Raw genomic sequence first — 112,153 nt, 5'->3', positions numbered from 1 at the left:
TACCCTGCCTGGCCACTTCCAGCGCCAGGCCCATGGACAGGCCGAGCATACCGGCCTTGGCTGCGCTGTATGCCGACTCGCCGGGGTTGCTGCCGCGGGTGCCTGTGGTCGAGCTGATATTGACGATGCGCCCGTAGCCACGCGCCCGCATTCCCGGCAGCACGCCACGGGTGAGCAGAAAGGCGGTGCCCAGGTTGCGCGCGATGGACAGGTTCCAGGTCGCCAGGTCCATATCGGCCAGCTCGGCGAAAGGTTCCGGGCTGCCCTGCATGGCCATGCCCGCGTTGTTCACCAGAATATCGATCTGCCCCCACTGCGCCTGGGCCCATTCGACCAGCTCGGCCACCTGCTGCTCATCGGTCAGGTCGGCGACGCAAGCACGTGCTTGAATACCTTCAGCGCACAACTCGGCGGCGCGCTGTTCGACCCGCGCACTGCTGGCGGTAAGCAGCACGTGCACGCCCTGCTGGCCCAGACGACGGGCGATGGCCATACCGATGCCGCTCTCGCTACCCGCCCCGCTGATCAGGGCCACCTGCTGTATATTTTCCATTTACACCCAGCCTGTGATCACAAATTCAGGATTAATCTACCTTAATACCGCTTATAAGGCATCTATTGACTTATTTGTGATCACAAAAGACTATGTTCGGAAATTCGAACGAGGTGTTCAACATGACTGCCAGTGGCATCAGCCCATCCGCCGTAGAAGCCTTCGCCCAGCGCGAGCGCCAGCGCTTTATCGAGCGCAACCCCAAGTCCGTGGCCCTCGCCGAACGCGCGCGCAATTCGCTGTACGGCGGCGTACCGATGCACTGGATGGCCGACTGGTCCACCCCGGTACCGCTGTTCGTCGAGCGGGCCAAGGGCGCGCGCTTCTATGATGTCGACGGCCACGAATATATCGACTTCTGCCTGGGCGACACCGGCACCATGTTCGGCCACTCGCCGGACCCGATCGCCCGAGCCATCGCCGAACAAGGCAACAACGGCCTGACCACCATGCTCCCGGGCGAAGACGCGGTGGTCTGCGGCGAGCTGCTGGCCGCGCGCTTCGGCCTGCCGTTCTGGCAGGTCACCGCCACCGCAACAGATTCGAATCGCTATGTGCTGCGCTGGGCTCGCGAGATCACCCAGCGCAAGACACTGCTGGTGTTCGACGGCTGCTACCACGGCACGGTGGACGATGTGATGGTGCGCTACCGCGACGGCGAGACCGTGCCGCGCTCCGGCCTGGTCGGCCAGGCCTACGACCTGACCCAGTACAGCCGCTCGATCCCGTTCAACGACGTGGCGGCACTGGAAGCCGCGCTGGCCCAGGGCGACGTCTGCGCCCTGCTCTGTGAGCCGGCGATGACCAATATCGGCATGGTCCTGCCCGAGCCTGGCTTTATGCAGAAATGCCGCGAGCTGACCCGCAAATATGGCGCACTGCTGATCATCGACGAGACCCACACCATCTCCACCGATATGGGTGGCTGCACCAAACTGTGGAACCTCGATCCGGACTTCTTTGTGGTCGGCAAACCTATTGCCGGCGGTGTGCCGTGCGGCATTTTCGGCTGCAGCGCGGCGATGGCCGAGGCCATGACCGCAGCGCGCAAGCGTGCCAGCGAGGGCAGCCATGGCCATGGTCACAGCGGCATGGGCACCACGCTGTCGGCCAACGCCCTGGCCATGCACTGCATGCGCGCCAACCTGGAACAGGTAATGACCGAGGCGGCCTATGCCCATATGTTGCCGCTGGCCAAGCGCCTGGCCGACGGCTTCCGTTCGCTGATCGGCAAGCACGATCTCAAGTGGTCGGTGACCGAGTTGGGCGCGCGCAGCGAGTTCCAGTTCTGCCCGGTGTCGCCGAAGACCGGTGCCGAGGCCGAAGCCGCGTTCCACGACGAACTGCAGATGGCCCTGCACCTGTACCTGATCAACCGCGGCATCCTGATCACCCCGTTCCACAACATGACCCTGTGCTGCCCGAGCACCACGGCGGACGATGTGGATAAGCTGATCGGCATGCTCGACCAGGCCCTTACCGAGCTGCTGGCCATCCCAGGTGCCCGCGAATAAGCCAACCGACCCTAATCCGTAGGATGGGTTGAGCCCGCGATACCCATCGGCCGTCACCGCATGGGTATCGCTAAGCTCAACCCATCCTACCCAGGCACCACCACGAGATCCGACCATGCAATTCGCCAATCCCCAGGAAGCCCGTGACTTCCTCGCCGCCCACCCTGAAGTGCGCAGCATCGAGCTGATGCTGATCGACGCCAACGGCATCCCGCGCGGCAAGCTGCTGCACCGCGACGAGCTGCTGGCCATCTACGAGAACGGCCGGCCGCTACCCAGCTCGATCCTGGCGCTGACCATCCAGGGCGAGGACGTCGAAGAAAGCGGCCTGGTCTGGGAAGTCGCCGATGCCGACTGCTGGACCTACCCACTGCCCGGCAGTCTGACCCTGCAACCCTGGCGCACCACGCCCACCGGCCAGCTGCAGGTCAGCATGCACCCAACCCAGGGCCTGCCGGCTGCCCCGGCCGATCCACGGCATGTGCTGGTACGCGCCATCGACCGACTGAAGGCCGACGGCTACCACCCGGTAATGGCGGTGGAGCTGGAGTTCTACCTGCTGGACAAGCAGCGCGACGCCAACGGCCGCCCGCAGCCGGCGCTGCAAGCCAATGGCGTGCGCCCGCAGGCACCGCAGGTGTATGGCGTGTACGAGCTGGAGCAGCTGCAGCCGTTCCTCGATGACCTCTACGCCGCCTGCGAAGCGCAGGGCCTGCCGGTGCGCACGGCGATTTCCGAATACGCCCCGGGCCAGCTCGAGCTGACCCTGGAGCACCGCTTCGACGCCCTGCAGGCCATCGACGAAGGCGTGCGCTACAAGCGCCTGGTCAAGGGCGTGGCGGGCAAGCACGGGCTGCAGGCCTGCTTTATGGCCAAGCCGTTCGGCGACCAGGCCGGCAGCGGCCTGCATATGCACGTGAGTTTGGCGGATGAAAACGGCAACAACCTGATGGCCAGCGAAGACCCACATGGCACGCCGCTGCTGAAACATGCGATTGGCGGCATGATGGCCACGCTCAACGACACCCTGGCGATCTTCTGCCCCAACGCCAACTCGTTCCGCCGCTTCCAGGCCAACAGCTACGCGCCGCTGGCCAAGAGCTGGGGGGTGAATAACCGCACCGTGTCGTTCCGTGTGCCGGGCGGCCCGGCCAAGAGCCGACATGTGGAGCACCGTATCTGCGGTGCCGACGCCAACCCCTACCTGGCGGCGGCAGCGATCCTCTCCGGCATTCACCACGGCATCAAAAACCAGATTGATCCGGGGGAAGAAATTATCGGCAACGGCTACGAGCAAGCCCGCGAAACCCTGCCCACCGACTGGCTGACCGCCCTGCGCGCCCTGGAACACTCCAGCTGGGCCAAAGAAGCGCTGGGCGAGGAGTTCCTCAAGGTGTTTCTGGCGATCAAGTGGGCCGAGTTCCGCCAATTCATGGGCGAAGTCGGCGAGCAGGACTGGCGCTGGTACCTGACTCACGCCTGAGTGGTGCACGGCGCGCTGGATAAGCGGGGCGATATCCAGCGCTGCCCGGCGCAGCACACTCGCTACATACCGTTGCCGAACTGCGGCCGGCTCCAGTCGATTCGCTGGGGCAGGCCGCGCAGGGCTTCGCGGTAGTGCAGCAGCACGTCCAGGGCCCAGTCGGCACGTTCGCGGATGCGCTGGTCGTCGGCATCGGCCGCCGGCCCGTGATTCATCACGGCTTCGACCTGACGCACAATCAGCTGCTCGGGAATAAAGCAGATGCGGCAGTTCTTGTAGCTGGAGGCGCGCAGCTCGCTGAGCGGGTAAGCCCCACCCAGGCCCGACGACACCCCCACCAATAGCGCCGGTTTGTGCGCCAGCTCGGCGCGCCCGGCATAGAGGAAGAAATTCTTCAGCGCCGGGCAGGCCATTCCATTCCATTCCGGGCTGAGCAGCACCAGGGCGTCGGCCTCCTCCAGCTGTGCGGCCATGGCCGGCCAGGCAGCCACCTTCTCCGCGCTCGGCCACAGCGGCAGCGCGGCGTGCCCCAGATCCAGCACCTGACACTGCGCACCACGTGCCCGCAAACGCTCCGCCAGGTAGTGGGCGACCTTGGCGCTCTGGCTGTCGACGCGGCTGGAGCCGGCGACCAGTACAATCTTCGCGCTCATTGCGCCACCTCGTCCGCCAGACGCTCGGCGCGTGGCGCGGGCCGGCGCACCAGCGGCCAGAACAGTTCCTGCTGCCAACTCACCGGAGCCATGTCCTCGATGCCGTAGTGCTCGGGGCGACGCCGGGTGATCTTGGCGCTACCGAACAGCACGTCCCAGAAGAACAGCAGGTTGCCGTAGTTGCCCTTGTAATGGGTCACGCCATCGTCGGCATCCAGGCCATGGTGGGCGGAGTGGGTCGATGGCGTGGAGATGGTGCGCTCCAACAGCCACATCAGCGGACGCAGGGCGCGAATCTTGTACAGCTTCTCGTCCCAGGCCACGCTGCTATGGGCACCGAAGATCACCAGCATCTTGACGATCAGGTAGACGTAATACTCCGGGGCCAGGCCCAGGTAGATCAGCGCGGCGGAAAACCAGATTCCCGGCATCAGCAGGTAGTAGAAGCTGTTGTTGCGGTAGACGATGCGCACGCTCATGTAGGGTGCCGAATGGTGCGCGCGGTGCAGGTTGTAGAGCACCGGCACCTTGTGGCTGAGGCGATGCCACCAGTACTGGGTCATGTCGTCGAACAGCAGAAACAGCGCAATACCGGCCATCCACGGCAGGTCGGCAAGCGCCCCGCGCCACTCCGGCACCAGCTCACCCAGCCCGGTTCCGGCCAGAAACATGATCAACGGAAAGGTCAGGCCCAGCAGCAGGCTGGAGCCGATGATCTCCTGCAGCACATCGCGCCGCTGCCCGCGCGGCTGGAAGAAACAACCCAGCACCAGCTCGAGGAGGATAAAGCCGAGGAAGATCAGACTGACCACGGCGATGGGATTATTGGTAATGGCGCTCAGGTTCATGGCAACCTCATCAGACAGGTTCCGGGTGTCCCCGGGTTGCCTCCATCAGACGCCAAGCGACCCACTGCCGACCATGCGCGAAACGGACAACAATCGGCCAGAAGTGGCCAACCTGGCCAAACCGGCCACCCAGCGTTTCCATCGCGGAGCCATGGGCCAGGTGCTGCAACGCTACCTCAGTCAGCACCGGCCACAGCAGGAGTACAGCCTGGTGCGCCTGGAACAACTGTGGCAACAGGCCGCCGAACTTGACCCGGCCATCGGCTTGCACCTGTTCAGTCTGTTCACCCCGGCCGACTGGCACCCGCTGGCTCACCTCAGCCAGTTCTGCCGCAACATCGGCGAGTCGCTGCACTGCTGGCAGCGTTACGTGCGCCTGGGTTCGGACATGGACCAGGTACGTCTGAGCGAATGCGACGACGGCATCGTCCTCGAACTGCTGATCGACGCACCGGCCGAACTGGAGCGCTTCCTGATCGAGCATTACACGGTGATGGCCCTGACCCTGATGCGCCAAGGCAGCGGCCAGGCACTGGCGAATATCCGCAGCGAGTTCCGCCATGCGCCGCCGAGTTATCAGGCGGACTATCTGCAGCTCCTCGGCCACATGCCGCGCTTCAACGCATCGCGCAATGGCCTGTATCTGCAGCGCAGCGACCTGGCCATACCCATGCGCCAGCATCACCCGGTGCTGGCCGAACTCATATGCGAGGGCCTGGATCGCCGCCTGGCGCGGCTGCAGCACCTCAGCGGCTGGGCGGCCCGAGTCGCCGAACAGGTGCGCAGCGACCTGCAGCATGAACGCCCTCCCAGCCTGGAAAGTGCCGCCAGCGCCATGGCTCAGAGCCCGCGCACTCTGCGCCGGCGCTTGCAGGAACAGGGCATGGGCTTTCGTGAGGTGCTCGACGCGGTGCGCGCCGAACTGGAACAGGGCCTGGAACTGCAAGGCCTGAACAGCAGCCAGATCGCCGCCCAACTCGGCTATGCCGACAGCCCCGCCTACCTGCATGCGCGCAAGCGCTGGCGCGAGCCGAAGCAACCCTAACCGCCCAGCCACCCCGCTGCAGGCTGGGCCAGGATGGGGGAGCAGAACGAGTGCGGTACCTGAGCCACGCACAGGGCGCATTTGAACTAAACTCCGTTGGATATAGTGCGAGACGGATTCGCAATGACACGATGGCTGTTGCTGGCAGTTTTGCTGCTTGCCACCCTGGCCCAGGGGGAGCCCGTGCGCGTAGGCATCGAGGCCCACGACTATTACCCCTATTACCGAGCCGAGGCCGAAGGTACGCCCCAAGGCTATGCCGTGGAGCTGCTGCAGGCCTTCGCCAAGTACGAGGGATTCACGCTGGAACTGCGCGCCCAGCCGATCAACCGCCTGTACCACAACCTGCTCGAGGCGCAGAGCCTGGACCTGCTGTTCCCCGACAACCCGTCCTGGTCGCGCCAGGCCAAGAACGGCAAACGCCTCTACTACAGCGATGCCGCCGTGCAGATAGTCGACGGTACCCTGGTCCTCCGCGAATACCGCGGCCAGGGCCTGGCGCGCATCCGCAAACTGGGCACGGTGCGCGGCTTCACCGCCGAGGCCTGGTTGCCGCTGCTCAACCGCGGCCGGGTAACGCTAGTCGAAGCCCAGGATATCCAGAGCCTGATTCGCATGCTCGAACGTGGGCGCATCGATGCGCTGTATGCCAACCCCGAGGTAGTGCGCTACCACCTGGTGGAAATGGGCCAGAGCGCAGAGCGCATGCAACTGGATCAGCAACTGCCGCAGAGCTACACCAGCTTTCACCTCAGCAGCCCCAGCCAGCCCGTACTGATCCAGCACTTCGACCGTTTTCTGGTCGAGCGACACAACGAGCTGGCCGAGTTGCGCGGCCGTTTCGGCTTGCACTAAGTACATCGCGCCGCGGTTGCTCGCCTGCAACGGCTGCAAAAACAGCGCATCCATGTCACCCTGACGGTACGGCAAGCAGGTCGTCCTGCTCGCTCAATACCTGCGGAGTGCACCATGGAACACGGCAATACCCAGCTGTCGATGACCGTACTGATGACCCCGGACATGGCCAACTTCTCCGGCAATGTGCACGGCGGCACCCTGCTCAAATACCTCGATGAAGTGGCCTATGCCTGCGCCAGCCGCTATGCCGGCTGCTACGTGGTAACCCTGTCGGTGGACCAGGTGATTTTCCGCGAGCCCGTCCATGTCGGCGAGCTGGTGACCTTTCTCGCCTCGGTCAATTACAGCGGCCGCACGTCCATGGAGGTCGGCATCAAGGTGATCACCGAAAATATCCGCGAGCGCTCGGTGCGCCATACCAACAGCTGCTTCTTCACCATGGTGGCGGTGGACCCGCAGGGTCGCCCGGTCGCCATTCCGGCGCTGCAACCGCAAACACCCGACGGCCACCGTCGCCAGCGCCAGGCCCTGCAACGCCGCGAGATCCGCCACGAGCTGCAGCAGCGCTACCAGGCCCTGAGTGAAGAAAAGAGCTGAGTCCTTCCCAGCCGTGCCCGCGCAGGCCAGCGGCAGGGGCTAAGCAGGCACGGGTAGATGGGTTAAGCTCGGCGTCCCGCTGTCGGAGCCACCATGATCGAGCTGTTTGATGTATTCCTGCTGATGCTGTTCGCCAGCGCCTGTGCCTGGCTCTGGCGTGGCCACGGCATCCGCGAGCGCGCCCTGCTGCTGACCCAGCAGCACTGCAGCAAAGTCGATGTTGAACTGCTCGACGGCAACGTCGCCCTGCGCCGGCTCGCCCTGCTGCCCGACGCCCGCGGGCGCAAGCGCCTGGCCCGGGTCTATGGCTTCGAGTTCACCGTCACCGGCGAACAGCGCCATGAGGGCAGCATCACCATGTTCGGCCAGCAGCTGGGGCGCATCGAACTGGCACCCCACCCCTTTCGCACGCCACCGCCCGACAGCGCGCCGGTTATCGACCTGCAGCGCTGGCGCTCCGCTCGCGACAACCCTCCCGGCGAATAATCGGCCGTTGGAAAGGCTCTGCCCAAAGCCCGGCTGGAGCATCAACCGCGCAGCGGGTGCGTCAGCCGCCTGCCAAGCCTAGTGGTTCCGCAGCGGCTCTGTAGGAGCGGGCTTGCCCGCGATCAGCCCCTTCGCGGTCCAGGCAAAGTGTCGTTTTTATCCATCCACCGCATAAACGGTGGATGGATAAAGCGCCATCCACCCTACAAAAGCCGTCTGCCACACATAACGACCGGCTAGCCGCGCTGCAGCAGAAAATCCCCCACCCGCGTCGCCGTATCCTCCGGCTGCTCCTGCATAAAGCAGTGCCCGCCGGCCACCACATGGGCGCTGATATGGCCATTGCCGGCGCACCAGCGGGCCACCGACTTGGCGACGAAGGGGTAGCTGCGCTGACCGTAGAGCACCTGGGTCGGCGTCGTCACCTTGGCCAGCGACGGCCACAGGCGCTTGGGGAAGGAGCTGAATATATCGGCCTCGCGGCTGGGCCGGCATTTCAGCTCGACGCCCTTGTCGCTGTCCTTCAGGGCATGCTGGATATAGGCGGCAAACGCCTCCTCGGTCCAGCCGCGAAACATCCCGCGGCCATGCAGGGCGGCATGCGCGCTGGCGCGATCGGGCCAGCTGCTGCGGCGCTTGTGTGCCTTGCTGGCGAGGGTGTTGCGCCGGCTCAGGCCGACCACATCGGACAGCGCCATCACCCCGATCATGGCCGGGGTGAACAGCACCGGGTCGAGCAGCACCGCACGGCTAAACAGCTGCGGTTGCTGGGCCAGCATCAGGCTGGTCAGCACCCCGCCGAAGCTGTGGCCCAAGGCAAACACCGGCACCTCGGCAAAGCCCTTGCGTCCCTCGGCAAAGGCCTCCAGGGCCAGTTCGGCGCTGCGGTTCCAGCCGTGGAAGCGGCCGCCATGGTCCGTGTCGCCATGGCCCTGGACATCGCACAGCCACAGGTCGAAATCCTCGGCCAGGCGTTGCAGCAAGGGCGTATAGACCCGCCCGCAGTAACCGTTGCCATGGAGAAAATGCAGCAGCGGCTTGCCCGAAGGCGGCGAGTGCCAGCCACGCAGGGTAAAGCCGGCGCTGCAGGCGTGGGACCAGGGAAGCAATTGCATGGGCGCTATCCAGAAAAAAGTGACCGCAGTTTATCAATACCAGGGGCCCTTGAGCTTCAGGGTAAACGGCACTGCGCAAAACCAGCCTGCAAGTGAGCAACGTCTTGCGCCTCGGCGAAGATCAGCTCCAGGCGCGAATCCTTGCGCCACTCGCTGTTCTGCCAGTGCAAGGGCTGGCCATCCAGGGCATTGGCCGAGAGCCAGCCGGCGTTGGTCTGCAGCACCAGCTTGGCCCGTCGCCAGGACAGCGTATGCAGCCACTGCTGCACCTGCATCAACTCGAACTGCTGGCTCGGGTGCCAGCGCCAGCCGATGCTCCAGCCCTCGGCTTGCGCCTGCACCTGGCAGATCGGCTCCGCCGGGCTGCGCCACAGTTGCGGCAATGTCGCGGCACCTGCGGGCAGATCATCCAGCGTGCCGCCACTATCGGCCCGAGCAGCAAAACCGGGTAGCTGAGGCAATGGCAAAGCACCCTGGGTCGTCCACAACAGCGGCCGCGCGGGCAGCAGCGCCTGAAGCCGCTCCCTGGTCGCCTGGTCGAGGTTTTCGGCCTTGTTCAGCAGCAGCAAACCGGCACTGCTCAGGGTGACCTGCTGGCTCTCGGGCAGGGCCTCACCGGCGGCCAGGGCCATGGCATCCAGCACCAGCACCGGCTCCTGCACCGCCAGTACGTCCAGCCAGGGCGGCTCGCGCAATTGCTCCAGCAGTTGCAGCGGATGGCCCAGGCCCGAGGGCTCGATCAGCAGGCGATCCGGTTTGGCCTTGCGCAACAGGCGGCTCAAGCCGACCTGAAAGGGCACGCCGTTGACGCAGCACAGACAGCCGCCGGCCACTTCGCCCATGGCGATGCCATCGTCATCGGTTGTCAGCAGAGCGGCATCCAGGCCGACCAGACCGAACTCGTTGATCAACACCGCCCAGCGCTCGCCGGCCGGGCGCTGGGCCAGCAGGTTGCGGATCAGGCTGGTCTTGCCCGCGCCCAGGGGGCCGGCAATCAGATGAGTGGGGATATTTTTCAGCATGCCCCTATGGTGCGGCTTTGCCGGCCGGGAGAGAACCCCGCCCAGGGCGCAGACTGAATAAAAGCCGCATGCTAGAGTCGGCAGACTGTTTTATTGGTCACCCACCGCCGCACTGTAGGAGCGGGGGGACGCCTAGTTGCCATGCCCGCGAAACGCTATCGCGGCCATGGGCCGCTCCTACAGAATCCACCTGCTGTGTTTAACGAGGTCTTTAACAATGCGTGCCGTTCTACTGCTTGGCTTATCCCTGTTATCCGGCCTGGCCTGGGGTGAAGCCTGTGTGGTGCATAGCCAGGCCGAGCGCCTGGATGTGAAGGTCTGCCAGCAGAACCGCAGCATCCCGCCCAACCTGTTTCGCAGCGGCTTCTGCCAGCCGCAACTGAAGGGCCAGAAGGTCGAGGTTGCCTTTGTCGAGCAATGCCCCATCGGGGCCTTCGGCGTGTGCCGCAACTCCACGGTGGGCGGCACTCCATACAAGCAGGACGTGCATTATTACGGCGTCGCCACGGACGCCGCCTACCTCAAGCCCTTCTGCGAGCAGCAGAGCAAGGGTGTGTGGATGGCGCGTTAAGCCAACCGCCGCAATCACTCAAGCCAGCCAATCCAGGGTCAGCAGCAAGCGCCGCTCACCCGCCGGTGGTTGCGGCGAACGGTGGATCAAACCGCCGCCCTCATTGCCTATCCATTTCTCGCCCTTGGCCAGCAGCACATGGCCGGCCTCGGCACGCTCGATCAGCGCGGCATCGCTGGGTTCGGCGGCCGGGTCGCCGAGACGACGGCGGGCCATCACACCTTCCTGCAGCCACTCAGTGCCGACCCCGGCGTAGCTGGTAATCAACCGCACCGGTACCTGGTCGACGTGAAAGCGCGGACACATGGCCTTGTCGAGAATGCGCAGGCGCAGGCCGATGCGTCTGGCGTCGAGCAGGCAGGCAAAGGCACCGACCAGCCAGCTCAGATCCTGCACAAAGGCCGCCTGGCCCGGCAGATCGCTGTAACCATCGACCAGGCCACTGAGGTTCGGTGTGCTCTCCGGGCTGGCCAGCTCAAGCACCATGGATTGCCCCAGCGGCTCGCCCCGGGCCAGCAGAGCACTGGCGAAATCGCTGATCTGCGCCGGCAACTGGCGTTGCCAGACGGCCAGATTGACCTCATCGCGCAGCACCTCGCCGAGCACCTCGATCTGCTCGCTGCTGACCTGCTGCAACGGCTGCCTCAGAACAGGTGCAAGCATCAGGCGGCCTCCTCATGCCAGGGACCAAATGGGTCGGGCAGCGCCTGCCAGGCCTCTGGGCCATCGGCCATCTCGGCATCGGTCAGCAGGCAGGCATCCAGCTCGCGGGTCAGCTGGGCGAAGTCGATGTTCTGGCCGATAAACACCAGCTCCTGGCGGCAGTCGCCGCTCTGCGCCTGCCAGTTTTTCTTGATCGTCTGCAGGCCTTCCTCGTCCGTGGGCCATTGCGCCTTGGGCACGAAACGCCACCAGCGCCCGGCAAAACCATGGCGCATCAGGCCGCCGGCCTGGGACCAGCTGCCGGCCTCCTGATACTTGCTGGCCAGCCAGAAGAAACCCTTGCTGCGCAGCAGGCGGCCGTTGCTCCACTCGCGGTTGATGAAGTTGAAGAAGCGCTCGGGATGCAGCGGCTTGCGCGCCCGATAGGCGCTGGAGGCGATGCCATATTCCTCGGTTTCCGGGATGTGCTCGCCGCGCAGCTCCTTGAGCCAGCCAGGCGCTTCGGCCGCGCGCGCGAAGTCGAAGCGGCCGGTGTTGAGAATCTTGGAAAGCGGCACCGCGCCCATGGCCATCGGCAGGATCTCGGCATGGGTGTTGAGGCCACGGAGGATGGCCATCAGCTCTTCGCGCTCGGCACTGCTGATCAGGTCGATCTTGCTGATCAGCAGCACATCGGCGAATTCCACCTGCTCGATCAGCAGGTCGGTGATCGAACGCTCGTCCTCCTCACCCAGGGTTTCGCCACGGCTGGCCAGGCTCTCGGCCGCGTGGAAATCACGCAGAAAGTTCACCCCGTCAACCACCGTCACCATGCAATCCAGGCGCGCCAGGTCGGCCAGGCTCTGGCCGTCTTCGCCACGGAAGGTAAAGGTTTCGGCCACCGGCAGCGGTTCGGAAATGCCGGTGGACTCGATCAGCAGATAGTCGAAGCGACCGTCCCGGGCCAGGCGGCCGACTTCTTCCAGCAAGTCCTCGCGCAGGGTGCAACAGATGCAGCCGTTGCTCATTTCCACCAGCTTTTCTTCGGCGCGGTTGAGGCTGACATCGCGCTGAACTTCGCTGCCATCGATATTGATCTCGCTCATATCGTTGACGATCACCGCCACTTTCAGGCCCTGACGGTTTTTCAGGATGGCGTTGAGCAGGGTGCTTTTTCCGGCCCCGAGAAAGCCGGACAGCACGGTTACGGGAAGGCGATTGGTCATGGTTTCAGGCTCCATCAGTGTGACGCAGGTGTTTTTCCCGCTGTTCCTGGCGTTCCTTGGCTTCGACGCAGAGGCTCGCGGTGGGCCGCAGCAGCAAACGCTTGAGGCCGATCGGCTCGCCGGTCTCGACGCACCAGCCGTACTCACCGCGGGCCAGGCGGTCGAGGGCTTCGTCGATCTTGTCGAGCAGCTTCTTTTCCCGCTCCAGCAGGCGCAGCTGCCACTGCCGTTGCTCCTCGGCGCTGCCGATATCGGCGGGATCGCTGCTGGTTTCGCGCTCGCGCAGGCCTGCGAACTCTTCGGCGATTCGCGTTTGCAGCTCGCTGCGCTGGCTGAGCAACAAGCTGCGGAAAAACTGCTGCTGGAAGGCATTCATATAGTCATCCGCCGGCTGGGCGAGCAGCTCGGCGTGGGTCAGTGGGGTTGCGCTCATCGTCAGGATTCGCTGGCTTTGTGATTTACTTGTTATAACATAACATTTAAATCCACAACCGAGCGGAAGATTTCTGATGAACGCACTGACCTTGCCGGATATAGCCGCGCAAACGCCGGCCCACCCACAAGCCCTGGACTGGGTCGGCATGCAAGACATCGCGCTGCCGGTCAACCTGGCCGGGCAGCGCATCAATGCCCGCGTCGATGTCGGGGTCAGCCTGGATGATGGCAATGCCCGTGGCATTCATATGTCACGCCTGTACCTGGCCCTGCATGCCCTGGAGCACAACGAGCTGAGCCCGGCGACGCTGCAGCAATTACTGGGGGAGTTTCTCGACAGCCATCAGGACCTGTCGCGACAGGCGTCCATCACCCTGCGTGGAGAGGCGCTACTGAACCGCCCGGCCCTGGTCAGCCCACTGTCCGGCTGGAAGTCCTACTCCTTCGAAGTGCGTGCACGCCAGTATTTATGGGGGTTTCACGTGGAACTGCAGGTGAAAGTGGCCTATTCCTCGACCTGCCCCTGCTCCGCCGCACTGGCGCGCCAGCTGATCCAGCAGCGCTTTATCGAGGACTTCGCCGGCCAGCCGCTGGAACATGCCCAGCTGCTGGCCTGGCTCGGCTCGCCCCAGGGCATCGTCGCCACGCCGCATAGCCAGCGCAGCTACGCCACCCTGCAAGCACGCTTGCAACCACAGGCCACCGAACTGCCGCTGGTGGAACTGATCGATGCCGCCGAACAGGCCCTCGGTACTGCCGTGCAGACCGCCGTGAAGCGCGCCGACGAACAGGCCTTCGCCCTGGCCAACGGACAGAACCTGATGTTCTGCGAAGACGCCGCCCGCCTTCTGCACAGCGCGCTGTTGCAACAGGGCGAACTCAGCGCCTTTCAGCTGCAGGTGGTGCATGCAGAAAGCCTGCACGCCCACGATGCGGTGGCGGCCAGTAGCTGGAACTGGGACTGAGGCGATTTACCTGGCCCGCACGCAGCGCTAACCTGCCGGGCAGCCCCTTGCAGGTAACCCCGATGACAGCCCCCCTGCCCGCCCCCTTCAGCCTGCGGTCCTACCAAACTCAGGACCTACCCGCCCTGGTCGCGCTGTTTCAGGCTTCGGTCAGCCAGCTGACCACCCAGCACTACGATGCAGCGCAGCGCCAGGCCTGGGCTCCGGCGACTGCGGATATGCCTGCCTGGCAAGCCCGTTTGGCATCACTTGAGCTGCTTATCGCCGAAGATGACCAAGCTATTGCCGGTTTTATCGGCTTTAGCCTCGATGGTCATATCGATCTGCTGTTCACCGCCCCCGGCCATGCCTGCCAGGGCGTGGCCGCGACCCTGTATGCGGCAGCCGAACAACGCCTGCGGGCAGCAGGTGCCCGCGAGCTGTTTACCGAGGCCAGCCTGACGGCGCGGCCATTCTTTGCCCGCCAGGGCTTTTCTGAGGAACAGGCACAGACGGTGACGCGCGGCGCTGTTACCTTGCAGCGCTTCGCCATGCGCAAAATCCTGGAGCCGCGATGAACACCCTGACGATGATTGTGCTGGCTGCGGTTGTGCTGGCGGCCTGCGCCCTGGCCCTATGGAGCTGGCACAACCAGCGCAAGCTGGAGAAGCTGGATGAACGCATCCGCCGGCAGAGCGAGCTGATCGAACAGCTCGACAGCGTGCTGGAAAACCCCCAGCTCAGCGAGGCCGAGCAGCTGGAGAAAAGCGAAGCCCTGCTGGCCAAGCTGCAGGAAACCCGCAAGCCGTAGCCCCCTGGGATCAGTCGCGATCAGACGACGCGACCCCCATCCCCGGTAGGAGCCAGCTTGCTGGCGATCTGGCGACATTTGCAGATCAAAAGCATCGCGGGCAAGCCCGCTCCTACAAAAGCACGCAGCACGATCTAGATATCGTAAGCCGCGCCCTACCAGCCGCCGCCTCCTCCGCCACCGCCGCCGCCGCCCGACGAACCACCCCCGGATGAGCCGCCACCGCCTGACGAGCTGCTCGAGGGTGGCGATGAGGCCAGGGCCGTGGCGCTGCTCAGGCCGGCGGCCAGGGCGGCGCTCATGGCCAGCGGGGTGCTGAAGTCGCTGCGGCTGTGGTACCAGTCGGGTCGATAGTCGCGCTGCGCCGGGTCGATCAGGCCGTTGGCTAGGGCCGCGCTGAAGCGCGCGCTCCACTTGTCTTCCACGCCCAGGGCCATGGCGTAGGGCAGGTGCTTTTCGTACAGCGCGATGCTCATCGCAGGGGCATTGCCGGCCAGGGCCAGTGCGTCGCTTTCCGCCAGTTGCAGGTAGTCGCGATAGCCTTCCAGCTGATCAAGCAAGCGCCGCCCTTCGACAGAGGGTGCCGGCAGCAGGTAATAGAACAGCACCACCACCAGCACATAGACGCAGAGCAGCACCAAGGCCGGCACCGACGCCGCTTCACTGAGCATCCACAGGCCAACCGGCACCGGCCAGACAAACAGCAGAGCCGCCAGGCTCAGACCGATCCGCCGACCCCGAGTGGGTTGTTGCCAGGCCATGCGCAGGACAAACAGCGACGGCACGCCAAAACCCAGGGTAAAGATCACGCCGCCCAGGCCGACGCCCCATTCGTCCTCGCCCTGAGCCCCGGCAAACACCAACACCAGGCACGCGACCACCGCCCAGACCAGACCCCAGGCCCAGATGCCAAGGTTGTGGCTGAACCAGCCCTTGCCTTGCTCTTGCAGCTGGCTTTTAAGCCCGGCCACGGCTTCGGCCAGACGCGGCTCATAGCCGCCGCCGATCTTCAGCGCGACGCCTTCCTTGCCGGCCGGAAACAGGCGGTTGCGCAGTTCGCGATCAGGCTCGCTGAGGTCGCTGCCCTCACCAGTGGCCAGACTAAAACCGCTGCCACGGGCGTCGTCTTCAATATGCAGGTGCTTGCGGATGGCCATATCGGTGAGCCACACACTGAACGCCCGCGCATCTTGATAAGCCCCTTTGAAACCGCGATGCCAGAGGTAGCCGGCCTGCACCGCGCTCATGCCTCGCGGAGCTTCGAACAGTGGAATGATCAGACCTTTTGCAGGGTCACGGCCGACCCGATCCCAGGCGCGCAGATAAAAAATCACCAGGCCAACCAGCAGCAGCGCGCCCAGGCACAGACCAAGGTTATCCAGCAACACCGAGCCCAGGCGCTGCATTACACCCGGCCGCGCCACCAGGCCGGCAGGCCAATCCACGGCTACCGTCAGGCCATGGTAGGCCGGCAAGGCCTCGGTGGTGGCCAGGCGCAGATAGTCGTCGCGCTGTTCGAGCACCTCATAGGCCTTGCCCTGCTCACCGCCTGCCCCGGTATAGGCGGCCAGCTCACCAATTCGCGCACCCGGCGGCAGCTTGACCTCGACCGAGGCCTGGAGAATCGGAAACACCCACTGATTACCGGTGACGTTCCAATACAGCTCGTCGCTATTGAGGTGGTGCAACAGCTGGCGCTCAACCCGGTAACGCAGTTCGTACTGATAGCGCCCCGGCTGCAGCAGATGGTCGGCCGAGCCAAGGTAATAGCGCACCCAGCTGCCGTTCTGCTCGCCCCGCGCACGCTCCGCCTGGCCATCGCGGCTTACCCCTAGCAGAGTGATCGGGCTGCTCTGCAACAGGCCCAGGGGCAAGCTGTAGCTGACCGGCAGATCGCGGTAGATACCGCGCTTGATCTGCTCGCCCTCGGCCTGCACGGTAATCCGCTCGGTCACCAGCAGGTTGCCATCCGCCTGCACCTGCAGAGTCACGGCGAAGTCTTCGATCACCTCTTCCGCCGCGGCCCATAGCGGCAGCAGGCACAGGCTCAACAGGGCAAAACGCAGCACTCGCAGCATGTCAAAACTCCATTTTTGGCGACTGGGCGTCACGCGGGTCATCCAGGCTGAAATACTCGGCCTGGGTAAAGGCAAAGGGCCGCGCCACCAGGTTGCTCGGCACCGACTCGACCAGCACATTCAACTCGCGCACCGCGCCGTTGTAGTAACGCCGGGCCATCTGGATATGCTCCTCGACCTCGCTGATATTGCGTTGCAGGTCGAGAAACTGGCTGTCGGCCTTGAGCGTCGGGTAGTCCTCGACCAGGGCGAACAGCTGGCGCAGCTGGGTACCCAGGTGCGCCTCCACCGGTGCCCGCTGGCCCAGCGGCGAATCGGCCAACTGCACCGCGCGCGCACGCTCCTGTACCAGCGCCTGCAGGGTGCCTTGCTCGTAACTCATGTACTGGCGCACGCACTCCACCAGCGCTGGAATCAGGCTGGAACGGCGCTTGAGCTGCACGTCGATACCGCTCCAGGCCTCGGCCACCCGCGCGCGGTTGAACACCAGGCGGTTGTAGTAATAAATCCCCAGGCCGCCCAGCCCCAGCAACAGCGACAGCACCACCCACAATCCCGCCCCTTGCATAGCCACTCCTTGATCAGCAGGCCGTTGAAAACGCTCTGTTCGCCATCGTGCTAACACCATAGTCGGCACCGGCCGCCCGTGCGGTAAAGCCCATAACGCGAGCCGCGCGACGCGCCATCTATACCTTAAGAGATATGGTCAGGGTCGGCACCCCATGGCAGTGTGGCTTATCGCAGCGCTTATTTTTTCGTACGGATGGACTGTCATGGATATTGCCGAATTCGCCGACCTGCTGGCCGCCGCCAAGGCCCAGCCGGAGCCACAACGCTTACTGCTGGTGTTCGTTTGCGCCGAGCTGCCGGAAGATGCCACCGCAGAGGAACGCCAGCGCCACGCCGAGAACCAGGGCGGCTCGCTCAAGCCGGTGCTGTGCGTCGACAAGCTGCCGGACGAACTGCTGGATTTTGCCGGGCTGCTGGCCGAGTCCAGCCGCACCGGGGTGGCCTGGGACCTGGTGTTCGCCGCCGGTCTGGCCGGGCGCGCCGGCATGGTGCCGAGCAGCGACGAGGCCGAGCAACCCCTGAAGATGATGGTCGGGGCCATCGAGGCCGGCAGCATCGGCAACTTTATCGCCTTCGACCGTACGGGGCAGGCGGTGAGCTTTTACTAGGGTCTGTTGCCGTACTAGTGCGCAAGTCGCAACGACTTAGTGCCAAGGTTCCCTGGCCCGCTAAGCACCCCCATGTGAAGGTCCCTGGACTGGTAAACCACAACAGGGAGTTCCGGGTGAAAGACGCAGAATTGTGCCACTGGCTACTGGAAGTGAACGAGCCCTGGGAAGTCAGCCGGGTGCGTGTCGATACCCACAGCCGCGAGCTGCATGCCTACCTGAGCAGCGGCAAGAGCTGGTTCGGCCGCTACCTCGGCGAACAACCGCGCTCACGCTGGCGGCATCTCAATATCGGGGCCTACAAGACCTATATCCATGCCAGCCTGCCGGAGCAGCACGAGCAAGCCGCGCAAGCCTTCCTCGGCAAAAGCACCAGCGACTTCACCCATGGCCTTGCCAGGCGGGTGATCCAGTGCCTGCAGGATGGTCTGCGCTATCGCCAGGTCTGCGCCCTGCTGGATATCGACATCCACCTCGCCTGGCAGATCAAGCACGCCATCGAGTCCGGCCAGTTGGCCACGGCGGATACCGACCTGCGGGCCCGCCTGCAGCTGGACGATCCGGCGGAGCAAAGCGCCAGCAGCATTCCCCCCGGTGACGACCACGCATGGCTGCGCCTGCTGGCCCTGGATTGCCCGTTCGAGATCCGCCTGCTGAGCCTGAAACTGCTGCTGGCCCGCGCCCGCCAGGACTTCGCCAGGGCCCATGACCCGGACATGCGGATCCTCAGGATCAACGAACTGCGGCGCTTCTTTATCAAGCACGAAAAGCATCTGCAGCACGAGATCGCCCAGCTGAACAACGAACCGCAGCAGGCCACCGAGGGCGACCAGCCATGAACGACGCCAGCGCCACAAGCGCCCTGCTGGACCTGCGCCAGGCCAGCGCCCTGATCGAACGCGGCGAAACCCTGGCCATCGCCGGCCACCTCGACTGCCTGACCGCGCTGCCCAGGGGCAACTGGATCGGCGGCACCACGCCCTATTTCATGGCCGACGAGGGTGGCACCTGTCGCCTCGACCAGGTGTTCGTCCAGCCCTTCGGCCCGCAGGTTGGCGAAATCCTCTGCTATGACCGCCAGCGGCTGCCGCACATGCTCGAAGACGCCCCGGAAAACGGCTTCAGCATCGTCATTCTGCCGGCTGCCAGCGCCGTGCTCGAGGACTATGCCCGCGAGGCCCCCAACTACCCCGACATGTACATCAAGCCGATTGTCGGCTGGGTCGCGGGCGTGCACCTGGATCAACTGGGCAGCGCCCAGGCCCAGGTGATCGACGGCCGCAGCGGGCGCTGTTACAGCGACCAGGCCATCGTCCTGCACATTCCCCTGCCGCCCGAGCAGACGGCGCTGGTGCATGCGGTGAACCTGTTCACCCCCGGCACGGGGCCGACCCTGCGCTTCGATGAGACCGGCTTTGCCGCCCGCGAGTGCCTGATCGATGGCGTGCGCGGCAGCCTGCTCGAGCTGATCCGCGCGCGCGACATCGACACCCGCCTGCCGCTGGTGGCCGACTACTGCGGGGCCATGATCAATGTCAGCATCCAGGCGCTGGAGTCCGAGCCGGGGCTGGTGTCCTTCTACGCGCCGGTGTTCGCTGGGGTCGACTACCGCTTCGCCGACGCGGTCGAGGACTACAGTGCGCGCTTTCTGCAAGCCATGCCCAGCGACGGAGGGCCCATCCTGTTCGGTTGCAACTGCATCCTCAACTACCTCTATTCGCAGCTGCAGGGCCGCCAGACGGCGCGCCTCACCGGCCCCATCACCTTCGGCGAAGTCGCCTACCAACTGCTCAACCAGACCGCCGTCTACCTGACGCTCGAGCACAGCTGAAGCCCTGGCCGCGAGCTGCCGGGGCACCGCCCCGGTAGCGAAACAGTCGCGTGCCCGCGCCGGGGCGGGTTATGGTTAGCCCATACCGCTCATCCGCCACCCTGCTGCCGCTGCTCGAACCGCCGGCAGTCATGTCCAAAAAGCGGCGAGTCTTTTCGCCACCCCGCGCGGCCATCATCGGGGTGAACCCGCCCAGGCGTAACCGGCGGCGGTCGGCCCGCCCCACCTTCAAGAGGCCCCCATGCAGATCGAGTTACTGGAGATCCGCGACCACCTGCAGCGCTTCCCGCCCTTCGATGCCTTGCCCGAGGACAGCCTCGACGCCATCGCCCGCCAGGTCGAGGTGGCCTACTTCAAGGCCGGCAGCGACATCCTCCTGTACGGCGCGGAGATTCACGAACTGCACTATGTACGCAGCGGCGCGGTGGAGATCTACCGGCGCAACGGCGAGCTGTACAACCGCCTGAGCGAGGGCGACATCTTCGGCCAGGCCGGCCTCCTGCGCAGCAACAAGGTGCGCTTCCCGGCGCGGGCCATCGAAGACAGCCTGGTCTACTTTATCCCCGGCAAACTGTTCGGCCAGCTGTGCGAAGCCCACGACAGCTTTGCCGACTTTGTCGAGGCCGAAGGCCAGTCGCGGCTCAAATCCGCGGTGGAAAGCCAGGGCCAGGCCAGCGAGCTGATGCAGCTCAAGGTGCGCAAGCTGATCTCCCGCCAGCCGGTCTGCGTACCCCTGCACACCTCGGTGCAGCAGGCCGCCCAGGTGATGACCGAGCAGAGCGTATCGTCCCTGGTGATCGTCGACGGCGAGGCGGCCAGCGCCGTGATGGTCGGTATCCTCACCGACCGCGACCTGCGCACCCGGGTGCTGGCGGTCGGGCTCGACAGCGCGGCACCGGTGAGCGCGGTGATGTCGCCCGATCCCATCACCATCCAGGCCGATGACAGCGTTTTCGAAGCCATGTTGCGTATGCTGCGCCACAACATCCATCACCTGCCGGTGGTGCAGCGGCGTCGCCCCCTGGGCCTGATCAACCTGTCCGACATCATCCGCTACGAGTCCCACAGCAGCCTCTACCTGGTCAACAGCATCTTCAACCAGCCGAATGTCGCCGGCCTGCAGAACCTCCTGGCGGACCTGCGCGGCACCTACGTGCGCATGGTCAACGACCAGGCCACTGCGCAGATGATCGGCAGCGCCATGAGCGGCATCGGCCGCGCCTTTACCCAGCGCCTGCTGGAACTAGCCGAACAGAAACTCGGCCCGCCGCCGGTGCCCTACTGCTTTATGGTCGCCGGCTCCATGGCCCGCGACGAGCAGCTGCTGGTCACCGACCAGGACAACGCCCTGGTGCTCGACGACCGCTTCGACCCCGCCCAGCACGACGCCTACTTCGCCGCCCTCGCCCAGTTTGTCAGCGACGGCCTGGCGGCCTGCGGCTACAGCTACTGCAAGGGCGGCATCATGGCCAGCAACGCCCAGTGGCGGCAGCCGCTGCGGGTATGGCGCGACTACTTCCAGCAGTGGATCGATAAACCCAACCCGCAGACCCTGCTCAACAGCTGCATCTTCTTCGACCTCGACGGCGTGCATGGCGAAAGTGAACTGGTGGAAAACCTCCAGGAACTGCTCGCACAGAAAGCCAGCAGCAACCCGGCCTTCCTCGCCGCCCTGGCGCGCAACGCCCTCAACCGCACGCCGCCGCTGGGCTTCTTCCGCACCTTCGTGATGGAGAGCGACGGCCAGCACAAGAACATCATCAACCTCAAAGGCCGCGGCAGCGCGCCGCTCACCGACCTGATCCGCGTGCACGCCCTGGCCTGCGGCAGCAAGGCGCAGAACTCCCTGGAGCGCCTCGACGCCATCGCCCAGACCAAACTGCTGCAGCCCGAGGCCATCAGCCAGCTGCGCTACGCCCTGGAGTTTCTCAGCCTGGTGCGCATCCGCCATCAGGCCCGCGCCATCGAAGAAGGCCGCGAGCCGAACAACTACATCGAGCCGGAAAAGGTCTCCGCCAGCGAGCGACACAACCTCAAGGAAGCCTTTCAGGTACTCAGCAACGCGCAGAAATTCCTCCGCTTCCGCTACCCGGCGCAAGCCGGTCAGGCGCTATGAGCGGCCCGGCCAAGGCCAGCACTGCCGAGCTGTTCGACTGGGCCGGGCACCTCGCCAAGCTCGCCGCAAGCGCCAGCGACCCGCGCCTGCAAGCCTTCTACCGCGCCGGTACGGTAAGCGCCGACACCCCGCTGGAACAGGTGCCGCTGCTGGCCCTGGACGTGGAAACCACCGGCCTGGACGCCAACCAGCACGCCATCGTCAGCCTCGGCCTGCTGCCCTTCAACCTGCGCCGCATCCGCTGCGGCGAAGCGCTGTACTGGGTGGTCAAACCGGCCAGCGAGCTGAGCGGCGAGTCGGTGACCTTCCACCACATCACCCACTCGGACATCCGCCATGCCCCGCGCATGGGTCAGATACTCGACGAGCTGCTGACGGCCATGGCCGGCAAGGTGATGGTGGTGCACTACCGCAATATCGAGCGCAGCTTCCTCGACCAGGCGCTGCGCCAGCAGCTGGGCGAAGGTTTGCAGTTCCCGGTGATCGACACCATGCAGCTGGAAGCGCGCCTCTACCCCAAACGCCAACCCGGCTGGCTGGCCCGCCTGCTCGGCCGCCAACCAGTCTCCATCCGCCTGGCCGACAGCCGCCTGCGCTACAACCTACCGCAGTACCAGGCCCACCATGCCCTGACCGACGCCCTCGCCACCGCCGAACTGCTGCAGGCCCAGGTCGCCGCGCGCTACTCAGCGGATACCCCGGTGGGCGAGTTATGGAGTTAAGGGCGCGACGCTAGCGCTCATGTAGGAGCGGTGGGGACGCCTAGGCCTTGGCCGCAATGCTTAGCCCCAAACGGATCACCGCAGCGCCCTGTGGGAGGGGCTTTAGCCGCGACGCTTTTCCTCTCGAAGCACCGTAGGATGGGTTGAGCATCGCGATACCCATCATTACCCGGCTATTACATAGGCGTTCGGCACACCACCGTATGTGCTGATGGCTTGTGTTGCGCCCCCTCGGGCACCTGATATCTGGGCCGCTGACAGAAAAAGAGCAAAGCCGGCTCTCCGTCATCGTCCACCGTAATGGACGCCTCAGCCCGAATGAACTAGCGTTGCCCTATGCCTGCCAGTAGTTCGCCAGCAGCCCGGGCTTGCCGTCCTCCCTGTCGCGTTTCTCTTCAGGTGCTGTCGCTTTTACCGCGATCACCTTCAAGAAAGACAAGGACTTAGCTGACGACAAGGAAGTTTATGCGACACATATTGCGACCGACTGCGACATATGTGCCGCCTAATTAATAGTTAGGGTCATCATGCAAAGCGCAATAGTGTTCATCATCGTTTCAGTCGCAGTATTATTAGCGCCTATTTTACTAATCTTTGCCATTGTAAAGCTTACTACAATCAAAATCCCAAGCCGACCAAAAGGCTACTATAGAAGCTATGCACTTCTAATTATTGCAGCAATGTTTTCCGCATCAGCAACCCAATACGCATTGGGTCAAATAATAGCCGGCACTATTTCGTTTAAACCAATAAGCTCTAGCACTGCTCAGGTTTTCTCAATCGAAAGCCAGCCAGTACAATTTGCAGTCTTCTCATTTCTTTATATCGCTTTTTGCGCTTTCTGCATTATTACTTTAATAAAAACACATCATGCAATAAAACATCACTTTAGCAACAAGCTCTAACTAGTGGTTCAAATCGCTCGCTTCGCTCACAGGGCCGGGCTAAAGCCCGTCCCTTAACCAAACGTTATGCACAGCAAAATCGGAATATATTTATGGAAAAGGACATTCAAACTGCATGCATTATTTCGGCAGCAGCTCCAATCATCGTCATATTGAAAGGCGACTATCTCTATATAGGCCTTTGGTATTATCTCCTACTACCTGCAATCATAATAGGTGCAAATTATTCCCTCAAAATAGCCACCGGTATTTGTAGCTGAATGGCTTTGGCCTTGCAGCTATCATTTTTCTTGTTTTTTTACTGGCAACAACAGACAAAAAAAGAAAAAAAAGGGGACAGATTTATTTAAATCTCGCATGCAAAGAAAAGTTAGCCTCCGAAGGCATGCGCAATACAAAACATCGGCGCATACGATGCAATGCCTAACGCATCGGTGACATGGCCCGCTCCTACAGCTGCCCGGCACCAGCCCACCCAAACCCCAAGCCCCACGCATAAAAAAGCGCGCCCGAAGGCGCGCTCTTGTACTACTCAACAGCGGTCAGCGCGGTTCGCTCATCAGGCCTTTGACGATCGACACGCAGCCCACCAGCAGCACGATGGTGAACGGCAAGCCGGTCGATACCGCCATGGCTTGCAGGGCCACCAGGCCGCCGCCGAGCAGCAGGGCGATGGCGATTACGCCTTCGGTAATCACCCAGAACACGCGCTGCGGTACCGGGGCGTTGACCTTGCCGCCGGCGGTGATGGTGTCGATCACCAGGGAGCCTGAGTCCGACGAGGTGACGAAGAACACGATCACCAGCACGATGCCGATAAAGGAGCTGATCTCCGCCAACGGCAGTTCCGCCAGCATGGCGAACAGCTTCAGCTCCAGCGCGGCGTCCTGCACGCCGGTAAAGCCGTCGCCCACCAGTTGGCTGATACCTGTGCCACCGAAGGCGGTCATCCACAGCACCGACACCAGGGACGGCACCAGCAGCACGGCGATCAGGAACTCGCGCACGGTGCGGCCACGGCTGACCCGGGCGATAAACATGCCCACGAATGGCGACCAACTGATCCACCAGGCCCAGTAGAAGGCGGTCCAGCCCTGGCTGAAGTTGGCGTCTTCACGGCCGATCGGGTTGGACAGCGCCGGCAGGTGTTGCAGGTAGGCCCCCAGGTTGTCGAAGAAGCCGGTGAGAATGGCCAGGGTCGGGCCGGCGATGATGACGAACAGCAGCAGCAGGATGGCCAGGACCATATTCAGCTCGGACAGGCGCTTGACGCCCTTGTCCAGGCCGGCCAGCACCGACAGCAGGGCGATACCGGTGATGCCGATAATCAGCAGCACCTTGCTCAGGTCGGTGGCGGCGACGCCGAACAGGTGGTCCATGCCGGCGGCGGCCTGCTCGGCACCCAGGCCGAGGGAGGTGGCCAGGCCGAACAGGGTGGCGAACACCGCGAGGATGTCGATCACATGGCCCGGCCAACCCCACACCCGCTCACCGAGTAGCGGATAGAAGATCGAGCGGATCGACAGCGGCAGGCCCTTGTTGAAGGAGAACAGCGCCAGCGCCAGGGCGACGATGGCGTAGATCGCCCAGGGGTGCAGGCCCCAGTGGAAGATGGTGGCGGCCATGCCCAGGCGCGCAGCGCCCTCGGCATCACCGGCGGCACCCGCGAGCGGCGACCAGTCGGTACGCAGGCCATCTTCGCCGACACTGACCCCGCCCATCGCGGCGGAAAAATGCCCCATGGGTTCGGCCACGCCGTAGAACATCAGGCCGATGCCCATACCGGCGGCGAACAGCATGGAGAACCAGCCCAGGTAGGAGTGGTCGGGGGTGGCGTCCATACCGCCCAGGCGCACCTTGCCCAGCGGCGAGACGATCAGGCCCAGGCACAACAGTACGAAGATATTTGCCGCACCGAGGAAGAACCAGGCCAGGTTGCTGGTGAGCCAGCCGCGGATGGCGCTGAACAGCGGTTCCACTTCGTTCTGCAGGGCCAGGGTCAGCACCACGAACAGCACCACGGTGAGTGCGGAAATGCTGAAGACCTTGCCGTGAATGTCGAGGGCGAACAGGAACTGCCCTTTGATATTGTCCTGACCGACCACGTAGTCGGTGTCGATCAGATTGGCGGCCCCACTCGGGGCCGGTATGCCATCCAGATTTGCCGCATCTGGTTGCGGGGTCGTGTCAGACGAAGGGTCTTTTCCCATATGGAATGCTCCTTAGGCGTGTGGCACGCATTACGCGCACGAGGACGGATTGCCCTACTCGTACAGCCGCCAAACCGGCAACTGAGCCGGACAGGGTAACAGCCATAGCCCATCGCTGCAGGCACAAAGCCAGGATTGGCGGCCATTGCAGCCCATTTAGCGCCCGTTTTGCTGGCCAAAACGTCAGATTTTTCCGGCACGGGCTCCCTCTGAGGCATGCAATTGGCTATGGTTGCTGTAGCCCCTATGCCGTTATGTCGAGAGCCCGTGCCATGACAGTCCTTCTTCCACTGCTGGTCTGTCTGACGCTTGCCTTCAGCCCTGCCCTGCGCGCGCAGACCTTCACCGTGGGGGTCGAGCTGCAGCCCTATATGCCCTATTCGAATGTGCAGGATGGCCAGTACCTGGGCTATGGCCGCGAGCTGCTGGACGCCTTCGCCGCCCACCAGGGCCATGAGTTCATTTATCGGCCGCTGCCGGTACGGCGCTTGCTCAGCGACTTTATCGGTGGCCGGGTGGATTTGAAGTACCCCGACAACCCGCGCTGGAACGCCGATATCAAGCGCGGCCATCAGGTGCACTTCAGCCGCGCGGCGGCTCCGGCCATCGACGGCATACTGGTCAAACCGCAGCACCTCAACCAGGGCAAGGCGCGCCTGCGCCGCCTCGGCACCCAGCGCGGTTTTACTCCCTGGCCCTATCTGGAGGATATCGAGGCGGGGCGGATCATCCTGATCCAGGCCAACCAGATCGACTCGCTGCTGGCCATGGCCATGAGTGACCGGGTCGATGGCGTCTACCTCAACCCGCAGGTGGTGGCGTACCACCTGCGCAGCAACGGCATGGACAGCAATGCCCTGGTATTCGACCGCAACCTGGCTTACCAGGATGACCACTACTTTCTCTCGAGCATCCAGCACCCCGAGCTGATCGAGCAGTTCGATGCCTTTCTCAGCAGCCAGGCCGAACAGGTACAGGCCCTGAAGGCGCGCCACGGCATTGTCGAGCCATAGCGCCAGACGCAAAGCCTGTGGCGTGGGGAAGAGTGGCCTGCTTGCACAGGCCGCATTGGGTAAGGTGACGCGCAGGCCTCGTAGGGTGCGCTATGCGCACCGAGAATTTGCAGCCGTCTCTGGTACACGCGGCGCACCCGACGAGAGACCCGCCGACGCTGACGCCGGAGCAGCGCCCTAACGCAATGCGCCCTGCACCAGCAGCTCGCTGTGCCGGCTGCGTTGTTCACTGCGCACCCGCGAGCGGCGCTTCTTGGCCCAGATAACAATGCCGGTCAGCGACAGCATGGCCACCGCCAGCCCCAGCAGCGACACCAGGATGCGCCCCGGCAGGCCGAGGATACGCCCGGAGTGCAGGGGGAACTGCGCCTGCATAAAGATATCCCCGGCGCTGCCGCTGCCCGGTATCAGGGTGCCCGCCAGTGCGCCGCTCTGGCCGTCCAGGTACAGCCAGGGGTTGCCCAGGCCGCCGTCGCCGTGGTCGTTCTCCGCGGTGTAGAAACCCACGCCGTAGACATCGAACTCCGGCGAATAGAACACCCCGCCAGGCGGTTTCTCCAGGCCCAGGCGCGTCGCTTCGGCGGCCGCCAGGCTGACCGCCTCGGCGCGGCTGATGCCCGGTTGCGGCTGCTCGTCGAGGCTGACCGGGGTGCGGCTGGCGAAGGGGCTGGGGGTCAGCGGCGAGAACAGCTCGACCAGTGGCCGGGTCACCTGCACGTTGAGGTTCATCGACACCGAGGTCACCGCCAGGATCAGCAGCAGGCCCCAGATCCAAACGCCGCCGGAACGGTGCAGGTCGAAGTTGAGCTTGTAGCCGCCCTGCTGCCAGCGGAAGGCGAACGACTTGCGCCAGGCGCGCCAGCTGGGAAACGACAGCCACAGGGCGATAAAGGCGTCCAGGCTCCAGACGATGGCGACGATGCCGAACAGCAGAATGCCCAGCTCGAGGCCGAAGCCGTCGGGGATATGCAGGCTGTAGTGCAGCTTATAGAGGAACGGCATAAGGTTTTCGCGGCTCAGCGATACCGCGCCCCACATGCGCCGCCCCTGTTCCTCGCCGGTCACCGGGTCGAGGGCCACCTGGTTGAAATCCAGCTCATAAGCCTTGCCGGTGGCCGGGTCGATGCGCGGATTGACGCTGAGGCCGAAGGCATGACCCGGCTCGGTGTACAGCGGCATAAAGCCGACCTGCAGCCTTGGGTCGCGGGCTTCCAGCTGGGCGGCAAGGGCCTGCGGCGTTTGCACCGGGCCTTCACTACGGGCCTCGAACAGCTGCGGGTTAAGCCACTCGTCGACTTCGTGATCCCAGGAGATCACCGCCCCGGTCAGGCCGGAGACAAACAGGAACACGGCGATAAACAGGCCGAACCAGCGATGCAGAACAACAAAGGCGGAACGCATGGGCTATCTCGTTACGGTAAGTGGCGGCGCGCCGCCAGCCTGCTCGGGCCACGGCGCAGCGGCGTTCTAGTAGTTCCAGCTGACCGTCATGCTGGCGTTGCGCGGGGCACCGTAATAGGCCTGGGTCCAGTACAGGCTGGTCAGGTACTTCTCGTCGGTGAGGTTGTTGAGGTTGGCCGACACCGTCCAGTTGCGGTCGATCTCGTAGCTGGCCATCAGGTTGACCAGGGCGTAGGCGTCCTGCTCGGCGATGCCGTTACGGATATCGTCCTGCCAGCTCATGCTGGCCCCGACCTTGAGCTGCTCCAGCCCCGGGATGCGATAGGTGCTGGAGGCGCGCAGCATATGCTTGGGCGAGTAGGTGACGGCGTGCTGGTCCTCGGCATCGCGGATATCGACAAAGGTGTAGCCGGCGGTGGCCTGCAGGCCTTGCAGCAGTTCGCCGGAGACTTCCACTTCGTAGCCTTCGCTGGTGATGCCTTGCTCGCCTTTATAGAAGACGGTGCCACCGTTCATCCCGGCCACCGCGGCGACGTTGTCCTGCTCGGTGCGGAACACCGCCAGGCTCAGGTTGACCTTGTCGTCGAGCAGCTCGGCCTTGATCCCGGCTTCGTAGTTGACCCCTTCGACCGGGGCCAGGCGATTACCGCTGCTGTCCTGCTTGGTCTGCGGGTCGAAGATCTCGGTGTAGCTGGCGTAGACCGAGTACTGCTCGTTGAGGTCGTAAATCAACCCGGCATAGGGCACCACTTCGTTGTTGTACGAGGTGGACTTGCTCGATCCGTAGCTTGTGCCCTCACTGTCGACATCAACCACGCGCACGCCGGTGATCAGACTCAGGCTGTCGCTCAGGCTCCAGCGCGCGGCGGAGTATACGCTCTGCATGCGGTCGGTGAAGTCGCTGCCATTGGTGCCGTTATCGTTCAGCGGTCGCGGGAAGCTGCCGGTCCAGTCTTCCAGCGGCGGCAGGGCGGTGCCGGTGGTGGAGTCGTACCAGGACATATCCTCCAGCTCGGATTTCGACCAGCTGCCGCCCACTACCAGCTCATGCTCGCGCCCGGCCAGGGCGAAGGGGCCGCTGGCGTAGAGGTCGGCGATCAGCTGCTTGTTCGTCTCCTGGTATTCGGAGGGGTAGCTGAACAGGCCCAGACCGGTGTCGCGGTCCGGGGTGCCGTACACATAGAACAGCGAGCTGTCGCCCTTCTTCTCGACATGGGTGAGTACGGCCTTGGCCTGCCAGCCGTTGGCGAAGTTGTGCGCCAGCTCGGCGAAGCTGCGGTTTTCCTGCATGTCCCAGTAGGCCCAGTCGGTCGAGGTGCTGGTGGAACGCGAATAGTCGGTGGCCGAGCCATCGCTGAAGTTGAGCGGCAGCGCGCCCCACATAGGGCTATTGGCGTCGCTCTTCTGCAGGGTGTGGCCGAGGGTGAACAGGGTGCTGTCGTCCAGGTCCACCTCGATCACGCCGTGGAAGATGTTCTTCTCGCGGGAATAGCGATCCAGGTAGGAGTCCTTGTTTTCGTTGGCGTAGACCGCGCGGCCACGCACATTGCCGGACTCTGTCAGCGCGCCGGAAACGTCGACATCGATGCGGCGCTTGTCCCACGAGCCGGCGGTCAGGTCGACGCGCGCCTGGGGGGCCAGGGTCGGCCGCTTGCGCACGAAGTTGATGGTCGCCGAGGGGTTGCCGGTGCCGGACATCAGGCCGTTGGCCCCGCGAATGACCTCAACCCGCTCGAAGATCGCGGTATCCAGATCGCCCTCGACGTTGCCGTAAACGAAGGGGATGCCGATGCCGTCGTACTGGAAGTTGGTGATGTCGAAGCCGCGAGCGCTGTAGTAGGTGCGGTCGGTTTCGACCTCCTGGACCTGAATCCCGGTGGTGTACTTGAGCGCATCGTTGACGCTGCTCAGCTTGAAGTCCTGCAGCTGCGCGCCGGTGATGGTGGAGATCGATTGCGGGGTCTGCCGCGGCGTCAGCTCCAGCTTGGTGGCGGCGCTGCTGGGCGCGGCCTTGTAGCTGTCGGGCTGGGCGGCATCACTGCTGCCGACGACGGTCTGGGCATCGAGTTGCACTGCAGCGTCTTCAGCGGCCAGGGCATGGTTGAAACTGCAGGCGGCGGCGACGGCCACGGCTAGACGGGTCTTTCTACAAAACACAAGGACTCTCCCCAATGCGAATATCGAATGCCCTGCAGGGTCGTCCTTGCTTGCAGGAGGTACTCACCAGCACGCGCGCATCGGCTGCCCAGGCACGCCAATTCAAATGCTAATAATTATCGATTTGATTTTCGCAGCAGTTCGTCACCCTCGTCAACGCAATTGAGGTTTATTATCTTTTAGCATCAATTATCGAATGCACCCTTGGCCAAGGGGCTGACGGGCACCCTCAATCAGCGCGGTTGCAGGCCGCCGCAATCGGCCGAAACCCAGCGCGCATGGCTTTGCATGCTGCTGTTCTGGCCGCCATAGGTGCCCTGCACCTGGGTGGTGAATTCCTTGTCGCTGAGAAAGCGCGTCTCGCCTTCGCCCTGCCCGTCCGGGCAGCTGAAACGGAATTTCCACAGCTCGGCGCTGCGCTCGGTGACTTCATGGCTACAGCCTGATTCGGGGTCCTGCAGGGGAATCTGCTGGGCCTTGATCTGCGCCTCGCTCATGCACACGCGCACGCCCTTGTCGCCCAGTTGCACGCCCTGCTGCGCCATCATCTGTTCCATCATCTGGCGCTGCTCGGGGGGCAGGTTTTTCATCTGCGCGAGCATCGTCTCCATGCCCGGCACGGCCTGGCCGTCGACCTGCATATTGTTCGAGCTGATTTCCCACAGGCCGGGCTGGATCTCCATGGCGCTGGCCAGGGCGGGCAACAGGCAGAGGCTGAGTAGCAGGGGGTTGATAAGGACGCGGCGCATGATCGGCTCCTGAGGTGGGTTCGCGACCCTGCAAGCGTAGACCGCTGTGTAGACCTGTGCGCCTGATGGGCTACGCCGCGCAGCAGAACGCCTGAATCTACCGCGCAGCTAAGCCCATCCGGCTTTCGAAGGCCTGAATGTAGCCCGGATAAGCGCAGCGTAATCCGGGGCACCGCGATCCCGGATTGCGCCAAGGCTTATCCGGGCTACAAAGGTTCTGTCGTAGCAGCAGCGGGGGCACCCAGGCCCATCGCCGCGAATGGACATATTTATCAGCCTCAAAGCCCCTACCGAAGATCTGCAAGAGCTGGGGACATAGCTGGAGGGTGCTAAGCCATCAATTGGCTGACGGGTTAGACCCCTCTACGGGGTCACTTCCTCGCGGTAGATCTGCAGGCCGCGGGCCTGGTAGTTGGCCAGGGCGCTGGGGTGATCGAGGCTGCAGGTATGCACCCAGACCCGCGTGGTGCCGGGCCAGGCCCAGGCGGATTGCAGGGCGTGGGTCAGCAGCGGACCGCCAAAGCCCTGGCCGAAGAAGGCCTCGGCCAGGCCGAAATAGAGAATCTCCACCGCGCCGTCAGCATCGCGCAGCAGCTCGTAATACCCGGCGATGGCCCCCTGGTGATAGGCCACCCAGGTGCGGTGATTGGGCTGCTCGATCAGCGCGCGCCACTGCGCGTCCGTCCAGCTGAGTTTGTCGGTCCACTGCCAGGGCTCACCGACCAGTTGGTAGAGAAAGCGGTTGAGCTGGAACTGCTTATGTTGGCATTCGACAACGCTCAAATCGACCGGCAGGGCCTTGGCGCGGATCTGTTCGGGGTGCTGCATTTCCAGGTAATAGGTGATGGTGCTCATAACATCCTGCTGGTGGGGCGAGCCGCTACTGGTTGGGCTGTCATCGGAATTGTGGGGTGCGCTGTGCGCACCAACCCAGGTTGCAAAATGCTGGTGCGCACAGCGCACCCTACGGGCAAGAATACGAGCTGAGCCATAATGAACAAAACCCCCACCGGCTGCGCCAAATGGGGGTTCTCCTCTACAACAGCCAGGGCTTGTGGCCCGGGAGCGAACGCAGCCTTAGCCGTCGTTCTGGCCTGCCGCCGAGGCGGCCGGGGAGCTTTGCTCACAGCTCCAGAGTTCCAACGCCGGCTGGGTCGCTTGTGGCGGGCCGAGCCATTCACTCATCGAGTGGCAACGCTGGTTGAAACACAGTTGATAATCCCCTGCCTCGGGGGTTCGCCCCAAACGCAGTGGCTGCAAGGGTGGTAGCTGACGCTGGTAATGCCAGCTGCCCTCGCGCAGTTCGGCACCGTCTGGAATCTCCATACCGGCCCCGGAACCCTTGACCCGCGCCTCGCCGAGCAACAGCCCCTGCGGCGTAACGCGGTAATCCTCTTCCCAACGTATTTTCTCGATCGTATGCGTCCAGGCCAGGGTAAAGGCCGGCACGGGCAACTCGGCCCATACCGCCCCGGCCAGGCCCAGACACAGGCCGATCACGCCGCCGCCATCTGGCCGCGATGGGCGCGCCAGAAGTGCTGAGCGATAAAGATCGCCGCCAGGGCGAAGCCGATCTCATCGCTCATCGGCGTGGCCAGGATCAGACTGGCACCGGCGGCGAAACCGAGCGCGCGTTCCCACCAGGGCATCTTGGCCTGCAGAAAGCCGGTAAAGATCGCGCCCCAGATGCCAATCGCCAGGGCCGCCTTGAGCACCACATAGACGGTCGCCAGCAGGCTGTCGCCCTGCAGCATCAGCGCCGGCTCGTACACCGCCATAAAGGGCACGATAAATCCGGCCACGGCGATGCGAATCGCCCACAGGCTGATCTTCAGCCCGCTCTCCTTGGCAATCGGCGCTGCGGCGAAGCAGGCCAGCGCCACCGGCGGGGTGAGGTCAGCCATGATGCCGAAATAGAACACGAACATATGCGAGACGATCAGCGGCACGCCCAGCTCCAGCAGCGCCGGCGCGGCGATCGAGCTGGTGATGATGTAGTTGGGAATGGTCGGAATACCCATGCCCAGCACCAGGCAGGTGAGCATGGTAAGGATCAGCGAGAGGAACAGGTTGTCCTGGCCGATGGCGAGGATATAGCCGGCGAAGGTCGAGGCCACCCCGGTCAGCGAGACCACGCCGATGATCACCCCGACCAGGGCGCAGGCGATGCCCACCGGCACCGCATGACGGGCACCTTCCACCAGCGCGTGCAGGCAGATCACCAGAGTGTCGCGCCCGCCTTTGACGAACCAGCAGATCGCCACCAGCAGCGCCACCACGCCGAACACCACGCCGATGCCGAGCTGGAAGAAGCCGGCGCAGAGCACGCCCAGAGCAATCCAGAAAGCGAAGCGCATGACCTTGGACGACACCCGCAGGATGATCGCCGAGCCGAGAATCACGATGGCGGTCAGGGCCAGGCCGACCATCCCGGAGAACAGCGGCGTGCGCCCGGAGAACAGCAGGTAGATCAGCACGAACAGCGGGATCAGCAGGTACCAGCGCTGCTTCACCGCGGCCCAGGGGTTGGGGCACTGGTCCTTGGGCAGGCCGCGCAGGTTGGCACGCTTGGCCTCCAGGTGAACCATCCAGAACACCGAGCCGAAGTACAGCAGGGCCGGAATCAACGCGGCCTTGGCCACCTCGAAGAACGGCACGTTGATCGTCTCGGCCATGATAAAGGCCACCGCACCCATGATCGGCGGCATGATCTGGCTGCCCATCGAGGAGGTCGCCTCGACGCCGCCGGCAAACGCCGGCTTGTAGCCGAAGCGCTTCATCAGCGGGATGGTGAACTGGCCGGTGGTGACCACGTTGGCCACACCCGAACCGGTGATGGTGCCCATCAGCGCCGACGACACCACCGATACCTTGGCCGGGCCGCCGAGCTTGTGGCCGAACAGGCCCATGGCGAAGTCGGTGAACAGCTTGATCATGCCGGCCTGTTCGAGGAACGCGCCGAACAGGATAAACAGGAAGATATAGGTGGCCGAGACATAGGTCGGCGTGCCGTACAGACCCTCGGTGCCGAAGGCCAGCTGGTTGACGATCTGGTCCAGGGCATAGCCGCGGTGCATCAGATCACCGGGCAGGTACTGGCCGAACAGGCCGTAGACCAGAAACAGCGCGCAGATAAAGGGCAGAGCGATGCCCATCACCCGCCGCGCGGCCTCGAACACCAGCACGATTAGCATCAGGCCAATCACCATATCGGCCTGGGTCAAATCGCCGGAGCGCTGGATCAGATCGGCTTCGAAATACCACTGGTAGAACGCCGTGGCCATGCCGGCCAGGCCGAGCAGCCAGGCCATGGGCTGCCAGGGCTGACCGCGGCCGCGCAGCGGGAAGCAGAGAAACACCACCATCAGCAGAAAGCCGACGTGCACGGCACGGAGGATCTGGCTGGACACCGGGTGAAAGGCCGCGGTGATGATCTGGAAAATGGAAAACAGCAGCGCGACATAGAACAGCGCTTTCGGCCAGTCGCCAGGATTGGCGGCGAGGCCTTGGTTGTGGTCGCTCATGGAGCTAATGCCCTCGTTACAGCATAGGAAGCACAAGAGTCGCCAACAAAACCTGCCGTGCCCTGCACGCCGGTTTTATTTGCAGCTCTAGAAATAAGGAGGCTTGGGTAGGATGGGTTGAGCGCAGCGATACCCATGCTGCATGGGCACTCGCCTTCGACATCGCTTGATGGGTTACGCCGCTGCGCGGCTAACCCATCCTACGAACGTCTGTGCTCAAACTATCCTACCCGGCCAACCCTTCGGCAGCCTTACAGTGCGCCAACTTCCTTGTAGAAGCGCTCGGCACCCGGATGCAGCGGAATCGGCAGGCCCTTGGCCGCGCCTTCCAGCTTGATGTCCTTGGCCGCCGAGTGGGCATTGCCCAGGCGCTCGAGGTTGTCGAACATCAGTTTGGTCATCTGGTAGGCCACTTCCTCGGACACGCCGTCATGGCTGACCAGGATGTTCTGAATGGCCACGGTCGGTACATCGCTGTCCTGGCCGTCATAGGTACCGGCAGGAATCGAGGCGGCCTGGTAGGCGGCGTTGTCGATCTTGGCGGTGATTTCGGCCGGGATGGCGACGAAGTTGATCGGCAGGGTGGCGGCCAGATCGCGGATCGCCGCCATGCCCAGCCCCGAGGATTGCAGGGTGGCATCCAGCTGACGGTTCTTGATCAGCTCGACCGACTCGGCGTACGGCAGGAACTCGACCTTGCCCATGTCTTCATAGCTCAGGCCGGCGGCCTTGAAGATGGCACGGGCATTCAGCTCGGTACCGGACTTCGGCGCGCCGACGGAAATGCGCTTGCCCTTGAGGTCCGCCAGGGTGTTGATGCCGGACTCCTTGTTGGCGACGATCTGGATGTAGTTGGGGTAGGTGCCGGCGATGGCGCGCAGCTTTTTCAGCGGCGTCTTGAAGCCGGCATCTTCCACGCCATTCCAGGCGTCGGCCACCGAATCACCGAGGGCCAGGGCCAGCTCGCCGCGGCCGCTCTGCAGCAGGTTGAGGTTTTCCACCGAAGCCTTGGTCGCCTGCACCGAGGTCTTCGAATCGGCGATGCCATTGCTGTACAGCTGCGACAGGCCGACGCCGATCGGGTAGTACACGCCGCTGGTGCCGCCGGTGAGGATATTGATAAAGGTCGGCGCGGCGAGTACCGCGGTGCTGGCAGTAAAGGCCGCAGCAGCGGCAAACAGGCTGAGTCGTTTGGTCATTCGCATGGATCAATCTCCGTTGTTGTTATGGCTTTAATGCAGAGGTTTCACTGTAGACGCTGTGCGCCGCCCAAGTGGCGGAGCCGTGCCTTGGCTAGCTGAATGGCTGAAAGAGACAAGTGCCCGCACCCGGCCGAAACCGTGCGCGCAAGAGGTGGCGTTGTGCAGCTGGGCGAGCGTGGCTCGCTGGGGATGCTTGGCAGTTCATAGGCTAACCTCTTGTCTTTCTTATGCTGCCCGCGGCAATTAAGCGCGTGGCTGACAAGAGCTATAGCAGAAGCCGTGCCAGACGTCGAAAAGCCCGTCCTAGAGCCTTTACCCTGATCAGTACGGCCAGCCTGGCGGCTGTAGCGAGCGGAAATCCGCCAGTGAAAAAACTTAGATAAGCGAAATTCCGCCGACTAGATCACCTGTAGCCCTGATAAGCGCAGCGCACGGTCCCTGATTGCGCCAAGGCTTATTCGGGCTACAGGCTGGGCGCGGGCTTTCAATCCTCGTCGCTGCTACCGGCGGTGCGATAGCTGCTGCGCTGCAGGCCGTGGCGCTGCATCTTCTCGTTGAGGGTGCGCCGCGGCAGCTGCAGCAGCGCCATGACCTCGGCGATATTGCCCTGACAATGCTGCAGGGCGCGGTGCAGGCACTGCGCCTCGAAGGCTTCCATCTGCTCGGCCAACGATTGCAGCGGCGCACCCGCGGCGCTCTCCACCCCGCCACTCAAGCCCAGGGCATGGCGCTCGGCGGCATTGATCAGCTCGCGCACATTGCCCGGCCAGTCGTGCCCGAGCAGGCGCGCCAGCTCGCTGGGCGACAGGGCCGGCATCTCCCGCTGGTTACGCTGCGCAGCCTGCTGGGCGAAGTGCTCGAACAGCAGGGGAATGTCCTCGCGGCGCTCGCACAGCGGCGGAATACGCAGGCTGGCGACATTCAGGCGGTAGTACAGGTCTTCGCGAAAACGCCCGGCCTTGACCTCGTCGAGCAGGTCCGGCTTGACCGCACTGATGACCCGCAGATCGACCCGGATGCTCTTGTTCGAGCCCAGGCGCTCCAGGGTTTTCTCCTGCAGCACGCGCAGCAGTTTGACCTGCTGGGCCAGGGGCAGGCTTTCCACCTCGTCGAGAAACAGGGTGCCGCCATCGGCGTGTTCGATGCGCCCGATGCGCTTGCCCTGAGCGCCGGTAAAGGCCCCGCTTTCATGGCCGAACAGCTCGCTTTCGAACAGGTGCTCGGGAATCGCCGCGCAGTTCAGCGCGACGAAGGGCTTGCCGGCGCGGGCGCTGAAATCGTGCAGGCAGCGCGCGACCCGCTCCTTGCCACTGCCGGTGTCACCGCGCAGAAGGATGTTCACCGAGGTGCCGGCCAGCTCGAGGATCTGCCGGCGCAGGTTTTCCATCGGCTTCGATACGCCAAGCAGTTGCGCCTCGATCTGGTCCTTGCGGGAAAACTGCTCGCGCAGCTGGCGGTTCTCGCAAACCAGGCGGCGCTTGTCCAGGGCGCGGCGCACGCTGTCGAGCAGACGCTCGGGGGTGAAGGGCTTTTCGATAAAGTCGTAGGCACCCTGACGCAGTGCCTGTACCGCCATGGGCACATCGCCGTGACCGGTAACCAGGATCACCGGCAGGTCGCGATCCAGCTCCAGCAGCTTGTCCAGCAGCTGCAGGCCGTCGGTGCCAGGCATACGCACATCGCTGACCACCACCCCGGCAAAGTCGCGGTCGATGAGCGCCAGGGCCTGGGCCGCGCTGGCGCAGCTGCGCACATGCAGACCGGACAGCTCCAGCCACTGCTGCACGGCCTCACGGATTGCCGCTTCATCGTCGACGACTATCACTTGCCCGGTCATATCACCTCCTGATCAATCGGCGGCAGTGTAACTGCCTTGGAATTTTGTAGGGTGCGCTGTGCGCACCAGCAGGCGGGTGGCATGCATTGGTGCGCAGACCGAGTACGCCTACGCCGCCGGCAGACGCAGGGTAAATACCGCACCCTGCTCGCCATTGGTCGCCTCCAGGCTGCCGCCCAGTTCGCGCACGATGCCGTAGGACACCGCCAGGCCCAGGCCCAACCCCGCGCCTACCGGCTTGGTAGTGAAGAAGGGTTCGAAGACATGGTCCAGCGCCTCGGCGGCGATGCCGCCGCCGCTGTCGGCGACGCTGAGCAGGCAGGTGTCGGCCTGGCGCTGGATACGGATATGCAACTGCCGCGTTTCGGCAGACGCCATGGCATCCAGGGCGTTGTGCAGCAGGTTGAGCAGCACCTGTTCGAGGCGGATGGCATCGCCAAGGACCATGGCCTCGCCCTCGATCTCGCAGTGCAGTTCGACATTTTCGCTGCGTATGCGCGGGGCCAGCAGTTGCAGGGCCTGGTCCAGCACATCACTCAGGCGCAAGCGCTCGCTGAGGCCCGCCGGGCTCTTGCGGGCGAAGGTTTTCAGGTGCCCGGTCAGCCCGGCCATGCGCTGCAACAGGCCGTCGATACGCTGCAGGCCCTCGCGCACATCGGCCTGGCGGCCGCTGTCGAGGAGCAGGCGCAGGCTGCCCAGCTGCATCTGCATGGCGGTCAGCGGCTGGTTGATTTCATGGGCCATGGCCGCCGACATCTGCCCCAGGGCGGCCATCTTCGCCGCATGCACCAGGCCTTCCTGGGCCTCGCGCAATTCCGCGGTGCGCAGCGCCACTTCGCGCTCCAGGCGCTCGCGGATACCGGCCTGCAGGCGCTGGTTCTTGCGCCGCTGGGCGAGAAACAGCAGGAGAAAGGCCAGGGTCATCCACACCCCGGCGGCGGCCAGGCGATAGCTGCGCACGCTGTCAACCAGAGCCTGCGGCTCGAGCAGCAAATGCAGGGTCCAGCCTTCGCCCTCCAGGGCCAGGCGTTGCCAGAGGTAATCGCGCGGACCATCCGGGCCCTCGACCCGCCGCCACTGGCTGTCGCTATCGATCTGCCGGCGCAACGTGCTGGGCAGCGGCTGCAGGGCCTGCTCGGCATACTTGCGCACCTCCACCAGCTCGGCGCGGGCCTGCTCGCTCAGCTCACTGAGCACGCGAAAACGCCAGGCCGGCTTGTTGCTGAGGATCACCACCGAGTAGCTGTCGGCCACCAGCAACACCCCGGACTGGCTGGCCCATTCGCGCTGCAGCTCCTCCAGTTCGAGCTTGACCACCAGCACGCCGAGCACCACGCCGGCTTCATCGAGCACCGCGTGGGATAGGAAATAACCCGGTATCCCGGTGGTCACCCCCACCGCGAAATAACGCCCGGCAGACTGGCGCACGGCATCCTGAAAATAGGGGCGAAAGGCGTAGTTGTTGCCAACGAAACTGCTCCAGTCGCGCCAGTTGCTCGCCACCAGGGTTTCGCCCTGGCTGTCGAGCAGGTATAGCACGGTGGAGCCCGCTGCGGCGTTGAGTTGCTCCAGGCGCTGATTGAGCTTTTTGCGCAGCAGGCGATCATCCGGAGCACGCAGCAGCGAGCGGATATCGCTGTCCAGAGCCAGCACCTCGGGCACCGAGCGGAAGCGCTCGACCAGGGTATGCAACGACTGCGCGTAGAGCTGCAGCTGACCCTGAGCCTCCTGGCTGCGCAGCTCCCAGGCACGCTGCTCGGCATAACGCCCGGCCAGCCAGATGCTGGCAAACAGGCCGAGGCCGATCAGCAGCACGATCAGCAACACCCGGTAGCGGCCCTGAGGTTCGGACATGACGAGAATCCCGAAAAAGATGCGCCATGGTAAGCCATGGTCGCCCGACAGGTCGCGGGCTTCAGCGTCGTCTCAGCCAACCCGATGAAGACGGCGGCACTGACCCCGGGCGATACGCAGCCGATTTATCCACAGCAGTTACCAGGCATCACTCTGTGATCTCGCCCGGCAAAAAAATGCTCAATCGACAACCTGGGCCAGGCAAAACTTGTCTCGCTCGACAACAAGTCACTAAGGTACTTATCTCTATCTGCCGCTCCACCCGAGCAAGCCGGCTCGGGTTACCGCCATCAAGGATGATCGACATGTTTCCTGCCCACAGGCTTACCGCCCCGCTGCTCGCCAGCGCCCTGTTGCTCTGCACCGCCACCAGCCAGGCGGCCAGCACCCATTGCCCAGTGACGCTTGATCAGTCGGATCAGCACAGCCTGCCAGCGCTTCTGCAACAGGCAATTGCGGGGGATGCCTGCGCCCAGTTCAATATCGGTTATCACTTCTATACCCAGCAGGACTACCCCGAGAGTGAACGCTGGTACGCCGAAGCCGCCGACCAGGGGGTTGCCCGTGCCGCCTTTGAAATTGCCATGCTTTATCGCGACAAGCTCCTGCCTGGCGACGATTCCGAGCGCAAGCGCTGGTTGAACCAGGCCGCCGAACAGGGCCTGGCCCTGGCTCAGGTTGAACTGGGCATCGACTACCTGGAAAACCCGGGCGACCAGGATGAACGCTTCCAGGCCATGCACTGGTTTGAACAGGCCGCGCTACAAGGCGACATCCAGAGCCAATATCTGCTGGGCGAGCTGTACTGGAGCCGTGACAGCGGTGTGGAATTTGCCGCCAGCGGCGATGAGCGCGCGATCCATTTCAGCAGCAGCGACAGCAAAGCGCTGTACTGGATCTGCAAAGCGGCACAGAGCAACCATGCACCCGCGCAATTCAGCCTGAGCCAGGCCTACGGCACCGGCAGTGGCATGCCGCTCAATCGTGACCAACAGCAACTGTGGCTGGAAGTGGCCGCCCGCAACGGCAGTGAAAAAGCCAAGGCGCAGCTGGATGACAGTGACCTGGCCTGGTACACCCGCCTGGAAAAGTGGGGAAAGCGGCAGATGATCGACGAAACCGCTAAGTGTCCAGACTCAGCCCTGGAAAATGACGCGTAACAGCCAGGCCACCACGAAAGGAATCAGCATGCGCCTCTCATATATCGCTTCTCTGCTCGTACTCGGCCTGACGGCATTTCACGCCAGCGCACGCGACAGCAATGAAGTGGTCAGCGCCGAGCGCCAGGACCCAGCCGTCTCAACTGCCGTACGCCAGGCCCAGGCCGGCCTGACAGAGTTCCTGGCCCTGGCCGCCAAGCCGCCAGCCAATACCAGTGGCTTCAAGGTTCAGGTCATGGTCGAGGACAGCAACGGTATTGAAACCTTCTGGATCACGCGCTTCCGGCCGCTTGAACAAGGCTTTATCGGTGAAGTGGCCAACCAGCCGCGCGTCGTCAAGAGCGTGACCTGGGGCCAGCAGCTGCGCTTTACCCGCGAACAGATCACCGACTGGGGCTACCTGAAACACGGCCGTCAGGTCGGCAGCTTCACCATCTGCGCGCTGTTCAAGGAGATGCCCGCTGAACAGGTGGAGTACTACCGCAGCCAGCACGGCTTCGACTGCTGATAGCGGCGAAACCTTGCGGGCTTCGGTAATAGGCTCTGGTCAGACCTGCCGCTCTGCGCGGGCCGATGGAGGGGTGCGGGGTATCGGCTGAGGCGTTATCCACAACCGTAGGATGTGGTTGAGCCTGCGATACCCATCAGGGGTTTTGCCAATCCACAGATTGGAGTGGCCACGGCATGGGTAGCGCTACGCTCAACCCATCCTACGCGCTACTGCCGAGCGCCCGCTAAACCAGACGCGCAGTGACCCCTCACTCGGGCTGGTGACAGACCACGCAGAGCTTGTTGCCGTCCGGGTCGCGAAAGTAGGCAGCGTAGTAGTCCGGGTGGTACTCGGTGCGCAGCCCCGGCGCGCCCTCACAGTGCCCGCCATGGGCAAGCGCCAGCCGATAGGCCTGCTCGACCTGGGCCCGGCTCTGCGCCAACAGCGCCACCATCTGCCCGTTGCCTGGGTGATGCGGGGCACCATCATGGGGTTTTCCGATCAGCAGCAGCGGCCGGGGCTCCGGCTTCGATTGCCAGGCCACCCAGGGTTTGTGCTCGTCGAGAAAACGCAACTTGATACCCAGCAGCGCCATGATCGGCTGGTAGAAGGCCAGCGCGCGCGGAAAGTCGCTCGCACCGATGCAGATATGGGAAAACATGGGCTTGCTCCCCGGAGATAAATCAGGATCTGCCGAGGATACTCCGCCATCGGCGTCGTCTGCGGCAATACCGCCTCGCCGCCCTGTTCTTCCCCAGGGCCATCCCACGCTGGCCCAACCCGAGTCATCGAAGCACGCGTTGAACGGCCAACCGGCGTAAGCACCCATCCGCGGGACGCGAACGTCCGTCCCGCGGCGGAAATTCGACTGTGCCGCGCGAGGCTGATGGTTGAGGCGCTCTAGCCCGAGCTGCTCAGCCTGGTCGATAGAGATCGGCGCGGGTCCAGGGCAGCGAATGGCTGCCGTCGTCCAGGGGTTTGACCGCGAGAATCTGGTGCAGGTTGATCCAGCCATGGGCAAAGCCATAGGCGCACCCGGCCAGGTACAGCCGCCAGATGCGCAGGGCCTGTTCCGGCACCAGTCGGGCGGCCTTGTCCAGCTGCGCCTCCAGGCGCTCGCTCCATTGCTGCAGGGTGCGCGCATAGTGCAAGCGCAGGCTTTCCACATCGACCACTTCCAGGCCCGCATCGCTGAGGCAGGCGGTCATGGTCGCCAGGTGCGGCAGCTCGCCCTGGGGAAACACATAGCGTTCGATAAACTCGCCGGCACCGCGGCCAACGGGGCGGCCATCGCTGTGCTTGGCGGTGATGCCGTGGTTCATCACCAGGCCGCCGGGCCTGACCGCGGCGAACAGGCGCTGGCAGTAGAGCGCCAGATTTGCATGGCCGACATGCTCGAACATGCCGACGCTGACCACCTTGTCGAAACGCTCGTCCTGCGGCAGGTCGCGGTAATCCAGCAGTTCCAGGCGCACCTGATCGCCCAGGCCCTCCTCCGCCACCCGCCGCCGACCCAGTTCCAGCTGCGCCCGGCTGAGGGTGATGCCGAGCACCTCGACGGCGAACTCCCGCGCGGCGAAACGCGCCAGGCCGCCCCAGCCGCAACCGACATCCAGCAGGCGCTCGCCAGGCTGCAGGCGTAGCTTGCGGCACAGGTGGCGCAGTTTGGCTCGCTGGGCCTGGTCGAGGTCTTCATCGCCGTTTTCATAATAGGCGCAGGAGTAGATCAGCTCTCGGTCGAGCCACAGTCCGTAGAAGTCGTTGGACAGGTCGTAGTGGTAGCTGATGGCCTGCGCATCGCTGGTCTTGTCATGCCGAGCACGCAGCGGTTCGGCGCTGACGGCGTCATCCAGCAGGGTCCGACTGAGCGCATCGCCCACCTCGATCACCGTCTCGATCGGCCCTTCCAGATCCAGCCGCCCTTCGACATAGGCACCGCCCAGCACGTCCAGGCTGGGGTGAGCCAGTTGCGTCACCAGACTGGGATCTTTCACCACCATGGTCAGGCGCGGATTGGGCCCGAGGTCCAGCTGTTTGCCATCCCACAGGCGCAGGCGCAGGGGCAGCTGCAGTTCATGCAGGCGCGGCGGCAGATAGGCGAGCATCACATATCCCTCCGTACAGTCATCACTGAAAGCTTAGTTCAGATGACTGCTGCGCTCGGGCATGGGTTCCGTTGCGCACGGCTATTGGCCAGCCTAGTTAACCGCGCTGCAGACGCCGCAACAGCGAACGCAGGTCATCCAGCGCCGGTACGCTGGCCAGAGCAACCAGCAACAGGGCCAGAGGGAGGGTAGCGATATAGCCGAGACGGTTGAAGCCGAAGGCCCCGGCCAGCCCGCCGAGAAAGAAATACAGGCCCAACAGGGCGAGCACCCGCAGCCGTTGCCGGTCGGCCACAACGCCAATCTGGTGGCCGACCTTGCGCCGGTTCCAGTAGAACAGCTTGCCCAGTTCGATGCCGATATCGGTAACGATGCCGGTGATATGGGTGGTGCGGATTTCCGCCCGTGACAACTTGGTGATCAGGGCATTCTGCAGGCCCATGATGAAGCACAGCAGCATTACCGTCAGCGGCACGAACAGGCCCTCGATGCTCGCCAGGGTCGCGCCGAGAAAGCCGAAACACAGCAGCAGGAAAGCCTCGAACAACAGCGGCAGGGCGTTCACGCTGTGCATCCGCCGCCGCCGGGCATAGCTGACCATCATGGTCGAGCAGATGGCCCCGAGAAGAAACGACAGCACCCCGCCCAGGCCACTCAGCACCGGGGAATAAGCCCCCATGGCGATATTGTCGGCCATCGCCGAGACGATCCCGGTCATATGCGAGGTGTACTGCTGCACCGCGAGAAAACCGCCGGCATTGATCGCCCCGGCGACAAAGGCCAGGGCAAAACCCAGATGACGGTTGGCAATGGCAGTGCGCCTGCGCCCGGTCAGGCGGCGGGCATAGCGGATGGGCATAGGATACCTGCGTGGCGAAGTGGCGCGAGAGACTCAGAAATGAATCTCTGCACCTTTGATGCCGAGTTGCCGCAACTCCTCGATGAGCATGTTCAGGTCGGCGAAGGACTCCACCTGCTCCTGGCCATCGACCAGAAAGAAGCTGGTGCCCGCGCCCTTCTTGAACAGCACGATCCACTCCTGGGTATTGGCCGGGTTGACGATGACATGGGTATCGAAGAACACCCCGGCAGCCTGCTTGCTCTTGACTTCTTCTCGCTGCATCAGCGCACCTCCTTACTCAACCGTTACGCTCTTGGCCAGGTTACGCGGCTGGTCAACATCGGTCCCCTTGAGCACGGCGACGTAGTAGGACAGCAGCTGCAGTGGAATGGTGTAGAGGATTGGTGCCAGCAGGTCGTGGATATGCGGCATGTTCACCACGTGGGTGCCCTCGCCGTTGCTCATGCCGGCCTGCTCGTCGGCAAACACCAGCAGCTCGCCACCACGGGCACGAACTTCCTGCAGGTTGGATTTGAGCTTTTCCAGCAGCTCGTTGTTGGGTGCCACGGTGACCACCGGCATATCGCTGTCCACCAGCGCCAATGGCCCGTGCTTGAGCTCGCCAGCCGGGTAGGCTTCGGCGTGGATATAGGAGATCTCCTTGAGCTTGAGCGCCCCTTCCATAGCCACCGGGTACTGCGCGCCACGCCCGAGGAACAGCGCATGGTGTTTCTCCGCGAACAGCTCGGAAACCTTCTCCACCACCCCGTCCATGGCCAGGGCTTCGCCCAGGCGGGTGGGCAGGCGGCGCAGTTCATCCACCAGCTCGGCTTCCAGCGCCTTGTCCAAAGTGCCGCGCACCTGGCCGAGGGACAGGGTCAGCAGCATCAGGGCGACCAGCTGGGTGGTGAAGGCCTTGGTCGAGGCCACACCGATCTCCGGGCCGGCATGGGTCAGCAGACACAGGTCGGATTCGCGCACCAGGGAGCTGATGCCGACGTTGCAGATCGCCAGGCTGGCCAGGTAGCCGCCCTGCTCATGGGGCAGCGCCTTGGCGTTGCGCAGGGCGGCCAGGGTGTCGGCGGTTTCCCCGGACTGGGAGATGCTGACAAACAGCGTGTCCGCCTGAACCACCACCTTGCGGTAGCGGAACTCGCTGGCCACTTCGATCTGACAGGGAATCCCGGCCAGCTCTTCCAGCCAGTAACGGGCGACCATGCCGGCATGGTAACTGGTGCCGCAGGCGACTATCTGCACGTTGCGCACCTTGGCGAACAACTCGGCAGCTTGCGGGCCGAAGGCCTGGACCAGCACCTGGTTGCTGCCCAGACGGCCCTCCAGGGTGCGCTGCACCACCTTGGGCTGCTCATGGATTTCCTTGAGCATAAAGTGGCGGTACTCACCCTTGTCGGCGGCTTCCGCGCCTTCGTGGTACTGCACGCTTTCGCGCACCACCGGCTGGCCGCAGACATCCCAGATCTGCACGCTGTCGCGCTGGATCTCGGCGATATCACCCTCTTCCAGGTACATAAAGCGGTCGGTAACCTGACGCAGGGCCAGCTGGTCGGAGGCGAGGAAGTTCTCGCCCAGGCCCAGGCCGATCACCAGCGGGCTGCCGCTGCGGGCGGCGAGCAGGCGGTCCGGCTGCTTGGCGCTGATCACCGCCAGGCCGTAGGCACCGTGCAGCTGCTTGACCGCTTCTTTCAGAGCATCGGCCAGATCGGCGTGGCTCCTGAGGGTGTATTCGAGCAGGTGGACGATGGTTTCGGTGTCAGTATCCGAGCTGAACACATAACCCAGGCCCTTGAGGCGCTCACGCAGTTCTTCGTGGTTTTCGATAATGCCGTTGTGCACCACCGCCAGCTCTTGACCCGAGAAGTGTGGGTGAGCATTGCGCTCGCTCGGTGCGCCATGGGTGGCCCAGCGGGTGTGGGCAATGCCCAGACGGCCAGCCAGGGGCTGCTCGTTCAGGGCACCCTGCAGCTCGGCGACCTTGCCCACCCGACGGCTGCGCTGCAGCTCGCCCTGCTCATTCAACAACGCCACACCGGCACTGTCGTAACCGCGGTATTCCAGGCGCTTGAGGCCTTCAACCAGCACGGCGGTGATATTGCGTTCGGCGACTGCGCCTACGATTCCACACATAATCTTCTCCTTAAGAGGCTTCGAGCGGCGCGAGAATCAGCTGGATACCTCGCGCGCTTAATTGTTCGGCCGCCTGGTCATCCAGGCGCTCGTCGGTTATCAGGGTATGGATGCCGCTCCAGGGCAGCTCCAGGTTGGGAATCTTGCGGCCGATCTTGTCACTCTCGACCATCACCACCACTTCACGGGCCACATCTGCCATCACCCGGCTAAGCCCGAGCAATTCATTGAAGGTGGTAGTGCCACGGCTCAGGTCGATGCCATCGGCACCGATAAACAGCTGGTCGAAATCGTAGGAACGCAGTACCTGCTCGGCAACCTGCCCCTGGAAGGATTCCGAATGCGGGTCCCAGGTACCGCCAGTCATCAGCAACACCGGTTCATGTTCCAGCTCGCTGATGGCGCGGGCCACGTTCAACGAGTTGGTCATCACCACCAGACCGGGCTTGTGGCCGAGCTGCGGAATCATCGCCGCGGTGGTGGTGCCGCTGTCGATAATGATCCGCGCGTGTTCGCGAATACGCGCCACCCCGGCGCGGGCGATGGCCTGCTTGTAGGCCGATACCGGTTGCGCGGCCTCGCCGATCAGTTCCTGGGGCATGGGCACCGCGCCGCCATAACGGCGCAGCAACAGGCCGCTCTTTTCCAGGGCAGCAAGGTCTTTGCGAATGGTCACTTCGGAGGTGGCGAAGGCTTTCGACAACTCATCCACGCTCACTTCCCCTTGCTCGGCGAGCAGGGCAAGAATGGTGTGGCGACGTTGCGGTGTATTGCGCTTCGACATGCTTAAGTTTCGATTCGAAAGATAATGGCGCGAATCAAAACCTAATGAAGCTTTTTCGTCAAGCGGGAATCGACATCTGGCGGGTGTACCCAAGCCAATTCAGCGCGTTTTCAGAAGCTGGTTGGGGTCCAGATAGAACATCTTCTTCCAGCCTTGGGTCGACTCGTCCGCCCGCCAAGGCAACGGCAGCAGGCTGACAATCGAATAATGCAAGTGCGCCGGTTTGCCTTGCGCGTTACCTGTATCGCCAACCGTACCCAGCAGGCTGCCGGCCAGCAGCGGTTGGCCTGGGTAGGCGTCGATGGTTTGCAAATGGGCGTAATAATGAATGCGCCATTTCGGCCCCAGGGCGACCACCACCTTGCCGCCCTGCGCGATTTCACCGCGAAACAGCACCACCCCATAGCTGCTGGAGCGCACCGGCGTGCCGAATTTGGCGAAGATGTCGATGCCCTTGTGCACGCCGGAGCGGCCCCAGGGTTCAAACCAGAAGGTGCGCGGATTCCAGTCCCGGGCACTCGCGCCCTGCACCGGAATCTGCGGCCACTCAGGCAGCGAGGCCCAGATGAGAAACAGCGCCGGTATTATCCAGCGTTTGCGTAAAGGCATCCTTGCCAACTCCATCAGGTCTTCTTGGTCGGCCGCTTCCAGCCTTCGATATTGCGCTGCTTGGCGCGGCCGACCGCCAGGGTGTTGGCCGGCACATCGGCGGTAATCACCGAACCGGCACCGGTGGTGGCACCATCCCCCAGGATCACCGGTGCCACCAGTGCACTGTTGGAGCCGATAAACACGTCTTCGCCCAGTATGGTCTTGAACTTGTTAGCACCATCGTAATTGCAGGTGATGGTGCCGGCCCCGATATTGGTTCGCGCGCCGATCTCGGCATCGCCCAGGTAGCTCAGGTGGCCGGCCTTGGCACCCTCGCCCAGCACGGCGTTCTTCAGCTCGACGAAGTTACCCACATGGGCGCGGGCTCCCAGCACCGAACCCGGACGCAAACGGGCAAACGGGCCGCAATCGGCACCCTCTCCCACTTCAGCACCTTCCAGATGGCTGTTGGCTTTGACGATGGCACCTTTGCGCAGGGTGCTGTTCTTGATCACGCAGTTCGGGCCGATCTGCACACCATCTTCGATCACCACCCGGCCTTCGAGGATCACATTGATATCGATCGATACGTCGCGGCCCACAGTCACTTCGCCGCGCAGGTCGAAACGCGCGGGGTCGATCAGGGTCACGCCCTGCACCATCAACCGGCGCGCGGCGCGGTACTGGTAATGACGCTCCAGCTGCGAAAGCTGGATGCGGTCGTTGGCACCCAGCACTTCCATCTCGTCAGCCGCCTGCTCAGTAGCGACGACCAGGCCATCGGCCACGGCCATGGCGATCACGTCAGTCAGGTAGTACTCGCCCTGGGCGTTGCTGTTGGACAGTCGACCTAGCCAGTCCCCCAGTTTTTGCCCCGGTACGGCGAGGATGCCGGTGTTGCCTTCACTGATCAGACGCTGCTCGGCGCTGGCGTCCTTGTGTTCGACGATGGCGTTAACCACGCCCTGCTCATCGCGCACGATACGGCCGTAGCCGGTTGGGTCTTTCAGGTTAACAGTCAGCAGGCCAAGCTGTTGCTCGCTGACCTGTTGCAGCAGACGCTGCAGGGTCTCCACTTCGATCAGCGGCACGTCGCCATAGAGAATGAGCACGCGCTCGGCGCTCAAGGCCGGCAGCGCCTGGGCCACGGCATGACCCGTGCCCAGCTGCTCGCTCTGCAGTACGAAATTCAGGTCATCCGCCGCCAGTCGCTCGCGCACCAGTTCCGCACCATGGCCAATCACCACATGGATGCCCTGGGGTTTAAGCAGGCGGGCGGTGTCGATCACATGGCCAAGCATGGATTTGCCGGCAACCGGGTGCAGCACCTTGGGCAGGGCCGAACGCATGCGGGTGCCTTGGCCGGCGGCGAGGATAACGATATCGAGAGACATGTAGGGCAGATCCTATTGAGTAGCCTGGATGCAATCCGGGCTACCTGCTAAATAACAGGCAAAGAAAAAGGGTAGCCAAGGCTACCCTTTTACTTATGCACAATGAAGCAGGTGGCTTATTAGCCGCCGAACTTCTTGCGCAACTGCTGAACGGTACGCAGCTGGGCTGCAACCTCAGCCAGGTGAGCGGCCGCGGAGCCGTAATCGAATTCCGCGCCTTTCTCATGCAGGGCCTTCTCAGCAGCCTTAACGGCTTCCTGAGCAGCAGCTTCATCGATATCGGCAGCACGCTGCACGGTATCAGCCAGCACTTTCACCACACTCGGCTGAACTTCCAGAAAACCGCCGGAGATGTAGAACACCTCGCTAGCGCCGCCCTGTTTGACCAGACGAATCGGACCCGGCTTGAGGTCGGTGATCAGCGGCGCGTGGCCTGGAGCGATACCGATATCACCCAGGTTGCCGTGCGCAATCACCATCTCGACCAGACCGGAGAAGATCTCGCCTTCTGCGCTGACGATGTCGCAATGGACTGTCATAGCCATGTCTAACCTCACGTATCGATCTGTTTACACACTACTACGCAAATAAACAGACCGTAAGCGCCCGTTGCCGGGCGCACGGGTGATTACAGTTTCTTCGCTTTCTCAACAGCTTCTTCGATGCTGCCAACCATGTAGAACGCCTGCTCTGGCAGGTGATCGTAGTCACCTTTCAGAATGCCGCTGAAGCCGGCAATGGTGTCCTTCAGGGAAACGTACTTGCCTGGCGAACCGGTGAAGACTTCGGCCACGAAGAACGGCTGGGACAGGAAGCGCTGGATCTTACGAGCACGGGATACCAGCTGCTTGTCTGCTTCGGACAGTTCGTCCATACCCAGAATCGCGATGATGTCCTTCAGCTCTTTGTAGCGCTGCAGTACGTACTGCACGCCGCGAGCGGTGTCGTAGTGCTCCTGGCCGATAACCATCGGGTCCAGCTGGCGCGAGGTCGAGTCGAGTGGATCGACCGCTGGGTAGATACCCAGGGAGGCGATGTCACGGGACAGTACAACGGTGGCGTCCAAGTGGGCGAAAGTGGTCGCCGGGCTTGGGTCGGTCAGGTCGTCCGCAGGTACGTATACGGCCTGGATCGAGGTGATCGAACCGGTCTTGGTCGAAGTAATACGCTCTTGCAGAACGCCCATTTCTTCGGCCAGGGTCGGCTGATAACCCACTGCCGACGGCATACGGCCGAGCAGTGCGGATACTTCAGTACCGGCCAGGGTGTAACGGTAGATGTTGTCCACGAAGAACAGAACATCACGGCCTTCGTCACGGAACTTCTCGGCCATGGTCAGGCCGGTCAGTGCTACGCGCAGACGGTTGCCTGGTGGCTCGTTCATCTGACCGTAAACCAGGGCTACCTTGTCGAGAACGTTGGAGTCCTTCATCTCGTGGTAGAAGTCGTTACCCTCACGAGTACGCTCACCCACACCGGCGAACACGGAATAACCGCTGTGCTCGATGGCGATGTTACGGATCAGTTCCATCATGTTTACGGTTTTGCCTACACCGGCACCACCGAACAGACCGACTTTACCACCCTTGGCGAACGGGCAAACCAGGTCGATAACCTTGATGCCGGTTTCCAGCAGCTCGTTGGAGCCAGCTTGTTCGGCGTAGGAAGGTGCAGGACGGTGAATGCCCCAGCGCTCTTCTTCGCCAATCGGGCCAGCTTCGTCGATCGGGTTGCCCAGCACGTCCATGATCCGGCCCAGGGTTTTCACCCCAACCGGTACCTGGATACCTGCGCCAGTGCTGCCGACGTTCAGGCCACGCTTGAGGCCTTCGGTCGAACCCATCGCAATGGTACGTACCACGCCGTCGCCCAGCTGCTGCTGAACTTCCAGGGTGGTTTCGGCGCCGACTACTTTCAGCGCTTCATAAACACTCGGCACTTGATCACGCGGGAATTCCACGTCGATAACGGCACCGATGATTTGAACGATACGTCCGCTACTCATCTTTGGTTCCTCTGAATATTTGAACCGTGCTTAAACCGCGGCAGCGCCGCCGACGATTTCCGAAATTTCCTGGGTGATCGCTGCCTGACGTGCCTTGTTGTAAACCAACTGCAGGTCTTTGATGATATCGCCAGCGTTGTCGGTGGCGTTCTTCATCGCGATCATCCGGGCCGCTTGTTCAGCCGCGTTGTTCTCAACCACTGCCTGGTACACCTGCGACTCCACATAACGCACCATCAAGCCGTCGAGCAGCTCCTTGGCGTCGGGTTCGTACAGGTAGTCCCAGTGGTGCTTGAGTTCTTTATCCGGATCGGCCACCAGCGGAATCAACTGCTCCACTGTCGGCTTTTGCGTCATGGTATTGATGAACTTGTTCGAGACCACGGACAAACGATCGATGCGACCATCGAGGTAAGCATCGAGCATTACCTTGACGCTACCAATCAGATCATTGATCGACGGTTCTTCGCCCAGGTGGCTGATCACAGCAACGATGTTGCCACCAAAGTTGCGGAAGAATGCCGCACCCTTGCTGCCAACCACGCAGAGATCGATCTCCACGCCTTGCTCGCGATTGCTCACCATGTCCTTGACCAGAGCCTTGAACAGGTTGGTGTTCAGACCACCACACAGACCACGGTCCGAACTCACCACGACATAACCGACGCGCTTAACTTCGCGCTCGATCATGAACGGATGACGGTATTCCGGGTTGGCGTTGGCCAGATGACCAATAACCTGGCGGATACGCTCCGCGTAGGGACGGCTAGCCACCATGCGCATTTGTGCTCTGCGCATTTTGCTGACCGCCACCTTTTCCATGGCGCTGGTGATCTTCTGCGTGCTTTTGATGCTCGCAATCTTGCTGCGAATCTCTTTTGCGCCTGCCATTTGACACCTATCGGGTTAGCAAGCGGGGACCTCGCGGTCCCCGCTGCGGCTTACCAGGTTTGGGTGGCCTTGAACTTCTCGATACCGGCTTTCAGCTGGCCATCGATGTCGTCATTGAAGTCACCCTTCTCGTTGATCTTCGCCAGCAGTGCGGCGTGATCCCGGTTGAAGTAAGCAATCAGGGCCTGCTCGAATGCACCAACTTTGGCGACTTCGATATCGACCAGGAAACCACGCTCGGCGGCATACAGCGACAGCGACATGTCGGCGATCGACATGGGCGCATATTGCTTCTGCTTCATCAGCTCGGTAACGCGCTGACCGTGCTCAAGCTGCTTACGGGTGGCTTCGTCCAGGTCAGAAGCGAACTGGGCGAATGCCGCCAGTTCACGGTACTGAGCCAGAGCGGTACGGATACCACCGGAGAGCTTCTTGATGATCTTGGTCTGTGCAGCACCACCCACGCGAGATACCGAAATACCGGCGTTGACCGCAGGACGGATACCCGAGTTGAACATGGCCGATTCCAGGAAGATCTGACCGTCGGTGATGGAAATCACGTTGGTCGGAACGAACGCGGAAACGTCGCCCGCCTGGGTTTCGATGATCGGCAGAGCGGTCAGGGAACCAGTTTTGCCGGTCACAGCGCCATTGGTGAACTTCTCAACGTACTCTTCGGATACGCGCGATGCACGCTCCAGCAGACGGCTGTGGAGATAGAACACGTCGCCTGGGTAGGCTTCACGGCCTGGTGGACGGCGCAGCAGCAGGGAAATCTGGCGGTAAGCCACTGCTTGCTTGGACAGATCGTCATAAACGATCAGCGCGTCTTCACCACGGTCGCGGAAGAATTCGCCCATGGTGCAACCGGCGTACGGTGCAATGAATTGCAGTGCAGCGGATTCGGAAGCGGAAGCCGCGACAACGATGGTGTTAGCCAGCGCGCCGTTTTCTTCCAGCTTGCGCACCACGTTGGCGATGGTCGATTGCTTCTGACCGATGGCTACGTAGACGCACTTAATGCCGCTGTTTTTCTGGTTGATGATGGCGTCGATGGCCAGAGCGGTTTTACCGATCTGACGGTCACCGATGATCAGCTCACGCTGGCCACGGCCAACCGGGATCATGGCATCGACCGACTTGTAACCGGTTTGCACCGGCTGGTCGACCGACTTACGCCAGATCACGCCCGGCGCAACCTTTTCAACAGCGTCGGTAGCGACGTTGTTCAGCGGGCCTTTGCCGTCAATTGGGTTACCCAGTGCGTCGACAACGCGACCCAGCAGTTCCGGACCAACCGGAACTTCGAGGATGCGGCCAGTGCACTTGGCGCTCATGCCTTCGGCCAGGCTGGTGTAAGCACCCAGCACAACAGCACCGACGGAGTCTTGCTCCAGGTTCAGTGCCATACCGTAGACACCGCCCGGGAACTCGATCATTTCGCCGTACATCACATCGGCGAGACCATGAATGCGCACGATACCGTCGGAGACGGACACGATGGTGCCTTCGTTACGGGCTTGAGAGGCGACATCGAGTTTCTCGATACGCCCCTTGATGATTTCACTTATTTCGGAAGGATTGAGTTGCTGCATAGCTCTGCTGCCCCTTCAAACTCAAGATTTCAATGCTTCGGCCAGCTTCGCGAGTTTGCCGCGAACTGAGCCATCGATAACCAGGTCGCCGGCGCGGATTACGACACCACCGATCAGGGTGGCATCCTCCGCGGCGTGCAGACGCACTTCTCGGCCGAGCCGTGCACTGAGAACCTTGGCGAGTTTGTCTTGCTGTTCATCGCTCAATGCGAAGGCACTGGTAACGTCCACGTCGATCGACTTTTCCTGCTCGGCCTTATACAGCTCGAACAGTTCAACGATCTGCGGCAACAGGGCCAGACGATCGTTTTCAGCGACGATGTGAATGAAATTGCGTACCTGGGCGTCGAACTTGTCACCACACACCTCGACAAAGGTGGTGGCCTTATCTGTACTCGTCAAACGCGGAGCCTTGAGCATGCTCTGCATGGTGTCGTCTTGCGACACCGCTGCAGCCAGGCCGAGCATGGCTGACCAATTGGCCAGCTGCTGGTGGGCCTGGGCATACTCAAAGGCAGCCTTAGCGTAAGGTCGGGCCAGCGTGGTCAGTTCTGCCATGATCGCGCCCTCGCTTAAATTTCGGCTGCCAGTTTGTTAACCAGCTCCGCATGCGCGTTTTGGTCGATAGATACGCCCAGAATCTTCTCGGCACCGCTAACGGCCAGGCTACCCAATTGGGCGCGCAGCGCGTCTTTGACACCATTCAGTTCCTGCTCGATCTCGGCCAGAGCCTGGGCCTTCACACGGTCAGCTTCGACACGGGCCTGATCACGGGCTTCGTCGACGATCTGAGTTCCGCGCTTCTTGGCTTGCTCAATGATTTCAGCAGCTTGGCCTTTGGCTTCGCGCAGTTGTTGACCCGCTTTCTCTTGGGCCAACTCCAGGTCACGAGCCGCACGGCTAGCAGCGTCCAAACCATCTGCGATCTTCTTCTGGCGCTCTTGCAAAGCCGTAATGACCGGAGGCCATACGAACTTCATGCAGAACAGCACGAAGATGAAGAAGGCAACGGATTGGCCAATCAGGGTTGCATTAATGTTCACGCCAACACCTCGCTCGTTCGTTGTCCGTTCATAACCTCAAGAAATCTTGAGAATTACTGAACTTGGGCCAGGAACGGGTTAGCGAAGGTGAAGAACAGTGCGATACCAACACCGATCATGGTCACGGCGTCGAGCAGGCCGGCGACGATGAACATTTTCACTTGAAGCATCGGGACCATTTCCGGCTGACGCGCAGCGCCTTCCAGGAACTTGCCGCCCAGCAGGCCGAAACCAATGGCGGTACCCAGGGCACCCAAGCCAATCAACAGTGCAACAGCGATCGCGGTCAGACCAACTACAGTTTCCATCTTTCCTCCCGACTTTTACGTCGTATTGGTTAAGGTTTTTCTAAGGGTAAAGCGGTAAAACAAAATCGGTACTTCTGTTGCCCTTGCGGGCGTCCACTAAAAAGCCAAGGCCCCCTCATCCGCCCTTCGGGCACCTTCTCCCGAGGGAGAAGGTCATCAGGTGCGCTGCGCGTCTTTAATGGTTGTCTTCGTGCGCCATCGACAGGTAGACGATGGTCAACATCATGAAGATAAACGCTTGCAGGGTGATGATCAGGATGTGGAATACCGCCCACGCCCACTGCAGTACCACACCCAGGCCACTGAGCCAGAGCAGGCCACTGCCGAACATCACAGCAATCAGGATAAATACCAGTTCGCCGGCGTACATGTTGCCGAACAGACGCAGAGCCAGAGAAATCGGCTTGGCGATCAGGGTGACGAATTCGAGCAGGAAGTTCACCGGAATCAGCAGCGCCTGAACGAACAGGTTCTTGCTGCCGAACGGGTGCAGGGTCAGCTCGCCGATAAAGCCGCCGATGCCCTTGACCTTGATGCTGTAGAAAATGATCAGGGCAAAGACCGAGAAGGCCATGGCCAGGGTGGCGTTAGGATCGGTGGTGGAAACGGCACGGAATGGGATGTGCTCATTACCGCTGATCAGAATGGCCAACTGCGGAATCCAGTCAACCGGGATCAGGTCGATGGCGTTCATCAGAAACACCCAGACGAAAATGGTCAGGGCCAGCGGGGCAATTACCGGGTTACGACCATGGAAGCTGTCTTTCACGCTGCCATCGACGAATTCGACCAGCACTTCGACGAAGTTCTGCAGGCCGCCAGGTTGTCCGGAGGTCGCCTTCTTCGCCGCCATGCGGAACAGCAAGACGAAAAGCAGGCCGAGGGCAACGGACCAGCCGAGAGTATCGACGTGGAACGCCCAGAAACCCATTTCTTTGGCTTCTTGTGCGGTGTGGGCAAAGCCCCAATCACCATTAGGCAGCTGCCCGTAAGTCAGGTTCTGCAGGTGGTGCTGGATATAGCCCGAAGCGGTTTGTTCTGCCATGTTTGCCTCAAACGCCTTAAGGTCTCGGAAGTCTTTTTTTCATCAGCAGGGGCGAAAACCAATTGACCAACTGGGTCAGGAAGAACACGCCAAATACCGCCAGCGGTTCCAGAGGTTTCACACCTGCAAAGGTCAGTGCAAACAGCACTGCCGTTAAAACCAGTTTGCCCGCCTCACCGGCATAAAAAGACCGGACGATGGCTTGAGCAGCCCGCGCTCCACTGAAACGGAACGCCTTGTGGGCGAAATACACATTGGGTAGCCAGGCAATCAGGCCACCACACAACCCGGAGTAACCTGCCACTGCGCCTTGCCACTGCAACAACACCAGGGCCAGCAACAGCAGTACCAGCAGTTGCACCAGCAGCACCGGGAAAACAGCCAGACGATGGAAGGGCAGGCGATTCGGCGTGCGAACGTCCATCTTGTTTTCCTGAAAGCTGAACTCGGGCGTCGGCACCTGAAAGTAAATAAATTGGCATAGTTTGTGCCGACGAAATGCGCGCAGAGTATAGGGGTGCTTCCCCCCCCATTCAACTGTCGGGTAGTGATTTCCGACTACTCGCTACATGTGCAATTGTTTCAGCGGATGTGGGCCAACACACCCTGCAACTCGTCCAGCGAACTGTAGCGAATCACCAACTGGCCTTTTCCCTTCTGCCCATGCTTGATCTGCACTGGAGAGCCCAGGCGCTCGGCCAGGCGCTGTTCCAGGCGGCTGATATCCGGGTCGGTCTTGACCACCATTGCAGGCTTCTCTTTGCTGTTCAGCCACTGACGTACCAGTGCTTCGGTTTGGCGCACGGTGAGGCCTCGTGCGACAACGTGTCGCGCACCCTCGGTCTGCTGTTCCGCTGGTAAACCGAGCAGAGCGCGGGCGTGGCCCATTTCCAGATCGCCGTGGGATAGCAGGATCTTGATCTCTTCCGGCAGGGCGATCAGGCGCAGCAGGTTGGTGATGGTCACCCGGGATTTGCCCACGGCATCGGCGACCTGTTGCTGGGTCAGCTGAAATTCCTGCTGCAGGCGCTGCAGGGCCATGGCTTCTTCGATGGGGTTGAGGTCTTCGCGCTGGATGTTCTCGATCAGCGCCATGGCGATGGCGGCTTCGTCCGGCAGTTCGCGCACCATGGCCGGGATCTTGTCCAGTCCGGCCTGCTGGCTGGCACGCCAGCGGCGTTCGCCGGCAACGATTTCGAAGCGACCTTCGGCAATCGGCCGCACTACGATCGGCTGCATCACCCCGTGGGCCTTGATCGACTGCGCCAGTTCTTCCAGAGCGGTGGCGTCCATATCCCGGCGGGGCTGGTATTTGCCGCGCTGGATCAGGTCCAGGGGCAGGTACTGCAGTTCGCGGCTGTCGACCTGGGCGGCTTCTTCCTGCAAGGCGCTGACACTGGTGCCACCAAGCAGGGCGTCCAGACCGCGTCCCAGTCCTCGTTTCTTCACAGCCATGGGAATTTCCTTATGCGGTTGCCGTGTGGGCACTGGCGCGCTGACGACGGACCAGTTCGCCGGCCAAGGCCAGGTAGGCGATGGCACCACGGGATTGCTTGTCATACACCAGCGCCGGCATGCCGAAGCTGGGAGCCTCGGCCAGACGCACGTTACGCGGAATTACCACGTCGTAGAGCTGGTCAGGGAAGTGTTGCTTAAGCTGGGCCGATACGTCGTTGGTCAGGCTGATGCGCGGGTCGTACATGGTGCGCAGCAGGCCTTCGATCTTCAGCTTGGGATTCAACAGTTCGGCGATGCGCTGGATGCTGTTGACCAGGTCGCTCAGGCCTTCGAGGGCGTAGTACTCGCACTGCATGGGGATGATCACCCCATCGGCGGCCACCAGGGCGTTGATGGTCAGCATCGACAGCGCCGGCGGGCAGTCGATCAGGATGTAATCGTAATTCTCGCGGATCGGTGCCAACGCATAACGCAGGCGACTCTCCTTCATTTTCATTTCCAGCAGCGAGACTTCCGCGGCGGTGAGGTCGCGGTTGGCCGGCAGCAGCTGGTAGCCACCGTGCTCGGAGAACTGCATGGCCTCGACCAGGTTGCATTCGCCGATCAGCACGTCGTAGATCGAATGCTCCAGGGCATGCTTATCCACACCGCTGCCCATGGTGGCGTTGCCCTGGGGGTCCAGATCGATCAGCAGCACGCGGCGCTTGGTCGCAACCAGCGAAGCCGCCAGATTGATGCAGGTGGTGGTCTTGCCCACCCCGCCTTTCTGGTTGGCGATTGCGAATACCTTAGCCATGTTGCGTTCCCCCTAGACCGAGCGACGCAGTATCAGCAGATGACGCTGACCTTGGCAACCGGGAACCTTGAGCACGTGGGTGGCGCTGAGGCGGAAGTCCGCCGGCAGGGCCTGTAGTTCGTCATCCGGGTGCACGCCTTTCATCGCCAGCCACTGGCTGTGCTCACTGCCGAGATGGCGGGTCCAGTTGCTGAAATCTTCCAGCGAACTGAAGGCCCGGGAGCAAATACCATCGAATGGCTGCTCGGGCTTAAATTCTTCGACCCGGCTGTGGATAACTTGCAGATTGGCCAGTTTCAACTCCAGCTTCACCTGGGTCAGGAAGCGGGTCTTCTTGCCGTTGGAGTCGAGCAGGGTGAACTGCCGCTCGGGAAACAGGATGGCCAGGGGAATACCCGGCATGCCGCCACCGCTGCCGACGTCCAGCCAGTTATCCCCAGCCTCTGCGACAAAGGGCACCACGGACAGGCTGTCGAGCAGATGACGCGAGACCATTTCGTCCGGGTCGCGCACCGCGGTGAGGTTGTAGGCCTTGTTCCACTTGATCAGCAGGGCCAGGTAGGCGAGCAGTTGTTCGTGCTGTTGCGCGCTGAGTTCGACGCCCAGCTCGCGGGCACCCTGGCTCAGTTCTTCGGCGTGACGGGGGCTAACGGACATCAGGCACTGTGCTCCAACTGCTGACCGGCAGTGCGCTTTTTCAGGTGGATCAGCAGCAGGGAAATCGCCGCCGGGGTCACTCCGGGAATCCGCGAAGCCTGGCCCAGGGTCTCGGGGCGAGCGTTGCCGAGCTTGTGCTGGATTTCCTTGGACAGCCCGGAAATCCCGTTGTAATCGATATCGGCCGGCAGCTGGGTGTCTTCACTGGCGCGCAGACGGGCGATCTCGTCCTGCTGACGGTCGATATAGCCGGCGTACTTGGTCTTGATCTCGACCTGCTCGGCCACCTGCGGGTCCTGTGCGCCGCCGCCAGTGATGGCCACCAGGCCGGCGTAATCGATTTCCGGGCGCGACAGCAGGTTGAGCAGATTGTATTCGTGGGTCAGCGGCGTGCCGAAGCGTTCGGCAATCGCATCGCCCAGGGGTGTTGCCGGGCGGACCCAGGTGCTCTTCAGACGCTGTTCTTCCAGGGCGATGGCTTCGCGTTTGGCTTCGAAAGCCGCCCAGCGCACATCATCGACCAGCCCCAGCTCGCGGCCTTTGGCGGTCAGGCGCAGATCGGCGTTGTCCTCGCGGAGGATCAGCCGGTATTCGGCCCGCGAAGTGAACATGCGATAGGGCTCCTGGGTACCCAGGGTGATCAGGTCGTCGACCAGCACGCCGATGTAGGCCTCATCGCGGCGCGGGCACCAGCTGTCCTTGCCCTGGGCACGCAGCGCGGCGTTGCAACCGGCGAGCAGACCCTGCGCACCGGCTTCTTCGTAACCGGTGGTGCCGTTGATCTGCCCGGCGAAGAACAGCCCGCCGATCACTTTGGTTTCCAGGCTGTATTTCAGGTCGCGCGGATCGAAATAGTCGTATTCGATGGCGTAGCCGGGCCGCACGATATGGGCGTTTTCCATGCCGCGGATGCTGCGCACCAGCTGCAGCTGCACATCGAAGGGCAGCGAGGTGGAGATGCCGTTGGGGTACAGCTCATGGGTGGTCAGGCCTTCCGGCTCGATAAATACCTGATGGCTGTCCTTGTCGGCGAAGCGATGGATCTTGTCTTCGATCGACGGGCAGTAGCGCGGACCCACGCCCTCGATCACCCCGGAATACATCGGCGAACGATCCAGATTGGCCGCGATGATCTCGTGGGTGCGGACGTTGGTATGGGTGATCCAGCAGCTGATCTGCCGCGGCTGCTGTTCGGCGCGACCGAGGAAGGACATCAGCGGCGTCGGCGTATCGCCAGGCTGCTCGGTCATCAGCGAGAAATCCACCGAGCGGCCATCGATGCGCGGTGGCGTACCGGTTTTCAGCCGACCGACGCGCAGCGGCAATTCGCGCAGACGTTGGGCCAGGGCAATAGAGGGCGGATCACCGGCGCGACCGCCCGAGTAGTTCTGCATGCCGATGTGGATAAGTCCACCGAGGAAGGTACCGGTGGTCAACACCACGGAATCCGCGAGGAAGCGCAGACCCATCTGGGTGACTACGCCTTTGACCTGGTCGTTTTCGACGATCAGATCATCGGCGGCCTGTTGAAATATCCACAGGTTGGTCTGGTTTTCCAGGGTTTCGCGAATCGCGGCTTTGTACAGCACCCGGTCGGCCTGGGCGCGAGTGGCTCGTACGGCAGGGCCCTTGCGGCTGTTCAACACACGGAACTGGATGCCGCCACGGTCGGTGGCTTCAGCCATTGCCCCACCAAGGGCGTCGATTTCCTTGACCAGATGGCTCTTGCCGATGCCGCCAATGGCCGGGTTGCAACTCATCTGCCCGAGGGTTTCCACGTTGTGGGTCAGCAGCAGGGTCTTTACCCCCATGCGTGCCGCCGCCAGTGCGGCTTCGGTACCGGCATGACCGCCGCCGATGACGATCACCTGAAAACGGGAAGGGAAATCCACCACGCACCTCGTGCCTGTTGAGAATTTTGGGGGGCTTTTGGGTTGAAAAGCTGGAAAGGCGGCAAGTATAGGGATTTAGCCGGTGTGAAAGAAGCCTTTTGCACAAAAAATAGCCAGCTGCTCGGGGGGCTCGAACAGGTCGATCGGTTAATAAAGAATAAAAGAATGAATTTTTATAAAGCCTTGTTTATATGTTTATTACTTAGCAACGGCTTTTCTGTGGATAGATTGCTACAGGCCAATGGCATCAGGGCATACAGCGATTGAAAAGTCTGTGCTGATCCTGCCATCTGCCTGTTCAGTTGCCGTACGCAAGCTGTGGATGGAATGCATGGTTATCCACAGGGGCGGTTATCCTCCGTTTTATCACCGGGTTATAGCCAGGGCTTAGGCCGGGTTTTCCACAGGGCTTAGGTGGATAAATAAGTGCGTGGACACCCATATTTCGCCCAGGCGAAGGCCTGCCTGGAGGGCATAAATGAGGTTTTGAGAGAGACGCTACGTTGGATGGGTTAGGCGCAGGCGGGCAATAGTGAAGACGACAGGAAGTTCGATGTGCCGTAATCCATCAAGAATATGGTGCAGATGATGGGTTGCGCAGCGCGTGGGATTGGCGGTGATTACAGCTTCAATGCTCTCGCCGCTAACCCATCCTACCTGTCTAGACGATGTTATTTACCGATACAGAAGCTGGAAAAGATCCGCCCCAGCAGGTCATCGGAGCTGAACGCACCGGTGATTTCGCCCAGGGCCTGCTGGGCCATGCGCAGGTCTTCTGCCAGCAGTTCACCGGCCCCGGCCAGGGTCAGCTGAGCATGCCCGTGTTCCAGATGTGTGGCGGCCTGGCGTAGCGCCTCCAGGTGGCGCCTGCGGGCGCTGAAGCTGCTCTCGGCGGTTTGCTCGTAGCCCATGCAGGCCTTGAGGTGTTCGCGCAGCAGGTCCAGCCCCTCGGTCGACCTGGCCGACAGGCTGATGGTGATATGACCGTCATTGCAGGCTTCCAGGGCTATGGCCTCGCCCGACAGATCTGCCTTGTTGCGAATCAGGGTGACCTTGGCCGGGTCCGGGCGCTGGTCGAGAAACTCGGGCCACAGGGCAAAGGGATCGTCCGCTTCGGGGGCCGTGGCATCCACCACCAGGAGGATGCGGTCGGCCTCGCCAATGGCCTTGAGCGCACGCTCGACGCCGATGCGTTCAACCTGATCCTCGGTAGCGCGCAGGCCGGCAGTATCCACTACATGCAGGGGCATACCGTCGATATGGATATGTTCGCGCAGCACGTCGCGGGTGGTGCCGGCGATCTCGGTGACGATGGCCGCCTCGCGACCGGCCAGGGCATTGAGCAGGCTGGACTTGCCGGCATTCGGCCGGCCGGCGATCACCACCGTCATACCGTCGCGCAGCAAGGCACCCTGGCCGGCCTCGCGCAGCACACCATCGAGGTCGGCACGCACGCCATCAAGCAGACCGAGTACATGGCCATCGGCGAGAAAGTCGATTTCCTCTTCGGGGAAATCGATGGCCGCCTCGACATAGATACGCAGGCTGATCAGGCGCTCGGTGAGGCCATGCACGCGCCTCGAGAACTCGCCCTGCAGCGAGCGCAAGGCATTGCGTGCGGCCTGCTCGGAGCTGGCCTCGATCAGGTCAGCAATCGCTTCGGCCTGGGCCAGGTCGAGCTTGTCGTTGAGAAAGGCCCGTTCGCTGAACTCCCCCGGGCGCGCCAGGCGCGCGCCGAGCTGGACACAGCGGCGCAGCAGCAGGTCGAGCACCACCGGGCCGCCATGGCCCTGCAACTCCAGCACATCCTCGCCGGTAAAGGAGTTGGGCCCAGGGAAATACAGGGCCAGGCCTTCATCCAGCACCTGCTGGGCATCGGCGAAGAACGGCCCGTAATGGGCATAGCGCGGTTGCAGCTGACGTTGGCAGATGGCCTGGGCCAGTTGCCCCGCCAGAGGACCGGAGACACGGACGATGCCGACCCCACCACGGCCTTGAGCGGTGGCAACGGCGGCTATGGTTTCGCGGGCTAGTTGCATGGGGTTCTCCAAACGGGGCATAGCAAAACGCCCCTGAAGAGGGGCGTTTTGTTCAAGCTTAGAAGCAACCTGACTTTAGGCTTCGGCAGCCTTCGTCGCTGCTTCGATCTTGCGGGTAATGTACCACTGCTGTGCGATCGACAGCATGTTGTTGACCACCCAGTACAGCACCAGGCCGGCGGGGAACCAGAGGAAGAAGAAGGTGAAGATGATCGGCATCAGCTTCAGTACCTTGGCCTGCATCGGGTCCGGCGGCGTCGGGTTCAGCTGCTGCTGGATAAACATGGTCGCGCCCATGATGATCGGCAGGATAAAGAACGGATCCTTGATCGCCAGGTCGGTTATCCACAGCAGCCAGGGGGCCTGGCGCATTTCCACGCTTTCCAGCAATACCCAGTAGAGCGCAAGGAAGACCGGCATCTGCACCAGGATCGGCAGACAACCGCCCAGCGGGTTGATCTTCTCTTTCTTGTACAGCTCCATCATCGCCTGGGACATCTTCTGCCGGTCGTCGCCATGCTGCTCTTTCAACTGAGCCAGCTTGGGTGCAACGGCCCGCATGCGCGCCATGGACTTGTAGCTGGCGGCCGACAGTGGGAAGAAGATCAGCTTGATGATCAGGGTGAGGAAGATGATCGACCAGCCCCAGTTACCCAGCAGGTTGTGGATAACTTCCAGCAACCAGAAGATCGGCTGAGCCAGGAACCAGAGAATGCCGTAGTCGACGGTCAGCTCGAGGCCGGGCGACAGGGTCTTCAGATGACCTTGTAGTTTCGGGCCGGCATATAGAACGGCACTGGTTTCGCCCTGAGCGCCGGCAGCAACCTGAATGGCCGGGCCGGTAAAGCCGACAATGTAGTTGCCTTGGCTGTCTTTGCGGGTCTGGATTTGGTTGGTGCTGTCTTTGCTTGGAATCCAGGCAGTGACGAAGTAATGCTGTAGCCAGGCAACCCAGCCTCCTTGAACGGTTTCTTTGAAGGCTTGTTTGTCGATGTCTTTCATCGACACTTTCTTGTACGGCTCTTCGGTGGTCCACAGCGCACCACCGAGGTAGGTCGCAGTGCCGGTGGCAGTGGTGGAGGACGGATCATCGCTGCCATCACGCTTGAGCTGGGCGAACATGTTGCCGCTCCAGGCCTTACCACTCTGGTTGTCGATCAGGTAGCTGACAGTCAACTGATAGGCGGCAGGGTCGACGCAACCCGGTTTTTTCTGCTGCTGCTCTTTTTCCGAGCACTGCGGATTCAGGCCGCGGATGAAGGTGAAGCGCTTGATGTAGTTGACACCGTCTTCGCTGAGCTTGAGATCGACCTGCAATTGGTCCTGGCCTTCGGCCATTTCATAGCTCTGCTTGTCGCTGCTCCACAGGGCACGGCCGCTGGACTTGTCCGGGGCATTGCTGCCAATCAGGCCGCTCTGGGCCAGATAGACCCGCTCGCCACCGTTGTCGAACAGCTGGAAAGGCACGTCGGGACGGTCCTGACGGCGTGGGTACTGCGGCAAGCGCAGTTGCACCACATCACCACCGCGGGGGTCGATGGCCAGTTCCAGCACATCGGTTTTTACCCTAATCAGTTGATCACTGACGGCCTTCGGGGCAACGCTGATGGACCCTGGCTCGACTGCAGTCGCTGCACTCGGAATATCGTCACTGCTGACAGCAGTGGAAGCAGTGCCGGTAGTATCCGGCAAGCCCGGAACACTGCTGCTGACCGCGGCGGTTTCAGTCGGCAGGGCAGCTTGACCGTAGTCCTGGTTCCACTGGAGAACCATCATATAGGACACGATTGCCAGGGCGACGATCAGGATCGAGCGTTGAATATCCATGATTATTCGGCCATCGAAGAGGAACGGGAGGTTTTCGCGGGGGGAACCGGGTCGTAGCCACCGGGATTCCACGGGTGACAGCGGCCAAGCCGACGCAGGGTCAGCCAGCCACCACGCGTGATGCCATGGTGTTCAATGGCTTCAAGCGCGTAGCAGGAACAGCTTGGGTAAAAACGACAGTGACTGGCCATCAAGGGGCTGATGGCGTAGCGGTAGAACTGGATTGGAAGCAAGGCCAGTTTACGCATGGGTACTGTCGGTTACCCCGGTTTGAGCAGGTGCTTGCGGGCTGGGTTTGCTGCGTTCCAGGCGTTTCCAGAGTTTGCCGAACTGGCGGGCCAGTTCAACATTCTCCAGATCGCCGAGACCCTTGCGCGCCACCACGACAATGTCCCAGCCAACCAGGTTGTCCTGGTTGAGGCGGAACGATTCACGTATCTGGCGTTTCAGGCGATTGCGCTCAACCGAGAGCTTGACGCTCTTTTTCCCGATCACCAGACCCAGACGGGGATGATCGAGATCGTTGTTGCGCGCAAGCAGCAGGACATTTTTGCCCGGAGCTTTGCCGCTAGGGGAGTCGAAGACTGCCTTGAATTGCCGGGGGGTTAGCAGGCGCTTTTCCCGACTGAAGTCTCGACTCACCACAATACCGAAATTTAGACGGCGAGACGCTTACGGCCCTTGGCGCGGCGACGCGACAGGACAGCACGGCCGTTCTTGGTGGCCATACGAGCACGGAAACCGTGGGTGCGAGCGCGTTTGATAGTGCTGGGTTGGAAAGTACGTTTCATGGTGCGGTACCTGGGTGGTCGACTACGGGCCGGAATGGCCCCCGTTTTAAGAGACCGGCAATTCTAGAGAAAGCGGAGGGTCAGGTCAATTTCCAACCAGGCTTTTCCTGCATAAAGAAATATAAAGAAGAGATTATTTAAAGATCTTTTGTAGTGTTAGTAGCTATTAGCACCTTGCTGATCTGTGCATAAGTGCCTGCAGGCCACAGACTTAGCTGCTCTCAGCTCAGGGTAAGTCTGTCGAAAAGCCGTGTGGCGGCTGTGCGGCGCATGGGCACAAGCTGAGGATGGAATGCGCTTTTACCCACAGGCGAGTTTTCCACCGGGTTTAGCCCTGGTTTATCCCATGAGCTTGGGTGGGGTTATCCACAGAGCTTGGGGCAGTTGTCGAGCAGTAGGTATAAGCCAATAACACCTTGATTTTCCTTGCCTGCCACCCGGTTTACGTGTGGATAACTCAGGCCTCGCCGGCTACAATGACGGCTGTTTTTTGCCTCGCCGCCTTTCGATTTAGGGGATATCCGTGTCTGTGGAACTTTGGCAGCAGTGCGTCGAGCTTCTGCGCGATGAGCTGCCTGCTCAGCAATTCAACACCTGGATCCGTCCACTGCAGGTCGAAGCCGAAGGCGACGAGCTACGCGTCTATGCGCCGAACCGTTTTGTACTCGACTGGGTCAATGAAAAGTACCTGACCCGCCTGCTCGAGCTGTTGTCCGAGCGCACCAATGGTCTGATGCCGGCTCTTTCCTTATTAATAGGCAGCAAGCGCAGTTCCGCTCCTCGCGCTGCTGCCAGTGTTGCACCACCTGCACCCGCCCCGGTAGCCACCCCTGCCGTGCAAACGACGCAGGCGCAGGCCAGTGCCCAGAGCGAGCCCTCGCGTTCGAGTTTCGACCCTATGGCCGGTGCCGCCAGCCAGCAGGCTCCGGCGCGTACCGAGCGCACGGTACAGGTCGAAGGCGGTTTGAAGCACACCAGTTACCTCAACCGTACCTTTACCTTCGACAACTTTGTCGAGGGCAAGTCCAACCAGCTGGCCCGCGCAGCGGCCTGGCAGGTGGCGGACAATCCCAAGCACGGTTACAACCCACTGTTCCTATACGGCGGCGTCGGCCTGGGTAAAACCCACTTGATGCATGCGGTGGGTAATCACCTGCTGGCGAAGAATCCGAATGCCAAGGTGGTCTACCTGCATTCCGAGCGCTTTGTCGCCGACATGGTCAAGGCCCTGCAGCTGAATGCGATCAACGAATTCAAACGCTTCTACCGCTCGGTGGATGCACTGCTGATCGACGACATTCAATTCTTTGCCAAGAAAGAGCGTTCCCAGGAAGAGTTCTTCCACACCTTCAACGCCCTGCTCGAAGGCGGCCAGCAGGTGATTCTTACCAGCGACCGTTACCCGAAAGAGATCGAAGGGCTGGAAGAGCGCCTGAAGTCGCGTTTCGGCTGGGGGCTGACGGTGGCGGTCGAGCCGCCGGAACTGGAAACCCGGGTGGCGATCCTGATGAAGAAGGCCGACCAGGCCAAAGTCGACCTGCCCCATGATGCCGCCTTCTTTATTGCTCAGCGCATTCGTTCCAACGTGCGTGAGCTGGAAGGTGCCCTGAAGCGGGTGATTGCCCACTCGCACTTTATGGGGCGTGACATTACCATCGAGTTGATCCGTGAGTCGCTCAAGGACCTGCTGGCCCTGCAGGACAAGCTGGTCAGCATCGACAATATCCAGCGTACGGTGGCCGAGTACTACAAGATCAAGATTTCCGATCTGCTCTCCAAGCGTCGCTCCCGTTCGGTGGCGCGCCCGCGGCAGGTGGCCATGGCTTTGTCGAAAGAGCTGACCAACCACAGCCTGCCGGAAATTGGTGACGCCTTCGGCGGCCGTGATCACACAACGGTATTGCATGCATGCCGTAAGATTGCTGAACTTAAGGAATCCGACGCGGACATCCGCGAGGACTATAAGAATTTGCTGCGTACGCTGACAACCTAATACGCAACTCCACTAGGCAAGGGACTAGACCATGCATTTCACAATTCAACGCGAAGCCTTGTTGAAACCTCTGCAACTGGTCGCTGGCGTCGTGGAACGTCGCCAGACCCTGCCAGTGCTCTCCAATGTGCTGCTGGTGGTCGAAGGCCAGCAGCTGTCGCTGACCGGTACCGATCTGGAAGTCGAACTGGTCGGCCGCGTCACCCTGGAAGAACCTGCCGAGCCAGGCGAGATCACCGTACCGGCGCGCAAGCTGATGGACATCTGCAAGAGTCTGCCGGCGGACGCCTTGATCGATATCCGTATCGACGAGCAGAAGCTGCTGGTCAAGGCCGGGCGTAGCCGCTTCAGCCTGTCCACCCTGCCCGCCAATGATTTTCCGACCGTTGAAGAAGGTCCGGGTTCGCTGACTTTCAGCCTGGTGCAGAGCAAACTGCGCCGTCTGATCGAGCGCACCAGCTTCGCCATGGCCCAGCAGGACGTGCGCTATTACCTCAACGGCATGTTGCTGGAAGTGCAGACCGGTATCCTCCGCGCCGTTGCCACCGACGGTCACCGTCTGGCCATGTGCTCCATGGACGCCGCCATCGAGCAGGTTGAACGCCACCAGGTCATCGTGCCGCGCAAGGGTATTCTCGAACTGGCGCGCTTGCTCACGGAGCAGGACGGCAGCGTCAGCATCGTTCTCGGCCAGCACCATATTCGCGCCACCACCGGCGAGTTCACCTTCACCTCGAAACTGGTCGACGGCAAATTCCCAGATTACGAGCGTGTGTTGCCACGCGGTGGCGACAAGCTGGTGGTTGCCGATCGTCAGGGCTTGCGTGAAGCGTTCAGCCGTACCGCGATTCTGTCCAACGAGAAGTACCGCGGTATTCGCCTGCAACTGGAATCCGGTCTGCTGAAAATTCAGGCCAATAACCCGGAGCAGGAAGAAGCCGAAGAAGAGATCGCTGTTGACTACAACGGCAGTGCGCTGGAAATCGGCTTCAACGTCAGCTACCTGCTCGACGTACTGAGCGTGATGACCACCGAGCAGGTGCGTCTGATTCTCTCCGATGCCAACAGCAGTGCACTGGTGCAGGAAGCCGACAACGATGATTCTTCCTATGTGGTTATGCCGATGCGCCTGTAACCGACAGACCGTTGTATAACTACTACGCTCGGCCATGCCGCGTTGTGGTCAGTTTTTGGAAGCCGCTTGCGGCAACGCGCTTAGCGCGACCCGAAGGGCGAGTGAAGCGAGTCATGCTCATGTACTACCCGTACACTCCGCTTCCTCAACTGATCCCGCCTTGCCTGACCTTCGCTCGCTACGTTCTACAACGGTCTGTTAGTTAAATGTCCCTGACTCGCTTTACCGTCACCGCGGTGCGTAATCTGCACCCGGTGACCCTCTCCCCCTCCCCGCGTATCAATATCCTTTCCGGCGACAACGGCAGCGGCAAAACCAGTTTGCTTGAAGCCATTCATCTGCTGGGTCTGGCCCGCTCCTTTCGCAGTACCCGTCTGCTGCCGGTTATCCAATACGAGCAACCGGCCTGCACCATCTTTGGCCAGGTGCAACTGGCCGATGGTCGGCAGAGCAATCTGGGTGTTTCCCGCGATCGTCAGGGGGAGTTCCAGATCCGTATCGACGGGCAGAATGCGCGCAGCGCCGCACAGCTTGCCGAAACCCTGCCGCTGCAGTTAATCAATCCGGACAGTTTCCGTCTGCTTGAAGGCGCGCCGAAGATCCGCAGGCAGTTTCTCGATTGGGGTGTGTTCCACGTGGAACCACGCTTTCTCTCGGCCTGGCAGCGCCTGCAGAAGGCCCTGCGTCAGCGGAACTCATGGCTGCGGCATGGTACACTTGACGCCGCTTCGCAGGCGGCCTGGGACCGAGAGTTATGCCTGGCCAGCGACGAAATCGACGGTTATCGACGGGCTTATATCCAGGCCCTGAAACCGGTTTTCGAGCGCACCCTGGGTGAGCTGGTGGAGCTGCATGGCTTGACCCTCAGTTACTACCGCGGCTGGGATAAGGAACGCGAGCTGAATACCGTGCTCGCCTCTACCCTGTCCCGCGACCAGCAATTGGGCCATACCCAGGCTGGCCCCCAGCGGGCCGATCTGAGGTTGCGTCTGGGAGCGCATAACGCCGCCGAGATTCTTTCCCGGGGGCAACAGAAATTAGTTGTGTGTGCCTTGCGCATTGCGCAGGGCCACTTAGTGAATCAGGCCAAGCGCGGCCAATGCATTTATCTGGTGGATGACTTGCCGTCAGAACTGGATGAGCAGCACCGCCGCGCGCTGTGCCGATTGTTGGAAGACTTGCACTGCCAGGTATTTATTACCTGTGTAGACCATGAATTGTTGAGGGAAGGCTGGCGCACGGATACGCCAGTTGCCATGTTCCACGTGGAACATGGTGGCATCACCCAGACCCACGACCACCGGGAGTGAAGGCATGAGCGAAAACCAAACGTACGACTCCAATAACATTAAGGTCCTCAAGGGCCTGGATGCCGTACGCAAGCGGCCTGGTATGTACATCGGCGATACCGACGATGGCAGCGGTCTGCACCACATGGTGTTCGAGGTGGTCGACAACTCGATTGACGAAGCCCTGGCCGGGCACTGCAGCGAAATCACCATCACCATTCACCCTGATGAGTCGATCAGTGTGCGTGACAACGGCCGTGGCATTCCGGTGGATATCCACAAGGAAGAAGGCGTCTCCGCCGCTGAAGTGATCATGACCGTGCTGCACGCCGGCGGTAAGTTCGACGACAACAGCTACAAGGTCTCCGGCGGCCTGCACGGTGTGGGTGTGTCAGTGGTTAACGCCCTGTCCAAGGAGCTGATTCTGACCATCCGCCGTAGCGGCAAGGTCTGGGAACAGACCTACGTGCATGGCGTACCTCAGGCCCCGATCGCGGCGGTTGGCGATAGCGATGTCACCGGCACGCAGATCCACTTCAAACCGTCCGAAGATACCTTCGCCAATATCCATTTCAGCTGGGACATCCTGGCCAAGCGTCTGCGTGAGTTGTCGTTCCTCAACTCTGGCGTCGGCATTTATCTCAAGGATGAACGCACTGGCAAGGAAGAGCTGTTCAAGTACGAAGGCGGTCTGCGTGCCTTCGTTGAATACCTCAACCACAACAAGACTGCGGTCAACCAGGTGTTCCACTTCACCGTCCAGCGCGATGATGGCGTGGGCGTGGAAGTCGCCCTGCAGTGGAACGACAGCTTCAACGAGAACCTGTTGTGCTTCACCAACAACATCCCGCAACGCGACGGCGGTACTCACCTGGCCGGATTCCGCTCGGCGCTGACGCGCAACCTGAACGCCTATATCGAACAGGAAGGTCTGGCCAAGAAGCACAAGATCGCCACCACCGGTGACGATGCCCGCGAAGGCCTGACCGCAATCATTTCGGTCAAAGTGCCGGACCCGAAGTTCAGTTCGCAGACCAAAGACAAGCTGGTTTCCAGCGAAGTGAAAACTGCAGTCGAGCAGGAAATGGGCAAGTACTTCTCCGACTTCCTGCTGGAGAACCCCAACGAAGCCAAAGCCGTGGTCGGCAAGATGATCGATGCTGCCCGTGCCCGTGAAGCGGCGCGCAAGGCTCGGGAAATGACCCGCCGTAAAGGCGCACTGGATATCGCCGGGCTGCCGGGCAAACTGGCCGACTGCCAGGAAAAAGACCCTGCCCTTTCCGAACTCTACATAGTGGAAGGGGACTCCGCGGGCGGCTCTGCTAAGCAGGGCCGTAACCGCAAGACCCAGGCCATCCTGCCGCTCAAGGGCAAGATCCTCAACGTCGAGAAAGCCCGTTTCGACAAGATGATTTCTTCCCAAGAAGTCGGCACCCTGATCACCGCCTTGGGCTGTGGTATTGGCCGCGATGAATACAACATCGACAAGCTGCGCTACCACAACATCATCATCATGACCGACGCCGACGTCGACGGTTCGCACATCCGCACCCTGCTGCTGACCTTCTTCTTCCGTCAGCTGCCGGAGCTGGTCGAACGCGGCTACATCTATATCGCCCAGCCGCCGCTGTACAAGGTCAAGAAGGGCAAGCAGGAGCAGTACATCAAGGACGACGAGGCCATGGATGAATACATGACCCAGTCGGCCCTGGAAGACGCCAGCCTGCACGTCAATGAGAGCGCCCCTGGCCTCTCGGGTGGCGCGCTGGAGCGCCTGGTTAACGATTACCGCCTGGTGATGAAGACCCTCAACCGCTTGTCCCGTGTGTACCCGCTGGAGCTTACCGAGCACTTCGTCTACATCCCGCGCGTGGAAGCCGAGCAGTTGGCCGATAAAGAGGCCATGGAGCAATGGCTGGGCCTGCTCGATGGCCGCCTCAAGGGCATGGAGAAATCCGGTCTGGTGTACAAAACCAGCCTGCACGAAGACCAGGAGCGTCACCTCTGGTTGCCGCAGGTGGAACTGGTATCCCATGGGGTTTCCAGCTACATCATCTTCAACCGCGACTTCTTCGCCAGTAACGACTACAAGACCGTTACCACCCTGGGCGATCAGCTCAACAGCCTGCTGGAAGAAGGGGCCTATGTGCAGCGTGGCGAGCGCAAGAAGGCTGTAACCACCTTCAAGGATGCCCTGGCCTGGCTGATGGCGGAAAGCACCAAGCGCCACAGCATTCAGCGCTATAAGGGTCTCGGCGAAATGAACCCGGATCAGCTCTGGGAAACCACCATGGACCCGGAAGTACGCCGCATGCTCAAGGTGCGTATCGAAGACGCGATCGCTGCCGATCAGATCTTCAACACCCTGATGGGCGATGCCGTAGAGCCGCGTAGGGACTTTATCGAGACCAACGCCCTGGCGGTGTCCAACCTGGACTTCTAACGTTAGCGTTAAACGGCCATGCTTCTCTGACCAAACCCCGATTGATCGAAAGATCTGTCGGGGTTTTTTCTTTTGGCCATGTTTTTCTTGGCGACTCTGTTGTGCTTGGTCCGGCGGATAATTTGCACACAAGCCCCAAGCCGCGGCCAAGATCCTGCCAAAAATGACCGATGTTCCACATGGAACATCGCTAAGCATTGAGCCGTTTCAATTGAAAAAGAACAGCGGGAGCGGTGTACGGGAAGCAAAAAGCCGGTCCTTTTCGAGGACCGGCTTTTCTCTGGGGCTGGAAACTTATGCACTTAATGGCTGCAGTCGATACTTCAAAAAAACACCTTATTAATCATTAGATTGGTTGATCAGCTAGGTCGATACGGGGATTTGATACACAGCTTATCCACAATTTTCCTAGACGGTTACATTGCACTCGCCAGGCACATCACGGCCATCTATACCCTGGTCGATAGAGCCAGCTCCGCGCCGCCCTATCGGAGGGGATGTTTCCAGGCTCAAGCCACCGGCACCCACCAGTACCTGACGAAGTGGAAGAAGATCGGCGCGGCGAAACACACCGAGTCCAGGCGGTCGAGCATGCCGCCGTGGCCTTCGATCATATGGCCCCAGTCCTTTACCCCGCGGTCGCGTTTGATCGCCGACATCACCAGGCCGCCGGCGAAGCCCAGCAGGTTGACGGTCAGGGCCATCAGGGCGGCCTGCCAGAAATTGAACGGGGTGATCCAGCACAGTAGCGCGCCTATCAGGCAGGACAGGCTGACGCCGCCGATAAAACCTTCGACGGTTTTCGATGGCGACAGGCGCGGTGCAATCTTGTGTTTGCCGAACAGTTTGCCGCAGACGTACTGCAGCACATCGGACAGTTGCACCACGATGATCAGCCAGGCGATCAGCAGCAGGTTGCGTCCTTCATAGCCAGGAATGTCCAGGGTCAGCAGCGCCGGCACCGAGGAGATGCAGTACACCGCAATCATCAGGCCCCACTGCACCTTTGACGCGCGTTCGAGAAAGCGCGTGGTGTCGCCGCCCAAGGACGCCAGGATCGGCAGCAGCAGGAACAGGTAGACCGGGATAAAGATGGCGAACAGGCCGTACCAGTCGAGGGCGATCAGCAGGTACTGCATGGGCAGGGCGAAGTAGAAGGCCGCCACCAGTGCCGGGTAGTCGCTGCGCCGGGTCGGCGTCAGGGTCATAAACTCGCGCAGGGCGTAGAACGAGACGAAGTAGAACAGCAGAATCACGCCCAGGTTGCCGAACAGGAAGGCGATGCCGATCACCAGCACCATGACCCACCAGGCGTTGATCCGCGCATTGAGGTTGTCGATCACCGGGTTGGGGCTGTCGCCACTGCGCCACTTGAGGAAATAGCCGATGGCCGAGGCGAGCAGTAACAGCGCGCCGATACCGGCGAACAGCTGCAGGGTGTTGTTTTCCATCTCAGGCCTCCTCGGGGGCTAGGGCCAGCAGGGCGTTACGGGCGCGTTCGAGGAACGCCTGCTTGTTTTCATCTTGCAGATGCTCCAGCGGCGTGCCGAAACTCAGGGTGCACAACAGCGGCAAGGGCAGCGCCCTGCCCTTGGGCATGACCCGGTTGAGGTTGGCGATCCACACCGGCACCAGTTCGACTTCTGGACGCAAACGGGTCAGGTGGTACAGGCCGCTCTTGAACGGCAGCAGACCGTCCTCCAGATTGCGCGTGCCCTCGGGAAAGAGGATCAATGAATCACCCTGGTCCAGGGCATCGAGCATCGGCTGTAATGGGTTGTGCTCAGGCGTGGCACGCTCGCGGTCGATCAGCACGCCGTTGAAGACCTTGTTGATCAGGTAGCGCCGCAGGCCGTCGCGCTGCCAGTAATCGGCACCGGCCACCGGCCGGGTACGGCGGCGTAGTTCATCGGGCAGCGAGGCCCAGAGCAGGACGAAATCGCCGTGGCTACTGTGGTTGGCGTAGTACAGCCGTTGCACGGGTTGTGGCGTGCAACCGAGCCACAGCGCGCGGGCACCAGTTAGCAGGCGCGCAGCCGAGGTGATGACGAAGGCGGTGAGGGACGCGAGCATGGACGACTCCTTATCCAGTGAATGCAAGCCAGGGCAGGCTCAGCACGATCAAGATGGCCAGCAGCAGTTGTGCCACTAGCCAGAGCACTTGTTGGCGCAACAGGCGCAACGCACCGAGGCTGCGTTCCTCCCAGCTGCGTACAGGTTGATTAGCCGCTTGCAGCTTGAGCTGGCCAAGGGTCCGGTCGAGATCGGCGGTGTGGGTGGCCAGGTGCTCAACCCGGTCGGCGAGTTGCTGGAACAGTTCGGCATCCAGGGCCACGCGCAGCGCCCAGTATTTTTGCCCAAGACCCAGTACCAGCAGCAGCGCGCAGAACAGTGCGGTCAGCGGCTGTGCTGTGATGCCGAGCAGCGGTGCCAGGCCGATCAGCAGGGCAACCAGGCCGAGGGCGTTGGACAGCTGATCCAGCGCCCTACCCCGACGCAGCAGACTGGCCACAGTGAACAGCTGCATCTCAGTAGCCATGGGCGGCTCCCACTGGCATGGAGTTATTGCTGAGTTCCAGCATGCCCTGCAGCGCCTGTTGATGAGTGTCGCTCAAGACCACCTGAGGCCGCGCCCGGCGCAGATGCGCCAGGGCTTCGGGCACATCCTTGCAGCGCCCGCTGTACAGCAGCCAGGCGGCTACCGTCGTGGCGCTGCGTGAATAGCCCAGAGCGCAGTAGACCAGCAGGTTGCCGTGGCTGCGCAGCGCCTCGATAGCCTGCGCGGCCTCCAGGCAGTCAGCCGGGCTGGGCGCGCAGAGGTCGAGCAGCGGCAGCGCGCGATAGGCCTTGGCTTGAGCTCTGGCTGGCAGCTCGGCGCATAGATCGAGCTGAGCCTGGAACTGCTCGGCTTGCCCGGGCGCGGGAATACGCCCCAGCCAAATGCCTGGTTCGACTTCATCGGCGTGTGGCTGGCCGCGGGTCCAGAGTCGCGAGTTGATCCAGGCGGCAGCCAGATAGGGCGCGAGCAACCAGCTCGCGGCGCTGCTCAGTCGACCATCGGCCGCCTTCTGAAAGCCCGCAGCGCCGAACAGCAGGTAGTTAAACGCGACCAGCAGCAGGGAGAATGCCGGCCAGAGCAGCCATAACCAGGCCCCACTGAGGTTGACTGCCAGGGCGCTGAGCAGCGCCGCACCCAGGCTATAGCGCAACGCCAGGCGCAGCCGTTGCGGCTCGCCTGTCAGTTGCCAGGCCAGCAGCGGGCTGCTGCCGTGCAGCGGCCATAGCCAGACGCACAGCCAACCGGCCAGTATCCCGGTGGGCACATCGATAAAGTGATGCTGCCAGGTGGTCAGTACCGACAGGCCGATCAGGGCCATCCAGCCATGCAGCAGGCCGCGCCGCCATAGGCCATGGGTATGCCGGGCGAACATCGCCCAGATCACCACCAGCAGGGCGATGTGCAGCGAAGGTGCCTGGTTGAAGGGCTTGTCGAAGCCCATCAGCACATCGAACATGCCGCCGAACAGGCCATCCAGTTCGGGCCGCTCGAAGGTGAAACGCAGCGGCCAGAGCAGAAAGCAGGCAATGCACAGCACCTGCACGCTAAGCAGGCGCAGGCCGTGGCGATCCATTTCCTGCCGCGTGGCCGGCAGCAGAAAAGACAACCCATAAAGCAGGTCAATTGACCAGTACGGCACGATAGTCCACGGCCATAGTGGTATCTGGTTTTCCCAGGCAAACACCAAGGTGCCGACGTCGTCGCGCTGGCCGCTCAGCCAGTTGGCGAAACCGTAGCTGGCGAAGAACAGCGGTGCCAATAGCAAAAGCCAGAGCACGCCGCGCTTCCATAAGCCGGCTTCGCGGCTAAGGCTAACCTCCGCCATCAGGACACCCGCTGCGCCAGGGAGACGCTGAAGATGCCCCACTCGTCGATACGCTGGGTGATCTTGCGAAAACCTGCCGCCTCGACCAGTTGATCCATCTCCGCCTGGCTACGCCGACGCATCACCCAGGCTTCGCCGCCGCGGTGGCTGGTCAGGGCGCGGGCGATCAGCTCCAGCTGCGGGTGCCAGGGTTGCCCGGTGTACACCAGATAACCGCCCTCTTCCACCGCTGCCGCCAGCCCGGAAAGTGAGTCGCCGACCATCTGGTTGCTGCCGAACAGCTCATAGAGGCCGGAGACCACCGCCAGAGTCGGTTTGGACTCAAGCGCCGCGAGATCGGCGCGGTCGAAGGCATCGCCTTTGACGAAGCGGGCGATATCGCTCAGGCCCTTCTGTTCGATCAGTGCGCCGCCGTCGCGCACGTTGATATCACTGTAATCACGCAACAGGATTGAATCCGGCTTCTGTTCCATCCCCTCCAGGGCTTCGAGGATGTAGCGGCCATGGCCGGCAGCGATATCGACGATGCGCACGCCACGGCTCTGCTCGCGCAGCTTACCCATAGCCAGGCGCAGTAACTCTTCGGCGTGCAGCTTGCGCTGGCGAATACCGCGCCAGCCGATGGAGTTGAGGTAGTTCTGATCGATCAGCCGGCCGATAGGCGATTTGCCGCTGGGCTGGTTGCGGTAGACGTAATCCAGGGTACTGCCGGAATCGAAGCCGGTGTCGAACCCCAGTTTCACCCCGTCGGCCAGACTGCTGCCGAGCCGCAGGCCGGCACGGGTGGCGCGCCAGTAAAGGTCGCCGAGGGAGTTGTGCGGCAGCGGTGCGGCCAGGCTTTCCGATTCGGCGCAGGTTACGCCGAGGCGGTCTGCATCGAGCAAGGAGGGACGTGCTACCGGCTCTTCGAAACAGCGCAGCAGAAAGCGCTGGGCGCGTTTCAGGGCATGGCTGCGGTCGAGCTCGCCGAGGGTGTCGTGGAAGAAGCCGGGAAGGATGTGCATCTCCTTGCGCAGGCTGCCCAGGCGTTCAAAAAACTGCTGCTGAGGTTTGCGGTGCACCACGAAGTCGGCACCGGAGATCAGCAACTGAGTGGGAATCTGGATCGCCTGGGCGTCGGCGACCACGCGCTCGGCGGCGTCATACAGGCCCAGCAGCATATTTACCGAGATCGGCCGGGCGATCAGCGGGTCGTTATTGAAGGAGGCTATCCGCTCCGGGTCATGGCTGAGGTACTTGGCCTTCACATAGCTGTTGACGAAAAAATTGCCGCGAATCGCCCGCATCAACTTGAGGCCGGGCCGGGCAAAGGGCACGTAGAGCTTGACCTTGAACGCCGGTGAGGCGAGCACCAGGGCACGGATCTTCGGTGCATAGTCATGGGCCCAGGTGGCGACCACCAGCGCGCCGACGCTCTGCGCCAGTACGGCAATATCCTCCACCGCCATGCCGTGGTGGCTGACGATATGGTCGATAAAGGTCTGCACATCGCGCACGCTGGTGGCGAAGCTCGGGCTGTCGCCGCGCTCGCCTGGCGACAGGCCATGGCCGCGGGCGTCCCAGGCGAAGAAGTCGAAATCCGCCATCTCCAGCTCATCGACCAGATGGGCCATGCGCCCGCCGTGTTCGTGGCCGCGGTGGAACATCACCACCGCTCGCTTTGGCGCGGCGCTATCAGCATTGCTGGCCGGCCAATGGCGGTAGAACAGCTCTACGCCATCGTGGGTGGTAAAGCTGAGTTCTTCGGCTTCGCGCATCGAGACATCCTTATTTCGAGTCAGTTGGCTGCGCCGCTTCGGCCAGGCCTTGGCGTACGCGGTTGTAGAGGGTGTAGAGCAACAGGGCGAGAATCACCGCGAGCAGGCCATTTAGCCAGGCTGCAGGCAGCAACCCGCTGGCCACGCCGGCCCCCAGCACGCCGAAACAGAAGGCGCGGTCGCTCTTGCCCATGGGGCCGTCGTAACGGCGCGAGGCACCAACCATGGGCCCGAGTACGCCGGCGTATTCGCTGATCAGGGCCAACAGCACGACGAGCACGACCAGCAGCGGCGAGACCCCGGGGAGCAAGGCAAAGGGCAGAAACAGCGCGCTATCGGCAATCAGGTCGCTGAGTTCATTGAGGTAGGCACCGAGCCGCGACTGTTGGCCGAACTCGCGGGCGAGCATGCCGTCGACGGCATTCAGCGCCATGCGCAGAATCATCCACAGCGGGATCAGGGCGAACAGCCAGGTGTGCTGAGGCAAGGCCATTAAGATAATGCCGAGCAGCACGGAAACCACGGCGGCGAACAGGGTGACCTGATTGGCCGTGACGCCTCTGTCGTAGAGGCGCTTGACCCCCGGGCGCAGGAGGTTCTGAAAGGCCGGCTTGAGCTGGTAAATGGAGAGCATGACGAAGAATTCCTTTTCTCTGCTTGGGCACGTCGATCCAGCTTAGCTGCTTTACCGGGCGCACAGCTTGCCAAGACTGTGCGCAAGCGCCCGGATTTGCCGGTTGGGCGTTACGGGAAAACTTATCTCCGTCGCCTGGTATTCCCTTCCAGGCGGCAACGTTGTTCAGATCCGTTGTTTGTGCTGCCTGATAGCAATTTGACGCTATTTGCGCCGCAGCTTACCCACAATTGCTCAGGCCGGGGCCCGGGTTTCCAGCGGCTGGCTCTGCGCATCCAGCGAGCCGATCTCCCGTTGCGCCTGGCTGACCCATTCGAAGGCACGGTCATTGAGTTCTGCGATGGCGCGCGGACCCGTGCCTTCGGCGTACATCGGTGGGCCGATAATCACCTGAACAGTGCCCGGGGTCTTGCGCCAGCCCTGCTTGGGCCAGAACTCGCCGGCGTTGTGGGCGATCGGCAGCACCGGCAGGTTGGCATTCACCGCAAGAGAGGCACCGCCGCGGCTGAACTTGCCGATCTGGCCTGGCGGGATACGCGTGCCTTCCGGGAACACCAGCACCCAGGCACCCTGCCCCAGGCGTTCGTGGCCCAGTTTGGCCAGCTGCTTGAGCGCCGCCTTGGGGTTGCTGCGGTCGATGGCGATGGGCTTGAGCATGGCCATGGCCCAGCCGAAGAATGGCACATACAGCAGCTCGCGCTTGACCACCTGGCTCAGCGGTTCGAAGAAGCCACAGAGGAAGAAGGTTTCCCAGGTGCTCTGGTGCTTGGCCAGAATCACGCAGGGCTGTTCGGGGATATTCTCCAGGCCCTTGATCTCGTAACGGATGCCGACCACTACCTTGGCCAGCCAGGTGGCGCAGCGGCACCAGTTCTGCACGACAAAACGGTAGCGCGCGCGAAACGGCAGAAAGGGCGCGACGAAGACGCTGAGGGTGCACCAGAGGAAGGCGCTGGAAGACAACAACAGATAGAAGAGAAAGGTTCTAAGGGTCTGCACTGTCGACATGGGAGCTTTTACCGTCGCAGGCCAGGCCTGCGCTTATAAGTGAAGAAGCCGAGCGGCAACCGCCGCCAGATCATCGAATACCAGGGTACCCGCTGGCAATGTTTTGCCCAGGGTCCGTTCGCCTTTGCCGGTCTTTACCAGAACCGGCTGACAGTCGACGGCCTGGGCGGCGGCCAGGTCACTGCTGCTGTCGCCGACAAACCAGATACCCGGCAGGTCCACGTCATAGTACGCAGCAATCTGCTCGAGCATCCCGGGTTTCGGTTTGCGGCAGGCGCAGCCTTCGTCCGGGCCGTGGGGGCAATGCACGATCAGCCCCAGTTCGCCGCCCTGCGCCGCCACCAGTTCGCGCAGGCGCGCGTGCATGGCCTCCAGGGTGGCCAGGTCGTAATAGCCACGGCCAATCCCCGATTGGTTGGTGGCCACGGCCACCGTCCAGCCGGCCTGCGACAGGCGCGCGATAGCCTCGATGGCCCCAGGCAAGGGGATCCATTCGTCGACGGTTTTGATATAGGCGTCGGAGTCGTGATTGATCACGCCGTCGCGGTCGAGAATCAGCAGTTTCATAGCGGCAAGCTCAAAATCCGTAGGATGGGTTAGCCGCAAAGCGGCGTAACCCATGCTGTTGTGATGGGTATCGCCGCGCTCAACCTGCGCGGCCCGACCCATCCTACGATCGACTTAGCCGAGTACCGAAATGTCGGCAACACCGAGGAACAGACCGCGCAGCTTGGCCAGCAGCGCATAGCGGTTGGCCCGCACGCTGGGGTCTTCGGCGTTGACCAGAACGGTCTCGAAGAAGGCGTCCACCGGCTCGCGCAGGTTGGCCAGCTGGGCCAGGGCCAGGTTGTACTGGCGCGCCTGGGCCAGCGGCTGTACCGCTTGTTCGGCCTGCTGGATGGCGGCGTTGAGGGCGAACTCGCTGGGGCTGTCGAAGTAATGCGCCTCGACGCTGGCCGCGACCTGGCCTTCGGCCTTGCCCAGCAGATTCGACACGCGCTTGTTCGCCGCCGCCAGGGCTGCGGCCTGGGGCAACGCCCGGAACACCTGCACGGCCTGCACACGCTGATCGAAGTCCAGCGGCGAGGTCGGCCCGACCGCACGCACGGCCTGATACACGGCGACGTCGACGCCTTCGTCCTCGTAACGGGCGCGCAGGCGGTCGAAGATAAAGTCCTGCACCTGGGGGGCCAGGCCGTCGGTCTTGATCTTGTCGCCGAACTGCTGGATGGCGAAGGCGATGGTCTCGGCCAGGTCCAGATCCAGCTGTTTCTCGATCAGAATACGCAGCACGCCGAGGGCCGCACGACGCAGGGCGTAGGGGTCCTTGCTGCCGGTGGGCAGCATGCCGATGCCGAAGATGCCGACCAGGGTATCCAGTTTGTCGGCCAGAGCCACGGCGGCACCGGTGAGGGTGCTTGGCAGCTCAGCACCGGCACCGCGCGGCATGTACTGCTCGTTCAGCGCCAGGGCCACGTCTTCCGGTTCGCCGTCATGCTTGGCGTAGTAGTAACCGGCGATGCCCTGCATTTCCGGGAACTCGCCGACCATCTCGCTGGCCAGGTCGCACTTGCAGAGGATGCCGGCACGCGCGGCGCGGATGGCGTCGCCACCGATACGCTGGGCGATAAAGGCGGCCAGAATCGAGACGCGCCGGGCCTTGTCGTAGACCGAACCGAGCTGGGCCTGGAACACTACATTGGCCAGGCGCTCGTTAAAGGTCTCGAGCTTGTGCTTCTTGTCCTGCTTGAAGAAGAACTCGGCGTCGGTCAGGCGCGGACGCACCACCTTCTCGTTGCCGGAAATGATCTGCGCCGGGTCTTTGCTCTCGACGTTGGCCACGGTGATAAAGCGCGGCAGCAGCTTGCCGTGGGCGTCCAGCAGGCAGAAGTACTTCTGGTTGTCCTGCATGGTGGTGATCAGTGCTTCCTGCGGCACTTCGAGGAAGCGCTCCTCGAAGGAGCAGACCAGCGGCACGGGCCATTCGACCAGGGCGCTGACTTCATCGAGCAGCGCGGGCGGCACGATGGCGCTGCCCTGCTCTGCTGCAGCCAGTTCATTGACCCGGGCGATGATCTGCGCGCGACGCTCGGCGAAGTCGGCAATCACATAGGCGCTGCGCAGGTCTTCGGCGTAGTTGGCCGGCGCGCTGATGCGCACTTCATGGTTGGCGTGGAAGCGGTGGCCACGGGACACCCGGCCGGCTTGCTGGGCGAGGATTTCGCAGTCGATCACCTCGTCGCCGAACAGCATCACCAGCCACTGGCTCGGGCGGACGAATTCGGTCTTGCGCGCGCCCCAGCGCATGCGCTTGGGAATCGGCAGCTCGTTCAGCGAGGTTTCGACTATGGCGGGCAACAGGCCGGCCGCAGCCTGGCCGGGAATGCTCTGGCTGAATTTCAGCTTGGGGCCGCTACGGTCGATATCGGCCAGGTCGACGCCGCATTTCTTGGCGAAGCCCAGCGCTGCCTGAGTCGGGTTGCCATCCTTGTCGAACGCCGCCTGCACGGGCGGGCCGTCGAGGTTCTGGGTGCGATCGGCTTGTTGCTCTTCAAGCTGCTCGATCAGCACGGCCAGGCGGCGCGGCGCGGCGTAATAGCGCACTGGGCCATAGCTCAGGCCGGCGGCTTTCAGACCTTTTTCGATACCGCTTAGAAAGGCTTCGCCGAGGGTTTTCAGGGCTTTCGGTGGCAGCTCTTCGGTGCCCAGTTCTACCAGGAAATCACGGGTACTCATTCTGCTGCCTCCAGCTTGGCCAATACTTCATCACGCAGGTCGGGGGCGGCGAGCGGGAAGCCGAGTTTGCGCCGCGCTTGCAGGTAGCTCTGCGCCACCGAACGGGCCAGGGCGCGCACACGCAGGATGTACTGCTGACGCGCGGTCACCGAGATGGCCCGGCGCGCATCCAGCAGGTTGAAGGTGTGCGAGGCCTTGAGCACCATCTCGTAGGTTGGCAGCGGCAGCTCCAGCTCGATCAGGCGGTTGGCTTCGCTTTCATAGAAGTCGAACAGCTCGAAGAGTTTTTCGACGTTGGCGTGTTCGAAGTTGTAGGTCGACTGTTCCACCTCGTTCTGGTGGAACACATCGCCGTAGGTGACCTTGCCGAACTGGCCGTCGGTCCACACCAGGTCGTACACCGAGTCGACGCCCTGCAGGTACATGGCCAGGCGTTCCAGGCCGTAGGTGATCTCGCCGGTCACCGGGTAGCACTCGATGCCGCCGACCTGCTGGAAGTAGGTGAACTGGGTGACTTCCATGCCGTTCAGCCAGATTTCCCAGCCCAGACCCCAGGCACCAAGCGTCGGCGATTCCCAGTTGTCTTCGACGAAGCGGATATCGTGCACCAGCGGGTCGATGCCGATGGCCTTCAGCGAGCCCAGGTACAGCTCCTGAAAGTTTTCCGGGTTCGGCTTGAGCACCACCTGGAACTGGTAGTAGTGCTGCAGACGGTTGGGGTTTTCGCCGTAGCGGCCGTCGGCCGGACGACGGGAAGGCTGCACATAGGCGGCGTTCCAGGTCTCTGGACCAATGGCACGGAGAAAGGTGGCGGTGTGGAAGGTGCCCGCGCCCACTTCCATATCGTAGGGCTGCAACACCACACAACCCTGCTCGGCCCAGTATTGCTGCAGGGCGAGGATCAAGTCTTGGAAGGTGCGCACGGCAGGCGTAGTCTGGCTCACGAAAAATTCACCTGTTGGCTGCGACAGAAAGGCCGGGAGTATACCCCAATCCGCGCCGCCTCCACTGCCCTGGAAGGCCCTATGCCACGCTGCTCTTGGTGCTCCGACGACCCGCTGTATATCACCTACCACGATCAGGAATGGGGCGTGCCGCAACGCGACCCCCAGGTGCTGTTCGAATTGCTGCTGCTCGAAGCCTTCCAGGCCGGCCTGTCGTGGATCACCGTGCTGAAGAAGCGCGAGCGTTACCGCGAGGTGTTGTTCGGCTTCGATGTGCAGCGCCTGGCGGAACTCACCGACGAGTACATCGAAGAAACCCTGATGCAGGACCCCGGCATCATCCGCAACCGCCTCAAGCTTCAGGCCGTGCGCAAGAACGCCCAGGCCTGGCTTGCGCTTGAGGACCCGGTGACGCTGCTCTGGTCCTTTGTTGGCGGCGCGCCGAAGATCAATCACTTCAGCGAGCGCGACCAGGTGCCAGCGGTAACCGCCGAGGCCGAGGCGATGAGCAAGACGCTGAAGAAGGCCGGCTTTACCTTTGTCGGTCCGACCATCTGCTACGCCTATATGCAGGCCACCGGCATGGTCATGGATCACACCGTCGATTGTGACCGCTACGCGCAACTGACCACTCGCTAGCTCGGGTGGTTACAATAAGCGCCTTTTGATCGGCTGGAGTTGCCTGTGGAAAAGCTCAAAGGTGCCCTGGTGGTGGGCTTTCTGCGTTTGTTTGCCTTGCTGCCGTGGCGCGCCGTGCAAGCCGTGGGCGCTGCAATTGGCTGGTTGATGTGGAAGCTGCCGAACGGCTCACGCGAAGTGGCCAGCATCAACCTGCGTAAATGCTTTCCCGAGTTGGACGAAGCCGGGCACCAGCGTCTGCTGGGCCAATCGCTGATGGATATCGGCAGAACCCTGACCGAAAGTGCCTGTGCCTGGATCTGGCCGGCGCAGAAATCCATCGGCCTGGTGCGTGAAGTCGAAGGCCTGGAAATCCTGCAGCAGGCATTGGCCAGCGGCAAGGGCGTGGTCGGCATCACCAGCCACCTGGGTAACTGGGAAGTGCTCAACCACTTTTATTGCGCGCAGTGCAAACCGATCATCTTCTACCGCCCGCCCAAGCTCCAAGCCGTCGACGACCTGCTGCGCAAGCAGCGTGCGCAGATGGGCAATCGCGTCGCGCCGTCGACCAAGGAAGGTATCCTCAGCGTGATCAAGGAAGTGCGCAAAGGCGGTACGGTGGGCATTCCGGCCGACCCTGAGCCGAGCCGGTCGGCGGGAGTGTTCGTGCCCTTCCTGGCGACCGAGGCGCTAACCAGCAAGTTCGTTGCCGGCATGTTGAGTGGCGGCAAGGCCTGTGGCGTATTTCTGCATGCCCTGCGCCTGCCGGATGGCTCGGGCTTCAAGGTCATCTTTGAGGCTGCCCCGGAGGAGATGTACAGCACCGATACCGCAACCGCCGTGGCGGCGATGAGCAAGGTTATCGAGCGTTATGTACGCACCTACCCGAGCCAGTACATGTGGAGTATGAAGCGCTTCAAGAAGCGCCCGCCGGGCGAGGCCAAGTGGTACTGACAGCGCCGTCCCGGTTGCGGCTTTCGGCCGCTCTCGGCTAGTCTGCATGGACCCATACTGATGGATGCAGCATGAGCAATCATCGAAGCAATGTCCGCACGCCGCTCAAGGTTCGCCTGCGCATCGAGCATCCGCTGCATGGCGAACTTATCCTCACCACCCGGGATATTTCCGATTGCGGCGTCTATGTGCTGATGGATCAGGCGCAGGACAAGCTCAGCATCGGCGAGCGAGTCAGGGGCCAGGTGCAGGGGCTGCCGATGGAGGCACCTATCCTGCAGCTGGAAGTGGTGCGGGTCGAGGCCATGGGGGTTGGCCTGCGTTTTGTCCGCGAGTAGCTCCCGCCAGTTAGCTGGGGCGGTTTGCAGCAGCCTTATCCAGACGCTTGAGAAATACCCCTATTTCCTTTTCCGCCTGTTTATCGCCTTTCGCCTGGGCGGCTTGTAGCCCTTCTGTCCAGGCGCGGCGGGCGTCGTTGGGCAAGCCCTGCTTGTTCAAGGCCTGGCCGAGCAGCTTCCAGGCCGCCGAATAGTGCGGGTCGAAGGCCACGCAGCGTTGCAGGTGCTCGGCGGCGCGAGGAAAGTCGCCGGCATCCAGATAACCCTTGCCCAGACCGAAGCGCAGCAGGGCGTTATCCATGCCCTTGGCCAGCATTTTTTCCAGGGCTTCAGTGCTCATGGATGATTCCTAAAAGAACGTCAGGCCGACCTGGAACAAACGTTCGGCATCGCGAATATATTTCTTGTCGACCAGGAACAGGATCACGTGGTCGCCGGTTTCGATCACTGTCTTGTCGTGGGCGATCAGCACCTCGTCGTTGCGAATGATCGCGCCGATGGTGGTGCCCGGCGGCAGGGCGATATCTTCGATGGCGCGGCCGACCACCTTGCTCGATTTGGCGTCACCATGGGCGATGGCCTCGATGGCCTCGGCGGCCCCGCGCCGCAGGCTGTGCACGCTTTCGATATCGCCGCGGCGCACATGGGTCAGCAGGGTGCCGATGGTGGCCTGCTGCGGACTGATGGCGATATCGATTTCGCCGCCCTGGACCAGGTCGACATAGGCCGGGTTGTTGATCAGGGTCATTACCTTGCGTGCCCCCAGGCGCTTGGCCAAAAGCGACGACATGATATTGGCCTCGTCGTCGTTGGTCAGGGCCAGGAAGATATCGGCGTCGCTGATATTCTCTTCCACCAGCAGGTCGCGGTCCGAGGCGCTGCCCTGCAACACGATGGTGCTGTCCAGGGTTTCCGAGAGGTAGCGGCAGCGCGCCGGGTTCATCTCGATGATCTTCACCTGGTAGCGGCTCTCGATGGCCTCGGCCAGGCGTTCACCGATATGCCCGCCACCGGCGATCACCACCTTCTTGTAGCTGTCTTCCATGCGCCGCATTTCGCTCATCACCGCACGGATATGCGCCTTGGCGGCGATAAAGAACACCTCGTCATCGGCCTCGATCACCGTGTCGCCCTGGGGCATGATCGCCCGGTTGCGACGGAAGATCGCCGCCACCCGGGTGTCCACATTCGGCATATGCTCGCGCAGCTGGCGCAGCTGCTGGCCGACCAGGGGGCCGCCGTAATAGGCCTTGACCGCCACCAGCTGGGCCTTGCCTTCGGCGAAGTCGATCACCTGCAGGGCACCGGGGTATTCGATCAGGCGTTTGATGTAGTTGGTCACCACCTGCTCGGGGCTGATCAGCACGTCGACCGGGATCGACTCGTTGCTGAACAGGCCGCTACGGGTCAGGTAGGCCGCCTCGCGCACCCGGGCAATCTTGGTCGGGGTGTGGAACAGGCTGTAGGCCACCTGGCAGGCGATCATGTTGATTTCATCGCTGTTGGTCACTGCCACCAGCATGTCGGCATCGTCCGCGCCGGCCTGGCGCAGCACCGTGGGGAAGGAGCCGCGGCCCTGCACGGTGCGGATATCCAGGCGGTCACCGAGGTCGCGCAGGCGGTCGCCGTCGGTGTCGACCACGGTGATATCGTTGGCTTCGCTGGCCAGGTGTTCGGCCAGGGTGCCGCCAACCTGGCCGGCCCCGAGAATGATGATCTTCATGCAGTCTGTTCCTTAGCCGCGGGTGGCAGCGATTTTGATCAGCTTGGCATAGTAAAAGCCATCGTGGCCGTCGATTTGCGGCAATAACTGGCGACCATGGGCTGGCTTGAGGCCGAACGCGCCGGCGATATCCAGCTCGCGGGCACCGGGGGTGCGGGCGAGAAAGGCGGCGATGGTGTCGCTATTTTCGGCAGGTAGCACCGAACAGGTGGCGTACAGCAGGATGCCGCCGACCTCCAGGGTCTGCCACAGGCTATCCAGCAGTTCACCCTGCAGCTTGGCCAGTGCGGGAATGTCTTCAGCCTGGCGGGTCAGCTTGATATCCGGGTGACGGCGGATCACCCCGGTGGCCGAGCAGGGGGCGTCGAGCAGAATGCGCTGGAACGGCGTGCCATCCCACCAGGCCGCCAGGTCGCGACCGTCGGCGGCGAACAGCTCGGCTTCCAGGCCCAGACGCTTGAGGTTCTCGCGCACGCGCACCAGGCGTTTTTCTTCCAGATCCACCGCCACCACGCCGGCCAGCGCCGGTTCGGCCTCCAGCAGATGGCAGGTCTTGCCGCCAGGCGCGGCGCAGGCGTCCAGCACGCGCTGGCCGGGGGCCAGGTCGAGCAGTTCGGCCGCCAGCTGCGCTGCTTCGTCCTGCACGCTGACGCGGCCTTCGGCAAAGCCCGGCAGGGTGGTGACATCGCAGGCCTGGAGCAGGCGGATGCCGTCATGGCTGAAGGTACAGGGTTCGGCCTCGAAGCCGACGCGGCGCAGTTCCGCCAGGTAGTCATCACGGCTGCCGAGGCGGCGATTGACCCGCAGAATCAGTGGCGGGTGGGCATTATTGGCGGCGCAGATGGCCTGCCACTGCTCGGGCCATTCGGCCTTCAGGCGTTTCTGCAGCCAGCGCGGATGGGCGCTATGCAGCACCGGGTCGCGGTCCAGCTCGGCCAGCAGCGCCTCATGCTCGCGCTGGGCATTGCGCAGCACGGCATTGAGCAGGCCCTTGAGCGAGGGCTTCTTCAGCTTGTCGACACAGGCCACCGTCTCGCCGATGGCCGCATGCGCCGGGATGCGTGTGTAGAACAGCTGATACAGGCCGATCAGCAGCAGCGCCTCGACGTCGCGGTCGGCGGCTTTGAAGGGTTTTTGCAGCAGCTTCTCGGCGATCAGGGCCAGGCGCGGCTGCCAGCGCGCGGTGCCGAAGGCCAGGTCCTGGGCCAGGCCGCGGTCACGCTGCTCAACCTTGTCCAGCAGCGGCGGCAGGCTGCTGCCTAGCGAGGCCTTGCCATTGAGCACCACGGCCAGGGCGCGAGCGGCGGCCAGACGTGGGTTCATGCGCCTAGCACCAGGCCAACGGCGAACTGCTCGCGGCGGCTGTTGTACAGATCGCTGAAGTTCAGCGCCCTGCCGCCGGGCAGCTGCAGGCGGGTCAGGCGCAGCGCGCCTGCGCCGCAGGCCACCGTCAGCCCGGATTTATCGGCGGCGAGAATAGTGCCTGGGGCACCACTGCCCTCGCCCAGCTCAGCGGCATGTACCTTGATGGCTTCGCCACTTAGCGTGCTATGGCAGATCGGCCAGGGGTGAAAGGCCCGCACCAGGCGCTCCAGTTCAATGGCCGGGCGGCTCCAGTCCAGGCGCGCTTCATCCTTGTTCAGCTTGTGCGCATAGGTGGCCAGGCTGTCGTCCTGAACTTCACCGACCAGGTTGCCGGCGGCCAGGCCGTCTATGGCTTGAATCACCTCCTGTGGGCCGAGTGTGGCGAGGCGGTCGTGCAGGCTGCCACCAGTATCTTCGGCAGAAATTGGCGTGCTGATCTTGAGCAGCATCGGCCCGGTATCCAGGCCGGCTTCCATCAGCATCACGGTAACGCCCGACTCGGCGTCGCCGGCTTCGACCGCGCGCTGGATAGGCGCTGCACCGCGCCAGCGTGGCAGCAGGGAGGCGTGACTGTTGATGCAACCCAGGCGCGGGATATCCAGCACCACCTGCGGCAGGATCAGGCCGTAGGCCACCACCACCATCAGGTCGGGCTTGAGTGCGGCCAGTTCGGCCTGGGCGTCGGGATCGCGCAGGGTTTGCGGCTGGTACACGGGAATTTCATGCTGTACGGCAAGTTGCTTGACCGGGCTGGGCGTGAGCTTTTGCCCGCGGCCGGCGGGGCGATCCGGCTGGCTGTACACGGCAATGATCTGGTGGGGCGTGTCGAGCAAGGCCTTGAGGTGCTCGGCGGCGAATTCCGGGGTGCCGGCAAAGACAATACGCAGTGCTTCAGTCATGGGGGCTCGCTAAAGAAAAAGGCTTGCCGTAGCAAGCCTTTGAAAGTTGTGGCTCAAGCCTGCTGGCGATGCTGCTTTTCCAGCTTCTTCTTGATCCGGTCGCGCTTGAGATTGGACAGGTAGTCGACAAACAGCTTGCCGTTGAGGTGGTCGCACTCGTGCTGGATGCACACCGCCAGCAGGCCCTCGGCGATCAGTTCATAGGGCTGGCCGTCGCGGTCCAGCGCCTTGATCTTGACCTTCTGCGGGCGGTCGACGTTTTCGTAGAAACCCGGTACCGACAGGCAGCCTTCCTGATACTGCTCCATCTCCTCGGTCAGCGGCTCGAACTCGGGGTTGATAAACACCCGCGGTTCGGACTTGTCTTCGGACAGGTCCATCACCACCAGGCGTTTATGCACGTTCACCTGGGTTGCGGCCAGACCGATTCCGGGAGCGTCGTACATGGTTTCAAACATGTCGTCGATCAACTGGCGCAGGGCATCATCGACCACGGTCACCGGTTTGGCGATGGTGCGCAGACGTGGATCGGGAAATTCGAGGATATTCAGGATCGCCATATGCGTTTGTGATGCACTTGTGGAATAAAGTCAAAATCCGCTGCTAAGATGATGAGCAGCATTGGAAAAACGGTTTAAAGCCGCGTTTCCACTGGGTTCAGTCGCGGCGCTAGGGCGCTCTACGTGAAGACATATAATAAAGGGATTCACCGCATGAGGAAATCACTACTCGCCCTGCTGCTGCTTGCCGCAGGCGGCTTGGCCCAGGCCGATGTGCAACTCAAGGACGGTCACCCGGACCGTTACACCGTGGTCAAGGGCGATACCCTGTGGGATATCTCCGGGCGTTTTCTCCGCCAGCCGTGGAAGTGGCCGGAAATCTGGCACGCCAATCCCCAGGTGGAAAACCCCCATCTGATCTATCCCGGCGACCAGCTGAGCCTGGTGTATATCGACGGTCAGCCGCGTCTGATGCTCAACCGTGGTGAGTCCCGCGGCACCATCAAGCTGTCGCCGCAGGTGCGCAGCACGCCGATGGCCGAAGCCATTCCGACCATTCCGCTGGAGGCGATCAACAGCTTCCTGCTTTCCAACCGCATCATCGATACCCCGGACGAATTCGAGCTGGCCCCCTATATCGTCGCCGGCAATGCCGAGCGCGTGGTCAGCGGTGCCGGTGACCGTGTCTATGCCCGTGGCAGCTTCGACGAGACCGCTCCGGCCTATGGCATTTTCCGCCAGGGCAAGACCTATATCGACCCGGATACCCAGGAGTTCCTCGGCATCAATGCCGACGATATCGGCGGTGGCGAGATCGTTGCCGAAGAAGGCGATATCGGCACCATGATGCTGACCCGCTCCACCCAGGAGGTGCGCCTGGGCGACCGCCTGTTCGCCACCGAAGAACGGGCGATCAATTCGACCTTTATGCCCAGCGAGCCGACCAGTGAAATCAATGGCCTGATCCTCGACGTGCCGCGCGGCGTGACCCAGATCGGTCAGTTCGATGTGGTGACCCTGAACAAGGGCGCGCGCGATGGCCTGACCGAAGGCAGCGTGCTGGCCATCTACAAGACCGGTGAAACCGTGCGCGACCGCGTCACCGGCGAATCGGTGAAGATCCCCGACGAGCGGGCTGGCCTGCTGATGGTGTTCCGCGCCTACGACAAGCTCAGCTATGGCCTGGTGCTTGGGGCCACCCGCTCGCTGGCGGTGATGGACAAGGTACGTAACCCCTAATAACCAGAAGCCCCGCAATTGCGGGGCTTCTGCGTTAAGCAGCCTGCCCAGCCGCCCAGCGGCGCGACCGATCAAGGATGATCCCGATGTCGCAACTCTCTCCTACCGTTTCTCCTGCCGAACTTGAAGCCCGCCTGCGCCTGCATTGCCTGCCGGAGCTGGGCCCGCGGCGTTTTCGCAAACTGCTTAGCGCCTTCGACAGTGCCTCGGCGGCGTTAAGCGCCCCGGCCAGTGCCTGGCGCGCCCTGGGCTTGCCGGCGGCCTGCGCCGAGCCCCGCCGCAGCGCCGAAATCCGCCAACGCGCGGCTGCCGCCCTGGCCTGGCTGGAGGTCGATAAACAGCACCTGCTGATGTGGGATGACCCGATCTATCCCGGGCTGCTCGCCGAGCTTAACGATGCCCCGCCGCTGCTGTTCGTCGCCGGTGACCCGACGCTGCTGGAGCTGCCGCAGCTGGCCATGGTCGGCAGCCGCCGGGCCTCGCGCCCGGGGCTGGACACGGCGCACAGCTTCGCCCGCAGTCTTGCGGGTGGTGGTTTTGTGATCACCAGCGGCCTGGCCCTGGGTATAGACGGTGCCGCCCATCGGGGTGCCCTGGATGCCGGCGGCAAGACCCTGGCCGTGTTGGGTACCGGTCTGCAGTGCCTGTATCCGGCGCGGCACAAGAGCCTGGCCGGCGAAATCGTCGAGGGCGGCGGTGCGCTGGTCTCCGAGTTGCCGCTGGACTGCCCGCCGCAGGCGAGCAACTTCCCGCGGCGTAATCGCATCATCAGTGGCCTGTCCCTCGGCGTGCTGGTTGTCGAAGCCAGCCCCTCCAGCGGTTCGCTGATCACCGCGCGTCTGGCGGCCGAGCAGGGCCGCGAGGTCTATGCGATTCCCGGTTCGATCCATCATCCCGGAGCCCGCGGCTGCCATCAGCTGATCCGCGACGGGGCGACGCTGGTGCAGAGCGTCGAACATATTCTCGAGGCGTTGCGCGGTTGGCAGCTGGCGGAGCCCGGTCAGGCGACCGCGCCAGCTCCGGCGGACAACCATCCCCTGCTGGATTTGCTGCATGCCGCGCCGCACAGCAGCGAAGCCCTGGCCGCCGCCAGCGGCTGGCCTCTGGCGCAGGTGCTGGCGGCCCTGACCGAGCTGGAACTGGAAGGCCTGGTGGCCAACGAAGGCGGGCGCTGGCTGGGCCGCACCGGTTAGCTTGGATACACTGCGCAGCAGCCTTTAGCGGAGAGTTATCGATGGTCAGCAGTTTTCAGGTGCAGCAGGCAGCGCGGGTGGTGCGCCAGGGCGGAGTGATCGCCTACCCGACCGAGGCGGTATGGGGCCTGGGTTGTGACCCCTGGAATGATATGGCGGTGGAACGCCTGCTGGCGCTCAAGGAGCGGCCGGTGCACAAGGGCCTGATTCTGGTGGCCGAGTGCATCGAGCAGTTCGACTTTCTCCTCGAGGACCTGCCGGAGATCTGGCAGGAACGCCTGGCCGGCAGCTGGCCTGGCCCCAATACCTGGCTGGTGCCTCATCAGGATCGCCTGCCGCAGTGGATTACTGGCGAACACAGCAGTGTCGCCCTGCGGGTCAGCGACCACCCCGGGGTGCGGGCGCTATGCCGCCTGACCGGGCCACTGGTGTCGACCTCGGCCAACCCGGCCGGTCGGCCGGCGGCGCGTTCGCGGCTGCGGGTCGAGCAATACTTCCCGCGGCAGCTGGACAAGGTCCTCGGCGGAGCCCTGGGCGGACGCAAGAACCCTAGCCTGATCCGCGATCTGGTCACGGGCGATGTGATTCGCCCGTCCTGATCTGAACAAAGCCCAAAAGCTCGTGGCTAAAGCCCCTCCCACCCTACGGTTTACGGCAATAGGATGGTCGAGCCAGTGGTCTGCCGGGCGCTGAGGGCGGTTTGCGCGGTGGCGGCATCCTTGAGCGCGTAGCGGTTGCTGATCTCGACCTTGAGCCGGCCGCTTTCGATCATGCCGAACAAGTCATCGGCCATCCACTGCAGGCGCTCGGGGGTGTCGGCGTAGCCGGCCAGGGTCGGGCGGGTAACGAACAGCGAACCCTTCTGCGCGAGAATGCCCAGGTTGACCCCGGTCACCGCCCCGGAGGCGTTGCCGAAGCTGACCAGCAGGCCGCGCGGGGCCACGCAGTCCAGCGAGGTTTCCCAGGTGTCCTTGCCGACGCCGTCGTAGACCACCGGGCACTTCTTGCCGTCGGTCAGCTCCAGCACCCGCTGGGCGACGTTTTCATGGCTGTAATCGATGGTCGCCCAGGCCCCCTGCTCTTTGGCCCGTGCGGCTTTTTCTGCGGAGCTGACGGTGCCGATCAACTTGACCCCAAGTGCCCTGGCCCACTGGCAGGCCAGGGAACCGACGCCACCGGCGGCGGCGTGGAACAGAATGGTTTCGCCACCTTGCAGGGGGAAGGTCTGGCGCAACAGGTAGTGCACCGTCAGGCCCTTGAGCATGACGGCGGCCGCCTGCTCGAAGCTGATCGCATCCGGCAATTTCACCAGCTTCTCGGCTGGCAGTACGTGCAGCTCGCTGTAGGCACCCAGTGGGCCGGTGGCATAGGCGACGCGGTCGCCCACCTGAAAGCCACTCACTGCAGAGCCCACCGCCTCGACGATCCCCGCACCCTCGGTGCCCAGGCTGGACGGCAGCGCCGGTGGCGCATACAGGCCGCTGCGGAAATAGGTGTCGATAAAATTCAGGCCGATCGCCTGGTTCTGCACCCGCACTTCATTTGGACCTGGGGCAGCGGGTGTGTAGTCGCTGTATTCGAGAACGTCCGGGCCGCCGTGACGGTTGAACTGGATACGCATGGCCATTTTCAGAGTCTTCCGCAATTGAATGCCTGGATGATGCCCGCACGGGCAGAAACTTACCGTTATCCAATCGTCTGCTTTGACCGCCGTCAACTGCGGATGCCGGGTAGCAAAAAAATGGTCGGGAGCCATTTTTAACGTCGCGCAGCGCCGGCCCGAGGGGTGGCCGCCATGGATGCAGGCCATAAGAAATCGTCAGGAACGATTTTTAACGTCGCGCAGCGCCGGCCCGAAGGGTGGCCGCCATGGATGCAGGCCATAAGAAATCGTCAGGAACGATTTTTAACGTCGCGCAGCGACGGCCCGAAGGGTGGCCGCCATGGATGGCAGGCCATAATGTTATGCTTGCCGCCGATTTCGCCGCTCGGCTACCTCGTTGCCGAGCGGCCTTACCCGCTTTCAAGGTGCCGCCGTGAGTGACCGTACTGAGGCCGTCAAAGCCTACCTGCTGGATCTGCAAGACCGTATCTGCTCTGCCCTGCAAGCCGAAGATGGCGGTGCTGAATTCTTCGAGGATGCCTGGCAGCGTCCGGCCGGTGGCGGCGGTCGTACGCGGGTGATGGAGAACGGTGCGCTGATCGAAAAGGGCGGAGTGAACTTCTCCCATGTGTTTGGCGACAGCCTGCCGCCGTCGGCCAGCGCTCATCGCCCGGAACTGGCCGGGCGCGGTTTCGAGGCACTCGGCGTGTCCCTGGTGATCCACCCGGAAAACCCCTATGTGCCGACCTCCCACGCCAACGTGCGCTTCTTCAGCGCCGAGAAAGAGGGCGAGGAGCCGGTCTGGTGGTTCGGCGGTGGCTTCGACCTGACCCCCTACTACGCCAATGAAGAAGACTGCGTGCACTGGCACCGGGTCGCCTTCGACGCCTGCGCGCCCTTCGGTGCCGAGGTCTACCCGAAGTTCAAGGCCTGGTGCGACCGCTACTTCCACCTCAAGCACCGCGGCGAGCCGCGCGGCATCGGCGGGCTGTTCTTCGACGACCTCAACCAGTGGGATTTCGACACCAGCTTCGCCTTTATGCGCGCCATCGGCGATGCCTATATCGAGGCCTATCTGCCCATCGTCCAGCGGCGCAAGCTGACCCCTTATGGCGAGCGCGAGCGCGAGTTCCAGGCTTTCCGCCGGGGCCGTTATGTGGAGTTCAATCTGGTGTTCGACCGTGGCACCCTGTTCGGCCTGCAGTCCGGTGGGCGAACCGAGTCGATCCTGATGTCGCTGCCGCCCCATGTGCGCTGGGGTTACGACTGGAAGCCCGAGCCGGGCAGCGAAGAGGCGCGGCTGACCGAATATTTCCTCACCGACCGCGACTGGCTTAACGAGGCGGGCCGCTGATGGACCGCTACGGCGTATTCGGCAACCCCATTGGCCACAGCAAGTCGCCGCTGATCCACGGCCTGTTCGCCGCGCAGACCGGCGAGCAGCTGAGCTATGAGGCCCTGCTCGCGCCGCTGGAGGATTTCCCCGGGTTTGCCCGCCGCTTCTTCGCGGCGGGTCTGGGAGCCAATGTCACCGTGCCGTTCAAGGAGCAGGCCTTCGCCCTGGCCGATAACCTGACCCCACGGGCGCGGCGCGCCGGGGCGGTAAATACCCTGAAGAAACTCGACGACGGCAGCCTGCTCGGCGACAACACCGACGGTGCCGGCCTGGTGCGTGATCTGACCGCCAATGCCGGTGTAAGCCTCAAGGGCAAACGCATTCTTCTGCTGGGGGCCGGCGGTGCCGTGCGTGGGGTGCTGGAGCCCTTGCTGGCCGAACAGCCGGCGGCTCTGGTAATTGCCAACCGCACTGTGGCCAAGGCCGAGCAGCTGGTGCATGAGTTCGCTGACCTGGGGCCGGTGGTAGCCAGCGGTTTCGACTGGATCGATGCGCCGGTGGACCTGATCATCAACGGTACCTCGGCCAGCCTGGCCGGCGAGTTGCCGCCGATTGCGCCGAGCCTGATCCAGCCCGGCCACACAGTCTGTTACGACATGATGTACGCCAAGGAGCCCACCGCCTTTAACCGCTGGGCCGCCGAGCGCGGCGCGGCGCGCTGCCTGGATGGCCTGGGCATGCTGGTGGAGCAGGCCGCGGAAGCCTTCCAGCTGTGGCGCGGCGTGCGCCCCGACAGTGCGCCGGTGCTGGCCGAACTGCGCCGCCGCCTGGCCGAGGGCTGAACGCCAGTGTCCTTGAACGCGGCTGAACTGGCGCAGATCAGTGCTCTGACCCTGGCCCATTATCAGGACTGCGCCGAAGACTTCCGCGCCGGCACCCGTGATCACGATGTCAGCCAGAATATCGCCGCCCTGCTCGCGTCTATCCAGGCGACTGCGCCCTACCAGATTCTCGATTTCGGCTGCGGCCCGGGCCGCGACCTGCGCACCTTTAGCGCCCTGGGCCATGTGGCCACCGGCCTGGATGGCTGCCCGCGGTTCGTCGAGATGGCCCGCGCTGACAGCGGTTGCGAGGTCTGGCTACAGGACTTCCTCGCCCTCGATCTGCCGGATCAGCACTTCGACGGCATCTTCGCCAACGCCGTGCTGTTCCATATCCCCAGCCAGGAACTGCCGCGGGTGCTGCGCCAACTGCATGCCAGCCTGAAGCCGGGCGGCGCGCTGTTCAGCTCAAACCCCCGCGGTGACAACCAGGAGGGCTGGAACGGCGAGCGCTACGGTGCCTATTACGACCTGGTCAACTGGCGCACCCTGCTCACCGCCGCCGGCTTTGTCGAGCTGCAGCACTACTACCGCCCGCCCGGCCTGCCTCGCGACCAGCAACCCTGGCTGGCCAGCGTCTGGCGCAGGCCATAGCCCGCTTCGGTTCCGCGTACTGGCGCTAATCCTCGAACTGCACGGGGCAGTGTTCGGCCCCTTCGAGCTTGTGGATTTCCTCGATCACATGCGGTCGCGCCCGGCGCAGGGTCAGGCTGCGTTGCTGCGCCTGCAGGCGGCGGGCCTCCTGGTGGAGCATGGCGACCCCGGCGTAATCGATGAAGTTGATGTGCTGGGCATCGATGATCACCCGTTCACCGCGGCTGCGCTGGATAACCTGCTGCAGGTAATGGCAGGCCCCGAAGAAGATCGAGCCTTCGATCCGCAGCAGCTCCTGGCCGTCCTCCTGCCAGCAGCGGATGCGCGGCTGCGAGGTGCGCTTGAGGTAGAAGAACAGCGACGCCAGCACCCCGGCGTAGATCGCCGTCTGCAGCTCCAGCAGCAGGGTGGCGAGCAGGGTCAGCAGCATCACCACGAATTCCGCCCGGCTGACCCGCAGCAGCGCACGCACGCCGGCGATATCCACCAGCCCCCAGCAGATCAGCAGGATTCCTGCGGCCATGCCGGGCAGCGGCACATGGGCGATCAGGCGGCTGCCGAACAGGGCGAACAGCGCCACCAGCAGCGCGGAAAACACCCCGGCCATGGGCGAGCAGGCCCCGGCCTGCAGGTTCAGCGCCGAACGGGTGAAGGAGCCGGCCGACAGCGAGCCGCCGAACCAGGGGCCGATCAGGTTCGACAGGCCCTGGGCGCGCACCTCTTGATTGGCATCGAGCAGCTGCTGGGACTTGCTGGCCAGTGCGCGGGCGATCGACAGGCTGGTGACCAGGCCGAGCATGCCGCAGGCCACCGCCGCCGGCAGCAGCTCAAGGACGTTTGCCAGCTCCAACCGCAGCAGGTTGAACGGCGGCAGCTTGCCCTCGAAGCTGCTGACTAGGGCAATATTGCCGAGCTGCGCGGGCCAGGCCAGCACCAGCAGGCTGGCGGCGACTATGCCCAGCAGCAGGGCCGGCGAGCGCGGCCACAGGCGTCTGCTGAGCAGGCTCACGGTGAGGGTGAACAGCGCCACCGCCAGGCTGCGCCAGTCGCTTTCCAGCAGGTGTTCACCGATATTCAGCAGGCTCGCCAGGGCCGTGGCCTGGCTGGCCACGCTGATGCCGAGCAGGTTGGGCAGTTGTCCCAGGGCAATCACCAGGGCTGCGCCGAGGGTGAAGCCGAGCACCACCGAATGGGAGACGAAGTTCACCAGCGCGCCGAAGCGCAGCAGGCCGAGCAGCCACTGGAACAGCCCGGCGAGAAAGCTCAGCAGCAGGATCAGGGCGATAAAGTCGTCGCTGCCCGGGGCCGCCATGGGGCTGACGCTGCTGAACAGGACGATGGAGATGGCTGCGGTCGGGCCGCAGATCAGGTGCCAGGATGAGCCCCACAGGCTGGCGATGATCACCGGCACTATGGCCGCATACAGGCCGTATTCCGGTGGCAGGCCGGCGATCAGGGCGTAGGCGATGGATTGCGGCAGGGCCAGGATGGCCCCGCTCAGGCCCACCAGCAGGTCCTGGCCGAGGCTGCGTCTGCTGCAGTTGGGCAGCCAGCGCAGAAACGGCAACAGGGTCTGAAGGCGGGGTAGCGGCATAAGTCGGCTTCTTGTGTGGGCGATGGACGGCACCGCGGCAGTGCCGCGGCCCGTCTACTTTAGGGAATCAAGCCGGGCGCTTCAAAGTTTGGCGTTGACCGCAGCCAGGCCATCACCCCCCGTGCGGCTGCTGACCCCCTCGAGCCAGGCGGCGACTACCGCCGGGTTGGCTTGCAGCCAGGCCTTGACCGCCGCGTCGTTGCTCGCCTGCTTGCTCAGCACCTGGTCCATGATGGCGTTCTCCATCTCCTGGGTGAAGGTCAGGTTGCTCAGCAGCTTGCCGACGTTCGGGCACTGCGCGGCATAGCCCTTGCGGGCCAGGGTGTTGACCTGGCCACTGGCACCGAAATACTGCTCGCCGCCCTTGAGATAGCGCATGTCGTACTGCACGTTCATCGGGTGCGGGGTCCAGCCGAGAAACACCACGAACTGCTCGCGCTTCACCGCCCGGCCGACCTGTACCAGCATGGCCTGCTCGCTGGATTCCACCAGCCGCCAGTCGCCCAGGCCGAACTCGTCGGCGGTGATCATCTGCTTGATCGACTCGTTGGCCGGTGCGCCGGAGGCGATGCCGTAGAGTTTGCGTTCGAACTGGTCGGCATGTGCGTCGAGGTCGGCGAAGGTCTTCACCCCGGCGTCATAGGCGTAGGCCGGTACGGCCAGGGTGTATTCGGTGCCGCCGAGGTTTTCCACCAGCTGGTCGACCTCGCCCGTGGCGACGAACTTGTCGTAGTTGCTCTGCTGCGCCGGCATCCAGTTGCCGAGAAACGCATCGACCTGGCCTTTCTGCAGACCGGCGAAGATGATCGGCACCGCCAGGGTCTGAGTCTGCACCTTGTAGCCCAGACCGTCGAGCAGGAAGCTGGCGATGCCATTGGTCACGGCGATATCGCTCCAGCCCGGATCACCCAGCTTGACCGTGGCGCAGGCGGCGTCCTCGGCCAGCGCATTAGCGGCGCTGGTCAGGGCTCCGGCGAGTAGTAGCACGCTGAATCTGTTCATGGCATTTCTCCTTTGTTCTGATAGTAGTGGGAGGCAGTGCGTTTCAAACCTGTGGGTAACGGGCGCGACGTTCCAGGTCGTCGAGGTCGATATGATTGCGCATGTACTGTTGGCTGGCGTCGACCCAGGGCTGGTGATCCCAGCTGCTCAGCTTGCCCAGGCTCAGGGCCTCGGCGACCAGGCGGCGGCGGCGCTGGCTGGCCAGGGTGGCGGCATGGATCGCCGGCATATCCCAGCGCGCCCGCGCTTCGGCGAGGAATTCGCCGAGTACGCCCTGGTGCTCGGCCGAGTCGGCCAGGTTTTCGCGCTCCTGCGGATCGTGGCGCAGGTTGAATAGCAGCAGCGGGTCCTGCTCGGAGTAGATGAACTTCCACTCGCCGCGGCGGATCATCATCAGCGGGCTGGTGCTGCCCTCGGCCATATACTCGCCAAGCACCTGGTCATGCCCGCCGTCGCCCTGCAGATGGTTCAGCAGCGAATGGCCATCGAGCGCCAGGCCGGGTTCGACCTGACCACCGGCCAGCTCCACCAGGGTCGGCAGCAGGTCCATGGTCGACACCGACTGGCTGACCCGGTGCGCGGCGAAGCGCTGCGGTGCGTGCACCAGCAGTGGCACCCGGGCAGCCATCTCGAACCAGTGCATCTTGTACCAGAGGCAACGCTCGCCGAGCATGTCGCCGTGGTCGCCGGAGAACACGATGATGGTGTCCTCGCTCAGGCCGCACTCCTCCAGGGTCTTCAGCAGCTTGCCGATATTGTCGTCGATATAGCTGCAGGCCCCGAAGTAGGCGCGGCGCGCGTCGCGGACCTTGGCCTCGGGCAGCGGCTTGTCCCACAGGTCGATGACCTTGAGCAGGCGCTGCGAGTGCGGGTCCTGCTGGGCCTGGTCGAGGGTCTGGCGCGGCAGGGGGATCTCCACGCCCTCGTAGCGCTCCCAGTATTCGGCCGGGATGGTGTAGGGGTCATGCGGGTGGGTCATCGACACGGTCAGGCAGAACGGCTGGTCCGGGGTCATGCGCACATGGTCGTAGAGGTACTGCCGAGCCTTGAACACCACCTCCTCGTCGAAATCCAGCTGGTTGCTGCGCACGCAGGGCCCGGCCTGCAGCACCGAGGACATGTTGTGGTACCAGCTGGCGCGCACTTCGGGCTCGTCCCAGTTCACCGCCCAGCCGTAGTCGGCCGGGTAGATGTCGCTGGTCAGGCGCTCCTCATAGCCGTGCAGCTGATCCGGGCCACAGAAGTGCATCTTTCCCGACAGCGCGGTGCGATAGCCGAGGCGGCGCAGGTAGTGGGCGTAGGTCGGCACGTCGGCGGGAAAGTCGGCGGCATTGTCGTAGGCCCCGATCTTCGACGGCAGCTGGCCGCTGACCAGGGTAAAGCGCGACGGTGCACACAGCGGGCTGTTGCAGTAGGCCGAGTCGAACACCACGGCCTGTTCGGCCAGCTTCATCAGATTGGGCATCTGCACCGGCGAGGTGGCATCGTGCAGTGGCAGGATCGGCGCAGCCATCTGGTCGGCCATGATAAAGAGGATGTTCGGGCGTTTCATGGCAGCCGGTATTCCATATAAAAGATTTATGCGAAAGTGCTGCACTGATCATCAGGCCAAGTACCGGAGCGGTAAACCCGCGACGAATACATGACTCGGATAACCACAGCTTATGTTTGAGCATATCGATGGACTGTCCCTGGACAGCTTGCGGGTGTTCGAATCCGCGGCCCGCCAGCTGAGCTTTACCGCAGCCGCCCATGAGCTGGGCAGCAGCCAGCCGGCCATCAGTCAGCAGATCAAGCGCCTGGAGCAACAGCTGGCGACCCGCCTGTTCGACCGGGTTTATCGCGGCATTGCTCTCACCGAGGCCGGCGAGTTGCTGCTGGGTTATGTGCAGGACGGTCTGCACAGCCTGAACGCCGGCCTGGCGGCGGTTACCGCGCAGCAACAGCATGAGGTGCTGCAGGTGGCCACCGACTTCGCCTTCGCGGCTTACTGGCTGATGCCGCGTCTGCCGCGCTTTCACCGGCTGCACCCTGAGGTGGACGTCAGCCTGATCACCAGCGAGCGCGACCACGGCGCGCTACCGGCGGAAATCGATGTGGCGATCAACTTCGGCGATGGCCGCTTCAAGCATGCCGAAGCGCAGCTGCTGTTTCGCGAAGAAGTCTTTCCGGTGTGCAGCCCTGGGCTGCTCGAGGGGCAGGCGCTGCCCCTGCCTCCAGCGGCGCTGGCCGGTTTGCCGCTGCTGCACCTGCGCCCGGAAAACCGTTCGCGCTGGTACGACTGGGCCGGCCTGTTCCGTGCCTTTGGCCTTGCCGAAACGCCCAGCCCGGGCAGCCTGCGTTTCGACAATTACACCCTGCTGATCCAGGCGGCGATTGCCGGTCAGGGCGTGGCGATCGGCTGGCGGCATCTGGTCGACGAGCTGTTGGCGCAGCGTCTGCTCTGTCGCCTAGGCAGCGAGGTCGCCCACTCCGAGTTCGGCTATTACCTGGTGCTGCCCGAACGCAAGCGTCGCCAGCGTCTGACCCAGGCCTTTGTCGTCTGGCTGCAGGCCGAGCTGGGCGAGGCCCCTGCTCCGCGTTGAAATCCGCCCCTGCAGACCCGGAACAGGGCCCGGGCTGAAATCACTCTTAAGGCTACTGTCACGGGGAGGCTGGCGTAGTACCCTAGGCTTGCGTTATAGATGGACAAAGGCTCCATCAGCACTGCTCAAAAAAATAATAAGGAGCACCCCGGGAATGCGTCTTAAGTCGTTGTTTCGCAATCTGTTTGTCTGGTCCATTGGGCTCTTTGCCGGGCTTGCGCCGCTGGCCTACGCCGAGGCCGTCAGCCCTCAGGAACAGGTGCAGGTGCAGGCCAGCCGGGTAACCAGTAGCCTGATGCTGTTACGTGGCGAGGGTTTCCAAAAGAAACACCAGGAGGCGCTCGAACTCGATCTGCAGGCCCTGGCGGCCGCAGTGCAGCGTCTGCCGCAAGACTCCGACGCCTTGCGTAGTGCCCATCAGGAACTGGTGGTGCAGATTCGCCGTGGGGTGTCCTTCGGCCCGGGCGAGGATGATATGCCCTGGCGCTACCCGGAAGAGTTGAGCAAGGCCCTGCTCGGGGTGCTGGATGAAACCCGCAAGCTGGCCCCCGCCGATGATAGCGAGGTGGCTGCCAAGCTCGAATACCTCTCGGTGCAGTACCTCAGCCGCTCCTACTTCGGCAACTTCGAGATTGCCCGCGAGCAGACCGATACCTACCTCGGCCAGGACGAACGCAAGCTGGTGCCCGCCGTGGACAGCCAGTTGGCGGCCCTCGATCCGAAAAGCAACGCCGGGGTGGTCAAGCTGAAGACCCGCTGGGAATACCTCAAGGCCGCGCTAAACGACCTGAACAGCCAGAGCAGCGCCCTGCAAAGCGCCTCCGGCCGCCCCTTCGCGCCCATCACCGTGTATCGCCATACCCGTTCCTTTACCGAGCAATGGATGGCGATGTACTAACAGGCCGTTGAAAAACTACCTGCGTTGGCAATACTGCGTTAAAAACGGCCTCGGAATGCTCATTTACAGCCAGTAAACTCCGCTTCCTCGGCCGTTTTTGCCTTGTCTTGCCTGCCTCGCCTACGTTTTTTCAACGGCCTGCTAACCCATTTACGATCTGCTGCGCGTCGGCCCTGCTGGGTTACTAACGTAGCGCCTTGCAGGACTCTAGCTCGCGAGAGCTTGAATAGGTTCTAGGCGTAAAGCGTCGGGCGACGGACTAACCGGTCCTGGCCGCGTCAGGCAGTGGTTCTCTTCTCGCGGATACAGGTCGGCCCGGCGCGCTGGACGATGGCCTGCTCGACTTCCTTGCGCAGGCCCAGCAGGAAAGCCGCTTCGGCGGCGACGAACAGCGGACCGATCACCAGGCCCATGACGTCATCGACAAAGGCCGGTTTGCGCCCCTCGTAGTAATGACCGACAAACTGGATGATCCAGCCGATCACAAACAGGCCGATACCGCTGCTCAACCACACCGTTGTCGACTGCACGGCCAGGCCCGCTGCCGCCCACAGGCTGAGCACCAGCAGCAGCGCCATCAGCAGGCCGAAGCGCAGGTCCAGGCGCAGGTAGAAGGCCCCCGCCGCCACGGCCACCAACAGCGCTGGGGACAACCACAGGCCGAGAAGCTCGAAGCCTGGGCGTGAAAGCAGCACGGCCACCGCCACAACGATCAGTGGAATACCGATAAAGTGGCTGAGAATATTGCGTTGGTCGCGGTGATAGGCCGCGTATTGAGCCAGATGGTCGACCAGGGTTTTCATTATTATTTTCCTTATGCAAGACAGGTGGCCAGCATGAACCTTCATGCGTACGCCGCTCTGTCAGCTAGCCGACAAAGCCGGAGCCGCCGATGAACGCCGCCCACAGCTATCAGGCGTGTTTGCGTCAGGGGCATTGGTTCAATGCGCTGCCCGCAGCCTTGCAGGAGGCGCTGCTGGCCGCCGCCCAAGTGCAACAGCTGGCGGCGGGGCAGGTGCTGTTTCGCCGGGGCGACAAACCCTGCGGCCTGTATGCGGTGGTCGAGGGTGGCATGCGCATCGGCGCGGTCAGCGCCACCGGCAAGGAGGCGCTGCTGACCCTGGTCGAGCCGCCCTACTGGTTTGGCGAGATCTCTCTGTTCGACGGTCAGCCGCGCACCCACGATGCCTTTGCAGAAGGTGCTACCACTCTGTTGCTGGTGCCGCAGGCGCGGCTGCTGGCGCTGCTCGAACAGCAGCCGCAGTACTGGCGCGACTTCGCCCTGCTGATGAGCCACAAGCTGCGTCTGGCGTTTATCGCCCTGGAAGAAATGAGCCTGCTGCCCGCGGCTCCGCGCCTGGCACGGCGGCTGCTGCTGATTGCCGAGAACTACGGCGAGGGCGAGCCGCGCCGGGTCCTGCATCTGCCCCAGGAGCAGCTGGCGCTGATGCTGGCGATCTCCCGGCAGACCACCAACCAGATCCTCAAGGAGCTGGAAGGCCGGGGCATCCTGCGCCTGACCTATGGCGAGATCGAGATTCTCGACCTGCCGCGCCTGCGTCAGGCGGCGCAGTAACGTTTTGCTACATGGCGGTCTGCATGCGGGGAATCTACGAGGTCACCTGGCACTCTATGATTGACCCCTACCTTTACTAGAGCTGCTGTCCGGATGCCGAAGCCCGCCCCTGTTACCCACGCTGACTTGCCCCCGGTGCTGGCCGGCCCGCTGCTGCGCCGCATGGAGCCGCAGCGCCTGGTGCTCTGGCTGGTCGGCAGTCAGCCGTTGTCGCTCAGCCTGCTGCTGAGCCATGGCGATGCGCCGGAGCCACAGCGCTACCCGCTGCAAGGCGACAGCTGCCAGGTGATTCAGATCGGCGAGCAGGCGTTTATCCACCTGATCGATCTGGCGTTCGACACCCCGCTGCCCTGCGATGTGCAGATCGACTACGACCTGCTGATCGAACAGCCCGGCCAGGCCGCACTGGGCATCGTCGACTGGGCCCCGCACCTGCTGTATGACGGCGCGACTCGGGCCAACTTCGTGCTGCGTGCGCAGCTCGACCATCTGCTCCATGGTTCCTGCCGCAAGCCGCATCATCCGGCGGCCGATGGCCTGCTTTGTGCCGACCGTCTGCTGGCCGAAGCGCATGCCCCCGAGCAGCGTCCGGCGCTGCTGCTGATGAGCGGCGACCAGATCTACGCCGACGACGTCAGCGGGCCGATGTTGCGGGCGATTCATCAGGTGATCGAGCGTCTTGGCCTGTTTGGCGAGCACCTGCAAGGCGCGGTGGTGGATGACAGCACGGCGCTTTACCAGCACCCGGCCAGCTACTATCAGCGCGCCGAGCTGCTGCCGGCGCTGAAGAGCAATGACACCCTGCGCGAGCGGTTTTTCGGCGGCGTGGAGAAGCCGGTGTTCACCACCAGCAGCGCCGACAACCACCTGGTGACCTGCGCCGAAGTGCTGGCCATGTACCTGCTGGTCTGGTCGCCGACGCCCTGGACGTTGCTGGAAGCCGAAATGCCGGCACTGAGCGCCGAGGAAGTGCCGCGTTATCAGGCCGAGCGGGGCCATATCGAGGCGTTTCGCGGCGGCCTTGGCCGGGTCGCGCGGGCCCTCGCCCACCTGCCGACGCTGATGATCTTCGATGACCACGACATCACCGACGACTGGAACCTCTCCGCGCAGTGGGAGGAAACCGCCTACGGCCACCCGTTTTCCAAACGCATCATCGGCAACGCGCTGATTGCCTACCTGCTATGCCAGGGCTGGGGCAATAACCCGGATGTGTTTGCCAAGCCGCTGCAGATGATCCGCGCGATGACCGAGGGCCGCGACGCCGCCAACCATATGGATTGTCAGCCGCAGGACGCGCTGATCGACGAACTGCTGAGCTTTCACCAATGGCAATTCGTGCTGCCGAGCACCCCGGCCCTGTTGGTGCTGGACACCCGCACGCGGCGCTGGCGCAGCGAGCGCAACCTCAAGCGGCCCTCCGGCCTGCTGGATTGGGAAGCGCTGTGCGAGTTTCAGCAGGAGCTGCTCGATCATCCGTCGGCGATCATCGTCTCCCCAGCGCCGATATTCGGCGTCAAGCTGATCGAGACCATCCAGAAAGTCTTCAGCTGGGCCGGTCATCCGCTGATGGTCGATGCGGAAAACTGGATGGCCCACCGTGGCGCGGCGCAGGTGATGCTGAATATCTTCCGCCACTCACGTACGCCGGGTAACTACGTGATCCTTTCCGGCGACGTGCATTACTCGTTTGTCTACGAGGTGCTGATCCGCCAGCGCAAGCGCGGCCCGCAGCTCTGGCAGATCACCAGCAGCGGCCTGAAAAACGAATTCCCGGCGCGCCTGCTCGACTGGTTCGACCGCCTCAACCGCTGGCTCTACGCGCCCTGGTCACCGCTCAACTGGCTGACCACCCGCCGGCGCATGCAGGTCACCCCGCGTATTCCCTCGCGCAGCAAGGCCGGCGAACGCTTGTGGAATGGCGCGGGGCTGGGCCAGGTGTTCTTCAATGAGCAAGGCCAGCCGAGCGCGATCTACCAGCTGAATGCCGATGGCTCGCCAGCGGTGGCTTTTGTCGATGATCGCGACGAGGTGCCGGCCAGCCCAGCGACGCTCAGCACTGCCGGCAAAAGCTAAAGGCTCGCAGGCATGGCGGAGTGCCGCCCAGCCGCGCCTAAAGGTTTAAGCGCTTTTGTAGGAGCGGCCTTGGCCGCGATGGTCTGCTGTACGCGAAAGGCTTAGCGCAATTTTTCCAGCATCTGGTAGTACCACATGCCGGCCGCCAGCATCGGGTTGCCGAACACGTCGCCCAGCGGCACCTTGATGTGCTTGCAGGCGGCGAAGGTGTCGTAGTGGCCCAGGGTGCCGGTCAGGGCGTTGGCCATGATCTCGCCCATGATGTGGGTGGTGGCGATGCCGTGGCCGGAGTAGCCCTGGCAGTACCAGACGTTATCCGACAGCTTGCCCAGCTGCGGGATGCGGTTGATCACGATGCCCATGGCGCAGCTCCACTGGAAGTCGATGGCGACGCCCTTGAGCTGTGGGAAAGTCTGTTCGATGCCGGGGCGCAGTTCGGCGGCGATATCCCGCGAATCACGCCCGGAGTAGTTGCAGCCGCCGCCGAACAGCAGGCGACCATCGGCGGTCAGGCGGTAGTAGTCGAGGACGAAGCGGCAGTCGTACACGGCCAGGTCCTGCGGGTTGATTTCCTTCGCCAGTTCACCCAGCGGCGCGGTGGTGACGATGCCGCCCATGGCCGGGAAGATCATGCCCTTGAGCTTTTTCGGCTCCAGCTTGTGGTACACGTCGCCGGCCAGCAGCACCTGCTTGGCCTTGATCCGTCCGCCTGCGGTGACCACCGCCGGGTTGGCACCGTGGATGATCTCCAAAACCGGCGAGTGTTCGAAGATCAGCGCGCCCAGGCTGGCCGCCGCCTTGGCTTCGCCGATGCACAGATTCAGCGGGTGCAGGTGCATGTTGCGGGTGTTCTTCAGCGCGCCGTTGTACAGGTCGCTGGCCAGGTGGCTCTGCACCCCGGCGCGGTCGAGCAGGGTCACGTCATTCGCCATGCCGCGGCGCACCGCTTCGGCGTAGGTGGCCTCCAGCTCCTGCATATGCACGGGCTTCATCGCCGCGTGCAGGTGACCGTGCTTGAGGTCGCACTGGATGGCGTACTTCTCCACGCGGTTCTTGATGATTTCGTGGCCACGCCAGCGCAGGTGCCAGATAAAGTCTTCAACCTCCTCGCCGAGGGTGTTGCGCATCTGCTTGGTCATCGCCGCATCGCCCGACAGGCTACCGGTGACCTGGCCGCCATTGCGCCCGGTGGCCCCCCAGCCGATCTTGTGCGCCTCGACTATGGCCACCTTGAGCCCGCGTTCGGCCAGCTCCACGGCGCTGGCCACGCCGGTAAAGCCGCCGCCGATGATCACCACATCGACGCTGACCTCGCCCTGCAGGGTCGGGTAGGCGGTTTCCTCATTGAGGCTGGCGCTGTAGTAGGACGGGCAGCGTTCGGCGGCGGGCGTTACGGGTTTGATGGCGGCGTTCATAAGGCGGTTCCTGGGTACGACTGGCGGGTGCTGGGCCCGAACCGGGCACAGGGTCGGCAGCCAGGGTTGCTGGCTGCGGGGCGATCAGTGGCCTGTGCTCAGGGCATCCGGCGGGCGCGCGTGGCGGCAATGCCACAGGGCCCAGAAGGCGAGGATCTGTGGCAGCAGGGCGGGGGGCACAAAGCTGCGCCGCTCGCACCGATGCGCAGCCAATAGGGGGGTGAGGAACAGCTGTACGGAAGGACACATGGCCAGCAGGTTCACACAGGGCCAAGAGTGCGTTAAATCCTGTTTTTCACATGCTTGGTTATTGCTTGGCTAAACATTGAGCCTGGCCGCTGTCGGCCTGAGTCAACTGCCGCGCAGATTGGCCAGCACCCGCTCGGCGTTTTCCGTGCAGGGCATGCCTTCCGGTTTGCTCTCGATGGTGGCGATGATGTTCAGCAGTTGCGCCTTGTTCTGCGCCAGGCGCTGCTGCATGGCCTCGATTTCGCCGACCTTGCGCTGCAGGCTGCCGAGCATCTCCTCGTGAGCCCAGCCCTGGGGGCTGGCGTCGGGCAGCAGGCGGCGAATCTCCTCCAGGCTGAAACCGGCCTGCTGCGCGCAGCTGATAATCCCGAGGGTCTGCACCGCCTGTTCCGGATAACTGCGATAACCGTTGGCCTGGCGCTGGGCACTGATCAGCCCGCTGGCCTCGTAGAAGCGAATGCGCGAGGCGGCCAGACCGCTGCGCGTGGCCAGTTCACCAATTTTCATCATCTGTGCTCCGGGCTATTGACCTTGAAGTTGACTTTAACCTTAACCTTGCTCCACCTGCTACCCCGGAGTACGCCATGACTGCCTTCCAAGCGCTGCAACTGCCCAACGGTACAAGCATCACCAACCGCATCGCCAAGGCGGCGATGGAAGAGAACCTGGCCGACGCCAGCCAGGGCCCGTCCGCCGAATTGCTGCGGCTTTACCAGGCCTGGGCCGAGGGCGGTGCCGGGCTGCTGCTGACCGGCAACGTGATGGTCGACCGCCGCGCCATGACCGGCCCCGGCGGCGTGGTGCTGGAAGATGAGCGGCAGCTGGACAAGTTCCGCGACTGGGCGCGGATCGGCCGTGCCCAGGGGGCGCAGTTCTGGATGCAGATCAACCACCCCGGCCGGCAGATGCAGGCCAACCTCGGCCAGCAGACCGTCGCGCCCTCGGCCGTGGCCCTGGAGCTGGGCGGCCTGTCGAAGATGTTTCCTATGCCCAAGGCTTTGGATGAGGCCGAAATCCACGGGCTGATCCAGCGGTTTGCGCGCACCGCGCAGCTGGCCGAACAGGCCGGTTTTACCGGGGTGCAGATCCACGCGGCGCACGGTTATCTGCTCAGCCAGTTTCTTTCACCCATCAGCAACAAGCGCACGGACAGCTGGGGCGGCTCGCTGGAAAACCGTGCGCGCTTATTGCTTGAAGTCGTCAAGGCGGTGCGTGCCCTGGTGGCCCCGCGCTTCTGTGTGGCGGTAAAGCTCAACTCGGCGGATTTCCAGCGTGGCGGCTTCGATGCGGCGGACGCCAAGCGCGTGGTGCAGCTGCTGAACCCGCTGGATGTCGACCTGGTCGAGCTGTCCGGCGGCAGTTACGAGGCCCCGGCCATGCAGGGCGATGCCCGCGACGGCCGCACCCTGGCGCGCGAAGCCTACTTCCTCGAATTTGCCGGCGAGATCGCCGCAGCGGCGACCATGCCGGTGATGGTCACAGGTGGTATTCGCCGCCTACCGGTGGTCGAGCAGGTATTGGCCAGCGGTGTGGCCATGGCCGGTATCGGTACGGCGTTGGCCATTGAGCCAGCATTGCCCAAACAGTGGCAGGCGGGGCAGCACGAGGCCCGCGCCGAACTGCCGCCGATTCGCTGGAAGAACAAGGCGTTTGCCTCGCTGGCCTATATGGCCACGGTGAAGTTCCAACTGCGTCAGCTCAGCCGAGGCAAGCGCACCAATGCGCAGGTTTCACCCTTGCGCGCCTTGCTGCTGGAGCAGTTCAAGACCGCGCGGCGTACGCGCGTCTATAAGCGCTTGATGGCCAGCCTGGGTTAATCGGGCAGGTGCCCGGTTTTTACCCAGATCAGGCAGCCCGCTGCACTGAACGGTTGGTGCTCGGACAGGTGCGGGCTGCGCAGCCAGCTGCCCGCCGGGTAGTCGCCGAACTCATCCTGGAAAACGCCCTCCAGCACCAGAATCTCCTCACCGCCCCAATGCCGATGGCGGTTGAAGCGCGTGCCCGGTGCCCAACGCACCAGGGCCACCTGCTCGGTGCCGTGCTGATGCAGCGGTAGCACACTCAGCCCGGGAGCCATGCCGGGTAGCCATTCGGCGCGGCGGCTGTCGATGACCACGTGCTGGTCATCCGCCTGCTCAAACTGCATAAGTTTTACGAAGATGGTGCAGCCTTCTCGGCTGAAAGGCGCATGTTGGCTGCCGATCGGGTTGCGCACATAGGTGCCGGCCGGGTAATCGCCGCGCTCGTCGGAGAACACGCCCTCCAGTACCAGAAACTCCTCGCCACCGGGGTGCTGATGCGCACTGAAGTGTGAGCCCGCCGCGTAGCGCACGATCGAAGTGGCTCGCGCCACCTCATCGCCAATCCGGTCGAGCATGCGCCGCTCTACGCCCGGCATGGGTGATGCGATCCAGGGGCTGTCGTCTGGGCGGACCAGCGCCCGTTGGCTGAAATCGGCATTGAGTTGCATGGGCGAGATGACCCCTGGCTGGCGTTCGGATTGCGTGTCGCTCTGTGATACCCCAAGTGCAGCCTGCACGCCAGCCGATTCACGCTTAGCGCTTTGTCAGCTGTTCGAGCAGTGCTTCGGCGGTGGCATCCGAGGAACCGGGGTTTTGCCCGGTGATCAGCAGCCCATCGACTACCACATGGCTCTGCCAGTCGTTTGTGCTGGAGTAACGGCCGCCGTTGGCGATGAGCATGTCCTGTACCAGGAATGGCACCACCTCGGTCAGTTGCACCGCGGCTTCTTCGCTATTGCTGAAACCGGTAACCTTTTTGCCGTTAACCAGCGGCAGACCGTTTGCCGCTTTTACGTGGCGCAGCACGCCCGGGGCGTGGCAGACCGCTGCCACGGGTTTGTTTTGCGCCTGGAAGCGTTCAATCAGGGCGATGGAGGTGCGGTCCTCGGCCAGATCCCATAGCGGGCCATGGCCACCGGGATAGAACACGGCCTCGAAATCATCGGCCTGCACCTGGCTTAACGGCAGGGTATTGGCCAGCGCCTGTTGCGCTGCAACATCGGCTTTGAAGCGTTCGGTGGCAGGCGTTTGCGCGTCAGCTACGTCACTTTTCGGGTCGAGCGGCGGCTGGCCGCCCTTGGGCGAGGCCAGGGTCAGCTGCGCCCCGGCATCCTTGAACACGTAATAGGGCGAGGCGAACTCTTCCAGCCAGAAACCGGTCTTGTGCCCGGTGTCGCCCAGTTGGTCGTGGGAGGTCAGTACCAGCAGGATCTTCATAGGATGTCCTTGGAAGCGGATGGCCGATAAATGGCCTACAGCGTAAGAACCCCAGCCTGGCTCGATAATTCAAAATATTGTTGCGCCAGGGGCGAGCGCCCTGAACTGTGGGCGGCAACGCTTCGGCTGCTGGCCGAGGCGTTGCGTGCGATCAGGGCTCCGGCTTGTAACCCAGGCGCAAACCGCCCCAGTGGCGGCCCTGGACCATGATCGGCACCGACAGGTCATGCATCAGCTCGCCGGTGTCGCGCATATAGGTCTGCAGCAGCAGCGGTTGCTGGTGGCTGCCGCAGCGGATGCCGGTGCGGTCGTTGAACAGGCGCTTGCTGCGGCTTTTCAGGGTGTCCACGGCGCGGTCGCCAGTGGGGGCGTGGTTGAAGGCCTTGTTGTGGGTCGGTACATAGCCTTCGGCGGTGCAGGCTATGGCGAATACCAGGCCTTCGTGCTGACTCAGCAGAGGCTCCTGAATGGTCGGCAATACCTGGTCGGCGTAGCTGTCGAAGCGGGTTTTGAACTTGGCCGGGAAGCTGTTGGCGATTGGCTGGTATTGCCGGTCGAACAGGTCGTTGGCGCTGATGCGGCCGGCCTGGATATCCGCTTCGAACTGCGCGGCGATCTGCGCCGCACCGCTGCGGGCCAGGTCGTAGACGCGCTGGTGGTAGTCGTCCAGGCCGACGGCGGCGAGCTGCTCACTGACGGTTTCCGCCTGCCCCACCAGTTGTTCGGAGGCGCGGCTGAGCTGGCGGGTCTGGCCTTCGCTGTCGCACACGTCGCCGCGCAGCTGGCTGACCGCGACCGACAGCTCGGCCAGGCGCTGATGGTTTTCCGCGGTGCCGTGGTTGATCTGTTCGACCTGCTGTTCGACGTCCACGGCCAGGCCGGCGATGCCTTCCAGCTGCTCGCCGGTGTGGGCGATCTGCTGCGCAGCCTGATCCAGCTGATCGGCCTGCTGCTGAATATGGGTGACCACCGCCAGGCTCTGCTGACGGATATCGGCGACCATCTGGCCGACCTCT

The 112,153-nt window shown here is 62.9% G+C and carries 108 protein-coding genes (2 of these 108 running past the window's edge); 37 read left to right on the top strand and 71 right to left on the bottom strand.

The features are described 5' to 3' along the window. Nucleotides 1–553, bottom strand: partial view of an SDR family NAD(P)-dependent oxidoreductase gene (locus WMW70_RS19160; protein ID WP_341439052.1) — the 5' portion only. The gene continues 218 nt to the left of window position 1, outside the view; 553 of the gene's 771 nt are visible here — the first part of the coding sequence; its start codon is at nt 551–553; the stop codon falls past the left edge of the window. Between the two features lie 122 nt (nt 554–675). Between WMW70_RS19160 and WMW70_RS19155 the strand changes: the two genes are divergently transcribed. After that, nucleotides 676–2,067 (top strand): aspartate aminotransferase family protein, encoded by a 1,392-nt coding sequence (locus WMW70_RS19155; protein WP_341439051.1) that lies wholly within the window; start codon nt 676–678, stop codon nt 2,065–2,067. A 115-nt stretch (nt 2,068–2,182) separates the two neighbouring features. Continuing rightward, on the top strand, nt 2,183–3,550 hold the full coding sequence (locus WMW70_RS19150; RefSeq protein ID WP_341439050.1) for a glutamine synthetase family protein: 1,368 nt from the start codon (nt 2,183–2,185) through the stop codon (nt 3,548–3,550). Between the two features lie 62 nt (nt 3,551–3,612). Here the strand turns inward: WMW70_RS19150 and WMW70_RS19145 are convergent, their stop codons facing one another. Both WMW70_RS19145 and WMW70_RS19140 read right to left on the bottom strand, forming a co-directional pair. Further along, on the bottom strand, nt 3,613–4,203 hold the full coding sequence (locus WMW70_RS19145; RefSeq protein ID WP_341439049.1) for an NADPH-dependent FMN reductase: 591 nt from the start codon (nt 4,201–4,203) through the stop codon (nt 3,613–3,615). Next, the gene (locus WMW70_RS19140; protein ID WP_341439048.1) at nt 4,200–5,051 is read right to left on the bottom strand and encodes a sterol desaturase family protein; all 852 of its coding nucleotides are present in this window, start codon (nt 5,049–5,051) and stop codon (nt 4,200–4,202) included. The genes WMW70_RS19145 and WMW70_RS19140 overlap by 4 nt, the downstream gene beginning before the upstream one ends. A 73-nt stretch (nt 5,052–5,124) precedes the next feature. Here WMW70_RS19140 and WMW70_RS19135 point away from each other — a divergent pair, with 73 nt between their 5' ends. The 4 genes from WMW70_RS19135 to WMW70_RS19120 all read left to right on the top strand — a co-directional run bounded on the left by WMW70_RS19135 (nt 5,125) and on the right by WMW70_RS19120 (nt 8,037). After that, nucleotides 5,125–6,096, top strand: coding sequence for an AraC family transcriptional regulator ligand-binding domain-containing protein (locus tag WMW70_RS19135; protein WP_341439047.1), 972 nt, complete (start codon nt 5,125–5,127; stop codon nt 6,094–6,096). Nucleotides 6,097–6,219: 123 nt separating this feature from the next. Next, nucleotides 6,220–6,951 (top strand): substrate-binding periplasmic protein, encoded by a 732-nt coding sequence (locus WMW70_RS19130; protein ID WP_341439046.1) that lies wholly within the window; start codon nt 6,220–6,222, stop codon nt 6,949–6,951. Between the two features lie 114 nt (nt 6,952–7,065). Then, nucleotides 7,066–7,551 (top strand): acyl-CoA thioesterase, encoded by a 486-nt coding sequence (locus WMW70_RS19125; RefSeq protein WP_341439045.1) that lies wholly within the window; start codon nt 7,066–7,068, stop codon nt 7,549–7,551. Nucleotides 7,552–7,644: 93 nt separating this feature from the next. Further along, on the top strand, nt 7,645–8,037 hold the full coding sequence (locus tag WMW70_RS19120) for a DUF3301 domain-containing protein (protein ID WP_341439044.1): 393 nt from the start codon (nt 7,645–7,647) through the stop codon (nt 8,035–8,037). 236 nt (nt 8,038–8,273) lie between these two features. Here the strand turns inward: WMW70_RS19120 and WMW70_RS19115 are convergent, their stop codons facing one another. Together WMW70_RS19115 and WMW70_RS19110 are read right to left on the bottom strand one after the other, a co-directional pair. Further along, the gene (locus WMW70_RS19115; protein ID WP_341439043.1) at nt 8,274–9,152 is read right to left on the bottom strand and encodes an alpha/beta fold hydrolase; all 879 of its coding nucleotides are present in this window, start codon (nt 9,150–9,152) and stop codon (nt 8,274–8,276) included. A gap of 56 nt (nt 9,153–9,208) precedes the next feature. Next, nucleotides 9,209–10,174, bottom strand: coding sequence for a CobW family GTP-binding protein (locus WMW70_RS19110; RefSeq protein WP_341439042.1), 966 nt, complete (start codon nt 10,172–10,174; stop codon nt 9,209–9,211). A 217-nt stretch (nt 10,175–10,391) separates the two neighbouring features. Between WMW70_RS19110 and WMW70_RS19105 the strand changes: the two genes are divergently transcribed. Further along, nucleotides 10,392–10,745 (top strand): NADH:ubiquinone oxidoreductase, encoded by a 354-nt coding sequence (locus WMW70_RS19105; protein WP_341439041.1) that lies wholly within the window; start codon nt 10,392–10,394, stop codon nt 10,743–10,745. Between the two features lie 18 nt (nt 10,746–10,763). On the opposite strand, the gene WMW70_RS19100 is transcribed toward WMW70_RS19105, so the two are convergent. From WMW70_RS19100 to dksA, 3 genes are read right to left on the bottom strand one after another with little or no spacing between them, the layout of a single operon-like run. Beyond that, nucleotides 10,764–11,408: a DUF1826 domain-containing protein gene (locus WMW70_RS19100; RefSeq protein ID WP_341439040.1), complete on the bottom strand. Its 645-nt coding sequence runs from the start codon at nt 11,406–11,408 to the stop codon at nt 10,764–10,766. Next, nucleotides 11,408–12,613: a zinc metallochaperone GTPase ZigA gene (gene zigA / locus WMW70_RS19095; protein ID WP_341439039.1), complete on the bottom strand. Its 1,206-nt coding sequence runs from the start codon at nt 12,611–12,613 to the stop codon at nt 11,408–11,410. The genes WMW70_RS19100 and zigA overlap by 1 nt, the downstream gene beginning before the upstream one ends. 4 nt (nt 12,614–12,617) lie before the next feature. Next, nucleotides 12,618–13,031 carry an RNA polymerase-binding protein DksA gene (gene dksA, locus WMW70_RS19090; RefSeq protein ID WP_341439089.1) on the bottom strand — a complete coding sequence of 138 codons (414 nt, stop codon included), beginning with the start codon at nt 13,029–13,031 and terminating at the stop codon, nt 12,618–12,620. A gap of 91 nt (nt 13,032–13,122) precedes the next feature. On the opposite strand from dksA, the gene folE2 reads away from it, so the two are divergent. From folE2 to WMW70_RS19075, 3 genes are all read left to right on the top strand, one after another. Then, complete coding sequence (gene folE2 / locus WMW70_RS19085) at nt 13,123–14,013, top strand: GTP cyclohydrolase FolE2 (protein WP_341439038.1); 891 nt, start codon at nt 13,123–13,125, stop codon at nt 14,011–14,013. 62 nt (nt 14,014–14,075) lie between these two features. Next, entirely contained in the window at nt 14,076–14,570 is a 495-nt protein-coding gene (locus WMW70_RS19080) for a GNAT family N-acetyltransferase (protein WP_341439037.1), read from the top strand. Continuing rightward, a complete protein-coding gene (locus WMW70_RS19075) occupies nt 14,567–14,803 on the top strand; it encodes a hypothetical protein (RefSeq protein ID WP_341439036.1) in 237 nt (78 codons plus the stop codon). Before WMW70_RS19080 ends, WMW70_RS19075 begins: the two co-directional genes overlap by 4 nt. 155 nt (nt 14,804–14,958) lie before the next feature. On the opposite strand, the gene WMW70_RS19070 is transcribed toward WMW70_RS19075, so the two are convergent. Then, entirely contained in the window at nt 14,959–16,881 is a 1,923-nt protein-coding gene (locus WMW70_RS19070; RefSeq protein ID WP_341439035.1) for a DUF2207 domain-containing protein, read from the bottom strand. Between the two features lies 1 nt (nt 16,882). Then, nucleotides 16,883–17,449, bottom strand: coding sequence for a LemA family protein (locus WMW70_RS19065; RefSeq protein WP_341439034.1), 567 nt, complete (start codon nt 17,447–17,449; stop codon nt 16,883–16,885). A 205-nt stretch (nt 17,450–17,654) separates the two neighbouring features. Between WMW70_RS19065 and WMW70_RS19060 the strand changes: the two genes are divergently transcribed. The 6 genes from WMW70_RS19060 to WMW70_RS19035 all read left to right on the top strand — a co-directional run bounded on the left by WMW70_RS19060 (nt 17,655) and on the right by WMW70_RS19035 (nt 23,633). Continuing rightward, complete coding sequence (locus WMW70_RS19060) at nt 17,655–18,059, top strand: ribonucleotide reductase subunit alpha (protein ID WP_341439033.1); 405 nt, start codon at nt 17,655–17,657, stop codon at nt 18,057–18,059. Nucleotides 18,060–18,175: 116 nt separating this feature from the next. Next, complete coding sequence (locus WMW70_RS19055; RefSeq protein ID WP_341439032.1) at nt 18,176–18,898, top strand: hypothetical protein; 723 nt, start codon at nt 18,176–18,178, stop codon at nt 18,896–18,898. Continuing rightward, complete coding sequence (locus WMW70_RS19050) at nt 18,895–19,890, top strand: DUF6976 family protein (protein WP_341439031.1); 996 nt, start codon at nt 18,895–18,897, stop codon at nt 19,888–19,890. Before WMW70_RS19055 ends, WMW70_RS19050 begins: the two co-directional genes overlap by 4 nt. Nucleotides 19,891–20,131: 241 nt before the next feature. Next, nucleotides 20,132–22,006: a DUF294 nucleotidyltransferase-like domain-containing protein gene (locus tag WMW70_RS19045; RefSeq protein ID WP_341439030.1), complete on the top strand. Its 1,875-nt coding sequence runs from the start codon at nt 20,132–20,134 to the stop codon at nt 22,004–22,006. Next, a complete protein-coding gene (locus tag WMW70_RS19040) occupies nt 22,003–22,728 on the top strand; it encodes a 3'-5' exonuclease (protein WP_341439029.1) in 726 nt (241 codons plus the stop codon). The genes WMW70_RS19045 and WMW70_RS19040 overlap by 4 nt, the downstream gene beginning before the upstream one ends. 542 nt (nt 22,729–23,270) lie before the next feature. Further along, a complete protein-coding gene (locus tag WMW70_RS19035) occupies nt 23,271–23,633 on the top strand; it encodes a hypothetical protein (RefSeq protein ID WP_341439028.1) in 363 nt (120 codons plus the stop codon). Nucleotides 23,634–24,175: 542 nt separating this feature from the next. On the opposite strand, the gene WMW70_RS19030 is transcribed toward WMW70_RS19035, so the two are convergent. Continuing rightward, the gene (locus tag WMW70_RS19030; protein ID WP_341439027.1) at nt 24,176–25,843 is read right to left on the bottom strand and encodes a BCCT family transporter; all 1,668 of its coding nucleotides are present in this window, start codon (nt 25,841–25,843) and stop codon (nt 24,176–24,178) included. A 272-nt stretch (nt 25,844–26,115) separates the two neighbouring features. Here WMW70_RS19030 and WMW70_RS19025 point away from each other — a divergent pair, with 272 nt between their 5' ends. Further along, entirely contained in the window at nt 26,116–26,856 is a 741-nt protein-coding gene (locus WMW70_RS19025) for a substrate-binding periplasmic protein (protein ID WP_341439026.1), read from the top strand. Nucleotides 26,857–27,033: 177 nt separating this feature from the next. Here the strand turns inward: WMW70_RS19025 and WMW70_RS19020 are convergent, their stop codons facing one another. From WMW70_RS19020 to WMW70_RS18980, 9 genes are all read right to left on the bottom strand, one after another. Further along, nucleotides 27,034–28,257 carry a PepSY-associated TM helix domain-containing protein gene (locus WMW70_RS19020; RefSeq protein WP_341439025.1) on the bottom strand — a complete coding sequence of 408 codons (1,224 nt, stop codon included), beginning with the start codon at nt 28,255–28,257 and terminating at the stop codon, nt 27,034–27,036. Nucleotides 28,258–28,323: 66 nt separating this feature from the next. Beyond that, on the bottom strand, nt 28,324–30,414 hold the full coding sequence (locus WMW70_RS19015; RefSeq protein WP_341439024.1) for a TonB-dependent siderophore receptor: 2,091 nt from the start codon (nt 30,412–30,414) through the stop codon (nt 28,324–28,326). Between the two features lie 233 nt (nt 30,415–30,647). Beyond that, nucleotides 30,648–31,163 (bottom strand): DUF3617 domain-containing protein, encoded by a 516-nt coding sequence (locus WMW70_RS19010; protein WP_341439023.1) that lies wholly within the window; start codon nt 31,161–31,163, stop codon nt 30,648–30,650. Between the two features lie 363 nt (nt 31,164–31,526). Next, complete coding sequence (locus WMW70_RS19005) at nt 31,527–32,018, bottom strand: GNAT family N-acetyltransferase (protein ID WP_341439022.1); 492 nt, start codon at nt 32,016–32,018, stop codon at nt 31,527–31,529. A gap of 222 nt (nt 32,019–32,240) precedes the next feature. Next, entirely contained in the window at nt 32,241–32,663 is a 423-nt protein-coding gene (locus tag WMW70_RS19000; RefSeq protein WP_341439021.1) for a DUF1850 domain-containing protein, read from the bottom strand. After that, nucleotides 32,660–34,687 (bottom strand): TRAP transporter permease, encoded by a 2,028-nt coding sequence (locus WMW70_RS18995; RefSeq protein WP_341439020.1) that lies wholly within the window; start codon nt 34,685–34,687, stop codon nt 32,660–32,662. The genes WMW70_RS19000 and WMW70_RS18995 overlap by 4 nt, the downstream gene beginning before the upstream one ends. 251 nt (nt 34,688–34,938) lie before the next feature. Continuing rightward, nucleotides 34,939–35,892 carry a TAXI family TRAP transporter solute-binding subunit gene (locus WMW70_RS18990; protein ID WP_341439019.1) on the bottom strand — a complete coding sequence of 318 codons (954 nt, stop codon included), beginning with the start codon at nt 35,890–35,892 and terminating at the stop codon, nt 34,939–34,941. Nucleotides 35,893–36,373: 481 nt separating this feature from the next. Next, nucleotides 36,374–37,726 (bottom strand): sigma-54-dependent transcriptional regulator, encoded by a 1,353-nt coding sequence (locus tag WMW70_RS18985; protein ID WP_341439018.1) that lies wholly within the window; start codon nt 37,724–37,726, stop codon nt 36,374–36,376. A 108-nt stretch (nt 37,727–37,834) separates the two neighbouring features. Further along, entirely contained in the window at nt 37,835–39,580 is a 1,746-nt protein-coding gene (locus WMW70_RS18980) for a sensor histidine kinase (protein ID WP_341439017.1), read from the bottom strand. A gap of 305 nt (nt 39,581–39,885) precedes the next feature. Here WMW70_RS18980 and WMW70_RS18975 point away from each other — a divergent pair, with 305 nt between their 5' ends. Both WMW70_RS18975 and WMW70_RS18970 read left to right on the top strand, forming a co-directional pair. After that, nucleotides 39,886–40,740, top strand: a complete 855-nt coding sequence (locus WMW70_RS18975; RefSeq protein ID WP_341439016.1) for a tetratricopeptide repeat protein — start codon at nt 39,886–39,888, stop codon at nt 40,738–40,740. 28 nt (nt 40,741–40,768) lie between these two features. After that, nucleotides 40,769–41,248, top strand: a complete 480-nt coding sequence (locus WMW70_RS18970) for a YegJ family protein (protein ID WP_341439015.1) — start codon at nt 40,769–40,771, stop codon at nt 41,246–41,248. Between the two features lie 250 nt (nt 41,249–41,498). Here the strand turns inward: WMW70_RS18970 and WMW70_RS18965 are convergent, their stop codons facing one another. From WMW70_RS18965 to rpmH, 26 genes are all read right to left on the bottom strand, one after another. Then, nucleotides 41,499–41,891, bottom strand: a complete 393-nt coding sequence (locus tag WMW70_RS18965; protein ID WP_341439014.1) for a VOC family protein — start codon at nt 41,889–41,891, stop codon at nt 41,499–41,501. 253 nt (nt 41,892–42,144) lie between these two features. After that, nucleotides 42,145–43,335 (bottom strand): C17 cyclopropane fatty acid synthase CfaB, encoded by a 1,191-nt coding sequence (gene cfaB, locus WMW70_RS18960; RefSeq protein ID WP_341439013.1) that lies wholly within the window; start codon nt 43,333–43,335, stop codon nt 42,145–42,147. 97 nt (nt 43,336–43,432) lie between these two features. Beyond that, the gene (locus WMW70_RS18955; protein WP_341439012.1) at nt 43,433–44,194 is read right to left on the bottom strand and encodes a YoaK family protein; all 762 of its coding nucleotides are present in this window, start codon (nt 44,192–44,194) and stop codon (nt 43,433–43,435) included. 33 nt (nt 44,195–44,227) lie between these two features. Next, entirely contained in the window at nt 44,228–44,458 is a 231-nt protein-coding gene (locus WMW70_RS18950) for a hypothetical protein (protein WP_341439011.1), read from the bottom strand. A gap of 12 nt (nt 44,459–44,470) precedes the next feature. Next, a complete protein-coding gene (glmS, locus tag WMW70_RS18945) occupies nt 44,471–46,321 on the bottom strand; it encodes a glutamine--fructose-6-phosphate transaminase (isomerizing) (RefSeq protein WP_341439010.1) in 1,851 nt (616 codons plus the stop codon). 10 nt (nt 46,322–46,331) lie between these two features. Further along, the gene (locus WMW70_RS18940; protein WP_341439009.1) at nt 46,332–47,105 is read right to left on the bottom strand and encodes a DeoR/GlpR family DNA-binding transcription regulator; all 774 of its coding nucleotides are present in this window, start codon (nt 47,103–47,105) and stop codon (nt 46,332–46,334) included. Nucleotides 47,106–47,204: 99 nt separating this feature from the next. Next, nucleotides 47,205–47,714: a M23 family metallopeptidase gene (locus tag WMW70_RS18935; RefSeq protein WP_341439008.1), complete on the bottom strand. Its 510-nt coding sequence runs from the start codon at nt 47,712–47,714 to the stop codon at nt 47,205–47,207. A gap of 14 nt (nt 47,715–47,728) precedes the next feature. Further along, on the bottom strand, nt 47,729–49,090 hold the full coding sequence (gene glmU, locus WMW70_RS18930; protein ID WP_341439007.1) for a bifunctional UDP-N-acetylglucosamine diphosphorylase/glucosamine-1-phosphate N-acetyltransferase GlmU: 1,362 nt from the start codon (nt 49,088–49,090) through the stop codon (nt 47,729–47,731). A 119-nt stretch (nt 49,091–49,209) separates the two neighbouring features. After that, nucleotides 49,210–49,635 (bottom strand): F0F1 ATP synthase subunit epsilon, encoded by a 426-nt coding sequence (locus WMW70_RS18925; RefSeq protein ID WP_341439006.1) that lies wholly within the window; start codon nt 49,633–49,635, stop codon nt 49,210–49,212. Nucleotides 49,636–49,718: 83 nt separating this feature from the next. Next, nucleotides 49,719–51,095, bottom strand: a complete 1,377-nt coding sequence (atpD, locus tag WMW70_RS18920; RefSeq protein ID WP_341439005.1) for a F0F1 ATP synthase subunit beta — start codon at nt 51,093–51,095, stop codon at nt 49,719–49,721. Nucleotides 51,096–51,125: 30 nt separating this feature from the next. Beyond that, on the bottom strand, nt 51,126–51,986 hold the full coding sequence (gene atpG / locus WMW70_RS18915; RefSeq protein WP_341439004.1) for a F0F1 ATP synthase subunit gamma: 861 nt from the start codon (nt 51,984–51,986) through the stop codon (nt 51,126–51,128). A 50-nt stretch (nt 51,987–52,036) separates the two neighbouring features. Continuing rightward, entirely contained in the window at nt 52,037–53,581 is a 1,545-nt protein-coding gene (atpA, locus tag WMW70_RS18910) for a F0F1 ATP synthase subunit alpha (protein ID WP_341439003.1), read from the bottom strand. 21 nt (nt 53,582–53,602) lie between these two features. Beyond that, nucleotides 53,603–54,139, bottom strand: a complete 537-nt coding sequence (locus tag WMW70_RS18905) for a F0F1 ATP synthase subunit delta (protein ID WP_341439002.1) — start codon at nt 54,137–54,139, stop codon at nt 53,603–53,605. Between the two features lie 14 nt (nt 54,140–54,153). Next, nucleotides 54,154–54,624: a F0F1 ATP synthase subunit B gene (locus WMW70_RS18900; protein ID WP_341439001.1), complete on the bottom strand. Its 471-nt coding sequence runs from the start codon at nt 54,622–54,624 to the stop codon at nt 54,154–54,156. 53 nt (nt 54,625–54,677) lie between these two features. Then, nucleotides 54,678–54,932 carry a F0F1 ATP synthase subunit C gene (gene atpE / locus WMW70_RS18895; RefSeq protein ID WP_090378669.1) on the bottom strand — a complete coding sequence of 85 codons (255 nt, stop codon included), beginning with the start codon at nt 54,930–54,932 and terminating at the stop codon, nt 54,678–54,680. Nucleotides 54,933–55,107: 175 nt separating this feature from the next. Continuing rightward, nucleotides 55,108–55,977, bottom strand: a complete 870-nt coding sequence (atpB, locus tag WMW70_RS18890) for a F0F1 ATP synthase subunit A (protein ID WP_341439000.1) — start codon at nt 55,975–55,977, stop codon at nt 55,108–55,110. Nucleotides 55,978–55,993: 16 nt separating this feature from the next. After that, entirely contained in the window at nt 55,994–56,401 is a 408-nt protein-coding gene (locus tag WMW70_RS18885; protein WP_341438999.1) for a F0F1 ATP synthase subunit I, read from the bottom strand. 158 nt (nt 56,402–56,559) lie between these two features. Beyond that, nucleotides 56,560–57,432 carry a ParB/RepB/Spo0J family partition protein gene (locus tag WMW70_RS18880; RefSeq protein WP_341438998.1) on the bottom strand — a complete coding sequence of 291 codons (873 nt, stop codon included), beginning with the start codon at nt 57,430–57,432 and terminating at the stop codon, nt 56,560–56,562. Nucleotides 57,433–57,442: 10 nt separating this feature from the next. Next, a complete protein-coding gene (locus WMW70_RS18875) occupies nt 57,443–58,231 on the bottom strand; it encodes a ParA family protein (RefSeq protein WP_341438997.1) in 789 nt (262 codons plus the stop codon). A 12-nt stretch (nt 58,232–58,243) separates the two neighbouring features. Next, nucleotides 58,244–58,888, bottom strand: coding sequence for a 16S rRNA (guanine(527)-N(7))-methyltransferase RsmG (gene rsmG / locus WMW70_RS18870; protein WP_445942166.1), 645 nt, complete (start codon nt 58,886–58,888; stop codon nt 58,244–58,246). Continuing rightward, the gene (mnmG, locus tag WMW70_RS18865) at nt 58,888–60,780 is read right to left on the bottom strand and encodes a tRNA uridine-5-carboxymethylaminomethyl(34) synthesis enzyme MnmG (RefSeq protein ID WP_341438996.1); all 1,893 of its coding nucleotides are present in this window, start codon (nt 60,778–60,780) and stop codon (nt 58,888–58,890) included. Before mnmG ends, rsmG begins: the two co-directional genes overlap by 1 nt. 671 nt (nt 60,781–61,451) lie before the next feature. Beyond that, entirely contained in the window at nt 61,452–62,819 is a 1,368-nt protein-coding gene (gene mnmE / locus WMW70_RS18860) for a tRNA uridine-5-carboxymethylaminomethyl(34) synthesis GTPase MnmE (protein WP_341438995.1), read from the bottom strand. 75 nt (nt 62,820–62,894) lie between these two features. Beyond that, complete coding sequence (gene yidC / locus WMW70_RS18855) at nt 62,895–64,646, bottom strand: membrane protein insertase YidC (RefSeq protein ID WP_341438994.1); 1,752 nt, start codon at nt 64,644–64,646, stop codon at nt 62,895–62,897. Nucleotides 64,647–64,648: 2 nt separating this feature from the next. Then, nucleotides 64,649–64,894, bottom strand: coding sequence for a membrane protein insertion efficiency factor YidD (yidD, locus tag WMW70_RS18850; protein ID WP_341438993.1), 246 nt, complete (start codon nt 64,892–64,894; stop codon nt 64,649–64,651). Then, complete coding sequence (gene rnpA / locus WMW70_RS18845) at nt 64,887–65,291, bottom strand: ribonuclease P protein component (RefSeq protein WP_414705447.1); 405 nt, start codon at nt 65,289–65,291, stop codon at nt 64,887–64,889. Before rnpA ends, yidD begins: the two co-directional genes overlap by 8 nt. A gap of 11 nt (nt 65,292–65,302) precedes the next feature. Continuing rightward, nucleotides 65,303–65,437: a 50S ribosomal protein L34 gene (rpmH, locus tag WMW70_RS18840; protein WP_002551315.1), complete on the bottom strand. Its 135-nt coding sequence runs from the start codon at nt 65,435–65,437 to the stop codon at nt 65,303–65,305. A gap of 523 nt (nt 65,438–65,960) precedes the next feature. On the opposite strand from rpmH, the gene dnaA reads away from it, so the two are divergent. From dnaA to gyrB, 4 genes are all read left to right on the top strand, one after another. After that, on the top strand, nt 65,961–67,430 hold the full coding sequence (dnaA, locus tag WMW70_RS18835; protein WP_341438992.1) for a chromosomal replication initiator protein DnaA: 1,470 nt from the start codon (nt 65,961–65,963) through the stop codon (nt 67,428–67,430). A gap of 31 nt (nt 67,431–67,461) precedes the next feature. Beyond that, nucleotides 67,462–68,565 (top strand): DNA polymerase III subunit beta, encoded by a 1,104-nt coding sequence (gene dnaN, locus WMW70_RS18830; protein WP_341438991.1) that lies wholly within the window; start codon nt 67,462–67,464, stop codon nt 68,563–68,565. Between the two features lie 206 nt (nt 68,566–68,771). Further along, nucleotides 68,772–69,875 (top strand): DNA replication/repair protein RecF, encoded by a 1,104-nt coding sequence (gene recF / locus WMW70_RS18825; protein WP_341438990.1) that lies wholly within the window; start codon nt 68,772–68,774, stop codon nt 69,873–69,875. Nucleotides 69,876–69,879: 4 nt separating this feature from the next. Beyond that, nucleotides 69,880–72,297 (top strand): DNA topoisomerase (ATP-hydrolyzing) subunit B, encoded by a 2,418-nt coding sequence (gene gyrB, locus WMW70_RS18820; protein WP_341438989.1) that lies wholly within the window; start codon nt 69,880–69,882, stop codon nt 72,295–72,297. 509 nt (nt 72,298–72,806) lie between these two features. Here the strand turns inward: gyrB and WMW70_RS18815 are convergent. The 10 genes from WMW70_RS18815 to glyQ form a co-directional block, all read right to left on the bottom strand. After that, the gene (locus tag WMW70_RS18815) at nt 72,807–73,748 is read right to left on the bottom strand and encodes a phosphatidate cytidylyltransferase (protein WP_341438988.1); all 942 of its coding nucleotides are present in this window, start codon (nt 73,746–73,748) and stop codon (nt 72,807–72,809) included. A gap of 1 nt (nt 73,749) precedes the next feature. Next, on the bottom strand, nt 73,750–74,370 hold the full coding sequence (locus WMW70_RS18810; RefSeq protein WP_341438987.1) for a lysophospholipid acyltransferase family protein: 621 nt from the start codon (nt 74,368–74,370) through the stop codon (nt 73,750–73,752). 10 nt (nt 74,371–74,380) lie between these two features. Then, nucleotides 74,381–74,836, bottom strand: coding sequence for a hypothetical protein (locus tag WMW70_RS18805; RefSeq protein ID WP_341438986.1), 456 nt, complete (start codon nt 74,834–74,836; stop codon nt 74,381–74,383). After that, on the bottom strand, nt 74,826–76,181 hold the full coding sequence (locus WMW70_RS18800; protein ID WP_341438985.1) for a phosphatase PAP2/dual specificity phosphatase family protein: 1,356 nt from the start codon (nt 76,179–76,181) through the stop codon (nt 74,826–74,828). The genes WMW70_RS18805 and WMW70_RS18800 overlap by 11 nt, the downstream gene beginning before the upstream one ends. Continuing rightward, nucleotides 76,181–77,938 (bottom strand): bifunctional alpha/beta hydrolase/class I SAM-dependent methyltransferase, encoded by a 1,758-nt coding sequence (locus WMW70_RS18795; protein WP_341438984.1) that lies wholly within the window; start codon nt 77,936–77,938, stop codon nt 76,181–76,183. The genes WMW70_RS18800 and WMW70_RS18795 overlap by 1 nt, the downstream gene beginning before the upstream one ends. Before the next feature lie 10 nt (nt 77,939–77,948). Beyond that, nucleotides 77,949–78,572, bottom strand: coding sequence for a CDP-alcohol phosphatidyltransferase family protein (locus tag WMW70_RS18790; protein ID WP_341438983.1), 624 nt, complete (start codon nt 78,570–78,572; stop codon nt 77,949–77,951). Between the two features lie 234 nt (nt 78,573–78,806). After that, entirely contained in the window at nt 78,807–79,580 is a 774-nt protein-coding gene (locus WMW70_RS18785; protein ID WP_341438982.1) for a lysophospholipid acyltransferase family protein, read from the bottom strand. A gap of 33 nt (nt 79,581–79,613) precedes the next feature. Further along, nucleotides 79,614–80,147 (bottom strand): D-glycero-beta-D-manno-heptose 1,7-bisphosphate 7-phosphatase, encoded by a 534-nt coding sequence (gmhB, locus tag WMW70_RS18780; RefSeq protein WP_341438981.1) that lies wholly within the window; start codon nt 80,145–80,147, stop codon nt 79,614–79,616. 114 nt (nt 80,148–80,261) lie between these two features. Further along, the gene (gene glyS, locus WMW70_RS18775) at nt 80,262–82,316 is read right to left on the bottom strand and encodes a glycine--tRNA ligase subunit beta (protein ID WP_341438980.1); all 2,055 of its coding nucleotides are present in this window, start codon (nt 82,314–82,316) and stop codon (nt 80,262–80,264) included. Beyond that, nucleotides 82,313–83,260, bottom strand: a complete 948-nt coding sequence (gene glyQ, locus WMW70_RS18770; protein ID WP_170050290.1) for a glycine--tRNA ligase subunit alpha — start codon at nt 83,258–83,260, stop codon at nt 82,313–82,315. Before glyQ ends, glyS begins: the two co-directional genes overlap by 4 nt. Before the next feature lie 81 nt (nt 83,261–83,341). Here glyQ and WMW70_RS18765 point away from each other — a divergent pair, with 81 nt between their 5' ends. From WMW70_RS18765 to WMW70_RS18755, 3 genes are all read left to right on the top strand, one after another. After that, nucleotides 83,342–83,899 carry a DNA-3-methyladenine glycosylase I gene (locus tag WMW70_RS18765; RefSeq protein ID WP_341438979.1) on the top strand — a complete coding sequence of 186 codons (558 nt, stop codon included), beginning with the start codon at nt 83,342–83,344 and terminating at the stop codon, nt 83,897–83,899. A 45-nt stretch (nt 83,900–83,944) separates the two neighbouring features. Continuing rightward, nucleotides 83,945–84,832: a lysophospholipid acyltransferase gene (locus tag WMW70_RS18760; RefSeq protein WP_341438978.1), complete on the top strand. Its 888-nt coding sequence runs from the start codon at nt 83,945–83,947 to the stop codon at nt 84,830–84,832. A gap of 71 nt (nt 84,833–84,903) precedes the next feature. Then, nucleotides 84,904–85,170 (top strand): PilZ domain-containing protein, encoded by a 267-nt coding sequence (locus WMW70_RS18755; RefSeq protein WP_341438977.1) that lies wholly within the window; start codon nt 84,904–84,906, stop codon nt 85,168–85,170. A gap of 10 nt (nt 85,171–85,180) precedes the next feature. Here WMW70_RS18755 and WMW70_RS18750 read toward each other — a convergent pair whose 3' ends face one another. Genes WMW70_RS18750 through def form a run of 5 tightly spaced genes read right to left on the bottom strand, consistent with a single transcriptional unit; the run spans nt 85,181 to nt 89,717 of the window. Further along, complete coding sequence (locus WMW70_RS18750; protein ID WP_341438976.1) at nt 85,181–85,510, bottom strand: tetratricopeptide repeat protein; 330 nt, start codon at nt 85,508–85,510, stop codon at nt 85,181–85,183. A 9-nt stretch (nt 85,511–85,519) separates the two neighbouring features. Beyond that, nucleotides 85,520–86,893 (bottom strand): Trk system potassium transporter TrkA, encoded by a 1,374-nt coding sequence (trkA, locus tag WMW70_RS18745; protein WP_341438975.1) that lies wholly within the window; start codon nt 86,891–86,893, stop codon nt 85,520–85,522. 12 nt (nt 86,894–86,905) lie between these two features. Next, nucleotides 86,906–88,216 (bottom strand): 16S rRNA (cytosine(967)-C(5))-methyltransferase RsmB, encoded by a 1,311-nt coding sequence (rsmB, locus tag WMW70_RS18740; RefSeq protein ID WP_341438974.1) that lies wholly within the window; start codon nt 88,214–88,216, stop codon nt 86,906–86,908. Beyond that, the gene (fmt, locus tag WMW70_RS18735; RefSeq protein WP_341438973.1) at nt 88,213–89,157 is read right to left on the bottom strand and encodes a methionyl-tRNA formyltransferase; all 945 of its coding nucleotides are present in this window, start codon (nt 89,155–89,157) and stop codon (nt 88,213–88,215) included. The genes rsmB and fmt overlap by 4 nt, the downstream gene beginning before the upstream one ends. Before the next feature lie 53 nt (nt 89,158–89,210). Next, complete coding sequence (gene def, locus WMW70_RS18730; protein WP_341438972.1) at nt 89,211–89,717, bottom strand: peptide deformylase; 507 nt, start codon at nt 89,715–89,717, stop codon at nt 89,211–89,213. Between the two features lie 153 nt (nt 89,718–89,870). Here def and WMW70_RS18725 point away from each other — a divergent pair, with 153 nt between their 5' ends. The 3 genes from WMW70_RS18725 (at nt 89,871) to WMW70_RS18715 (ending at nt 92,688) form a co-directional block, all read left to right on the top strand. Continuing rightward, on the top strand, nt 89,871–90,896 hold the full coding sequence (locus tag WMW70_RS18725; RefSeq protein WP_341438971.1) for a LysM peptidoglycan-binding domain-containing protein: 1,026 nt from the start codon (nt 89,871–89,873) through the stop codon (nt 90,894–90,896). Between the two features lie 86 nt (nt 90,897–90,982). Further along, on the top strand, nt 90,983–92,089 hold the full coding sequence (gene dprA, locus WMW70_RS18720; protein ID WP_341438970.1) for a DNA-processing protein DprA: 1,107 nt from the start codon (nt 90,983–90,985) through the stop codon (nt 92,087–92,089). A 41-nt stretch (nt 92,090–92,130) separates the two neighbouring features. Next, nucleotides 92,131–92,688, top strand: coding sequence for an L-threonylcarbamoyladenylate synthase (locus WMW70_RS18715; protein WP_341438969.1), 558 nt, complete (start codon nt 92,131–92,133; stop codon nt 92,686–92,688). A gap of 50 nt (nt 92,689–92,738) precedes the next feature. Here WMW70_RS18715 and WMW70_RS18710 read toward each other — a convergent pair whose 3' ends face one another. After that, entirely contained in the window at nt 92,739–93,716 is a 978-nt protein-coding gene (locus tag WMW70_RS18710) for an NADPH:quinone reductase (protein WP_341438968.1), read from the bottom strand. A 409-nt stretch (nt 93,717–94,125) separates the two neighbouring features. Between WMW70_RS18710 and hemF the strand changes: the two genes are divergently transcribed. From hemF to WMW70_RS18695, 3 genes are read left to right on the top strand one after another with little or no spacing between them, the layout of a single operon-like run. Then, nucleotides 94,126–95,046: an oxygen-dependent coproporphyrinogen oxidase gene (gene hemF / locus WMW70_RS18705; protein WP_341438967.1), complete on the top strand. Its 921-nt coding sequence runs from the start codon at nt 94,126–94,128 to the stop codon at nt 95,044–95,046. After that, nucleotides 95,046–95,870: a shikimate dehydrogenase gene (gene aroE, locus WMW70_RS18700; protein ID WP_341438966.1), complete on the top strand. Its 825-nt coding sequence runs from the start codon at nt 95,046–95,048 to the stop codon at nt 95,868–95,870. Before hemF ends, aroE begins: the two co-directional genes overlap by 1 nt. 6 nt (nt 95,871–95,876) lie before the next feature. Then, nucleotides 95,877–96,503, top strand: coding sequence for a class I SAM-dependent methyltransferase (locus WMW70_RS18695; protein WP_341438965.1), 627 nt, complete (start codon nt 95,877–95,879; stop codon nt 96,501–96,503). A 25-nt stretch (nt 96,504–96,528) separates the two neighbouring features. On the opposite strand, the gene WMW70_RS18690 is transcribed toward WMW70_RS18695, so the two are convergent. The 3 genes from WMW70_RS18690 to betC form a co-directional block, all read right to left on the bottom strand. Beyond that, nucleotides 96,529–98,097 carry a SulP family inorganic anion transporter gene (locus tag WMW70_RS18690; RefSeq protein WP_341438964.1) on the bottom strand — a complete coding sequence of 523 codons (1,569 nt, stop codon included), beginning with the start codon at nt 98,095–98,097 and terminating at the stop codon, nt 96,529–96,531. Between the two features lie 81 nt (nt 98,098–98,178). After that, nucleotides 98,179–99,099, bottom strand: a complete 921-nt coding sequence (gene choX / locus WMW70_RS18685; protein ID WP_341438963.1) for a choline ABC transporter substrate-binding protein — start codon at nt 99,097–99,099, stop codon at nt 98,179–98,181. Between the two features lie 43 nt (nt 99,100–99,142). Beyond that, the gene (betC, locus tag WMW70_RS18680) at nt 99,143–100,651 is read right to left on the bottom strand and encodes a choline-sulfatase (protein ID WP_341438962.1); all 1,509 of its coding nucleotides are present in this window, start codon (nt 100,649–100,651) and stop codon (nt 99,143–99,145) included. 112 nt (nt 100,652–100,763) lie between these two features. On the opposite strand from betC, the gene WMW70_RS18675 reads away from it, so the two are divergent. After that, a complete protein-coding gene (locus WMW70_RS18675; protein ID WP_341438961.1) occupies nt 100,764–101,684 on the top strand; it encodes a choline sulfate utilization transcriptional regulator in 921 nt (306 codons plus the stop codon). A gap of 154 nt (nt 101,685–101,838) precedes the next feature. After that, entirely contained in the window at nt 101,839–102,582 is a 744-nt protein-coding gene (locus WMW70_RS18670; protein WP_341438960.1) for a hypothetical protein, read from the top strand. A gap of 278 nt (nt 102,583–102,860) precedes the next feature. Here WMW70_RS18670 and WMW70_RS18665 read toward each other — a convergent pair whose 3' ends face one another. Beyond that, nucleotides 102,861–103,385 carry an Mpo1 family 2-hydroxy fatty acid dioxygenase gene (locus WMW70_RS18665; protein ID WP_341438959.1) on the bottom strand — a complete coding sequence of 175 codons (525 nt, stop codon included), beginning with the start codon at nt 103,383–103,385 and terminating at the stop codon, nt 102,861–102,863. A gap of 89 nt (nt 103,386–103,474) precedes the next feature. Here WMW70_RS18665 and WMW70_RS18660 point away from each other — a divergent pair, with 89 nt between their 5' ends. Both WMW70_RS18660 and WMW70_RS18655 read left to right on the top strand, forming a co-directional pair. Then, nucleotides 103,475–104,158 carry a Crp/Fnr family transcriptional regulator gene (locus WMW70_RS18660; protein ID WP_341438958.1) on the top strand — a complete coding sequence of 228 codons (684 nt, stop codon included), beginning with the start codon at nt 103,475–103,477 and terminating at the stop codon, nt 104,156–104,158. Nucleotides 104,159–104,251: 93 nt separating this feature from the next. Then, nucleotides 104,252–106,234, top strand: coding sequence for an alkaline phosphatase D family protein (locus tag WMW70_RS18655; protein ID WP_341438957.1), 1,983 nt, complete (start codon nt 104,252–104,254; stop codon nt 106,232–106,234). A gap of 101 nt (nt 106,235–106,335) precedes the next feature. On the opposite strand, the gene WMW70_RS18650 is transcribed toward WMW70_RS18655, so the two are convergent. Both WMW70_RS18650 and WMW70_RS18645 read right to left on the bottom strand, forming a co-directional pair. After that, a complete protein-coding gene (locus WMW70_RS18650) occupies nt 106,336–107,649 on the bottom strand; it encodes an NAD(P)/FAD-dependent oxidoreductase (protein WP_341438956.1) in 1,314 nt (437 codons plus the stop codon). Nucleotides 107,650–108,000: 351 nt separating this feature from the next. Next, a complete protein-coding gene (locus WMW70_RS18645; RefSeq protein WP_341438955.1) occupies nt 108,001–108,405 on the bottom strand; it encodes a MerR family transcriptional regulator in 405 nt (134 codons plus the stop codon). A gap of 77 nt (nt 108,406–108,482) precedes the next feature. On the opposite strand from WMW70_RS18645, the gene WMW70_RS18640 reads away from it, so the two are divergent. Then, a complete protein-coding gene (locus WMW70_RS18640) occupies nt 108,483–109,715 on the top strand; it encodes an NADH:flavin oxidoreductase/NADH oxidase family protein (protein WP_341438954.1) in 1,233 nt (410 codons plus the stop codon). Here the strand turns inward: WMW70_RS18640 and WMW70_RS18635 are convergent. The 3 genes from WMW70_RS18635 to WMW70_RS18625 all read right to left on the bottom strand — a co-directional run. Next, nucleotides 109,712–110,368: a cupin domain-containing protein gene (locus WMW70_RS18635; RefSeq protein WP_341438953.1), complete on the bottom strand. Its 657-nt coding sequence runs from the start codon at nt 110,366–110,368 to the stop codon at nt 109,712–109,714. The genes WMW70_RS18640 and WMW70_RS18635 overlap by 4 nt on opposite strands. Nucleotides 110,369–110,453: 85 nt before the next feature. After that, entirely contained in the window at nt 110,454–111,137 is a 684-nt protein-coding gene (locus tag WMW70_RS18630; protein WP_341438952.1) for a type 1 glutamine amidotransferase domain-containing protein, read from the bottom strand. Nucleotides 111,138–111,288: 151 nt separating this feature from the next. Continuing rightward, nucleotides 111,289–112,153 carry the 3' portion of a methyl-accepting chemotaxis protein gene (locus WMW70_RS18625; RefSeq protein ID WP_445942169.1) on the bottom strand. It continues 584 nt past the right edge of the window, so 865 of the gene's 1,449 nt are visible here — the last part of the coding sequence; the start codon falls outside the window, past its right edge; its stop codon occupies nt 111,289–111,291.

It is taken from the genome of Pseudomonas sp. XK-1, from assembly GCF_038069885.1.
GTDB lineage: Bacteria > Pseudomonadota > Gammaproteobacteria > Pseudomonadales > Pseudomonadaceae > Aquipseudomonas.
The sequence above is the reverse complement of the archived record's forward strand: the minus strand, read 5'-3'. Positions and strand labels throughout refer to the sequence as shown.

Excerpts from the sequence above, each read along its gene's own strand:
- WMW70_RS19155 (WP_341439051.1), top strand. The coding sequence starts at position 676 with ATGACTGCCAGTGGCATCAGCCCATCCGCCGTAGAAGCCTTCGCCCAG.
- WMW70_RS19150 (WP_341439050.1), top strand. The coding sequence starts at position 2,183 with ATGCAATTCGCCAATCCCCAGGAAGCCCGTGACTTCCTCGCCGCCCAC.
- WMW70_RS19145 (WP_341439049.1), bottom strand. The coding sequence starts at position 4,203 with ATGAGCGCGAAGATTGTACTGGTCGCCGGCTCCAGCCGCGTCGACAGC.
- WMW70_RS19140 (WP_341439048.1), bottom strand. The coding sequence starts at position 5,051 with ATGAACCTGAGCGCCATTACCAATAATCCCATCGCCGTGGTCAGTCTG.
- WMW70_RS19135 (WP_341439047.1), top strand. The coding sequence starts at position 5,125 with ATGCGCGAAACGGACAACAATCGGCCAGAAGTGGCCAACCTGGCCAAA.
- WMW70_RS19130 (WP_341439046.1), top strand. The coding sequence starts at position 6,220 with ATGACACGATGGCTGTTGCTGGCAGTTTTGCTGCTTGCCACCCTGGCC.
- WMW70_RS19125 (WP_341439045.1), top strand. The coding sequence starts at position 7,066 with ATGGAACACGGCAATACCCAGCTGTCGATGACCGTACTGATGACCCCG.
- WMW70_RS19120 (WP_341439044.1), top strand. The coding sequence starts at position 7,645 with ATGATCGAGCTGTTTGATGTATTCCTGCTGATGCTGTTCGCCAGCGCC.
- WMW70_RS19115 (WP_341439043.1), bottom strand. The coding sequence starts at position 9,152 with ATGCAATTGCTTCCCTGGTCCCACGCCTGCAGCGCCGGCTTTACCCTG.
- WMW70_RS19110 (WP_341439042.1), bottom strand. The coding sequence starts at position 10,174 with ATGCTGAAAAATATCCCCACTCATCTGATTGCCGGCCCCCTGGGCGCG.
- WMW70_RS19105 (WP_341439041.1), top strand. The coding sequence starts at position 10,392 with ATGCGTGCCGTTCTACTGCTTGGCTTATCCCTGTTATCCGGCCTGGCC.
- WMW70_RS19100 (WP_341439040.1), bottom strand. The coding sequence starts at position 11,408 with ATGCTTGCACCTGTTCTGAGGCAGCCGTTGCAGCAGGTCAGCAGCGAG.
- zigA (WP_341439039.1), bottom strand. The coding sequence starts at position 12,613 with ATGACCAATCGCCTTCCCGTAACCGTGCTGTCCGGCTTTCTCGGGGCC.
- folE2 (WP_341439038.1), top strand. The coding sequence starts at position 13,123 with ATGAACGCACTGACCTTGCCGGATATAGCCGCGCAAACGCCGGCCCAC.
- WMW70_RS19080 (WP_341439037.1), top strand. The coding sequence starts at position 14,076 with ATGACAGCCCCCCTGCCCGCCCCCTTCAGCCTGCGGTCCTACCAAACT.
- WMW70_RS19075 (WP_341439036.1), top strand. The coding sequence starts at position 14,567 with ATGAACACCCTGACGATGATTGTGCTGGCTGCGGTTGTGCTGGCGGCC.
- WMW70_RS19070 (WP_341439035.1), bottom strand. The coding sequence starts at position 16,881 with ATGCTGCGAGTGCTGCGTTTTGCCCTGTTGAGCCTGTGCCTGCTGCCG.
- WMW70_RS19065 (WP_341439034.1), bottom strand. The coding sequence starts at position 17,449 with ATGCAAGGGGCGGGATTGTGGGTGGTGCTGTCGCTGTTGCTGGGGCTG.
- WMW70_RS19060 (WP_341439033.1), top strand. The coding sequence starts at position 17,655 with ATGGATATTGCCGAATTCGCCGACCTGCTGGCCGCCGCCAAGGCCCAG.
- WMW70_RS19050 (WP_341439031.1), top strand. The coding sequence starts at position 18,895 with ATGAACGACGCCAGCGCCACAAGCGCCCTGCTGGACCTGCGCCAGGCC.
- WMW70_RS19045 (WP_341439030.1), top strand. The coding sequence starts at position 20,132 with ATGCAGATCGAGTTACTGGAGATCCGCGACCACCTGCAGCGCTTCCCG.
- WMW70_RS19040 (WP_341439029.1), top strand. The coding sequence starts at position 22,003 with ATGAGCGGCCCGGCCAAGGCCAGCACTGCCGAGCTGTTCGACTGGGCC.
- WMW70_RS19030 (WP_341439027.1), bottom strand. The coding sequence starts at position 25,843 with ATGGGAAAAGACCCTTCGTCTGACACGACCCCGCAACCAGATGCGGCA.
- WMW70_RS19025 (WP_341439026.1), top strand. The coding sequence starts at position 26,116 with ATGACAGTCCTTCTTCCACTGCTGGTCTGTCTGACGCTTGCCTTCAGC.
- WMW70_RS19020 (WP_341439025.1), bottom strand. The coding sequence starts at position 28,257 with ATGCGTTCCGCCTTTGTTGTTCTGCATCGCTGGTTCGGCCTGTTTATC.
- WMW70_RS19010 (WP_341439023.1), bottom strand. The coding sequence starts at position 31,163 with ATGCGCCGCGTCCTTATCAACCCCCTGCTACTCAGCCTCTGCCTGTTG.
- WMW70_RS19005 (WP_341439022.1), bottom strand. The coding sequence starts at position 32,018 with ATGAGCACCATCACCTATTACCTGGAAATGCAGCACCCCGAACAGATC.
- WMW70_RS18995 (WP_341439020.1), bottom strand. The coding sequence starts at position 34,687 with ATGAGCGACCACAACCAAGGCCTCGCCGCCAATCCTGGCGACTGGCCG.
- WMW70_RS18990 (WP_341439019.1), bottom strand. The coding sequence starts at position 35,892 with ATGCGAATGACCAAACGACTCAGCCTGTTTGCCGCTGCTGCGGCCTTT.
- WMW70_RS18985 (WP_341439018.1), bottom strand. The coding sequence starts at position 37,726 with ATGACCGGGCAAGTGATAGTCGTCGACGATGAAGCGGCAATCCGTGAG.
- WMW70_RS18980 (WP_341439017.1), bottom strand. The coding sequence starts at position 39,580 with ATGTCCGAACCTCAGGGCCGCTACCGGGTGTTGCTGATCGTGCTGCTG.
- WMW70_RS18975 (WP_341439016.1), top strand. The coding sequence starts at position 39,886 with ATGTTTCCTGCCCACAGGCTTACCGCCCCGCTGCTCGCCAGCGCCCTG.
- WMW70_RS18970 (WP_341439015.1), top strand. The coding sequence starts at position 40,769 with ATGCGCCTCTCATATATCGCTTCTCTGCTCGTACTCGGCCTGACGGCA.
- WMW70_RS18965 (WP_341439014.1), bottom strand. The coding sequence starts at position 41,891 with ATGTTTTCCCATATCTGCATCGGTGCGAGCGACTTTCCGCGCGCGCTG.
- cfaB (WP_341439013.1), bottom strand. The coding sequence starts at position 43,335 with ATGCTCGCCTATCTGCCGCCGCGCCTGCATGAACTGCAGCTGCCCCTG.
- WMW70_RS18955 (WP_341439012.1), bottom strand. The coding sequence starts at position 44,194 with ATGCCCATCCGCTATGCCCGCCGCCTGACCGGGCGCAGGCGCACTGCC.
- WMW70_RS18950 (WP_341439011.1), bottom strand. The coding sequence starts at position 44,458 with ATGCAGCGAGAAGAAGTCAAGAGCAAGCAGGCTGCCGGGGTGTTCTTC.
- glmS (WP_341439010.1), bottom strand. The coding sequence starts at position 46,321 with ATGTGTGGAATCGTAGGCGCAGTCGCCGAACGCAATATCACCGCCGTG.
- WMW70_RS18940 (WP_341439009.1), bottom strand. The coding sequence starts at position 47,105 with ATGTCGAAGCGCAATACACCGCAACGTCGCCACACCATTCTTGCCCTG.
- WMW70_RS18935 (WP_341439008.1), bottom strand. The coding sequence starts at position 47,714 with ATGCCTTTACGCAAACGCTGGATAATACCGGCGCTGTTTCTCATCTGG.
- glmU (WP_341439007.1), bottom strand. The coding sequence starts at position 49,090 with ATGTCTCTCGATATCGTTATCCTCGCCGCCGGCCAAGGCACCCGCATG.
- WMW70_RS18925 (WP_341439006.1), bottom strand. The coding sequence starts at position 49,635 with ATGGCTATGACAGTCCATTGCGACATCGTCAGCGCAGAAGGCGAGATC.
- atpD (WP_341439005.1), bottom strand. The coding sequence starts at position 51,095 with ATGAGTAGCGGACGTATCGTTCAAATCATCGGTGCCGTTATCGACGTG.
- atpG (WP_341439004.1), bottom strand. The coding sequence starts at position 51,986 with ATGGCAGGCGCAAAAGAGATTCGCAGCAAGATTGCGAGCATCAAAAGC.
- atpA (WP_341439003.1), bottom strand. The coding sequence starts at position 53,581 with ATGCAGCAACTCAATCCTTCCGAAATAAGTGAAATCATCAAGGGGCGT.
- WMW70_RS18905 (WP_341439002.1), bottom strand. The coding sequence starts at position 54,139 with ATGGCAGAACTGACCACGCTGGCCCGACCTTACGCTAAGGCTGCCTTT.
- atpE (WP_090378669.1), bottom strand. The coding sequence starts at position 54,932 with ATGGAAACTGTAGTTGGTCTGACCGCGATCGCTGTTGCACTGTTGATT.
- atpB (WP_341439000.1), bottom strand. The coding sequence starts at position 55,977 with ATGGCAGAACAAACCGCTTCGGGCTATATCCAGCACCACCTGCAGAAC.
- WMW70_RS18885 (WP_341438999.1), bottom strand. The coding sequence starts at position 56,401 with ATGGACGTTCGCACGCCGAATCGCCTGCCCTTCCATCGTCTGGCTGTT.
- WMW70_RS18880 (WP_341438998.1), bottom strand. The coding sequence starts at position 57,432 with ATGGCTGTGAAGAAACGAGGACTGGGACGCGGTCTGGACGCCCTGCTT.
- WMW70_RS18875 (WP_341438997.1), bottom strand. The coding sequence starts at position 58,231 with ATGGCTAAGGTATTCGCAATCGCCAACCAGAAAGGCGGGGTGGGCAAG.
- rsmG (WP_445942166.1), bottom strand. The coding sequence starts at position 58,888 with ATGTCCGTTAGCCCCCGTCACGCCGAAGAACTGAGCCAGGGTGCCCGC.
- mnmE (WP_341438995.1), bottom strand. The coding sequence starts at position 62,819 with ATGCAACTAGCCCGCGAAACCATAGCCGCCGTTGCCACCGCTCAAGGC.
- yidC (WP_341438994.1), bottom strand. The coding sequence starts at position 64,646 with ATGGATATTCAACGCTCGATCCTGATCGTCGCCCTGGCAATCGTGTCC.
- yidD (WP_341438993.1), bottom strand. The coding sequence starts at position 64,894 with ATGCGTAAACTGGCCTTGCTTCCAATCCAGTTCTACCGCTACGCCATC.
- rpmH (WP_002551315.1), bottom strand. The coding sequence starts at position 65,437 with ATGAAACGTACTTTCCAACCCAGCACTATCAAACGCGCTCGCACCCAC.
- dnaN (WP_341438991.1), top strand. The coding sequence starts at position 67,462 with ATGCATTTCACAATTCAACGCGAAGCCTTGTTGAAACCTCTGCAACTG.
- recF (WP_341438990.1), top strand. The coding sequence starts at position 68,772 with ATGTCCCTGACTCGCTTTACCGTCACCGCGGTGCGTAATCTGCACCCG.
- gyrB (WP_341438989.1), top strand. The coding sequence starts at position 69,880 with ATGAGCGAAAACCAAACGTACGACTCCAATAACATTAAGGTCCTCAAG.
- WMW70_RS18815 (WP_341438988.1), bottom strand. The coding sequence starts at position 73,748 with ATGGAAAACAACACCCTGCAGCTGTTCGCCGGTATCGGCGCGCTGTTA.
- WMW70_RS18810 (WP_341438987.1), bottom strand. The coding sequence starts at position 74,370 with ATGCTCGCGTCCCTCACCGCCTTCGTCATCACCTCGGCTGCGCGCCTG.
- WMW70_RS18805 (WP_341438986.1), bottom strand. The coding sequence starts at position 74,836 with ATGGCTACTGAGATGCAGCTGTTCACTGTGGCCAGTCTGCTGCGTCGG.
- WMW70_RS18800 (WP_341438985.1), bottom strand. The coding sequence starts at position 76,181 with ATGGCGGAGGTTAGCCTTAGCCGCGAAGCCGGCTTATGGAAGCGCGGC.
- WMW70_RS18795 (WP_341438984.1), bottom strand. The coding sequence starts at position 77,938 with ATGCGCGAAGCCGAAGAACTCAGCTTTACCACCCACGATGGCGTAGAG.
- WMW70_RS18790 (WP_341438983.1), bottom strand. The coding sequence starts at position 78,572 with ATGCTCTCCATTTACCAGCTCAAGCCGGCCTTTCAGAACCTCCTGCGC.
- WMW70_RS18785 (WP_341438982.1), bottom strand. The coding sequence starts at position 79,580 with ATGTCGACAGTGCAGACCCTTAGAACCTTTCTCTTCTATCTGTTGTTG.
- gmhB (WP_341438981.1), bottom strand. The coding sequence starts at position 80,147 with ATGAAACTGCTGATTCTCGACCGCGACGGCGTGATCAATCACGACTCC.
- glyS (WP_341438980.1), bottom strand. The coding sequence starts at position 82,316 with ATGAGTACCCGTGATTTCCTGGTAGAACTGGGCACCGAAGAGCTGCCA.
- WMW70_RS18765 (WP_341438979.1), top strand. The coding sequence starts at position 83,342 with ATGCCACGCTGCTCTTGGTGCTCCGACGACCCGCTGTATATCACCTAC.
- WMW70_RS18755 (WP_341438977.1), top strand. The coding sequence starts at position 84,904 with ATGAGCAATCATCGAAGCAATGTCCGCACGCCGCTCAAGGTTCGCCTG.
- WMW70_RS18750 (WP_341438976.1), bottom strand. The coding sequence starts at position 85,510 with ATGAGCACTGAAGCCCTGGAAAAAATGCTGGCCAAGGGCATGGATAAC.
- trkA (WP_341438975.1), bottom strand. The coding sequence starts at position 86,893 with ATGAAGATCATCATTCTCGGGGCCGGCCAGGTTGGCGGCACCCTGGCC.
- rsmB (WP_341438974.1), bottom strand. The coding sequence starts at position 88,216 with ATGAACCCACGTCTGGCCGCCGCTCGCGCCCTGGCCGTGGTGCTCAAT.
- fmt (WP_341438973.1), bottom strand. The coding sequence starts at position 89,157 with ATGACTGAAGCACTGCGTATTGTCTTTGCCGGCACCCCGGAATTCGCC.
- def (WP_341438972.1), bottom strand. The coding sequence starts at position 89,717 with ATGGCGATCCTGAATATCCTCGAATTTCCCGATCCACGTCTGCGCACC.
- WMW70_RS18725 (WP_341438971.1), top strand. The coding sequence starts at position 89,871 with ATGAGGAAATCACTACTCGCCCTGCTGCTGCTTGCCGCAGGCGGCTTG.
- dprA (WP_341438970.1), top strand. The coding sequence starts at position 90,983 with ATGTCGCAACTCTCTCCTACCGTTTCTCCTGCCGAACTTGAAGCCCGC.
- WMW70_RS18715 (WP_341438969.1), top strand. The coding sequence starts at position 92,131 with ATGGTCAGCAGTTTTCAGGTGCAGCAGGCAGCGCGGGTGGTGCGCCAG.
- WMW70_RS18710 (WP_341438968.1), bottom strand. The coding sequence starts at position 93,716 with ATGGCCATGCGTATCCAGTTCAACCGTCACGGCGGCCCGGACGTTCTC.
- aroE (WP_341438966.1), top strand. The coding sequence starts at position 95,046 with ATGGACCGCTACGGCGTATTCGGCAACCCCATTGGCCACAGCAAGTCG.
- WMW70_RS18690 (WP_341438964.1), bottom strand. The coding sequence starts at position 98,097 with ATGCCGCTACCCCGCCTTCAGACCCTGTTGCCGTTTCTGCGCTGGCTG.
- choX (WP_341438963.1), bottom strand. The coding sequence starts at position 99,099 with ATGAACAGATTCAGCGTGCTACTACTCGCCGGAGCCCTGACCAGCGCC.
- betC (WP_341438962.1), bottom strand. The coding sequence starts at position 100,651 with ATGAAACGCCCGAACATCCTCTTTATCATGGCCGACCAGATGGCTGCG.
- WMW70_RS18675 (WP_341438961.1), top strand. The coding sequence starts at position 100,764 with ATGTTTGAGCATATCGATGGACTGTCCCTGGACAGCTTGCGGGTGTTC.
- WMW70_RS18670 (WP_341438960.1), top strand. The coding sequence starts at position 101,839 with ATGCGTCTTAAGTCGTTGTTTCGCAATCTGTTTGTCTGGTCCATTGGG.
- WMW70_RS18665 (WP_341438959.1), bottom strand. The coding sequence starts at position 103,385 with ATGAAAACCCTGGTCGACCATCTGGCTCAATACGCGGCCTATCACCGC.
- WMW70_RS18660 (WP_341438958.1), top strand. The coding sequence starts at position 103,475 with ATGAACGCCGCCCACAGCTATCAGGCGTGTTTGCGTCAGGGGCATTGG.
- WMW70_RS18655 (WP_341438957.1), top strand. The coding sequence starts at position 104,252 with ATGCCGAAGCCCGCCCCTGTTACCCACGCTGACTTGCCCCCGGTGCTG.
- WMW70_RS18650 (WP_341438956.1), bottom strand. The coding sequence starts at position 107,649 with ATGAACGCCGCCATCAAACCCGTAACGCCCGCCGCCGAACGCTGCCCG.
- WMW70_RS18645 (WP_341438955.1), bottom strand. The coding sequence starts at position 108,405 with ATGAAAATTGGTGAACTGGCCACGCGCAGCGGTCTGGCCGCCTCGCGC.
- WMW70_RS18640 (WP_341438954.1), top strand. The coding sequence starts at position 108,483 with ATGACTGCCTTCCAAGCGCTGCAACTGCCCAACGGTACAAGCATCACC.
- WMW70_RS18635 (WP_341438953.1), bottom strand. The coding sequence starts at position 110,368 with ATGCAACTCAATGCCGATTTCAGCCAACGGGCGCTGGTCCGCCCAGAC.
- WMW70_RS18630 (WP_341438952.1), bottom strand. The coding sequence starts at position 111,137 with ATGAAGATCCTGCTGGTACTGACCTCCCACGACCAACTGGGCGACACC.